The organism is Nitrospira sp., assembly GCA_029194675.1.
Lineage (GTDB): Bacteria > Nitrospirota > Nitrospiria > Nitrospirales > Nitrospiraceae > Nitrospira_D.
The window spans coordinates 229,620-344,962 of record JARFXP010000001.1 but is presented as its reverse complement, the minus strand read 5'-3'; the positions used below and the strand labels follow the sequence as shown (position 1 = coordinate 344,962).

Below are 115,343 nucleotides of genomic sequence, written 5' to 3'. Positions count from 1 at the left end.
ATTACAGTTATAGCCAAAATGTCGCAGTTGAAGTCCACATGAAGGAAACGAACGTGCTCAGTGTCTCGCGTCTTGAAGGCTATCAACCCCCTGAGGGACAGCAGGATGTACAGCGGGGGATCGAGTTAGCCAAAGCAGATCCTCGTCTGGTCGGCAAGGTTGAGCAACTCCAAGGCCATGGATTGCTCATGCAGCCGGACCGTGGGTTCTTCAGGAACGATCCCGGCTACGCCCATCGCACGATTTGGATCACCTTTTCCGAAGGGCGGGACGGAGATCCGAAATATTGGGCGGTCGTCGATTTGACCGAGGATAAAGTCTTGGAGGCTGGACAGGAACCGCCTCGGTCATGAATAGGAATGAAATGAAACGAATCTGGTGGAGCGCGGTGATCATGTTCTGCGCTTTCTACCCATCCCAGCCCTTGTTTGCCGAGACGCAATCCGAGCATGTGGACTGGGGACGTTGGAGTTTCGACTGGGAGATTCGAGACAATACAGGACTGGCTTTGCGAAATGTGAAGTATGCGGATGAGCTGATTCTGAATAAGGCCAGCATGCCGGTCATCCGTGTCAAATATGTCAAGGAACGTGTCTGGTGGAACCCCTTTACCTGGTTCGGTTCACGGGCCGACAGTGGACGGTGCGGGCCGTTTCAAGATCGCCTGCGGTGGCAGGACCTCGTGCCGATCGTGAACTGTGGCGATCAGAAAGTCTGCATGGCCCACGCCACTCAGAATAATGTGAAGTGGCTTGAGGTGGGAACGTACGCTCGGATCGGTGAATATCATATTTATCAATCGTGGCATCTGTCGGACGACGGCGAACTCCGTCCCGTGCTCCACAGCCGAGGGCTCTCTTGCAACACCAACCATGATCATCATCCCTACTGGCGGTTTGATTTCGATATCAACGGCAACGGCATGGATCAGGTTTTCGTCCATGAAGGGGGAGGGCCGGATCTGGGTTGGGGACCGGGCTGGCGGAAATATATGAATGAACGGAACGATATCAAAATTCCAGCGCTCAACAAAACTTGGTTGGTCCGAGACCAACTGAACGGTCATGGTGTTTGGGTCTTGCCCGGTACTGGGTATGCTCCATTAAAAGACGATGGCGAACGAGACAAGTTCGCCGATTTCGATGTGGCGATCAGGCGGGCCAACGCGAGCGAGGACATTCCTTGGACATTCGGTGCCCGTGGACAACTTGGATATAACGAGGACAATCAAGGGGTGCAGGAGCAAGACATCGTGTTTTGGTATGTCGCTCACTTGCCTCACATGTCCGCATTGGGTCCGACGAAATGGCTAGCTTTGGGTCCCATCCTCCGTGTACAGCGCTAGGAGTGCCTCGGCGAATTGGTTCTGAAGCTATTGGACGATCAGGGTCATGCCACCCATTTCAGGTCTGATGATGGAAGTAGCATCGCTTATGCGTGTGCCGGTCCGGTTCGGCCTCGATTATTTTTGTTGACAGAGATGCTCCAACAGGAGTATTGAGAAATTAGTCCATTGACTTGTCGTGCGCAATGCTTCGAGTCATTCCTTAGCAGGAGGAGGTGGAGATGGAAGACCTGAGTCCACCGGATCACGTCGGCCCGCCGAACCATGGGCGGGTGCCTCGCCAGTCATGCTAGCCCTTCTCCATCGGCCGTCGCATTCCCAGCGTAGGGGATTTAATCAATAATAGATGTGCCGTGAGGAGATTTGAGTTTGGCGTAAAAGCATGATCGCTGGTAAGTCGATTCTTTATTCCTAACGAAGCACTCCTTGACCCATCCTTCGCGCGGGTCCTCAACAGAAGAGATTCATCTGGCGTCCTAAGCGCCATGCGCGGGCGACCTCGTATTTAGAGAGGTCGCCCGTATCATTACCCGTGGTCTTTTCATGGGTTGAAGGCGGAGAAAGTCACGCGAGGCTAATACACTGTCCGGTTCATGCTACGAAACGAAAGGAAGAAAGGAGTTGGTCATGGACAGTAGCTTCTTAATATTCGCATTCGTCATGCTCGGGATTATCATGGGTGGGATCGTCGTCTACAAGAAGAGCCAGTAACTCGCGGTCGCGTACGGTTGTAGATTGAAGTGGCTTGCAGCCAAAAGTACCGGTTGCGAGTGCCGAACCGTCGGTAATGAACGGCGTCATTGAACGGAGGCAGGTGTGCGGAAATCGTCACTAAGGCACCGGTGCGTGGCCGCTAAGTTCTCTTGGTCTGACGAGACACAATAACCTTCCCTCACTCAGTGTCTATTGTGAAGCCTCCGGACTCGACGGGAACAGGATAAACGGTCCCTTCGGTTCCTGATCTGGCGGTCGATAAGCAGGTGCCGGTTCGCCGGCTGGCCCCAGGTTTCTGATGAACCGATAGATGGCCCGCAGATCCTGCTCAGTCATCTCGCGAAGAGCGAACCACGGCATGGGCGGTCGAAATTCGACCGAGCGTGAGACTTTGATCCACTGATCCTCCGAGAGCTTCTGCATATAGAGGCGCAGGTTGCTCGCGTAAGTGGTGCCCCAGGGACCGCGCCAACCCATCGAATCTCCCTTGAGCCAATCTTTCTCGGGAATCTTGCCGGCCGCTTCCGCATAGCCAGTCGTGTGACAATCATTGCATCCAGCGATCTTGATGACATATCTCGCCCGATTCTCGGTTTGCTTATCCAATGGCGAAGCTTGACTGCTTGGACGTATTTTCTCACCAGCGAATGCGGCAGTACCCATTGCTCCAATGAATAACAGGCAGAGCGTTGAAGTTCGGACGATCTGAAACGTGAGCATGGTTCTTTCTCCTTAGTCGATGTAGTGGCCGGCCAAGATGAACGGATTTCAGTATTCGTCGATTTCATCGGTCTCATCGAGCATCTCCGCCGTGATCTCATCGGCCTCGGATGCCCATTGAGCCAGTGGAATGCCTTTGGCTTTTAAAATGGCTTCCTGCTCTGTTCCTGCGGCTGTCGTCAGTTCATATGTGACAGTTTGCCTGACTTGAAACATTCTCATAATTCTTCCCCTTTGAACGTCTAAAATCTGATCACGGGTTTTGCCCCGGGTAATCGGTGCATTGTAATCGATCCGGTCATAGATACCTATAGAGAGAGTTCATCCAAGATGTCATGTTCCACGACATGCGGCCGTTGTCTTGACTCCATTTCCATCGCTTTGCTAGAGTGACCAATCCAAGTCTAAGCGATTGAAAGTCCACTGTTTCTGAATTGTTCCACAAGCAATCTGAGGGCAATACCGTGATGAAAGCTTGGCTTCTCGACGACACGAGTATATGCAATCCGTGCCTTCTCTGTATCGAAGGACTCCCGGGAGAGTGGGGTGGCGGAGATGTGGTGGCGGAAGAAGAATTGCCGTTGCCTCCGCAGAACGTTCAGGCAAAACCGAGCAATGGGCGCATCACCATTACATGGGACCCGGTTCCGGATGCCATGTACTACAATCTCTACTTTCAGACGACCAAGGGTGTCCAGATCAAGTTCTCAGAGCTGACCCGTCCCATCGCCGGCCCCGAAGATTTCAAAAGCGTGATCGGAGTGAAAAAAGACAAGGCGACCTGCCTGGAAGGGGCCTCTAGTCCCTACGTCCATGACGACCTTGCCAACGGCAGCTGTTACCACTATGTCGTCACAGTCGTCACTCCGAAAGGGGAAAGTCCTGAATCGCAAGAAGTGATGGCTATCCCATCGCCCTATCTCCTTGCCATGGTCGTCGGCTGTGAAGGAGCGGGCGACGGAGAGTTGAGCTCGCCCACGGGGATCGCGCTTGACAAGGACGGCAACATCTACGTGGCTGATACCGACAACCATTCGGTCCAAAAATTCGATAAGTCTGGAAAGTTCTTGGCCCGATGGGGCGGTGAGCCCGGTTCACAGGAAGGCCAGTTTTACTACCCTCGCGGATTGGCTGTCGGGTCGGACGATGCCGTGTACGTGGCCGATAGCGGCAACAATCGGGTGCAGAAGTTCGATCTCGAGGGCAATGTGCAGAAGGCGTGGGGCAAGTTCGGGTTCGCCTGGCGTGGGGCCGACATGGGGCGCTTCGACGTACCCTGGGGCATTACGACGGACCAAGAGGGCAATGTGTACGTGTCCGACACGAGCAACGCGCGCATTCAAAAATTCCAGGCCGACGGCCAACCGCTGTTGAAGTGGGGCCGTGACGGCAGCTTCGACGGCGCCTTCTTTTTTCCGCGCGGCGTGGCGGTGGATTTCGTCGGTAACATCTATGTCGCCGACGAGAGCAACAGCCGAATCCAAAAATTCGATGCCCGCGGAAGTTTCTTAGCCAAGTGGGGACGAGAGGGTCAGGGACCCGGACAGTTCAAGTCTCCGTGGGGCATCGCCTGTGACGCGTTGGGCAACGTCTATGTCGTCGACAGCGGCAACCACCGGATTCAGAAGTTCGACGGCAACGGCACCTTCCTCTGCTCGTTCGGGAATCGCGGGAAAACAGAGGGGCAGGTTAATTTCCCCTACGGCATCGCGGTGGATAAGGAAGGCGCGGTGTACGTCGTCGATAGCGGCAACAACCGTGTCCTCAAGTATGTGCCGACCGAAGAAGAGATGAATCGTGGGAAGGACCAGCCGACGCAAGCAGTGGAAGCCGGGGCGGTGCAGCCACCCCGCAGCCTTGCCGTCAAGGCCGGTGACACGGAAGTCTTCCTGAGCTGGATGGAAGTGTCCGGCATTCAGTCCTACAATCTCTATTTCAGCACCTCGCCCCATGTCACGCTTGAGGGCGCGACGAAGATCGAAGGCGTGACGAACCCCTACACGCATGAAGGTCTCACCAACGATACCCCCTATTTTTATGCGGTGACCGCGTTGTTCGAGGACGGGACGGAGAGCGGACTGTCGGAAGAAGTGACGGCGACGCCCGTGCTCATCGATATCACGGCGCCACAGAATCCCTACGCGGTGATCAATCATGGGGCCTTCATGACGAATTCTCACGATGTCGTGGTGACGATTTCGGCGACTGATTTGGATTCGGGCGTCGGGGCCTATTTTATTTCAGAAAGTCCGCTCACACCGATGGCTGGGACTCCCGGGTGGGTAGATGCAACGCCGGCGATCAAGTTTGGAGCCACGATTCCGTTCATTCTCTCGCCAGGGGACGGACCCAAAACCATTTATGTGTGGTTCAAAGACATCGGCAACAATGTCTCCACGCCGGCCGGTACCACAATTTTGGTCAATACATCGGGCTATCTCTGCGTCTCGAAATGGGGGAAGCCGGGACGGGGCGCATCGCTGTTGCACGGCGGAGAGTTTATGGCGCCGATGTACGGACTGTGCGTCGATCAGCAGGGATCGATGTTTGTCGTCGACAACGGCAACAATCGCGTACAAAAGTTCGACAATGCCGGGAACTTCATCATTCTGTGGGGGAGTTTCGGCTCGGCCAATTCGAATTTTCACAATCCCACCGGCATCGCCTGCGACGGCAAGGGCGATGTCTGGGTGGTGGATACCAACAACCACCGGGTTCAAAAGTTCGATGGGAAGCTCGGCGGCTATATCATGAAGTTCGGTTCGCGTGGAAACGGTGAAGGACAATTTAATGCGCCCTGGGGGATTGCCGTCGACCGTGTGCGCGGCTATCTCTACGTCGTCGACAGCGCCAATTTTCGTGTGCAGAAATTCGACATGTCCGGTGAGTTCATCATGTCCTGGGGTGGGTTCGGCAATGGGGACGGGCAGTTCTATTTCCCACGCGGGGTGGCGGTCGATCCGGAGGATGGGGCGGTCTATGTGGTTGACATGGGAAACCACCGCATCCAGAAATTCGACACCAGCACCAATGTCTTGCCGCAGTTGTTGACGAAGTGGGGAGGCAGTCCGGCGGCCGGGCACGCCAGCAGTTCGTTGGCACAGGAAGCCGGGCAATTGCGCTCTCCCTGGGGCGTCACCGTCGACGGAGCCGGGGATGTCTACGTGACGGATACGGGGAATCATCGGATCGAGAAGTTTGACCGCGAGGGTAATTTCATCACCCAGTGGGGCGGCTTCGGCAACGGTGACGGACAATTCAATTTTCCATACGGGATCGCCGTCGATGCGAGGGGGAGCGTTTTTGTCGTCGACAGCGGCAATACGCGGGTACAGCAGTTCATGCCGGCGGAAGAGGGCAGCGAGCGATTGCAGGATGAGGCCGAGGAATTGGCCGAACTGGAAAATGCGCAACGAACGCAGGAAAATTGAAGGGGGAGCGATGCTTGACAAAGAACCGCGACTGGGACTGACGTACGACGACGTGGTCCTCGTACCGGCCAAATCGCAGATTGTGCCCAACGAAGTCGATACCGGTACCTTCGTGTCGCGCAACCTGCGGATTAATATCCCGCTCGTCAGCGCGGCTATGGACACCGTAACGGAGTCGCGCTTGGCGATCGCGATGGCGCGCGAAGGGGGGATCGGGATCATCCATCGCGTGCTATCCCCGGCGGATCAGGCCATAGAGGTGGATAAGGTCAAGAAGTCCGAAAGCGGGATGATCCTCGATCCCGTGACGATTTCTCCCGATGAGACGATTCGCGATGCGCACCAGCTCATGGCGAAATATCGAATCTCAGGCATCCCGGTCACTAAAGGGTCCAAACTGGTCGGGATTCTCACCAACCGCGACCTGAGGTTCGAAAACAGGATGGACCTTAAAGTATCGCAGGTAATGAAGCGAGACCGGCTCATCACTGCGCCGGAAGGCACCGGCCTGGAGAAGGCACGAGAAATTCTCCATGAACATCGGATCGAAAAGCTGCCGGTGGTGAACAAGCAGTTTGAACTCAAGGGTCTCATTACCATCAAAGACATCGAGAAACGGATCAAGTACCCAAATGCCTGTAAAGACAGCCATGGGCGATTGCGAGTCGGAGCGGCGGTCGGGGTCGGACCGGATACCGAAGAGCGGGTCGGGCTACTCAAGAAATCAGGCGTGGATCTGGTGGTGATCGACACAGCTCACGGTCATTCCCACGCCGTCCTGGATACCGCGAAAATGCTCAAAAAACAGTACCAGGATCTCGAGTTGGTTGTAGGAAACATCGGCACCGCTGAGGCGGCCAAAGATCTCCTCAAAATCGGAGTCGATGCGGTCAAGGTAGGGGTGGGGCCTGGATCGATCTGCACCACACGCATTGTATCGGGGGCCGGTATGCCTCAGCTGACCGCTATCGCGGATTGCTCAAAAGTTTTACATGGGAGCGGCGTGCCGGTCATTGCCGATGGGGGGATCAAGTTTTCCGGCGATATCACGAAAGCGTTGGCTGCCGGGGCGTCTTCCGTGATGCTCGGCGGTCTCTTTGCCGGAACGGAAGAGTCTCCCGGTGAGACGGTGCTGTATCAAGCCAGAACCTACAAGGTCTATCGTGGCATGGGTTCCATCGGGGCGATGGAGCGAGGAGGGGGGGATCGGTATGGGCAGGGAGGACGCTCGGCTCAGAAGCTGGTTCCCGAAGGAATCGAAGGCCGTGTCCCGTACAAAGGTTCGTTGGCCGCTGTGGTGTATCAGTTGGTCGGCGGTGTGAGGTCGGGAATGGGATACTGCGGCTGCAAAACGATTGTCGACTTGCAGCAGAATGCCACGTTCATCAGACAGTCCGTGGCCGGCCTCCGTGAGAGCCATGTGCATGACGTGATCATTACCAAAGAGGCCCCGAACTACCGGATGGACTGGGAATAGTCACGTGAAATGTGAGAGGTAGAACGTGAAACGTCATTCCGGAAGCGTCTCTTTAGTCCATTTCGTCTAACCTCTAACGGCTACCGTTTAACGGTTCACTTTTCACGCGTCGATGGAACTCTGGCACGATAGAATTCTGGTCCTCGACTTCGGGTCGCAGTACACGCAACTGATTGCCCGCCGTATTCGCGAAGCGCAGGTCTATTCGCAAATTCTTCCCTGTACGGTCCCGTTGGCTACGATCCTCGCGTATCGGCCGCAAGGCATCGTCCTTTCCGGCGGTCCCTCCAGTGTCTATGAGAAAAACGCGCCGATGGTCGCTCAGGAGCTCCTTGATCAAGGCCTTCCGATCTTAGGCATTTGCTACGGCATGCAATTAGTGACTCATCTCTCCGGGGGGGAAGTCGCCAAATCGTCACATCGAGAGTATGGCCGAGCCGATCTGACGATCGACGATGCCGGGGATCTCTTTAAAGGAGTAGGAACCGATCGATCGACTGCCGTGTGGATGTCTCACGGCGATCGCATCGAGCGGATGCCGCCGGGGTTTCGGTCGATCGCGCATACGAACAACTCGCCCGTCGCAGCAATGAAGCGGGACGATGACCAGCGCCGGATCTATGGTCTGCAGTTCCATCCCGAAGTGGTGCACACGCCGGAAGGGGCGAGGATTCTCCGCAACTTCGTCTACGAGATATGCGGTTGCAAACCCACCTGGACCATGCAGTCCTATGTGAAGACTGCGGTCGAGCAGATTCGTGAACAGGTCGGCAAGGAGCGAGTCATCTGCGCCTTGAGCGGAGGGGTGGATTCATCGGTTGCAGCGGCGTTGACCCACCGAGCGATCGGCGATCAGCTGCACTGCATCTTCGTTGATAATGGTGTCTTGCGGGCTGGTGAACGGGATCAGGTGGAGAAGACCTTCGCTTCGCAGCTCCATCTGAATCTACGGATACTGGATGGAACGAAACAATTTCTTGCCGACTTGAAGCGCGTAACGGATCCGGAGCGCAAACGAAAGGTCATCGGCCGACAGTTCATCAAGCACTTCGAGGCGGAATCGAAAAAACTGAAAGGCGTCAAGTATCTCGTGCAGGGTACTCTGTATCCCGATGTGATCGAGAGCGTCAGCTTCAAAGGCCCATCGGCCACGATCAAGACACATCACAACGTCGGCGGCTTGCCGGCACGTATGAAGCTCAAGCTTATCGAGCCGCTCCGAGAATTGTTCAAAGACGAAGTGCGCGTGCTGGGAACAGAGTTGGGATTGCCGGATGACATTATCTGGCGGCAACCGTTCCCAGGTCCGGGATTGGCGATTCGTGTGCTGGGTGCCGTCACGCCGGAGCGATTGGCGATTCTGCGGGCAGCGGAAGCCATCGTCGATCAGGAAATCAGAGCGGCCCGTCTCTATCGCGACATCTGGCAGGCCTTTGCCGTGTTGTTGCCGATTCGAACTGTGGGAGTAATGGGCGATCAACGGACCTATGAGAACGTCATCGCGATCCGAGCCGTCACCAGTGTGGACGGCATGACGGCCGATTGGGCGAAGATTCCAAACGATGTGCTCGGTCGCATGTCGAATCGGATCATCAATGAAGTCAAAGGCGTGAATCGGGTGGTCTATGACATTAGCTCGAAACCGCCGAGCACCATAGAATGGGAGTGAGGATTGAGTATGGCCAGGCGGCTTCCGTGCTCGCGCACCGCCCACACAAGATTAATCGAATTGTGATCAAAGCGGGCGGTGCTCGGTTCATGCGCGCAGTGAGAGTCAGTAGGACTACTTCCAGCTTTGGGAGGAAACGATAGGGTAGATGGAAGTCAGGCTCCAAAAGCTCATTGCCAGCACAGGGCTGTCCTCCCGCCGAAAGGCGGAGATGTTGATCGCCTCGGGACGAGTCTCGGTGAACGGCAAGGTCGTCACTGAACTCGGGACGAAGGTCGATCCTGAGCGCGATCATGTCAAGGTCGACGGGAAGCACCTGACCTCAGCACAGCCCTTCGTGTATCTGATGCTGAACAAACCCAAGAACGTGATGTCCACGCTGGACGATCCGGGTGGACGGACGACGGTGAAGGATTTCTTGCGGGGCGTGTCCGTTCGCGTGTTCCCGGTCGGACGGCTCGATTTCGACAGCGAGGGATTGATGTTGCTGACGAACAACGGCGAGCTTGCGCAGGCCCTGCTACATCCGCGCTACCATGTGCCGAAGACCTATCTGATAAAGGTCAAGGGTGTGTTGGATAATGAAGAGATCGCTCGTCTGGTGCGGGGGGTCAGACTCGAAGATGGGATGACGAGTCCCGCCCACGTGAAGAAGGTGCGAAAGGTCGAGGCAAACTCCTGGTTGGAAATCACCATTCGTGAGGGCCGCAAGCATCAAGTCAAGCGCATGCTGGACGCGGTCGGGCATCCGGTCCTCAAATTACTTCGGGTCAGGATGGGGCCTCTCTCGCTCGGCAATCTGGAACCAGGAGAATTTCGGTTCTTGACGGATCGGGAGGCCAACGCATTACGCGAGTTGGTCGATGGGCGGATGGCATCGGTTGAAAGTGGAGAGGAGCCGGCACCGAGGCCGAAGCGACCGGTCAGAGGGGAGGGTTGGGCCAAGCCCGACAGAAGTAAAAAGTTTTCTGGAAAGAAAGCGAAGGTTGCATGAAGATCCGAACTCATCGCTGTGGAGAGTTGAATGCGAAGCAAGTCGGTCAGATCGTCGTGTTGAACGGTTGGGTTCAGCGTCGGCGCGATCATGGCATGGTCATCTTCATCGATCTTCGTGACCGGACGGGCATCACACAGGTTGTATTCAATGCCGAGCGAAACGCCAGGGTACATCAGGCTGCCCATTCGCTCCGCAGCGAGTGTGTCGTGTCGGTCACCGGCCAAGTCATGGCACGGCCGGTTGAATCGAAGAATCCCCATCTCCCCACCGGAGAGATCGAGGTTTTTGTCGATGAGGTTGAAATTCTCAATGAGGCGAAGACCCCGCCCTTCCTGATAGAAGACGAGGCGGAAGTGACGGAAGCCATACGCCTGAAGTACCGCTTCCTAGATCTTCGCCGTCCGAGAATGCAACGGCTTCTGAGCTTGCGCCACGGTATCATGCAGACGACCAGAGGTTTTCTGAATGCGGAAGGATTTCTGGAAGTTGAGACGCCGATTCTGACGAAAAGCACGCCGGAAGGGGCCAGGGATTACTTGGTGCCGAGTCGAGTGAACCCCGGACAGTTCTTTGCGTTGCCGCAATCACCGCAACTGTTCAAACAAGTGCTGATGATCAGTGGAGTCGATCGCTACTATCAGATCGCCCGCTGCTTCCGCGACGAGGACCTGCGAAACGATCGTCAGCCGGAATTCACCCAGATTGACCTGGAAATGTCATTCGTGGATCGTGAGCAAGTCATGAGCCTGATGGAACGGATGATTGTGACTCTATTCCAGGAAGCCGGTGGCGTCCAGCTTCCGACGCCGTTCCCGCGTATGACCTATGCCGAGGCGATGGGGCGATATGGGTCGGATAAACCTGATCTCCGATTCGACATGCCGCTCTACGATGTGACGGCATTTGGCGCGACGAGCGCGTTTAAAGTCTTTAAAGATGCGGCAACCAAGGGCGGTATCGTCAAGGCCTTGATCGTGAAGGGTGGAGCGGCGCTTTCGCGGACACGCATCGACGCGTTGGGCGAAACGGCGAAGAGCTTCGGCGCCAAGGGCCTGGCCTGGCTCAAGATTACGGCGGAAGGGCAGCTTGAATCGGTCATCGCAAAATTCCTGGATGTCCAAGCGTTTGCCACGGCATTGCCCGAGGCGAGGCCTGGTGATCTGGTCTTATTCGGTGCCGATAAGCCCTCAGTCGTCCATGATGTGATGGGAAGGATGAGGCTTCTACTGGGAGAAGAGTTGAAGTTAATCGACACCTCCGCATGGCGACCCTTGTGGGTGATCGATTTTCCTCTGTTGGATTACGATCACGAGCAGAAACGGTACGTGGCTATGCACCATCCATTCACCGCCCCGCTCGATGACGATCTACCGTTGTTCGAGTCCGATCCGCTGAAAATGCGGGCGAAAGCCTACGACATGGTGCTCAACGGGAGTGAAATCGGTGGCGGCAGTATTCGTATGCACCGCCGAGAGATGCAAAGTAAAATCTTTGACCTTCTCGGGATCGGCAAGGAGGAAGCATCGGCTAAGTTTGGATTTCTGCTCGATGCGCTCGAGTATGGTGCACCACCGCATGGCGGGATTGCGTTCGGATTGGATCGATTGGTGATGTTGCTCGGTAATGCCGATTCGATCCGCGACGTGATCGCTTTTCCCAAGACCCAGAAGGCACAATGTCCGCTGACCGATGCACCGTCCTCCGTCAATCCTGTGCAACTCAAGGAATTGCGCATCAAGTTGGATTTAGTCGAGTAATGGCCGGTAATACCTTCGGCAGAATCTTTACCGTCACGTCATTCGGTGAAAGTCACGGACCGGCGATCGGTTGTGTGATTGATGGCTGCCCATCGGGTCTTTCGCTTTCGACTGACGACATTCAAAATGATCTCGATCGAAGGAAGCCCGGTACCTCTCGGCATGTGACCCAGCGGCAGGAATCAGACCGCGTGGAAATTCTGTCGGGTGTGTTTGAAGGACTGACCACCGGGACACCCATCGCGCTATTGATCCGCAATGAGGATCAGCGCAGCCGCGACTACGGCAATCTGATCGATACCTTTCGGCCCGGCCATGCCGACTATACATACTGGCAGAAGTACGGGATTCGCGATCATCGAGGAGGGGGACGCGCGTCGGCACGGGAGACGGCTGTTCGGGTTGCCGCCGCCGCTATTGCCAGGAAGTGGCTCAGAGAGAAGCATCGTGTCGTCATTCGGGGATATCTGAGTCAGTTGGGTCCTCATGAATTGGCTTTCAAAGATTGGGTCGCAGTGGGTCAGAATCCGTTTTTCTCTGCGGATCCAGACGTCGTCCCCAAGCTGGAAACCTTCATGGATGAGCTTCGGAAGGACGGCGATTCTGTCGGCGCGAGAATCACGACCGTGGCCGAGCAAGTGCCGGTGGGGTGGGGCGCGCCGGTCTATGGAAAATTGGATGCCGATTTGGCCGCAGCGATGATGAGCATCAATGCGGTGAAGGCGGTTGAGATCGGATCAGGCTTCGCGTCGGTTACTCAGCGCGGCTCAGAGCACGGGGACGAACTCACGCCAGAAGGCTTTGTCACGAACCATGCCGGCGGCATTCTAGGTGGGATCTCCACCGGGCAGGATATCGTTGTGACGGTCGGGATCAAGCCGACATCAAGTATCCGCATCCCCCGTCGATCCATCGATAAGAGTGGCCATGCCGTGACGGTAGAAACCACCGGCCGCCACGATCCCTGTGTCGGCATCCGCGCCACCCCCATCGCTGAAGCCATGATGGCGTTGGTGCTCATGGATCATGCGCTCCTGCATCGTGCTCAGAACACTGATGTGACGACCAAGACGCCTAAAATTCCTGGTTCCATCAAACGGACTGCCTCACAGGAAAAGATCAAAGCTGCCTTGAAAACCAATCCTGACCCTGCTGAAGCGTAATCGCGCAATCGAGGACACTGTGAACCATCCCCATCCCTCTCATAAAGTTCTTTGAACCGATGGAAGCTGTTCCGGCGGTAGCCCTCACGTGACAGGCCCCAGAGACATTGTTGAGCTACTTCGCCAATGCCACAACACCAACCTTCATCTTGATGATCTTCTGTTCTGTCGTCATGGTCCTCACTCCTTTCGTGGAGAGGAGAACTCTACCGGACTGTCAGATCAAGTTCTACCACATACGTTTTGAGCGCTAGAAGACTGACCGGAGTTGACATCCTCTATCACCGCGCTACGCAGGGCATTCACGAGTTGTCTGTACCGCTCCTCGGCCCAAGAGTTAAACGACTCGGCGTCCTGGAATACGAGGTCCCATGCCTTGACTGCCTCCAGCATCAAGAGCTGTTGAGGCTTGGTTGGCCCAGGGAACAAGACGACGAGGACGGCGGAGTGACCGGTGAGGCTGATATCGGTGAAGATGTGCAGCATGGAGGACGAAGGGAGCATGGTTTCCCGCGAGGCGGCTTCGACGAGCGGTTGATAGAGGCGATGCAGGAATTGCGCTGTGACCTCATGTGGGCTGGCGGGGATCAGGAGGCGAGGATTTGGTTGTTCTCCGAATAAGTTCTCTGTCAGATAGGTGGCGGCCTCCCAGGTCGGCATGGTGCCTGAAGCAACCAAGGATTCGCAGAGGTAGGCGATCCAGTTTCGGCTCCGGGGACGTTCGCGAACCGCAGTCAACTTTTTCGCCATACTTGCCGATCCCCTCATTCATGGCGGCGGTTGTTGGGAGCGAATCAGGTTGTGCCGGCAGGTGAAAAAAGTATATCGGCGGCACCACAGACGGTCAACGAATTGCCGACAATCGAACGATGGGTTCAGCTGAGGAGAGGCTACGGTTCGCGGAAGGTAGTGGAGTTGACGCGATCTGCGTATTGATCGTGGATGCGTGCCACTTCATCTGTTGATGCGACGAAGACATCCAGCAGCTCTGGGTCGAAATGTTCGCCACGGTGCTTGAGCATGAGTTCAATCGCATGACTAAGCTCGAACGCCGGCTTGTAGACCCGTTGAGTGGTGAGTGCGTCAAACGCGTCGGCAATCGCGGCAATGCGGCCTTCGACGGGAATGGTTTCGCCCTGTAATCCGCGCGGATATCCGGTACCGTCGAAGCGCTCATGGTGGGTGTAGGCGATCACGGCTGCGACTTTCAGCAGCTCTGCATCCGACCCGCTGAGGATCTTGTATCCGATTTCGGCGTGCTGCGCGATCACCCCGAATTCCTCCTGTGTGAACTTGCCGGGTTTCAGCAACACATGATCCGGGGTGCCGATCTTGCCGATGTCGTGCATGGGGCTGGCCGTGCGGATCAAATCGCAGCGTTCCGGGGACAGGCCGGCCTTGCGCGCGAGCAGCTCACAGTAGTGACTCATGCGTTGAATATGTCGGGCGGTCGCATGATCGCGGAACTCCGCGGCGATGGCGAGCCGCTGAATGGTTTCCTCACGCGACAGGCGCAGCTCTTTTTCAGAGCGTTCCAGCCAGTCCAACGCTTGCTGTAATGCGAGCGTTCTTGTGCGGACGATGTCCTCAAGATTCTCACGATGGAGGCGATTTTCCATCTCAAGTCGGCGGCGGCGGAGGGCGTTGGCGACGTCGATGAGAACCTCATTGGCTTCAAACGGCTTGATGATGTATCCGAACGCGCCGACCTCCAAGGCGGCATTGGCGAGGACCGAGCTATCGAGGCCCGTGACCATGATCGCCGCCGTGTGAGGGTGCTCCGTGAGAATGTGTCGCACGAGATCCATACCCGATTCTCCGGGCATGTTGACGTCGCAGAGCATCAACGCAAAGGGTTGGTCCTGCAATTTTTGCCGAGCCTCTCGGGCATCTGCGGCGCATTCGGCCGAATACCCATGAGATTGAAGCAGGTAGGCCAGGAGGCGCCTGATCGGTTCCTCATCGTCGACAACCAGAATATTGCGATTATCGAGGAGGGCTTGATGAGTAGTCTGGTTCAGCAGTATCGCCATCAGTCGGAATGTAATCGGCTCGTCGAGGCCTCGGACTGTCTCAGTTGTTCTTTATCGGCTCATTGAGGTTGGATCTGAATCGCCATAGGAACGGCGCAGAGATGTGCACTTTTTGTGCCAATTGGTATTGCCTCTACCCTGTCATTTGAATACCGTCCATTTTGATGATCTTAAGAGATCCAGGATGGAATCTCTGCGTCTGGAGAGATTTTGGGAGGTACCTGGTCATGAGCTCTTACTTAGTCCCTATTCCGGTGTGGGGTGAGACGTCAAAAGATTGTACAGAATTCGTCAAACTTGAGTAGCTGCTTTTGTACAGAGGAAGATACCGGTGGTGGGCCGACGCATCGATTCACCCGCCTACACACACTTCGGCGAGGTGTCGCTCAGAAACTAACAGGGATCACGGCTGTCATGCCGTGAGGCTCCACCGACGATGATCGGCTGGACAGTTGGTTTGCGCTTTCTTAAGGCCTTCACTATAATTCGAATCCCACTATTGAGGAAGGGACATGAGAATGAGCGGAATTTCCGGCTTAGTCCGTTTTGATGGGCGTCGCAGAGATCAGGTCCGCCACGTGAAAGTGACACGCAACTATATCAAACATGCCGAAGGGGCGGTTTTGATTGAAATGGGAGACACGAAGGTCATTTGTACTGCGTCCGTTGAGGAAAAGGTGCCTCCCTTTCTCAAGGGCAAGGGGACGGGATGGGTCACGGCGGAATATGCGATGTTGCCGCGGGCAACCCATGAGCGATCCCCACGAGAGGCGGTCAAGGGGAAGCAAGGCGGCCGGACCCTGGAGATTCAACGGCTCGTCGGACGTGCTCTGCGCTCCGTGACCGACATGTCGCAGCTGGGAGAGCGGTCCATTTGGATCGACTGTGATGTGATCCAAGCGGACGGGGGCACCAGAACCGCGTCCATCACCGGCGCCTTTATCGCGTTGGCTGATGCTTGTGCCGTGCTGAAAAAACGGGATCTGTTGAAGAAGATGCCTTTGACCGACTACCTGGCGGCCATCAGCGTCGGAAAGGTCGGGGGAGAGGTGATGGTGGATCTTGCCTATACCGAGGATTCGATGGCCGAAGTCGACATGAATGTGGTGATGACCGGCAGCGGCCGGTATGTCGAGGTACAGGGTACAGCCGAACGCACGCCGTTCGCGAAGCAAGATATGGACGAGTTTCTGAATCTGGGGTGGCAGGCTATCCAACGGTTGACCGCCATTCAGAAAGAGCTGATCGGTGCACTCGATTGAGGGACCGATAGAAGAAATCCTCCTCGCGACCAGAAATCCGGACAAAGTCAGGGAACTTGCGGCTCTTCTCGGGGATCTTGGAATCAGCATCCGTACCCTGGTGGACTTCCCTACCGCACCGGAAGTGGAAGAAGACGGTACAACCTGTGAAGCCAACGCACTCAAGAAGGCCAGGGAAATGGCCTCTGTGACAGGCCTTCCGTCGGTCGCGGATGATACGGGACTCGAAGTTGATGCCTTGGGTGGAAGGCCAGGCGTGTTTGCGGCTCGATATGCAGGGAACGGCGCGACTTACGAGGACAATTGCAGGAAGCTACTCAAAGAGCTGGATGGTGTGCCACCGGCCAGGCGGACCGCCAGATTCGTAACGGTCGCTGCCTTGGCGATGCCTGGTGGACACTCTCGAGTGGCCACGGGCATTCTCCTCGGCGTCATTGCCGAAGGATGTGTCGGCTCACGCGGATTCGGTTACGACCCCCTGTTCTTCGTCCCGGAGCTCGGTCGTACGTTGGCTGAGTTGACGGCTGATGAAAAAAACCGTATCAGTCATCGAGCCAAGGCATTTGCAGCGCTGCGGGTGGTTCTGCAACACGAAATTGATGTATGCGCAGGCAGTCCAGGATAGATCAGCGCTCGCAATAGGAGTTGAGAGCTCAAGACTGTGTCACTTTCCAACATCAACTATCAGAGCGGAGGGCCGTCCTCCTCAGTCATACCTATCCTTTGGGCTACCACTAGCGGGGGTCTCTTATGGGGCTATGTTCTCTGTGTGGGGATTCTTAGTGAAACGATTGCCGGCTTTAAGGTTTCAACAACACATGTCCTGGTTGCAGCATTGGTTGGATTTGTCTTCTTGGGCATGTTTTTCGTCTGGGCCAAAAAAAGAAGAGTGTTCGCTGCCACGGCGATCAGAGACACTGCTCTCGGGGTCTCCACCGTTGTGCTCGGGCTGGTAGCACTTGACGTCGGGTATAGTGTTTTCCTGAACTCGTCTCAACCTCGCTTGGCAGCTGATGATCGGCGTTTCGATCCAAACACGTGGGTTGGGGAACTGTACCCAGAATTATACTTTCCGACGGAGAAGAATTTCCGTCTGCATAAACCCGGGCGCAGTCTCAGCGGCTCCCATTATGGAGATATGTATAGCCCGGCGATGCTGGATTCTCCGTTATTATCTTCTTCGGTTTTGTGTAAGAAGAACCTGACAATATCGATTAACGACGATGGATTTCGCGAGACGGCCAGGCTCGAAGGACACAAGATCATAGCGCTTGGAGACTCGTTTACTTTTGGCTGGGGGGTTGACCAAGACCGTACATGGGTGGAGTTGCTAGAACGAACAATAGGCGAACCGGTCTACAACATGGGAATACATGATTCTTCCCCGAAGCAGGAATTGTTGCTGCTCGAGCATGTGATCGACTCTCGAAAACTTGATCTCAGGGGAGGGCTACTGCTATGGATGATTTTCGAGGGTAACGACTTAGAAGATTCCTATGATGAGCTGTATCCGGTTCAGAATCCCGTATCGACTTCCGGGAGTCTGTTCAAAGGCACGATCGTTGAACCCCTCTGGGCGCTTCCCTTTAAGATCCGGGAAGAGTCGGTTTTCGCTAAGTTCAGGGATGGACGTGCTGAACTGTCAGCGTTCGGTAGCGAGGAGCGAACAAAAAATCATTATGTTATCGATGGGATAACATTGGCAGACCCGCTCTATGTGTCTCCCCGATTCGGACCAAAACTGTTTTCATCGAAACAACTCCGGAGTGCCCAGCAGTCTGAGCAATATGTTGAGTCGCATCCTAATCGGCTTCCACTTCAGAAAACATTTGAAGGTATGGCATCCCTAGCGCAGAGGGCAGGCTTCCAAGTTGTGGTCATCATCGCACCAAGCGATGCTCGACTATACGGAGCAGAGTTTGAAGAGTTCCCACGCTTGTCAGATAAGTCCTATTTCAATATACTGATCACACGGCTGGCCGGCCAGCATGGTTTTGAGATCGTCAATTTGCAAGAGTCACTGCGGCCGTATGCCACGAGGGAACTTCTTCATTTTCGCGATGATGATCATTGGAATGAGCAAGGGCATGCGGCGTTCGCCGACATTCTAAGCGGGTTCCTTCGATCTAGGAATGCGACGATAAAAAAATAACCACTCCTTTCCCGGCGTCCCGGAAGTAGCAATGGAGCGACCGGCACACCGTCGGGGCGTAGCGCAGCCCGGTAGCGCGCCTGCTTTGGGAGCAGGATGTCGGAGGTTCAAATCCTCTCGCCCCGACCATACAGGGCTTGCTCGACCCGGAGCCTAAAAATTGAGGCGACGGGATAAAACCCACCAGTGATCTTAATTTCTGAGCTTGCTCGTACCGCGCGTTCTTCATCGTTGTTTCGTTCCTGTTGCGCACGGAAAAACCCCACAAGTGAAACCCAAAGCCGCACGTCTCACCAGGATTACTCGCGGTTACGGGCAATCGCCCCATACATGACAACTACCGCACCGATTACCAGCACCCCATTGATCAACAACATTAGTATCATCACCTCTCACCCCCATTCCTGTGGAGTTCGTCGCAATGCTGCGCCGTACAAGATTGAGACATACCTGTCTGACGGTTGAGCAGACGGTAGAGGGTTATGTTTCACTTCTCTCCTTATGAACCATGCACGATTCAGATCGGCCTCAAGATCGCACCATACGGTACCGTCCGGTTTATTTACGCATCACCTCTCGCGCATGAGCATCGTCAACAACATCATCACGGCGAAAATTATCCCGCCCGAGATTGTCAACATGGCCATCTCATCACTCATCATATCTGCACCCTTCCTTTCTGTATCTCCATCGTGGTTCGTTCACGTGGAGCGTGAGTTGTCTGCTCGAAATCCGCCGATGGAATCCGAGTTCCTGGTAGAACACTTCTGCATCGAGGATCCTCCTGCGTTCCCATGACAAGCCCTAAGCATTTCTTGGGCCACACACGATCGAAATCTAAATGGCGATATTTCCAGGGTCTACACAGATGGGCGTGTAGTTGGGCGGTCTGCGCCTGTATCTGAATGGATTCCAGGCTGGATCAAAATGGATCCCAGAGTGGATCGAATTGGATGCGGATAATGTGGGATATACTTATCCGGTTAACTTCCTAAACTCTAACCGGGCGGAGGGCGATGAGTCATGAACTCCAATGGACACTCGGAGATGGTTGCAACTGTTCTAAGAGATCTACCTACGAGGTCGGAACCTCTTCAGAGTGCCGCACACTCCTTCAGTCTGACGAAGTAGGCGGTTTGCCTGAAATCTGCTTCTGTCGGAGCAATTTGGTCAAGTAGGTCCGTTGCAGGCCGAGTTCAGCCGCTGCCTTCGTCTGATTCCATCCATTTCGACGCAACGCGTTCTCAATCAGCTTCTGGCTATATACGTCCATGCTCTTATGATACGAGAAAAACAGTATGCCGGTGTCGGTCTCCTGATTCACCATGGAAGCGTCGGGCATCGAAGCAGCTAACGCAGTCAGTGAGAGGTGTTCCGGTCCGATCGTATCGCCGGGGCATAAGATCAATGCACGAGTGAGGACGTTTTCCAATTCACGCACGTTGCCCGGCCAGGGGTACTGTTGCAGCGCGTGGAATGCCTCCTCGCTGAGGGTCACGCGTTTACAGAGGCCCACGATGCTGGGCCGATTGAGGAAATGTTCCACAAGGGTGGAAAGATCCTCCATCCGTTCACGCAACGGGGGCAGAGGGATGGCAATCACGGCGAGTCGAAAGTACAGGTCTTCGCGGAATGTTCCTCGATGAATCGCCTGTTTCAGATCTTTGTTCGTGGCTGCGATAAAGCGTACGTCGGTTCGTACCTCTTGAGTTCCGCCGACGCGGTAGAATGTCCGATCTTGAAGTATACGCAAGAGATGGCTTTGCATGGTGAGCGGCATGTCACCGATCTCGTCAAGAAACAGCGTGCCTCCCTCGGCGATCTCGATCTTGCCCGGCTCCCGCTTCGTGGCTCCGGTGAACGCGCCCTTTTCGTGTCCAAAGAGCTCGTTTTCCAGCAGATTCTCAGGGAAGGCGGCACAATTGACGGCAATAAATGGTTTAGTAGAGCGAGGGCTCCAACGATGAATGGCGCGGGCGACCACTTCTTTCCCCGTTCCCGTTTCGCCGAGTAATAACACAGTCACGGAGGAAGCCGCTGCCTGTTTGGCCACAGTCAACTGTTCGCCCATCTGCTTGCTGATGGTCACGACGGGTTCGAATTGGGCGTCGACCTCTTTGCGGAGCGTCTCGACCTGGCGGTGAAGGGTGACGGTGTCCAAAGCCTTCTTGATCACGACGGTCAAATGGTCCGCAGTGAACGGCTTCGGCACAAAGTCGAAGGCGCCAAGTTGCATGGCCTGCACCGCACGTTCGATCGTCCCATAGGCCGTGAGCATCACGATCAGTGGGGTCGTATAGGTTGCTGAAGCCCGGAGCGTATCTTCATCTTCCTGATCGTGGCGAACTGACGTCTCGCTGATTTGTTTTAAGACATCAAGTCCTGACAGCAACGGGAGTTCGAGATCCAACAAGACAAGATCAGGCGCCTCTTCCTGAATCAAGCGCAGAGCATCCTTCCCGTTCGCGGCAGTGAGCGGCTCATGCCCCATCCAGGTGATACGATTTTCCAAACTCAGGAGGATATCGCGGTCGTCGTCAACGATCAGAATTTTCGCGCGCATAGGAGAGTTCTCCTTTCTAGATAGGCGGCACTTCACCCCGTAACATCGGGAAGCTTCAGATTCGTCATGTCGTTCGACCTGAATCAAGCTGTGACCCAGCGATAGGCAATGTAAAATAAAAACGAGACCCGATTCCGGGTTGGCTCTCCACCCAAATCGAACCATGGTGCATGGTGACAAGGGTCTTGGTGATGCACAGGCCAAGTTGAGCGCCTTGTGCTGCAGGCATTGCCGACGGCACTCTGGAAAACTCATTAAAAATATTCGGGAGATGGGCTGAATCGATCCCGCAGCCGGTATCGGCGACGCACGTCTGCACGAGTTCTGGTGGAGATTTGCAAAACTCCACCGTTATTCGACCGCCGGGCGCGGTAAACTTGATTGCATTCCCAAGGAGATTCACCAAAATCTGCTCTAACTTGTCGCGGTCGCCATGGATGGCCGGAAGCGACTCGATGGGCGCGACCATGAGGGATACGTTCTTTTCCGAAGCGACTGTCTGAAGACTGTCTGCGGTGATGGTTGCGATTTGATGGATGCAGACTTCTTCCACGCGAAGCTCGACTTTGTTGGTGTCGAGGCGTGACCAATCCAGCAGTTGCGCGATGATCCTTCCAAGACGCGCGACGTTGTGTTGGATGCGCGTGAGGTAGGTGCGCTGCAGTTCGGTCAGCGGACCGGTGACGCCATCGAGCATGTTTTCTGCAAAGCTCCGAATCGCCGTCATAGGGGTTCGCAGTTCGTGTGAGACGACGGAGAGAAACGTCGATCGGCGTCGGTCATGGTCCTGGAGTTGTGCGTTGGCGCGAGAGAGCTCTTCCGTACGTTGCTCAATGCGTTCTTCGAGATGCTGCGTCAGCTCGGTCAGATCGGAGTAGGCCTTGGCATTATCGATGGCGGCCGCGACATGTCCAGCGATGGTCATGAGGATATGGAGATCCTCTTCGCTGCATTGGTGTGACCTTCGGTCACCGCCAAGGTATCCGAGAATCTTCCCATGGCTCTGGAGCGGCACGGCAACGAACGACCGTATGCCGGAACGACGCATCAAGTTGAGCACTGGTTGGCGTATGCGATGAGCAACGGTTTCGAGATCGTGGATAAGTAATGGTTTGCCGTGAACAAGCAGGTCGGCCGCGATGCCGTCGTTAATAATCGGTAGGTCAAGCTCGTGAGCCACCTTCGCGATATCCGCAGGAAATCCTCTGATGCGAGCGATGGAGTAGCAGTTTCGTTCAGGGTGGCTAAGGAATACTCCCATTCGGGAAAAACCAAGATTCTCTACAAGCAACTGAAGCAACGTGTCAAGCAACTGGTCCATGTCGAGCATGTTGGCGCTGGTAATCGCGGTGCTCGCCTGATGCACCGTGGTCAATTGCGTGACCTGACGTCTGATCGTTTCAAGATTCCTGGTAATCGCCTGATTGCGATCATGCAAAGACTGAGTCATGACGTTGAACACGTACGTCAACTGACCGACTTCATCGTTCGTGGAAGATACGAGCGGAGCCGTCGGATCGTTTCCTTCGGCGAGTTGCCGAGCCGCTCCGGCCAGTCTTCGCAGCGGCGTCGTGATACGCGACGTCAATAGGTGAGCGCCGAGAATGCCGGCCACGATAATAAGCGCCGTGAGGATCGACACATTGCGGACGATGATCAGCAGGGCTTGTTTGGCCTGTGCATCGGTAATCCCGATTCGCACGAGGCCGACCACCGGTGAAGTCTTGGATTGGAGAGGGTGGCCGATTTTATCTTCCAATTCGATAGAAAGATGGGGCAGCGGCATCGAAAATGAGGATTCCCTGAGGACCGGCATCGCAAAGTCGTACAGGGTTTCTTTTCGCACCAAAAATGGAAGGAGCCAGTCTGAGGACTCGTCTTGAGGAACAAAAGTCTGCTCGGCCGAAAGAACGAGGCGGGTGGGGAGCGGGACGGTTAGAGGCGCCTGCAGCAGTGCTTCTGAGATTCGGTCGTTCGGATAAATCGGCTGCTCCGGAGTTCCAGGCGAACCGTTCGACCGTCTCTGCACGCGTTTGGTTTGTCTGGCGAGGGTTCGACCGTCGGCGGCCGTGATGACGATGTAGACGACATGGTCGATTGCCATAAGACTTTGCAGGAATTGCTGGAGCGTGATGCGATCTTCGAGAACGATGCCGGCAATACGAAAATGTTCGTTACGGACGGTATTGGTCAACAAGATGGTGCCGAGTTCTTCCAGGTTATCCGTCATGGCTGTGCGTCTCGCCTCGAGGAAATACCAGCTCAAGGAGGAAGAGGTCATGATGAGAATGAGGCTGAAAAACACCATGAACTTCAAACGGAGACCGAAGAATCGAGCCGCAGACCCTGGTCCGGGATGCTGTCCTTTCAGGAGTCCTGAGCTATCCATGAACCGACTCACTTAATAGGTTTCGTCGATAAGACTGTTGAGCTCTTTTGGAATCGAGATGCCCAGATACTGCGCGGTCTTGAAATTCACCGTGATCCTGACCCGCTGGACAGCAACGGGTTTGAGGGGCAGCCGTTCTTCCCTGTCCAAGATACGTTTGGCAAGGAGACCGGTTTCTCGGCCTACTTCGTTGTAGCTGATGGACAAGCTGAGCAATGCGCCCAGGCGCGTAAACTCGGATGAAAAGCCGATGACGGGAACGTGTTTGGCCAACGCCGATTCAAGAATAAAGCGGGTCGATTCATCGGTCAGCACCGTCGAATCCGGAATGAGCCATAAGGCTTCCGATTCGGACAGGAGCATCCGCAGTTGCTGAGGGACATCCTTCTCATGCTCGACAATGAATCCTCGCAACTGAACGTCGTGGACAGAAGCCTTCGCTTCCGCTTCCTTGAAGCGAGAAGCAGTCTTGCCGGGATCGTACAGCATGCCGATCCGGCGAAGGGTGGGCAACAACGCGCGCATGACCTTCAACTGACGGTCCGTTGGAACTTCCAGCAGGACGCCCGTCATATTGGCAGCAGTCAGATGATGTTTCAAGGGATCGAGAACCATCATGTAGAGAATCGGGGTATCGACGATCTCCAACTTGACCGCCAGTGCCGCTTTGAGGCCGACGGCGACCACGAGGGAAGCCTCTGAAGTATGAATCTTTCTGGCTAGTTGCTTTCCTCGCTCTAGCTCTCCCCGCAGGTCGTACTCAATATAGGTGGATCCGGTCGGCGCCGTCGCCTTGAAGCCTTCGATGGCGTCGCTGTACGCCTTCAGGTCGGACGATTTGAGAATAGCGATCTCCGCCCCGGCAGCCTCGGCCTCTACAGAGAGGAAATACGAAAGAACGATGAGCGCGAGGGACAGTCGCCGGATATGAGCAGCGCGCACCCATCTGTTTTCCCGATCTCTCAACGTACGAGCGATCATGAATATGCGGTGGAGTAATGGGGCAGTGATCAAGGACCCTGCGACCAATCGGTCGTTTTTATTTCAAGCAAACCCTGTGCCGTCGGCATTGTCGAGTCCCAACGACCAGCCGAAGAAGTTTATTCAGGCAGATCATGATCAGTGCCAGACTCAGTGTGTCCAGAAAAAAAGAGCCGAGTGGCGTGGTGGATCAAAAAAGATTCAGCCTGAATCGAATTGGATTCTCCTACTGAATCGAATGGACGGCATCGATCGTTGCCCAGAATGGAGCAGATCGGGAGGGGGTCGTTCGCAAAGAGCTATTTTGCGTTGCTCTGAATAGCCTTCAGATCCCAGTCCGCCACCCCGTTGAGTCCGACCTGCCTCAGGAGAGCCGCCCGCAGTCTCCGAAGCGACGGATCCTTTGGCTCTTTCTCAATCAACGAGCAGACACAGCCCATCGCATCGTACCAGAACCCGATGAGGGCGTTGGTCCGCACGCTTTCACGGTCACAGGTTAGGTTCACCGAGGTGATCGTCAAGCATTCATTGAAGTCGCATCGCTCGATCATTCCACCTGCGACGATATCCCTGGAGGGGGACTCGGGATTTGGACTGGCCGACACAAACCAGCGGTATTGGACGTTAGGATCCAGTGTAAGTCCCAGGCTTTTGAGATCGATGGATTGAACCCCCGCCTCGGTTGGAACTGGAAGGGACGCTTCATACAGCGGGACGATTTTTTGAGTATCGTTGAGTGTGAATCGCAAGGGATAAGTCGTCGGTTTCGAGAGATACCAATTGAGCGTCGGCGTTCGCTTAACCGTCAAGCCCACGTGGTCGGGAACCAAGGCGACGAGTTCCGGCTCGTTGCTCTCCGCTCCCCGTAACGGGCCTCCGACTCGTGCGCGCGGAGTCGGTTTCTTTGGTGGTGTGTAGATGAGGTCATCTGGTTGATTGGCCTTTGCCGCCGGCGCTTTGTCTCCGGCGTCCAGGACATGCGCTCCCGAGACAGTCAGGAGAAGGCTTAACCCTAGGATCAATACATATTTCACGGTAATTCTCCTTCTAACAGGCTGAGGAAATACTCGGTTAATGTCAAAAATATGGCTGGCATTTTCGGATCGGTGCTAACGCCAGAATCACTTCAGGGTGCTCAAAAAGGCTGTCCAGCAAGGCCGCAGCGAGCGAAGAGGCGAGGCGTACGCTTCGGTACGTTGAGCCTCTGAGCGATGCAAGAACGCCGCTGGCAGACTTTTTCAGCATCCTGTTAGAGCCAATTATTGAGCAACAGGAAGGGCGACCAGTAAGCCGGGTGTTCATAAATCCTCTCGCTCAACAGCTTCAACTGCGCGCGCTGGAGCGCCACGGCTTTCGAGAGAGCCGGATTGCGCAGTTGTCGGTAAAATTCCGAGAGCAATGTCGCCGACGCTTCATCGTTGATGAACCAAAGAGTGGCCAATGCGCTGCGGGCGCCGGCTTTCAGCGCGACACCGGCCAGGCCGAGGGCAGCGCGATCGTCGCCGACGCCGGTTTGGCAGGCGCTCAAGGTCAGCAGCTCGAGCGGCTCCTGCCGAAACCGAAAGAGGCCGACCAGTTGATCGAGACCCTGCATCGTCATTTTCCCATCGAAGGTCAGGAGGAATGAGTCATTTATGTCGGTCGAGAACTTGCCGTGCGTAGCGATATGCAAGCCTCCATATCCTCCATCACGCAATTCCCGTTCCAGTCTGGATGATTGAAACGCATTGTTCATCAGTTGATCGCCCTTATAGAGCCGTTGAATGGATTCGACCTCGTCCGCCACATAGGGAAGGGGTGGAAACCCTTGCACGGATTTGGTGAGGCCGACCGTCAGGAATCGCAGCTTGTCGCGGTTGAGCGGACGTGGGTCGGTCAACGTCAAGCCGGGCGTCATGGCGAGCGCGAACTTGTTGATCAAGAATGATGAACCGTCGTGGAGCGCCGCCAGCGGAATCGTCCGCAGGGCGCCGTCCGGCACAAACACCAAGGTCGTGATCTGCGGCTGTGAGAGATCAGGTTCGAGCGGGCGAAGGAGCCAGTCGTACAACCGTTGGGCATGGGGTAGATATTCGCGGGTCGTGCGTTTTTCAACCAACCGACGGAATGTCCGGATTTCCTGAGTCAGCCGCTCCGCCGTCACGTACACGGAGATGCGCTTGAGGCCGGATGGCAGACTCACGAGCAGTTCGAGTCGGGAACTGAACATGATGGGATAGATGACGGCGGTGTCCGGCGATAAGTGGTCGAACGTGGTCAGCCTCGACCGGACCGAATCGACGCAGTCGTCCTTGAAGTAGTCCCGCAGTTCGGCCGTTTTGTAGGCTTCGATTGCATCGCGAGCGCCGAACAAATCTCCCTCGGTTGCTTTGCGGTCGTCAGACCGCGATGCCCGCTGGAGCAACAGGTCGGCCAGCTCAAAGAACAACGGCCTCACGGTCTCCTGACCGGCGGTCGCCTCTTCGGACGAGGCTTGCTCCACCACGGTGCGGATCGGTTGGAGCGTCGATGTCGCTTGCCGGTATGACAGGATGGCGTTGTCCAAGTGCCCGGTTGCGGCGAGCTGGCGCCCCAACTGCCATTGCCAACGATAGAGCGACTCGGATGCGTCCACCGATTGGGCTGCAAACAAGGCCTTCCTGGTGAGGTGCAACGCTTCGTCCATTCGAAACTCTGTTTCGTAGAGATGCCCCAGGTAGCCAAGAGCATAGGAGAGCGTTTTTCTGTCACCCTGGTGCTCAGCAGCCGTGGCCGCTTCCTGGAGCACTCCCGCGGCTCTCAGCAAGAGCGGATCACGCATCTGCGGCAGCTGAGGAGCGAGACGCTGGTAGGCCAGAGCCACAGCGATCAACCCGAGGGATTTGCGACGGGATGGCGGAAGTTCCTGCAAATGGTCCAGCGCGGCATCAAGGGCAAGACGGCTGTTGCTTGGTTGCCCGAGTCGCAGCAGAATCCGTGCGGCATTGGTGCGGGCCGTCGCAGCGAGCAGCGGGAGCTTGGCGTTCTGAGCGTGGCTGAGGCTTTCTTGAAAGGCTTCCAATGATTCCTTGTCTTCCTGCTTCAAGGCGAAGACAACTCCGAGGTCATTCAGGATGGTCGCCGTGAGCGGTGAGGAGCCTTGTTTCCGTGCTGATGTCGCCGCGCGATCGAGATATTCCAAGGCTTCGGTGAGTCGCCGAAGCGCCAAGTAAGTCCTCCCCAGATGTCCGAGTACAGAGGCTTCCACGAGAGGATCGCCGTGCTTGTCGGCGAGCGCAAGCGCCAGCTCTAGCGATTGGAGCGCTTGCTTGGATTGTCCCAAGCTCAACGAGGCCTGAGAAGCGAGCACGAGCGCCTCGACCTGCGCGGAAGTATTTCCCTCGGCCTTGTAGCGATCGGCTGCTTGTTTCCAATGGACCAAGGCCTCGCTAAAGGCTCCCCGTTCAAACTCCTCCACCCCTTGTTTCATCAACGCCTCGGTTGAGGATGAGGTTTCATGCGATTCAGATCGTGAGACGACAAGAAGTAGAACGGTCACGAACAAGAATAACGTTCCCAAGAGTAGGAACAGAACCGATGGTCGATTGGAGGCCGACACGGGGTGTAATTCGGACATGTCCTATGTAACCGCTCGGATCAAAAAAGATTGACGACAATTCCAAGATGAACGCCATGATCTTGTAGGGTATTTCCGACGTCCCGCACGGGGCGGAGTTTCTGACCCCAATAGACCTCAAAAACGGCTCGACCTTGCGCGAGGATATTCCAGCGGAGTCCCACCCCCACGCTGGCGAGCGTGTTAGGAAAGTCTGTGACCGGCGCGATGGGAGCGGGACGGTTCTGTCCGAGACTCCATCCGTGGGCCACATCTACGAATGGAGCGAGCTGCACCATCGGCTCGCCGTTCCGCCGGCGGATCAGCGGAAATCGCGATTCGAGGGATGCGATGAACGCATTGTCACGCAGGATCGTCACCTCACGGTAGCCGCGCACGGTATAACGGCCGCCAAGCGCGACCTGTTCGAGAGGAAAGAGGGGAGAAGTCGTGAGTTGAAGATCCATGTGTCCCAGGAGTTGCATGCCGAATAACTGGTCGCCGTATTGTTTAATAGTCTGGACCTGGCCTAACCAAGAAAAAAACTGTCCGTCGGGCGTGGCGGGATTACTGCTGATCGTCGCACCGAGGACATTGAGGCCCACACTGAACCGCGAACGTACTGCGAGGACGGTGTCGAGCGTGCGATGGGTCCAATCCTGGGCGAACCGGAGCGCGGAGACGGTCGCAGCCCCGTTCTGGAAGCCGGGGAAAACATCGAACGGCACGTCTCCAAAGATGAAGCTTTGCGTAAAGAGATGTTCGCCGATGATCGAGAGCGCCACCTCGTCCGTCACCGTCCGATAGATTGGGTGGCGGAGACTTAGGCCGATGATTTCGGTGTCGGTATTGAGGTTGAGTGGTTCGAAAGGTTCTTCGATCAGTTTGAAGTCGTAGCGCCGATAGTACGGCATAAAGGTTGTGCCGTATCGGTTGAAGGGGAGGGCATACGAAGCGTCAATTATCGGATGGGCTCCGGCTGAACCGCCGTAACTGACGCTGAGCGGATCTCCTCGACCGGTGAGGTTGTCATGGATGACTGTGCCGATTCCGCGGACCGGTCCGACCAGAGGTGTCTGGTAGTTGTTCACATCGAACGATGCATGAAACGGATTTCTGTCCGCCACCCGCACATTCAGCAGGCTCTCGCCACGTTCATCGCCGGGCCGGAGTTCCGCATTGATGCGTTCGATCCGCCGATCCTGCTGTAAGAGTTGCAGCTGCTCCTGAAAGGGGGCCAGTGACAGGGGTGTGCGGCTGCCGAGCGACAGGCGATCACGCAGGTACGAGGAGCTGAACCAACGGTTGCCTTCGACATCAATGCGCGCCAGTTTCCCTTCTATGACTTGCACCTCTACCACTCCATCCACGACATCCTGATCAGGAATGATCGCCCCGGAGGTCAGGTAGCCCTTATTGACGTAGAGCAGCGTGAGCGCCAGCCGAAGCCGCTCAAGATCTTCCGTCATCAAGATCCGGTTCTTAAACGGGGCCGTCGTTTCCGCAATCTCGGACTCCGAGAAGACCGTGTTGCCCGTCACGCGGACATCGCGCACAAAGACCTGCACTGTGCCAGGCTGTTTCGGCGCTTCTTCTTCTGGTGGAGCTGGAGGGAGGATAGGCAAAACCGGACGCGGGGGTGGTAGAGGGCGTTGAAACTCTTCCTTCAGTGGCCCAGGCGGTTGACCGGATCGACCAGTCGGGTCAATCGTGCTTTGTGCAAAGGTGGATGTATCTACCAACGTACTCATCATGGTGAGACCCATGGTCAACGAGATAAAGCTCTGACGGGCGAACAGAAAACAAGCAGGCGCCGCTCCGCAAGCGCCTGCTTTCATGATTCTCGTCATACCGGCCATGCAGTGAAACTGCTCGTCCCAACGAACCACTGGAATCTTTGAGATTCCTAAGGCGGATTGGCAGTAGAAAACTTACCCACCATTCCTGAACAAGCTGTTGATCGGATCTCATCACGCCTTGGATTCAGAATGGGCTCCCGCAAGAGTTTCGTCAGGACAAATCCATTCGACGGTATCCGATAGCACACGCTCATCCATCTCTTTCTCTTGGCCCTTTTCCCCAATACCGCTGCCGCGGTAGAGTCCTCTAACTTGGGCATACAATCGCCCTCTACGTGGCAAATCATGAGGATCGAGTTCGATCTGGTTGAGGGCATCTCGCTCGCTCATCAAGAGGTCCCACCGCCCATCCTCTGTTCCCAGATAAAACTTCCAACGTATGATGGTCCCTGGGGGATCGCTATCCCAATGAATCATAATTTGTTTTGTGTAATCGAGTTTGGTTCCATGTGCCGGGTCAGTAATGAACACATTTGGCATCTCGTACCTCCTGGCGCTAAGCTCATGCATATCGATTGTGGCACCCTTCGGTTATCGAGAACTTTGGCGGCCCTTGAAGAATGATCAAGGACAACTATTCCACAACATTAAATTTTGTTGGTGTGCCATCGTTCCACGTTCCGTCGGATTTCTGGTACTTTGGTGTGACCCATAACGAGGTGCCAACTGGTAATGCATTAATGGGCACCTTGTCATCAGAAAGTATCGGTCCGTTGTTGGGAATGGGAACTTGAGTCTTGTACTTTTCTCCACCGCCTGCGTTTATGCCAATCCATATTTTCCAGTTCGTCGCTACTACTGAGCCATGTATTCCATGAGGGTTCTCCCACTTAAAGGTACAGAATGAACCATTACTGTGCCGAGCTACACTATAATTTGCGCCCGCTGAAGGGTCGCTCTTACCTGGTGTTGCAAATTTAGGGGCCATGAGCATTCCTCCTTTGAATTACCTATGTTCACCATGAACATAGGTGGATTCACTGCTTAAGATCTGCAACTCGTTGACCGTTCTGAGGTAAAGCCTTGGGTTAAAAACCCGGCTGACGCAATTTGTCGTAAAGACAGGAGAGGGAGCTCTCCTCGTGGTTCAGCTGGTGTCGCCCGTGGAGCGATGTTGGTCATCGTGCCGCCATGGGATTGAGAGATGGCGAGTGTCGATGGGCTTGAGAGCCATCCACCCGGTTCTGCCGGTAGACTATTCCGCCCAGACGCGGTGAAACTGCTGAACTGTCCTCCGGTCGCTGCTGCGCAGCGTTGATTGAGGAGCGACGCGGCTTGTAGCGGCCGGTTCCCCAGTGGCGGAATCTTGCCGCCGGCTGGAGCGTATAGCGCTTGAATCGTCACGGTACCGTTCACGCCACGTCCAGCATCTGCATTGACGACACTGGTTGCATCCTGCTGGAACACACTGGCGCGGATCTGGATCTGACCGCCTCTGCCACGGTCAGCTTGAGCCAGAAGCCGGCTGTTCTGCAAAACTATCGAGCTGTTCTGCATGGTGAGGCCGTCGGTCGCGATGATATTGATGTCTCCAGCATTTGCCATGCCGTTGCTATTTGCCGTGATGGTGGCGCCGGAATGAAGTTGCGCATGAGTGGCGTTCACAGTGATTGTTCCACCAATGGCTGAAGCTTCGGTTCCCGATGTCTGCGCCGAGAGCCTGCCCCCGTTCTGAAGCGTAACAGTATTGGCTTTCACGGAAATATTCCCACCTGTGCCAGCACCTAGGGTGTCGGTAAAAATTCCGCTACGATTGCCGTCGATGAGGACTGACTGTGCGGGACCGGCGAGGCCTCGAACGATCACGCTTCCGGCATTCCCAATTGGGGGCTTGCCAGAATCACCAATGATACTGCTACTGGTCAGATGGCTCCCCTCAGTGAGGCTCAAGTGCGTGGCGTTGACCGTTACCGATCCGGCATTGCCCTTCGATAGATCTCCCGGATAACGCGAGTCAGTGGTCGAGGCTATCCGACTATTGTTCTTTAGAGTGACCGTAGGTGCCGACACGGTAATGGACCCGGCGTTTCCAATGACAACACTGTCAACGAATGCATCAGAAATATTGCTTTCGCTCCGGCTCGTAAGAATGCCTTTCGAGAGTTGGACATCTTTCTCCGCTTTGATGGTGATGGTGCCGGCGTCCCCTGGACTAGAGATCGAGGAGGTAGTGATCTGACTGCCCTCGGAGAGAAGAAGGGTCTGAGTCTTTACCAGGATATGGCCGGCTGCTCCTCCTTCACCTTCGTCATTGCCCGACGAACTACTTGACAGTGAGCTTCCTCCGGTTAGTGAGACGATTTGCGCCTTGGTGTCGTTTCCTCCCAAGCCTTGGACTGTAATGCTACCTGCAGGACCTCTATCAGAGGTCGATGCCTGAACCACACTCTCACCTGAGAGACTTAAATGGTTGGTATTCACTGTGATGGTTCCTGCGCGGCCAGGTCCAGTCGTGCGGGCCAAGAGCGAACTTCCTTGTTGAAGAGTGATGTGCGACGCGCTCAGATTAAGTTCCCCGCCATTGTTCGCAATCGGTAATTCTGACGGTGCTTCGTTGTTGCTGGAGATGGTCGAACTGACGAGGGAAATCGAGCTATTTGCGTCCAGTGTCACCGTTCCACCATCGCCCGCCCCTGAGGTGCCGCTGGTTATCACTGTGCCGTTTTCGAGCGAAATAGTCCCAGCCGCGATCTGTATGTCGGCGCCGTGATCTGTACCTACAGTTGAGGAAATGATTGAACTATTTGGGCTCAGTGAGATCGAATTTGCTGCTCCTGAACTTTCAGCGGTACTGAGTACCGCATCATTCATTTTCAGGACAAATTGACCTCCCCGAATCGAAGCCGTACCCGTACCGCTGAGGTTGATTGTTGAGTCCGGTTTAAGCGTGACGGTACCGAAGGAGGTAAATGAGGTCTTATTCACGTTTGGAATGGACTGAAGCGACGTTAGGTCGAATTCTCCGGGAGACGTAGCGACGGCCAACTTGATCTGACCGTTTGGTGCGGAGAGTTGTGCTCGTTGAACCGCGCCGTCTTTTAGAGTGCCGGATTCTATGGTGATGTTTCCTCCGACCAGCGCAATGCCCTTATCCAGCTTGACTTCGAGGTGACTTCCTTGAACCGTGATGGCTTTTGGATTCGAGCCCAAGAACCCAAACGCCGCGACAGGCGAAGTACTCAACAGCGCGTCGACGGCTATGTTGGGACGCGCGTTGAATCGCGCGCCGTCCTTGAGCTTGAGATAGTCAGCGGTGGTGAAGTTCACCATTCCGCCCACGTCGAGAGTGGCGTTTGGACCGAATAAGAATCCCGCTGGGTTCATGAGAAAGAGATTAGCGTTGCCAAACTCGCTGGTTCGAATGGTGCCAAGGATGTGAGACATGTCTCCGCCGGTGACACGGCCGAGGATGTTGGATGTGGCAAGACCGGAGTCATTGTGAAAGTTCGCGATGGTGTGATTGGGAACGCCGAACTCGCCGAAGCTATGAAACAAGTTTTGGCCGGCCCTGGTGCCGCCCGCGATGTCGTACTGAACTTGTCCACCGACTGGAATTGGACCGCTGATCTGGGTGTTGAGACCAGAGGAGGTGATGGGAGCGGTCTCAGCGAGTGCATTGACGAAAATGCCGGTTATGCAGCAAACGGTGACTATGCAGAGGAGATTCTGTTTAGCTGGACACGCACAGTGCATGAGAGCAACTTTCACTGACGCTTGGAATCCTTGATGTTGTATTCCACGGCTACCTAGTCCTGTTGCGTATTTTCCACAATAACCCTTTCGTAGGGAATCCATTCTCATTCGCTGCCTTCGAAAGGTTCTGCTCAGCTCGCAACAGCAAGAGGCGAGCCACTGAGGTGACATCGAACGCACATCTCGACAAAGATACGTAAAACGGCTGGACTGTCGCCATCATGTGGCATTCGCCTTGCTGGAGTGGTTTCTCTCAATGAGACGAGAAGAGGGAGTGGCGGTGAACCTAAAGAGATACACCCTGAATCTAAATCGATTCACCTCAAGCTTGGTAGTTTGATTGCCTCGTTCACAGTTGAGGTATGGAGTGGACAGCAAAGAAATGTGAGATCACTCTCTGTCGGCATCGCTCTACTTGACGCCGACCTATCTTCCACTTCAGACTAACGATTGGCCATTGAAAGTCCTAAGTTCTTGGTCCTGAATGTTAAGTGAGTTGCCGAGGCCGCCTCCAATTCATTGCTTTCAGAACCAACAATTCAGCACTCAGCACGGTGAGGTTGCGCCCGTAGCTCAGTCGGATAGAGCATCAGCCTTCTAAGCGCTTCCGAGTCCTCCCACTATCTCCTTGTTCAATCTGTGAAATGTCGCTCCAGGAGCGGTGCTTAGCTATTTTGTGAGTTCAGTTTGGCTCAGTCCAATTGAGGGCAATTTAGGCCAATTTTGCTGTGGCATTAACACTCTAATAACACGTAGGGTTTCTATTTAGATAAGTTAGATTTGCTCGACGCTTTCTTTACGGTCTCTGGATGCGCTCGGTTCCTCGTTCCCTGGCGCGGGTTCTCTCTCGCCTGTCTGGTCGGCTCGTGTGACTCCTGGCTGGTCACTCACCCCCCCTTCTCTTCGGGTCCCGAATGCCCAGCAAAGAGTTCTGCTCTGCATTTTTGACCATTGGATCTTTGGGAATTGTCCTACAGGCTTCACTGGGCAAGGGGCTTCGGCGGCCATGTATCTGATGCACCGCGTCCGGAGACGCCGTGCCAGGTGGAGTCAGGCACCGTCGTATCGCGCCACGCGACTCGACCGAGCCAAGAGAACAGCGTAACGCTATAAGTGGTGTGGCACGCCCGTGGCAAGCGCGCCACCGAGGACGGTGTCACGTGTGCAGTCGGGCGTGGACACAGACTAGGAGATTCTGTTGCGTCCGATGTAGGTGAGGGGCGCAACAATGTGTTCAGAAGAGGTCGGTGTTCAGATGCGCTGTGTGAGGCCGTTCAGGATCGGTTTGGCTTTTCAGTGGGGAACCTGGAGGACAATCTTCATGACTTGGAATTCGACCAGGACGACATCTTTTGGAAGTCTGTGATTATGACGCGAACTCGGGCAACGGCATTCCAGTTGACGTGCACAAAGTATCGCTGTCCATTCTTGACCGGCACCGACTTCATTATCTGTACTGAATTGGGGTCCGAACTCTGAGCCTAGATGTCACGTCCAGGGCCCGCCGGCTGGCCAATGGCGGTCGAAGCGCTCGCTGTTGGCCGAGGCTCGCATGGGAGGCATCAGGAAACCTCGAAGTAACTCCACAACCTCATTGAGTGACACCTGTTCAGCAGCAAGATGGCCTTTCCGGACAAAGGCATTCCACTGCGTCTGTTTGAGGCGATCCTTCACAAAGCGATCCGTCAGCGCAGTGGGGATATCCACCGGGAATGGAGTCTGTCGCCGCGTAAACGTGGCCTTGAGCGCGTGGCTGACGATAGAGCCCTCAAACGAATGACCGCTGGCAAGCAGCCAAATGTCATAAAAATCCTTCATTCGGCTATTTGCTGAATCCAGCATCACCATCGCCTGAAATTTCTCCGCGATTGCACTCTCAGGAGAGTACGCCAGAAGATGGGGGGACGGAAAATCTAGGAGCGCTGGGAAATCAATCGGAATCGGCCCTGGAACGATGACGTCACCGAATCCGACATCCACCTGCATGTTGAGCCGGATCTTCCCAATATGGGATATGAACGTGACACGGATGCCCCCATACTGATCCTCAAGGCGAATGGGCTGGGCTCGCACGGTGGCTGGCTCGAAGCGGCAGCCGTCATCCGGCACCTGGTGCATACAGACGTCCTTGATGACCTGCTCCAACTCATCCTGGGACAACATCTGCCGCCCCATCAGATCCACATCGATTGTCGGACGCGACAGGGGCGCATCCCAGATCCGAAGCATAAGCGCCCCCTTGAGATAAAACCGAGTGGCATGCGGCGATTGACTGAGGCGGAACAGGAATCGTTCAATGGCAAAATACTGCAGCAACTCTTGAAGCGGGCGACCCTGATCCTTCGCCTGATTGAGCAGCCGCTGATGAATCGATGCCGGCAGATTGGATGAATGACCAGCCATTATGTCAGCGCCTCCAGATATGGACGCATGACACGTTCCACTCGACAGAGGCGGGCATACTGAAGCAGTGCACGGGGCGTCACGTGCTTCCGCTCACGGGCTAGTCGCAGCGCCTCAACGGCCACATCAATGCCAATTTTATTCCGAAACTTGAAGCAGTCCACCACCGTCTTTGCTGGGCCATAGACGCGAAGCGGGATCCCTTCGATGACATGCGTTTCGATCCCTTCAGTGTACGCGGCACCCGTCATCAGAAAGACGCGAAGCGGAGGATGGTCGAGCCTTGGATATCGGGCCCGACGAGGCAATGCAATCTGGACCTCGTGCGGGATTTGGGTGGTGAGGCCATGGAAAGAGAGTGCCGAGATGAGACAAATCACCGCCTGCGGGACTCGACGCGCCACGACAAGAAGATCCGGATGGCTCGGCTCAGGCAGGTCGGCCAGCCGATAGACTCCCCGTGTCACCGCGACAAGCCACCCGGTGTCACGAAGGTGGTAGAGAATGCGCGGATGGATCCCCAGCTTCAGGGCTTGAGAGGTTCGTAGCACGCCCCGATGGCGGCGGAACACAGCTTTAGCTCGGCGATCCAGCTGAACGCGCTTCATAGGTATGGATAAATATGCATGCACTTACAGATAAATGCAAACGGTTTTATCCAGATAGGGACCACTACCGGCCAGCTCGAATCAGGGTTTTTTTTTAAGAAACTGTTCAGCGATCTAGTCTTGACACCTGACCGAGAGGGAAACTTTGAACCCCACACCGGCCCATTCTTGTTTGAGTTCCAACGCGACGAGATGTCCAGCCAAGATGTCTGCTCTGCATGCTTGACCATTCACCATGTAGGATTCCCCCGGAAGGCCTCTCTGGGCTGAGACTTTTCCTGTCAGGCCTGCGAGGCCCCGCGTCGGGAGACGCCGTGCTAGGTGGAGTGGGGCACCGTCGTGTCGCGCGACGCGACTCGACCGTGCCAAGAGAACAGCCGTCGCGCTTTAAGGGGTGTGGCACGCTCGTGGCCACAAACTGGGACATTCTGTTGCGCCCCGATGTCGGTGAGGGGCGCAACACGATGTTGAGAGGAGGTTGGTGTGCGAGTTCGGTGTCTGAGTCCGTCCATGGTCGGCTCGGCTTTTCGAGGGTGATCGAAGAGCAGAGTGAGCGACAGCATCGCTGGGGCGAGGAACGGAGAGTTTCGTGTGGTCCTGCAACTCCGTGCCACGTGAGAAAGATGGCGGTGCTGGATGCTTACGGGGATGTCCTTGTGAGCAGTAGTGAATGGCCAATTCTCGTTCCTTTTATCCTTTCCCAAAATGAGCTCGCCCTTCGACCTTTGTGCAATGGAGGGGATACACGGCACAATTGAGAGGACGATGCGTGGCAATAACTAGGGACACACCAATTTATTGACCAGTTGGCTGAGTTCACATGATCATGTGACTTTTCGCAGGTTGCAGAAGGCTTGTGAGGGAGTAGTCTCCTGTCCGTACAGCAGACTGGTTGGATGAAAACCGCATCGAAGTAATTCCGAATGACGAAGGAGGTTTCGTATGATTCGCATGCTATGCACGCTGCCCGTTGCCCTTTTGGCGGGTGCTATGATCGCTGGCTGTGCCGATGATTCCTTGTCGGGTCGGCAACGACCCGCGCCTGGCTATGACAACGTGAATATGGGATCGTCACAGCCTGGCCAATCGCATCGTTCCGATGAACCTCCTCCGGCTGCACAACAGGATCCTTACAGCCGGAGCCAGCCTGGATACTATTAGCAGGACGCCCTGGCCCCTAGTGTTGTGATGCGCTGAATGGTCAGTATCCGTCAAGAAACGAGAGGAGGGACGGGTTCTGAGGAATGACAGGGAACGTCCGGTTCATCTCTTAGGAGAGGGAGCACCTTTGCAAGAGAACGCTCCGTGCTTACGGTAGTGCCAGCATCAGATGTCCGATGCGAGCAGAGGCTGGCCGAACTTTGATTTCAATATCGTAGCCGAGCCGATTCAGGCACTCCATCAGTTTGCGTTCAGACACATTGAAGTCCCCACGCATCATGCTGGAGACCTTCGGTTGTCTGAGCCCCATCCGTGCGGCCGCGGCTTGCTGGGTCAGCCTTTGTCGGCGAATCGCTCTCCGAATCTCGATTACCAACCCGGCCTTAATCTGGAGTGTATCGGCATTTGGCAGGTCCAAGTCTGCGAAGACATTGCCAGATCCGCGAGAGACCTCGGTCACTTTAATGACTCGTTTTTTCATGTCGTCGCTCCTTGGCCAGCGCCTCAGCCACGTTCAGCCTGGCGCGGATGACGGCGAGATCCTCCTTCATTACGCCACATGCGGGCGCCGACGCGATCGTGCACGACTCTTAAGCGTACGTGGTCGGCGCGGAGCCTGGTGTTCCATGGCTGCACGCAAAATGCGGTTCAGCCGCGTCTGATAGCCCTTCCCATGCAGTTTGGGTCAGTCGAGCACATTGACGTCGAGACGCACTGTGACTTGTTGCTTCGACGGTGGCCAGGCCTCGGTCACCTTCTTGAAAAATGAGGGACCCAGCGGTGGGATCTCTGAATAGTCGATGTCCCGATCCTTAAGCCGGTCAAGCCTCGCCAAGTCGCTTTCGATAGATTTTCTGCTCACGTCGGTTCGCCTTTCTCATGGAGATCATGCGCGTCACCTCGTGCCCGTGCGGGGCGTGAGCCATCACCACGACTCGCTTATCACGCACGTTCGACTGTAGCTACGTTTGTCCTGCCATGCAAGTCAACCATGGGAGTGGGTGCGTGGCGAATCTCGTCGTGAGCGAAGACGTCGGTGGGGGAGGCGGGCCGAGAGAGGAGCCCGCTGGTGCTTTGCGCGATCGGTCCCACGTGTACGATTCCTTCAAGGCCGTCAGAAACGTAGCGTGTTGATCATTCCGTGGGTCTGTCACAGGGGCTACTGTCACGTTCTAGCTATTGAACAACCCTCTTACACATGCCTACCAGCTGAGAATCATCTTTCATTCGCGCGACAAATGGCGTACAATGGGAGCATGAGAAAAGCTGGACACATATCTATGTCTGACCGCATCAACACTCGTATTGATACCGGCCTGAAGAAGAAGGCTGTGAAAGTCTTTGACCGCCTCGGCCTGACTGAAGCCGAAGCCATCCGTCTCTTTTATGCCCAGGTTGAACTCCACCAGGGTATCCCTTTTCCTCTCATGATCCCAAACGCGCACACGCTGGAGGCTTTTGAAGAGGCAAAGCATCCCGAGAAACTCCCCTCGTTCAAAAGCTTTCGTGCCCTCAGAAGCCGCACGGGCACCTAAGTCGTGCTTCTCCTCAAGACCACCAGCCGTTTTCTCAAGGACCTTAAGCTTGCCAAAAAGCGAGGCTACGATCTCGACAAACTCGAAGCCATCGTTGACCTTCTTCAGGCCCAACAATCATTGCCCCCCAAGAACAAGGACCATACTCTTACCGGTGAGTGGAACCACCATCGTGAATGTCATATTCAGCCAGACTGGCTCCTCATCTACAGAATTGAAGCCACGTTCCTCATTCTCGAACGGACGGGCACGCACTCCGACCTGTTTGACTGACGTTGAGTGTGAACAGGATCAGGCACCGTCCCAATAGACGGGTAGGCAGATCTCGCGATATGGTTCGCTTTCCATCTCGATCACGGCTTGCTCGCGCGACTCAGCGTGTAGAGCACCTCAAAGATTTCACGGCTCTTATCACATGACAGTTCCCCTCCGGCCTCGCAGGCCATTAGGCGTTCCACCGCGTTCAGCAACCAATAAAGCCGGATGCATCGTTGCGTGCTGGCCGACAAGCGCGTCAGGCTCAAGACCGTCTCGAAGCCGACTCGTTGACTCTCTTCCATCGTGGCGAACGGGCTTAGTCTCTTTGATATGTGATCAGGACCTTCTCGCCTCGTCCGTTGAATCTGCGCTGTCATGCGGTGCTGGTGATGAGCGGGGACCAGCTTGTGGTTTTAGGTCCGGTGCCTGTGCGCATCCGGCCGTCGCCCTGGCTTTCCACCGGCGGGCTGCGTCGATCATGCCCGCGCGCCGCTAGAACCAGCGTCGTCTTTCACGAGCATTCCTCCGCATCGCGCCCGCCGGCCCGCCAAGAGCGGCGGCCTCTCTGTCTCCTTTGTCGTCGCTGTGTGGCCTCCACTGCTTAGTGAGAGGCCAACACATCAACTCTAACTAAAGGAGACAACACTATGGCACCTCAAGACAAGAAACCCCAGCCGGTCACCACGCTTCGATGCAGTCGCATCAAGGCGAGCATCTGGAAGAACCAGGGCATGAACGGTCCGTTCTACAACGTGACCGTCGCCCGCTCGTACAAGGACCGAGATGGAGTGTGGAAGAACTCCGAATCCTTCGGCCTGGCGGATCTCGACGCGCTGGTCGCGGTCGCCCAACAGGCGACACGCTGGATCGCGGAGCGGTCGGATCGCTGACCGTAGTGTGGAAGCCTCCGGCCCTCGTGCCGGGGGCTTCCTTCACCTGAAGTGAGGAACAGAATGATGAACATGTATCAAGCCTTTGCGACGGAGCTGAATCAACTGCTCAATGGCGCACGCGCGGTGCGTATCACCGTACCTGGCTACATGCCACTCTCGGTCGAGGAGATTGGATCCAGTGGAGACGGATACCGGCTACTGTCATTGTGCCATTATGGCGAACAGAACGGCGACCTCATGCGAGATCCCGACATCGTATTTCTGTTTCACAATGTACCCGACGGCGCGGCAGCCGAACCGGTGTCGTTCCGGAACGACTACCTGGGGCTTTCGCAAGAAGTGTATCGGTATGACGAGACGGGCAGACGTACCCACGTCGTGTCCTCACTGAAGCAGGACTTGAAGGAGTTTGCCCGGGCCTGGTTCGTGACGCTCCGAGAGCAGGGATTCTTTGCCTCGACGGCGGTGCGAGAGATCCTGTCTCCGTGATCTCGTCGATCCGGTCAGGGGGCATGATGTGATCACATCATGCCCCCGTCAAAAAGAAAACCCTGACAGAACATGGAACTGTTGAGGCTTACTGCTTCACGCCGAGAACGAGATGGCTGGTGGTCCGGGTATGGTTGAGGGCGGCAATGTACAGCCGTTGTGTGGCGACATCGTAGAAGGCGACCCCCGTGAGCGTCTCGCTTCCCTGGCGACAGTCGCCACCTTCCAATGTCATAGAGGTGTGAAACACATTGCCCTGTGCCCAAGGAGACAAGGTCCCCACAACGGTGCAGCCATTGGTCGAATGACCGGAAAGCGTTCCAACTGACTGCACGGTCACTGTGACCGTGTGATTGTCGGTGCGAAGTCCTGAATAGGTCCCGGCCACCAGATTCGGAGCCAACTCAGAGTCCCCGTCGTACGTACTCGAAAAGCTGTCTGTGTCGCCAGTGACGTAGGCGATCGTCCCGTCAAAGCTCTTGTTCGGCACGTAGCCGCCACGCATCGACGCCGCACGAATGCCCGTACCTTCCAGGTTAAAATCTCTGGTGTTCGAGGACCCGAAGGAGCCGGAGTGTGACGTGCCAGCGCCCTGAATGAGTCCTGCCAGGATGTTAGGCTGGTCTTTTGCCGTATAGAACAGCCAATACGATCCGTCGTCGAGGACCAGTCCAGCGACGGTGCGTCCGGTAGAAGTCGTGCCTGTCCAGCGACCTTCTGCCGAAGTGGCCGTGGGCTGCGGAAGAGAGGAAGCGTCGCTCTTGCCATATCCACCGCCACAGGCGGCAGGGGCGAAGCCACTATTAAAACAGTTTGCAAAGCTGCTACAGGCCACAAGCCCACTCATCAAGCCGAGGGCCAGAAGGCACCGAAGAACGGTTGTCCCGGTCATGTGCATGGTGATGCCCTCAATAACGTATGAGGGGTTCTCTGTCACAGGATAACAGGAAGAGATCCCCCCTCAAATCGGGTCCCCCGAATGGCTGGAAACTAGACCAGCCGACTCCTCATGCCAGCCTGTTTCGCTTGCCAGAGGCGCCATAAACCGGCTGATCCGGGGCGCATTTCTGGCGTCCTTAGCCCAGTGCGAACAGTTGACCGGTGGTCATAGATCCGTATCGTCGTAGGCATGGTGTAAGACCGATTTGAAGAGGTTGCAGGATATGGCTGTGAGCCCCATTTGTCTTACATGTTGAATCTGTTGTATGCTCTCAGTCCCATGCCTACTGCCTCTTCTGAAAGACGGACCACGACGATCACGGTGGATCTCGGTGACCTGAAAGCGCCTTGGCAGGCTTGGTGTCAGCAGCAGGGGGTTACACCGAGCCATGCCCTTCGGCAGGTCTTACGGCAGGCCCTGGACGGGCACCCCACACAGGCCGCTCCTCCTCGGCTGCGCGTCACCCGGCGAAGAGAACGAGCCACCGCCCGCATGAAACTGAATGTGACGCCCTCCGAACTCGCCGCGCTGCGAACCTGTGCCCGGCATGAGGGCTATCAGCCGACGAACTGGGTGGTCGCGTTGATCCGCACCAAGTTGACCGGAGAACCGCATGTGGGGCAGTCAGAACTCGCCGCCCTGACCCGCTCGAATCAACAGCTCCTCGCCTTGGGAAGGAACCTGAACCAGATCGCGAAAGTCTTGAATACCTCTCCTCAAAACCGAACGGCGTTTCGGGTGGAGGTGATCACCGAACTCTCCCGCGTGATCCGAACCCACACTGACCGGGTCTCTGATGTCTTGCGCGGGACTGTGGCGCGCTGGTCTCTTCAATGAGTCCTTCAATTAGTCCAATCGACCTGAAACTGGATGAGTGGGGGAGTCGGCTCTTCAATGTCTCAACGGAGACCCTCCCACGGCCGCAGTCCAACAGGAATGGTCGTCTGAGTTTCGCCAAGCACGTGAGTACTGGCGGACGGCTCAGCACGTCACAGGCTCGGGTGACCTATGTCCGGCAAAAGCTCAAGGCCATGGTCCGCCGTTCGCCGCAAGTCGTGGTAAAACTCGTCAGGGCGCCGAAGGGGATGAAGGGCATCTCGAACAACCTCATCTACATTTCGCGTGATGGCCAACTCGAGATCGAGGATCAGGACGGTCAGGTGATTCTTGGGAAGGATGCAGTGGCCGATCTGAAAACCGAATGGCGCGATGGGGGGACACCGATCCTCGCGGACTCCACGATGCGCGATGCCTTTCATCTCGTTCTCTCCATGCCGACACGCACCGATCCGCTATCGGTCCAACGGGCGGCCCGTGACTTTGCGATGCGAGAGTTCTCAGGGTTTCAGTACGCGATGGTGCTCCATACCTTTGAGACCGATCCGGATCCACATCCGTCCCGGCATCCCCATGTTCATTTAACGGTGAAAGCGGCAGGTCTCGATGGGATTCGGCTCAATCCAAGAAAGGTCGATCTGCAGCGCTGGCGAGAGGGGTTTGCGGAGGCCTTACGAGAGCATGGCATTGAGGCGACGACCACGAGCCGGATTCATCGGACCACACATGAACGATGGACGGTGCGGCATCGGCCTGAACCGAGCAAAGAAGGGGAGACGTTGGAGCGGTTGAAGCGCACCACTCGGCGACATGGACGAGCCAAGGAAGTCATGCGGAATTATGAGCAGGTAATGCGGACGTTAGCCCGATCAGATCGTGGGGAGGATCGGCAACTGGCCGCAGACTTGGTCCATTACCTAAGTGAGCGGTCGCGGGAGGTCCCGAAAACTCGTTCGCCGGAGCGCGATCGGTCTTCCTAAGCTACCGCACCGTCCGTTTCTTGATCCTTAATTTATTATTGCGTCTGCTGTGTCATAGGCCCGAGATCCCAGGGGGCTCCACGCTGGAGCTTTGTATTGTGCCAGGGGCACGAAACTGGGGTTAGGCTTCGGAGGCGTTTACCCGAATAGAATCGTTTTGGATCAGGTGTGCAATATGAATATTGTGGACCGACATGCGAGGGTATGGTCATCTAGGAAGGTAGAAATCTCTGTATTCCAGATGATTTCTGAAGGACAAAAGGGTAAGCTGCGCCACGCTATGTGGTTTCCATCCAAGGGGTCTTGAGTTGATAGGGCTGACTCCCTACCACGCCAAGTATTTTGCCCATGAACTTACCAAACGCTGTCCGTCGGATAGCATTGAAAAGCTCGCCAGTGCTCTGGTTGATGCCCAGGTCGATCTCAATCCCCATCAGGTTGAAGCAGCCCTGTTCGCTTTTCGTTCTCCACTTTCGAAAGGTGCGCTGCTAGCCGATGAGGTGGGTCTTGGAAAGACCATTGAGGCGGGGCTGGTGCTGTCGCAGAAATGGGCCGAGCGGAAGCGGCAGGTCCTCATTATCACACCGTCTAACCTTCGCAAACAGTGGCATCAGGAACTCCAGGAAAAGTTTTTTCTTCCTTGCCGTATTCTGGAGACGAAATCTTATAATGAGGCCGTCCGGCAGGGCAATGTCCGCCCATTTGAATGCAGCGACATCGTCATCTGCTCCTACCAGTTTGCACGCTCCAAAGCGGCAGAGATCAGTCTCATGCGCTGGGATCTGGTTGTGATCGATGAAGCTCACCGCCTGCGGAATGTCTACAAGCCAACGAACGTCATCGCCAACACAATCAAGCACGCCCTCAAGGACGCTCCGAAGCTCCTGCTTACGGCGACGCCGCTGCAGAACTCGTTGCTCGAATTGTATGGCCTCGTCAGCGTCGTCGACGATCGGATCTTTGGTGATCTCAAGAGTTTCAAGGAGCAGTTTGCAAATCTTCACAACCAGGCCACGTTCGATACGCTGAAAGCCCGTCTCCAGCCGCTCTGCAAACGAACGCTGCGCCGCCAAGTGCTGCCCTATGTGCGCTATACCAAGCGCTTGCCTATGATGCAGCCTTTTACACCTGCGGAAAATGAAGATCGGCTCTATCATCTGGTATCCGATTATCTCCGGCGCGACAATCTGCAAGCGCTTCCATCGAGCCAACGATCACTGATGACGCTCGTCCTCCGTAAGCTCTTGGCATCCTCCTCCTTCGCCATTGCAGGAGCCTTGAACTCAATGAGCCAACGACTCCGCGAACGCCTTCGACAGGCTGACGGGCCGAACCCACTGGAAGAGGCGTTGGAAGAAGACTTCGAAGCACTCGAGGGAATGGCGGAGGAGTGGGATGAGGAAGAAGCCGCTTCGAAAGTACTGACCGAGGCGGACCGTAAAGCCATCCAACAGGAAATCGATGATCTCGAAGGGTTTCGCAAGCTGGCGGTCTCGATCGTGCACAATGCCAAGGGGCAAGAGCTGCTCACGGCACTGCGTACGGCCTTTGGTAAAGCCGAAGAATTAGGCGCGGCTCAAAAGGCCATTATCTTCACCGAGTCCAGACGTACACAGGAGTATCTTCTCCGAGTACTCGCCGACAGCCCTTGGAAGGATTATATCGTCCAGTTCAATGGTTCCAACAATGATGAGAAATCGAAGCAGATCTATCAGACCTGGCTCCAGCGACATCAGAATACCGACCGGGTGACCGGCTCTCGCTCAGCTGATATGCGCTCCGCCCTCGTGGACTATTTCAAAAAACCGGGTCAGATTATGATTGCCACGGAAGCGGGGTCGGAAGGTATCAATCTCCAGTTTTGTTCGCTTGTCGTGAACTACGATCTCCCCTGGAATCCCCAGCGGATCGAGCAGCGCATTGGCCGCTGTCATCGCTATGGGCAGAGGCACGACGTGGTCGTGGTGAACTTTCTGAATCAGAACAACGAAGCGGATCAGCATGTGTTCCGACTCCTGTCGGAGAAGTTCCAACTCTTTGAGGGCGTGTTCGGAGCCAGCGACGAAGTATTAGGCGCGATTGAGTCCGGGGTCGATTTCGAGAAGCGGATCGCGGACATCTATCAACGATGCCGGACTCCGCACGAAATCAAAGTCTCGTTCGATCAGCTACAGAGCGAGCTCGGCAGCCAGATCGACGAAGCCATGACGAAAGCACGCCAGCTCCTGTTCGAACACTTCGACGACGAAGTGCGCGAAAAGCTGCGGGTGAGCGATGAGAACTCTAGACTGTACCTGAATCGCTACGAGCGCATCCTCATGCAACTCACCCGTTATGAGCTGCGCGACCATGCAGACTTTTTCACCGACTCCTCCTTCAAATTACAAACCTGTCCATTTGAGGGCGAGATTCCGCTGGGCTTGTATGAGCTGCCTCGCCGAACAGGAGAGGTTCACCTGTATCGGCTCGCTCATCCATTGGCGGAGCAGGTTGTGGGACAGGCAAAGGGTCGCCTCCTTGAATCAGCGGAACTTACATTCGAGTATCGCAAGCACGACGGAAAAGTCACGGTTGTCGAGCCGCTCATCGGAAAGTCTGGGATCTTGAATGTCTCACTGTTTACCGTCGAGGCGCTGGATCAAGCTGAGGACTACCTCATCTGTACAGGCGTGACCGAACAGGGCGAAGTGTTGGATGAAGAAGTTGTCCAACGGCTCTTCTCCTTGCCAGGAACGATCAGCCAAACAACCACCTCGTCACTCAGCCATCCTACACTCCGTACCAGGACGGAAGAGCGGCAGGATGCCATTCGTAGACAGATTTCCAAACGCAACGCCGAGTTCTTTGAGATCGAAGTCGACAAACTGGATTCCTGGGCCGATGACCTAAAAGTGGGCTTAGAACGCGAGATTAAGGAATTCGACCGGCAGATCAAGGAAGCCCGCAGGGCAGCAGTGGCAGCGTTGACGTTGGAAGAGAAGCTCGCCGGTCAGAAACAGATCAAGGCAATTGAAGCAGAACGAGGCAAGCGGCGGAGAGCGTTGTTTGATGCCCAGGATGAGATCGACAGTCGGCGGGAACAGCTCATTAATGAGATTGAGGGGAAGTTGCAACAAAAGGCAAGCTCCGAACACCTTTTTGCCATTCGTTGGCAGGTCCGATAGAGCTAAGGCCTGGGTGCCAAACTCACGAAACATTGTATGAGTGAACCAACTATCATCTGTCCCAACTGTAAGACCGAGATCAAACTCACGGAGTCTCTCGCCGCCCCATTGATCGAATCCACACGCCGCGAATATCAAAAACAACTGGCTCAGAAAGATGCCGACGTTGCAAAACGCGACGTCGCTCTGCGTGAGCGAGAAGAGGCTCTTTCCCAGGCCCAGCTCGCATTCGATGACCAGGTGGCTGAGAAACTCAAGTATGAACGCAGCAAGATCGCGATAGAGGAGGCCAAGAAGGCCAAGCTGGCCTTGCAAACTGATCTTGATCAAAAGGACAAGGAGCTGGCTGATCTCAACTCGCTGATGCAAGAGCGTGAAGCCAAACTGGCCGAAGCCCAGAAGGCACAGGCTGACCTCCTTCGGAAGCAGCGTGAACTGGATGATGCCAAACGTGAACTTGAGCTGACGGTTGAGAAGCGGGTCCAAGAGGGGCTGACTGTTACTCGGGAACAAGCTAAGAAAGAGGCCGAAGAAGGGCTGAAACTCAAGGTCATGGAGGCGGAGCAAACGATTGCTTCGATGCAGAAGCAGATCGAGGAGTTGAAACGAAAGGCTGAGCAGGGTTCGCAACAGCTCCAAGGGGAAGTTCAGGAGCTAGAACTGGAGTCTCTCCTACGGGCAAAGTTTCCACGGGATACGATCGAGCCTGTTCCTAAAGGTGAGCATGGCGGTGATGCACTGCAACATGTTGTCGGACCGAGCGGGCAACCATGTGGGACGATCATCTGGGAATCGAAGCGAACCAAGAACTGGAGCGACGGCTGGCTAGCGAAGCTCCGTGAAGACCAACGGGCAGCCAAAGCTGAGATCGCCGTGATCGTCAGCCAATCGCTCCCCAAAGAAATAGAAACATTTGGGTTGGTCGAGAACGTCTGGGTGACACATACTAAGACGGTACTTCCAGTCGCTCTCACGCTCCGCCACACGCTCATCGAAGTCGCCTCGGCCCGCCAAGCGTCTGAGGGGCAGCAGACGAAAACGGAAATGGTCTATCAATATCTGACCGGGCCTCGTTTCCGTCACCGGGTCGAGGCAATCGTCGAGGCGTTCTCCTCTATGCAAGAGGATCTCGATAAAGAGAAGAAGGCCATCATCAAACAATGGGCCAAGCGAGAAGAGCAGATTGATCGAGTCATGCAAGCGACGGCGGGAATGTATGGGGATCTGCAGGGGATTGCGGGAAAGACGATTCAGGAAATCGCAGGGCTCGAATTTCGCGCGCTGAATCCCCCTGCTACAGAGAAAAACATTCCCAGCGAGACTTAACCTGGCCGAACGACATAGTTTCATAAATTATGGCTAAACCAGACGGAGAACTAGCTTCCCGAGTAGTCGATCGGATGCGCAAGGCCGGGCTCCTCTCCGAAAGTGCGCTCAGTAAGGTTCAGGAAGGTCTATCTGCTGGAACTTTTTCCACAGAGGATTGGAAACTTCTCGTCGAGATCGAACTGTCAGGAAAGAGAGAGGAGCATCCCCTTGAAGATTAGCAAGATCGCACTTGCTGGCTTCAGAGGGGCCAGCGTTTCTGTGGAGTTGAATTTTGACCCATCCAAACCAGTGGCACTCATTTTTGGGGAGAACGGCACGGGGAAATCTACCATTGCTGATGCCTTCGACTTTCTGTGCAATCGCTCCTATGGCTCGCTTTCAAACTACAGTTTAGGTCAGTCGGCAAAGAAGTATGTCCCCTCGCTGGGTTCATCCGTGTCCGATGTTAGCGTGACGATCACAGCGGGAAAGGGAACCTGGGTAGCTACCTTAGGAACCGACGGGCCTATTGTTTCTCCGGATTCAGGCTACCCAGATGCGCAAGTCCTAAGACGCAAGACGATACTAAAACTGATTGAAGCTATTCCCAAAGCACGATTCGAAGAACTGAAGACTTTTATCACTGTCTCAAAGGTTGAAAAGGCTGAGGGGGCTTTGCGTGAGGCTGTAAGGCTCACGAAGAGTGAGTTCGATCAATGCTCTCTTGCATTTGGGCAGGCCAACGACTCTCTAAATGACTTATGGAATGCGGAAGGGAAGCCTGGAACAGATGCGCGATCATGGGCCGCCTCCGAGGCTAAGAAGGATATATCCAAGCTTAAAGCAGATATTCACGAAATCGAGTCCTTGGAGACTGCATTTCTGACAGCCGCGTCTGCGGTAGGTTTGCTAGATGGCGTAATTGTCTCTAGGTCCACTGCAGAGACGGCTCTTGCCGTTGCGGAGGACAAACTGAAGGCAGCTGAAACTGACCAGAAGAAGCAAAACTCAGAACTGGTGAAATTGCTACAGGAGGCAAAGCTATACCTCGGGAAACGCCCGTCATTGACGGAATGCCCCGTATGCGAGAACTCGATCAAAGCAGCTGAGTTAGTGAGCCGACTCACCCTTCGCATCAGTGAAATGGAAGATCTGAGATTGCTTGTTGAGGCTGTCGCTGCTGCCAAGAAGCAAGTCGAATCACAAATATCTGTTTACGGCAAAGCTGGGAATGATTTCTGCAGGACAATGCGAACGCTTGCTGAGCTTCTTCGAAAGAGCGAATTGAGCGAGGTAACTGACATGAAAATCTCCTGGGATAGCTTTACTCAGTTAATGTCTGAAGGGAAGCCATCTGCTGCCGTCGAGGCCGAAGCTCGAAAGCTGTGGACCATAGCAGCCCCATCAAGACCTCATCTCAAGTTGAGAAAGGATGCTGCCCAGAAATCCGTGAATCACCATAACGCCATTAAGGGGCACGTAGACACATACAAGACCAAACAGTCTAAGGCTCAGACGCTGGAAGCGATGCACAAGAAGTTGCAGGAGCTTTATGATATCTCATCTGGTGAGCGCAAGAACTACGTCGAGGAGATCCTAGAAAAGATTTCCCATGAGGTGGAGAATCTTTATGAGCAAATTCATCCTGATGAGGGCATAGGAAAGATTCGATTTTATCTTAAGCCCAATACAATTGGATCATTAGAGTTCGATGGTCATTTCCAAAGCGCATCTGAAATACCTCCTCAGGCGTACTATAGTGAATCTCATCTCGACACTTTGGGGATATGCGTCTTCCTCGCCTTGGCTAAGTTTTTCAAAACAGACCAGACAGTCGTCGTGCTTGATGATGTGCTGACCTCCATCGATGGCCCTCACTTAGACCGATTTATGAAGCTGCTTCACAAGGAAGCAGCGACTTTCAGCCAGGTCATTGTAACGACCCACTACAGACCGTGGAGAGACCGGTACCGTTGGGCAAAGGGACCGATCGCCAATACCCAAATGATCGAGCTAGGTCCATGGACGTTGGAGAAAGGCCTGAATATTGGTGAATTTCTCACCGCGATAGTGGAATTGAGGAAATCTGTGTCGATTGGGCCGTTTGACAGGCAAGTCGTTGCATCAAAGGCCGGAATCATTCTGGAATCACTGCTAGATTTTCTCACCCTGAAATATCGCTGTTCAGTTCCGCGCAATCCCTCTGGGGAATATACGCTGGGTGAACTGGCACAGGGAATAGATTCAAAACTCGCCAAGGAATTGCGTTCGAGAAAGCCGCCAGCAAAGGGGGAAGCCAAGGCGGAGACCCCGCTCAAACCTCTCATTGATACAGCTACTGAAAATGGGTGGGTACGCAATACGGTGGGATGCCACTTTAACTCCCTTGGAAGCGAAGTAACTGATAGTGAGGTTAGATCATTTGGCAATCAAGTTCTCGGTCTTGCAGATACTCTGATTTGCCCTTATTGTCACACCCTTCCAACCAAGAGGCCTTCGGGGAGCTTCTGGCAGTGTGGATGTAGAGAGCTAGAACTTGTCCCACTGGTCTATCCCGGAGCCCATCCAGGAACCGTCGATGACGAAGCCTAGAACAAAGCTCGAACTCACCTGGATTGGGAAGGAGAACCGGCCGAAGCTGGAGCCGCGCATCCTGCTGGAGGACCGTGAAAAGTTCTACCACGCCTCGCACCGCGTCACCGACCACGACATCTTCGATAACCGCCTCATTTTCGGCGACAATCTGCTGGCACTCAAAGCGCTCGAACAGGAATTCACCGGCAAGATCAGGTGCATCTACATTGATCCACCGTACAACACGGGCAGCGCGTTTGAACATTACGATGACGGGGTTGAACACTCACTTTGGCTATCTCTTATTCGAGATCGCCTCGAGTTATTGCGCAACCTTCTTTCCGAAAACGGCGCTATCTGGATAAATATTGATGACAACGAAGCCCATTACTTGAAGGTTCTAATGGATGATGTGTTCGGAAGGAAGAATTTCGTTTCAAATGTTCTGTGGCAGAAGCGGACATCACCAGATGCGCGAATTCAATTGGGGCCAGCGCATGACCACATTCTCGTTTACGCCAAGGCTATAGAGTCCGTGACATTCCAGAGGTTGAGGCTTTCTCAAGAGCAAGCGTCTCAGTTCAAGAATCCTGACAACGATCCCAGGGGAGCCTGGGTCTCAACTGATTTTACCGCACAGGGTTGGCGGCCGAATCAGATGTATAAGATCACCACACCTGGCGGTGCCACCTATGAACCGCCTGAGGGTCGATGCTGGTCTAATATCGAATCAGAATTCTTGCGCTTGTGTGGTGAAGCGCGAATGTGGTTTGGGAAAGACGACAAGGCAAGACCTCGCGTTAAAAACTATCTGTCTGAATCAGAAGGTATTAGTTCCTGGACATGGTGGACGAATGCGGAGGTTGGTCACAACCAGGAGGCAAAGAAGGAGATCATTGAACTGTTCGGGGCAGATAACGCATTCGATACCCCTAAGCCAGAGCGGCTTCTGCGTCGCATTGTGGAGATCGGCTCTAGTCTAGGCGACTGGGTCCTCGACTCCTTTGCCGGTTCCGGGACAACCGGCGCTGTGGCTCACAAGATGGGTCGTCGATGGATCATGGTCGAGTTGGGCGAACATTGCCATACTCATATCATTCCCCGCCTGAAGAAAGTCATTGACGGTCAGGATAAGGGCGGCATCACTGAAGCAGTCAGCTGGAAAGGCGGCGGAGGCTTCCGCTATTACAAGCTTGCGCCGTCTTTGCTCGAAAAGGACAAGTGGGACAACTGGGTGGTCAACAAGGCCTACAATCCGGCGATGCTGGCTCAGGCTGTCTGTAAGTTGGAAGGGTTCACCTATGCGCCGAGTGATACGGTCTATTGGCAGCAGGGACATTCTTCGGAGCGAGACTTCATCTATGTCACGACTCAGAACCTGAGCCATGATCGGTTGCAGGCGTTGAGCGATGAAGTGGGCGAAGAGCGCTCGCTCTTGGTGATGTGTTCCGCCTTCCGTGGCAAAGCCGATCGCTATTCCAATCTCACGATTAAGAAGATCCCCAAGACCGTGCTCTCCCGCTGCGAGTGGGGGCATGATGACTACAGCCTGAAGATTGAGAATCTGCCAAAGGCTCCGACCCCGCCAGGTCAGATGAATCTCCTCGGCGAAGAGGCGAAATCATGAATCGCCATGTCAATGCGATCGCCGGTCGCCTGAGTCTGCGAGCTCCGCAGCGAGAATCCCTGGAAATTCTCGACCGTGTCACGGAGATCGTTCCGCCTAAGAAAAATGCTGATTTGACTGCCGCACTTGCCGCCATCAAAGGTGAGTTCACCACCGTCACAGACTTCGAACGCGACTTTCCGTCCCTCTGCTTTGCCCTGGCGACGGGTGTAGGGAAAACCCGGCTGATGGGCGCGTTTATCAGCTACCTACACCTCGCGCACGGCGTCAATCACTTCTTTGTATTGGCGCCGAATCTCACGATCTATAACAAGTTGATCGCAGACTTTACCCCAAACACACCGAAGTATGTCTTCACTGGCATTGCCGAATTTGCGACGGAACCGCCGACGATCATCACCGGAGATAACTATGAGTCAGGGGTAGCCGCCAGACATACGTCGTTGCCGGGGTTTGGCCAAGAGGTTCACGTCAACATCTTCAATATCTCGAAGATCAATTCGGAAGTCCGGGGTGGAAAGGCACCAAGGATCAGACGTCTCTCGGAGTACATAGGCCAGAGTTATTTCGAATACCTAGCCGGTCTCGACGATCTAGTTCTGATCATGGACGAATCCCATCGGTATCGAGCGTCCGCTGGCGTGAAGGCGATCAATGAGTTGAATCCGGTTCTAGGCTTGGAGCTGACTGCTACGCCGTTCGTGGAGTCTGCTAAAGGGCCCGTTCCTTTCAAGAACGTTATCTATGACTATCCTTTAGCCAGAGCGATGGCTGATGGCTTCGTGAAAGAACCTGCCGTCGTCACCCAGAAGAATTTCAATCCTGGTCAACTTGGCCCGGCTGAGCTCGAAAAGATTAAGCTCGAAGATGGTGTCCGCGTTCATGAGAACACGAAGGTTGAATTGGAAACCTACGCTCGCCAGACCGAACAACGAAGGGTGAAGCCCTTCATGCTGATCATCGCCCGTGATACGACCCACGCTGGGCAGTTGATGCAGCAGTTTCAATCCATTTTTGAGGGTCGATACAAGGACAAGGTGATCCAGGTTGACTCCAGTAAGACCGGTGCAGAAGAAGACGAAATGGTCCAACGCCTCCTCGCCGTGGAAAGCCCGGATGAGCCGACTGAGATTGTCATTCACGTGAACATGCTGAAAGAAGGCTGGGATGTGACGAATCTCTATACGATCGTCCCTCTCCGCGCTGCCAATGCTCGAACGTTGATTGAACAATCGATTGGCCGAGGTCTCCGCCTGCCCTATGGCCGCCGTACTGGAGTCGCGACAGTAGATCGGCTCAACATTATCGCGCATGACCGGTTCCAAGAGATTGTTGACGAGGCCAATAAGCCGGGATCGGCGATACGGCTGACCCAAGTCATGCTCGACCCGGCGACTGATCTACAGAAGACCCGGACGGTTGTCGCCAAGTCCAAGATTGAGGAAGAACTACATGGGGCTTCCCTGAGCGGACCACTCTCAGACGCTGGCCAAGCTCCGAGGATATTTGCAGGAGAAGTTGAGCGAGGCATCGCTCAGGCTGCCTACAAAGAAATTCAGAAGTACGAGAGCCTTCCTTCCTCTCAGGACCTACTTAAGCCTGACGTTCAGGCTAAGATTGTTGAAGAGGTTAAAAAGGTTGCCTTACCAAGCCAGCAGGGATTGCCTGGCATGACGACTGTACCAGACATTGCGGCAGTGGTTCAAAAGACCGCGCAACTGGTGGTGCAACAGACCATCGACATTCCCCGCATCCTCGTAGTTCCAAAGGGAGATGTCACGACAGGCTTCCATCCATTTACCCTGGACTGCTCAAGCATCCGTTACCAACCAGTTGAGCGAGATTTGCTCATCCAGCATCTTCGGACTAATCATCAAGAGATGTTAAGCGCTGGTGGTCAGATGCAGCCGGAGCAACGGCTGGAAGATTATGTGGTCCGGGGCCTCGTCGACTTCGATGACATTTCGTACGATGACCATGCCGATTTGTTGTACGACTTGGCCGGCCAGTTGATCACCCATCTCCGGTCGTATCTCTCAGAGGACGACACCAAAAATGTCCTGATTTACCATCAGAAGCAACTGGCCGCTTTCGTTCACGCACAGATGCAGGCCAAGCAATGGGAGAAGACAGCAGGCTACGATGTGATCGTCAGCAAAGGCTTTACCGACCTAAAGCCAAGCGCTTATACGGCCAAAGAGGGTGAGCCGATCCAGGACTTCCGGCAAACCGTCGAGGATCGGGCTCGGATCGGACAGAAGCTCTTCGGGGGATTTCAGCGAAGCCTGTACTCTATCCAGAAGTTCGACTCCGATACCGAACGGCGTTTAGCCGTCATTCTTGACCGGGACTCGCAAAAGTGGTTTCGACCCGCTTCAGGACAATTCCAAATCTCCTATAAGCAAGGCGTAACTCTGCATGATTATCAGCCAGACTTCGTGGCCGAAACAGCAGATTGCATTTATATGCTGGAACCCAAAGCCAAGAACGAACTGACCTCACCAGAAGTGTTAGCCAAGAAAGACGCCGCAGTTCTCTGGTGTAGCCGCGCCACGACTCATGCTCTCAGCAATGGGGGCAAACCCTGGAAGTATGTCCTGATCCCGCACGACGTGATTGCTGAGAACATGATGCTGGCAGGATTGGTGAAGCAGTTCATCATGGGCTGAAGACCACGTCCTACGATGTTTCTGGTCCGTCTAACGGTACTGAGGACAACACTTTGACCGACGCTTGGCATAAGACAAAAAGTGATGAAGAAGCTGAGGCGAGATCTGTGGATTTCTGGAGTCGCCATGCAGTGGAATTACGTGACGGACAATTCTGGGCTGATAGAATCAAGCAGCTTAAGGGTGAGCCCTTAAAGAGGCTTCAACTGGCCTTACAAAATTTGCCGTTGCCGGCCTCTTTCCGAGAGGCAGCAGTTGCTACGAGAGCACTAATACGTGAGAAACAAAAGAGCGATAGCAAATATGATGAAGAGCTGGCATTGCTTTATTGGCTTGCAGCCATAAATTCATTCTCTATTCCATTCTCCACGGTACTTCAGGAGCCCGGCTATAACGTCCTCGAATCTATTCCCGGTGACAAATTGAAAAGCCTTCCATTTACCTATGCTGAGCTAGGCTTTGAAAAACTGGACTTGTTAAATAAGACAGATGTTAAGTGGCTCACAGATGCTTGGGGCATGCCTTCCAAACATACTACCTTGCATGAAATACATCTAGATGTTTGGCGAGAATATGAAACCAAGCTGAAGAAGAGGCGTGGGAGAAATTAGCCGGGACGTCAATAAAAGCACTGTCAAGGGGTACAGGGGTGCTGGCCAGCTGGTGAAACAACTGGGTGGGGTAGTGGCGTCAGGCTTTTGTATCTTAAGTATTGGCACAGCCTAACATGTAGAACCAGGTTTCGAGAGTTGCCGACTGAGTGCACATTCACTCCTTCGTTTTACTGCATGTGACAAGCGGGGACATTTTGGATTATTTAGATCACCCATGTAGGGCTATCTCGCCCCACATGACATAACAGCTTCCATCTACGGAGGCGAGAAGGGTAGGGACGTTCCCGGCATCGAGCCGTACGAGCTAGTCCGGAGAAGGATTGAGGTGTTGCCGGCGCTGGTTGCACGGTACTCTTCTGGGGCAGTAACATGATGGAAGTCGATTCTTTTGCAGGAGGGTCCGATGTCACTGCTTTTCCTCTTGCTCCTTCTAGTTCCTCTTTCCACCTCCGCCAAAGACCTCGGCGAACTGAGCGCGAATCCTTACGAACAGAACTCGACGGCCAATCCGTACGGGGCGGGAAGTCGCTTTGCGCCGAACGGGATCAACAATCCCTTCAGCCCTTACGGCAGCCCGTTCAGCAATCAATCGGCGAGGAATCCTTTCGCGACCGACGCACCAAAGCTCTACGACCAGCAGGGAAATTACCGCGGCAAGTTGACCGCCAATCCGTACGATCCTGACTCAACCAGCAACCCCTACGGCCGGTACGGGTCGCGGTTTTCGCCAGACTCCATCAACAACCCTTACGGCGCAGGCAGTCCCTATCACTCCGATAGCCCCACCAATCCGTATGGCCGTGGATTGAGAATCGAAGGACAGTGAAAGATCAGCTCACCCATTTGCATTGGTCATCAAAACCCTTTCCTTAGACAAGACGGTAGTTAATAGGGTTCTTCTGGGTCGCCAGCGGCAACAGCCGACCGTTTTTACCTGTGAGGCGCATCGCTTGCGCCGGTAAAATCGTCACTCCCGATGCTCTCCTTCTCCGGTCTGCCGATTCCGGCCTCTGCCTCCTGTTTCCTCTGTGACCTGCGCGGTGCCTCTCCTCCTCCCATGAGAGATTTATGGTGGGTCACACAAGGATGAAGCACCATGGCGACCAACACTTCATCCAAACGACCGGCCACCACGCAGCGCTCACTCCCAAAACTGCGCCCCCTAACCACTCGTGAAAAGATTGGCGATGGTTTTCATCGGAAGAAAGAGCCGTCCTGGCTTGTCTGGAAAGTCTATGAACTCAAAATGCCGGTAGAAGCCGGCGGCCTTCTCGTCAATTGCATCAACTACAACGGCCGCAGCGGCAATCTGCGACGACTGCTTCAACGCCCGCTTGAGCGCATCGATGAGCAGGAATTCCCCGAGCCCCTGTCCCTTGTACCGCTGATCGAGGGCAAGGCGTCCCAGGAGCGTCACTGGCACGATCGGATAGGCTGGAAGTTTTTTAACAACCTCGTCCGGTAAATCCTGGAGAGAAATGCCGAAAGCCGAGAGCGTGTAGTAACCAATGATTGTTTTGCGATCACTCTCTCGGGTGAGAATAAATGGCGCGGCGACCATGCGCCGCGCATCTTGTGTGGCTTGTTTCTTGAGATACTGGTCAAGCGTGTCATAGCCACACGAAAAATCGCCACGGTTGTGGTGCTTTCCTATCGGCTCGACGATGAGATCACGTTCACCGGACATTGGTGCCGCGCTGCTGACGTGCTTTATAGCGCTGCACGGCTTTTCGTAGGCGCGTGGATGGCTCAGGCGCAGTTAAGAGCGCCGCGACAAACGCTTTACGATCCCGGTCACCTAGAACCATGGCATCATGATCACGTAAGGTTCGCGAGGCGTTTTCTTGCGCAGAGGCGACGACGAAATCTGTCAGGGAGAGCCCGGCCAATTGGGCCGCTCTCAGAAAAAAGGCTTTCTGCTGTTTCGTGATACGTGCCTCCAACCTGGCCGTCTTCCCAGAAGAGGAATTCAGTGTTGCAGAGGTTGTTGCCATTGTTCGCCCTCCCAAGCTTCAAGTGTACGGCTCTCTGCCGTACGTGTCAACACATTGTAAGGCATGGCTCACCATTGACTTCTGCACAATGTTCTGCGATTGGCAGGTGTCAGATCGCCCACAATATCCAAGAGTTGTGTTTTCGCCAGGTCACATTCAGTACCGTTGTTGGAAGTAACCACAAAAGCATCCCTCTTCACTCAGTTCGCACGTCGGCCAACGCGACAATCTTCATGACATCCGTCTCGGTCTGCGCACAGTACGGGCAACAGATCGCCCGCTGTCTGATCTCGGGAAAGACGATCTCCACGCCGAGAATCCGTAGACAACGTCGGACCGAAAGCCGCACGTTCATCCCCGGTTTGCCCGGTGCTAAGCAATCACATCCCTGCGATCGAGCATTCGTCGCTTTTTATCATATCCCCTGACTGGCCGGCTGTCAGCGTTCATGCGCGGCGGGCCGGGCAGGCTTTATCAGCCTTCGGTCCCGCACAGGCCGCGCCAGAGCTGAAGCAGCTCTGTCACGGTTGACCCTGTGCGAATCGGTCCCTCCGGCACGCCCGCCGCCCCGCTCGCGCCGTCCTCCTTTTCTCCTGCCGGGTTGAGTTGGCTCTCCAGCTCTCGTGAGAGAGCCAACATCAACATCGAAAAGGAGGACATCATGAACGCCAGCACCGGCAACCATCACAAAGACGGGATCACGCGGCAGGACGTCTATACCTGCGTCACCGACCGAATTGTGGCTGATCTTGAACGGGGCGTCCGTACATGGGTGAAGCCGTGGAACGCTGAACACGCCGCAGGCAAGATCACTCGCCCCTTGCGGCACAATGGCGTGCCCTATTCCGGCATCAATATCCTGATGTTATGGAGCGCTGCCGTGGCCGGAGGCTTCGCGGCCCCCATCTGGATGACATTTAAGCAAGCCTTGGAGCTGAACGCGCATGTCCGCAAGGGCGAGAAAGGCTCCCTGGTCGTTTATGCGAATTCCATCACGCGCAAGGAAACCGATGGTGAAACTGGCGAGGAAATCGACCATGAAATCCACTTCATGAAGGGCTACACGGTCTTTAGTGTCGAGCAGATCGTGGGCCTGCCCGCCCATTACTACGCCAAGCCGGAACCACGCTTTTCACCGATACGACGCATCGAGCACGCGGAAACTTTTTTCGGCAGCCTCCAGGCCGACATCCGGCACGGCGGGACGCGGGCTTATTACGCGCAGGAGCCCGATTACATCCAGATGCCGCCGTTCGAGGCGTTCACCGACGCCGGCAGTTACTACGCGACCCTTGCTCATGAATCTACGCACTGGACGAAGCACCCCTCGCGTCTTGCCCGTGAATTCGGGCGCAACAAATGGGGAGACGAAGGCTATGCCGAGGAAGAACTCGTCGCCGAGCTGGGTGCGGCCTTCCTGTGCGCCGATCTCGAACTGTCCTTGACGCCGCGCGAGGATCACGCGTCGTATATCGCGCACTGGCTCACTGTCCTGAAGAACGACAAGCGCGCGATCTTCCGCGCCGCAGCCCACGCGCAACGAGCCGCCGACTTCCTGCATCGGCGGCAGCAACCGGTGCAGCGGTAGACGGCATGACGTTCCCAAAATCGTAGCCCCCTCTGGGCTTTTTCCGGACGGAGGTGAGGCCGAGCACAACGCCTAACGCGCATATGTCTGTGACCTGTAACGCGTCCCATAGTGCTTAGATTGTCAGAGGCTCGCTCCCTTCGTTGCGGTAATTTCCCAAGACCTACGCTCCGCGATGTTACTCCGCCGCGTTTTTCACTAATCCACGAGGTCTTCCGGTATCTCTTATAGTTCTTCAAAAATATTGGTATAAGGCTCTGTTCACCGCCTCGTAGGAAATCTACATGGCCGCATCTTCCTAACCTTACCTCACACCCCCGCCAAGGCCACGATCTTCATGACATCCGTCTCGGTGTGCGCACAGCACGGGCAATAGATTGCCCGCTGTCTGATCTCGGGAAAGACAATTTCCACGCCGAGAATCCGTAGACAACGTCGGACCGAAAGCCGGACGGTCATCACCGGTTTTCCTGGTGCCAAGCGCTTCGGTGATAACCATTCATAGGCATAGGGCAGGAGATCGCCGATCGTGTGAACGCCTCGCTGTTTCAAATCCTGATGCGCGCGGGCGCTCAGGAGAAGACTCGCGATAGGTTGTGACGCAAAGCGCCGAACCGCGTCAGGAGGGATACGGCGTCCCGTCTTCCGGTCCAGCATCCGTTGCGTCATGAAGCAATAGGTGGCGTCGACGACCACGAAGGTTCGTCCATTGAGGGCAGCGAAGATGTGTTCGATCAGACTCTCGTCGCAGCGACGCTGTTCCCGAATCGAGTGACCAAGGCGCGATGCTCGTTCGGTGATGGACACGCCATCACTTGCGCAGTCCCACTCGGCCTGTGCCCAAGGACTGAGCCTCGAATGGACCAAGTCGAGGGCCGTGCGCTTGGTTGGATGATTCACAACAATGTCCATCATGAGCGTCGCCAATCGATCTTTCTGCATAATGGTGCGTCCTTCCTTTCCTCCGATACGTGGTGACTCGGGAATCCTCACGCCACACGAGCGCCCCTCTGTTCCGAGTCGTGGCCAAGACAGGAGAGCAGGAGGCGCGTGGCGTCGTGGTACTTATGAGGAAGACCAGATTTTGAGACCATTCCCTTGAGGTAGGAGACGTTCTACGTAAGGGGGGAGAGTATAAATATGAGTAGTACTAATGCATTATAAATAAGGCCATATTTAAAACTAAGTTATAATTGATCAGTAGCGTCAGCGTACAAAAGTGGGCATCTTGGGAGGGAAACCTGTCCTTGGCGAGGGCTACTCCGAGGCACACGTCCGGAGGCGCCGTGCTGATATCTAGAAGTCCTGTTGAATGGACTATTGCTTGGGGCAGAGCTGTAGAAAGTTTCTTCGCATGACCATGGTTTTGAAGGGGCTCCCTGCCTGGATCATGTAGTACTTTGTGAGCGCGGCTTGGCATTCTTTCGGCGCCTGTGGGCCCGCTGCTAAGCATAGCAGACATTCACAGGCCAGCCTGGCGTCACCTTCCAAGAAAGACGGTTTAGGCGCTGTTTGTGCCGGAGCATCCTGGGCCATGACGAGCAGGCCCACTCCCACCAGGACCACGATCCAGCTGTCTCTCTTCCAGCACTTCATGGGCTCACCTCCGTACGATCCGGGGACATGTTCTCGACGATATTAGTCAGCGGCCACCTCTGGTCCGCTCCAAGGCAGGGCTCCTGGTGACATTCGGCGTGCGATCGGTCCGAGCGGCTGTGTGATCGTACCGAGGCACGACCGGTTCCTGGGTGCCGACGCGTGCGGTCTCCTTCAATTGATGCTGTTCACGGTGCCCGAGGGAATCCATTTTAATGACCTCCCAGCGATTGCGAGTCGCTGGTTGTGGTGCCGTGCCAATCGATGCGCCGGATTCATCTCTGAGCGGAACCGTGACGGTCACGGGCTCATGCGCCTGTTGCACCAGTGCCACCGCGTCACCTCGCTGCACCTTCCCCTGTTCACAGGCGCGGCTCAGGTCGACGCCCCAGATCTCTCGTTCACCACGGTCTGTCGCCACCTTCACAAAATAACTCTTGGCATTCTGGACATCATGGTTGTAATGGTCGATACCATGGTCCACGATGGTACCCACCACAACTCGTTCGCCCTGCAGGCGCGCCTTCGCTTCCTCGACGGCCGCGGCGATCATAGTGGGAGAATCTCCCCGCGCTTTCAGAATCGCTTCAAGCGTGGCCGCCGCGACCTGTTGGCTGGGACTCAAAGTCTTGTCCGGCTTTCTGACATGACCATCTGTCGTTCGATCATGTGACGCCTCGCGATCGACAGGCTGCTGTACCGTCTGGCCACGAACCGGGCGGTGATCCCTGCGGTCTTCCGCTCGCGCCAAGTCGATTCCACGCGGGGTATAGCCCTCCACATCGAGTCCGGCGATCGTCGCTTGCACCCACGCTTCTGTTTTGAACTCAGGGGTGCCGTTGACTCGTACGCTGGTCCAGCCCTTGGCTTTGGCCCGGAGCACCATTCCCTGAATGACGCTTGGATCGTCATGTTCCGTGACCAGCCGCCTCCCATGATCACTAAACGCGATCTTCGTCGGCTCACCGGGCGCCGTGCGGTAATAGAATTGCTCGCCGGCTTCGATGAACCGCTTCCGCAACGATTCAGCGGCGTCACTGCGCTGATTCAGTCGTGGTTGTTCTGCGTTCTCGTCCTGAGTTCCTTCCGCAGGCCTCGGCTCGTCGTTCTGCTTCATCTCTTGCGCTTCGTCCACACCTATTTCATTCATGGTGTCCTATCCTTTCTCCTATCCGTACCAATGCGGCCAGACAGAAGCTGGGTTCTGTTCCTTCACTTCGATCTCCACCCGTCGGTTCTTCGCTCGACCTTTCCGCGTCGCATTGTCGGCCACATGTTGCCCGATCGGTACGATGGTGATCTCGATGTGGTTCGCGTCATAGCCCTGCGCGATGAGATAGGCACGCGCCTTGTGTGCCCGTTGCTTGGCCGTCTCTCGTTCGATCCAGAGATCCTTGTCTCCATCCGTGTACCCACGCACATGCAGGCAAGGACCACGGCTCATGATCTGTTTCAGGTGGGATTGCAGAGGCTTGCTGGGACGAAACTCAGACCGTCCTGTCCGTTCCGACACCCGGAAGATGATGCTGTGGCGATGCAATTCGACCTGTTCCCGTTCACTCAATTCAATGACACGCGGCCGCCACGAGCCGGTCTTCTCTTCGCGTATCTGATGTGGAGGCGCTGCTGATGGTCCAGCGCTGCAAACAGGGCCCACCCTTGTCGATTTGTCCTCTTCACTCTGCGCTGCCTCGGTCCGTGATAGGCTCTGATCAGACGCAGCCGGGGCCGTACTACCATCAGATGATGTAGGAACGCTCGCCAGTCGACCGTTTGAATCCGGTGAAACAGGAGGTATGGTGAGTGCTGTCTTTGTGATCGTGAGGCCGGACCGAGATTTGCCCTTGGCCAGTTCTTGCTGGTTGAGTTGCATGAGCGTCAGTGCGGCACTCAACTCCTGGACCTGTTGCGTCAGCGATTCTATGTGTCTGGTGAGGACACTCCGCTCCTGCTTCTGAGTTTGGTCGTTCTTGACCCGATCGCGGTACTGCTGGATCATCTCATCACTATTGATTGGCACGCGAGCCGCACCGGATGGCACGACTGGTTTCTGTGCGCAAGCCAACATCGTGGTGCAGGCGATGAGAATCACAAGCGCCTGAAGTCGTGCCTGTCGTTTGATACATATCGTCATACGTCCCTCTTTTCTCTGTCTCGATCCATCAAGGACCGTTCAACGTGCTTCTCTGTTCTTTGGGTTTTTCCTTCTTCGCTCACAGGACTCCCCTTCTCTGAGAGGTCGTCATTGACCTTGTCGGTCCATTGCAACTGAGCCACAAAGGCATCGACCAGACTGTTCACTTCTTCAGGCGTTGGAGTGTCGCGCGGCAGGACCGGCGGGAGGGTGGTGAGGTCCATCGCCAGCTTCGAGAGGTCGATCGGTTCATCCGGTTGTACTGGACGCACACGTCGTTCGACCTTCGCGCGATGGAGCTCCAGGTCGAGTCGGGGAATCTCCAGGGACAGCTCTCGGCGCACGAAGGCTGCCTCCTCCAGCTCAGCTTGGGTTGGCATCCGCTTCCCGACCGCAGCGAGGCACGGACTGATGCGTTTCAACCGATCAGTGAAGACCGGATCGGCATAGAACCGGGCTTTGTCACAGAGGATCGGCTTCGTATGCATCAGGTTGAGGATCGCCCGCTGGTCCCCCAGTTCCTTCACTTCTTGCGGGAGTAGCAGAGGCCGCGCCTGTTCCGAGCGGGTGGCACTGGAGGACGCCTGTTTGCCGTTGCCCCAGGCGAGTGGTCGGCTTGTGCCGGTCGAGACCGCCTCGGCCGTATAGGTGCCGAGTATCTGAGAGTAGTACTGCGCGTCTCGTTGTTCGCGAGGGGCAAACAGGATCTGGCAGGCGTGGTTCGTGACGAAGGTGCGGGCGTCTTTTTCCCCATAGACCGATTCGAGCTGCGAGAGGCTCTGAATGATCGGGAACAGACGCAGATTGTAGCCGGCTATGAAGCCGACGGCCTTGGCGAGAATGTTGACCCGCCCGAGGGCGGGGAACTCGTCCAAGATCACGAGGCACTGGTGTTTCAAGAGGGGATTGGTCGCGGGTAAGTCGATGGTGTTGTAATGTATCAATTGGGAGAAGAACAGGTTGACCAGCAGGGCCGCATCGCTGAGTCGATTGGCTGGAATGCCGACATAGACCGACATCCGTTGCACGCGTACCTGTTTTAGGTCGAAGTCCGTCGCACTCGTGGCCGCATCGACGATGGGATTACTGAAGATGGTGAGGGGAGCCGTCAGGGTCGCGAGAATGCTCGCCATCGTATTCTCGCTGGTGGCACAAAACCGGTACAGGGCTGCCGTACAGTCGTCGCTCAGCGGGGCGTCACTCTTGGCTCTGGTGCTGATGAGGTCTTGCAGGTAGTCCTTGATGGGCTGACCCTTGCCAGAGGCCTGACGAAGCACTTCCCCGAGACTACAAGGTAAGGACGGAGTCTCCATGATAGAGAGGGTCAGTCCAAGAAAGAGGTTACGGGCGGACTCGTTCCAGAAGGCATCTTTAATCTGCTCCGTTGGATAGAGCACCTGCCCAATGGCTTGGATCTCGCCCACGCGCCGATTGGAGTCGCGATCGACCCCATCCAACGGATTCCAGCGATGGGTCTGGCCGTCCGCGCCGAAGGGATTGAAGAGGTAGACGTGATGGCCGTGCGTCTGCCGGAACTTCGACGTGTAGGCGAAGTTCTCCATCTTGATGTCCAAGACGACCACCGACTCATCGTAGTGGAGCAGGTTCGGGAGCACGATGCTCACGCCTTTCCCCGATCTGGTCGGTGCCGCGAGCAACACGAATTCCTGCCCCCCATAGACCAAGTACCGCTGTCCCACTTTTCCAACGATCACGCCACGCTCTCCATAAAGTCCGGCCTGGTGAATTTCACCATGAGTCGCAAATCGCGCCTCTCCATGGAGCGGTTTCTTCTGGTTGGTCAGGGACAACACGAGTAGTGTCGGGAGACCAAAGCCGATGAATCCGCCGACTGCGGCGGAGAACTGCAGCCGCTTCCGTTGCACCGGATCCTCACGATAGATTCGCCAGGACTCGGGCCAGCTGGTCAGGGAGAGGTCAGCGGGGATCTGTTTATTGGCGAGCGTGAAGACGGCGCCGGCCAGGGCATCCGCTCCGCAGAGCCCGAGTGGGAGATACAGCAACAAGGCCATCGCGATCCGCACAGTCTTGCGTGACATCGATACCTCTACGCTCGAACCAGGGTGGCTTCTCCGAATCGCGCCACGAGTTTCGCGATCGGGTCATAGTGGACTTCCGCGACGTAGCGGTCTTTTCTGATGGGCCGTCCATCCTCGTCGTCGTGATTCTGTGCCACCACATGGAGGATCACGTCGATGGTCAAGGCCACCAGGCGCTTGAGCGTCGGCACATCGTAGGTCGCCGCTTGTTCATGCTCTTTGCACATAAAGACATAGCGTTCGGCCGCGAGGGCACAGGACTCCGCGTGGTAGGACGTAATCGAGCCACTGTGACCGGTGGTGAGGAGTTTGAGGAAGTCGAAGGCTTCGCCGCCTCGCAATTCGGCCAGCAACACCCGGTCCGGCTTCATGCGGAGCGTGGAGGCAATCAACTCCGACGGTGTGATGGTTGCTGCTCCCTGTCCTCCTTTGGCATACAGGAGATGCACTCGGTTACCATGCTGGGGGAGCAACAGTTCGCGCACATCTTCGATCGTGATGAGCCGTTCCTGCGCTGGGATCGCCTGACAGATCGATTTCATGAGTGTGGTTTTGCCAGATCCCGTGTCCCCCACGACGGCGATATTCTTTTTCGCCAGCACCGCCGTCCGAATGAACCGACCCAATTGACGAGTGGTCAGATACTGCACGAGCTGTCGCTCGGTGGAATCGAGCTCGGCGGCGCGATCGTCCAACGTCGCCGCCTTGGCCCAGACATAGCGGCTGAAGGCTCCTTCTGCGCTATACTCAGCCAGTGTCTTGATCCAGGCGCTGGGCCGGCGGATCGAGATGGAAAGGGTTCCCAATTCCACCGCGGGCGGCAGCACGATCTGCACCCGTTCCCCATCCGGCAACATGGCCGAGAGAATCGGGTGGTGCGGTCCGATCTCTTGTTCGGTCGCCGTTGCGATGGCCGTGGCGAGCGCTGTCAATCGGTCCAGGGTCAGATCCGGTGAGCGGTGATGCTGCCAGGTGGCACCGATCTCGATATAGACTTCCTGTGGCCGATTGACGACGATCTCGGTCGCGCCGGGCAGCGCGAGGTATCGCAGTAACGGTCGCAACAACTCGCGCACCATCGTGTCGTGCGCGAGCAGGTCAGTGGGGGTGCAGTTCATAGACGGTGCTGAAATCCAAATCCCGCGCGACGAAGATGGTCCCGCGGTCGCCCTGATTCTTGTAGAGCGTGGGTTTGATGTTGATGGTCGATTGAAGGATCAGTTCCGCCATGCGATTTCCCGTCGTGGCGGAATGTTGATAGATCCCCAAACTCTGTGCGCCCCCGCCACCGGCCTGCGCGGCTGTGGCCAACCCGATCCCGTCCTGGACGAGGGAGAGGAGAAAGGCCGCGCCCAGCCGGTCCCACCAATGGTTATCTACATAGCCAACCAACCCAGACGTGCCCAGCGCATCGGCCGCAGGTGAATTCAGATTAATCACGACACCCATTGGAGTCTTGACTCTGGTCCAGAGAAGAAAGAGGCGGCGCTGGCCCTGCGCCATCGTCGCTGCATATTCGCCGACCGCTTCCGATCCTCGTTCGAGGAGCACAACGCGACCGTTGTCGCTGTACACATCGCTGTTCAAGACACAGGTCGCCATGCCGGCGACTTCATTGATCACCCGCACGGTCAAGGCGCACTCGATCGTTCGGCCTTTTGGCAAGATGAGATTGCGATCACCCAGGAGACCGGCTTGGACTTTTGGAGTATCCGATGGAGTCAGGAGCCCACCGATGGGACCGGCTCCGCTGGCCGGAGGACCGGGTGGCGCCGCGAGCCCCACGCTCGTCACACCAATCGAAGGGCCGCTGGGTCCGCCCATATACCCAACCGATGATGGCATCGAGTTTCCTGTGTCTCCCGTACTGACCGGCATCGCCGACCCGCCGAGTAGGCTTCCAGACCCCATGTCCGGCTGTCTGGTGCTGTTGAGCAGCTCCCGCACCAAGGAGATGGCTGCGTCTGGTCCGGTTCCCGCTTGTTGCGTCCGGGGACTGTCCGAAGCAGGGGAGTTCGTCACAAGGACCTCCCCACCGAACCGACTGGAAGATGGTCTGCCGAGTGATGGGTTGCCTCGTGTCTGGTCAGGAGCCAGTGCCATGGGTCGGCTTCCGTCGTCGATTCCTCTGTCGAGAGACGATCGCATCGCATGGTCAGTAGACGCGACAGGCGACTGACTGCTCGACCGCACGAGTGCGGTGGTGTTCTGGGGTGGAAGGGGATCGGTCTCGAAGACTCGCTTCAGTCCGACCTGGGCCGGTTTGTTCTCCACCTTCGCCGCCCGTTCTTCTTGTGTGGCTTCCGCCTTTCGCTTCGCACTATAGGTGTTCGCCGCGAAGACGAGTCCCACCACGAGCACGATGGCCATCACGACAAGAAACGCCACGCGCGCTGCCGTTTCGTTCCTGCCACCGGCCTGGTGGTTGACCGACACAATCCCATCGAAGATGGGAGGCTTCTGCTCAGTTTGCTTGTTTGATTCGTGTGGTTGTTCCATCTTTTTGCTCTCAGCGAAGCGTCCTGGTGATTCCTGAGACAGTGGTCCCCTCGATGGCCGGCACCCCGGTCTTGTCGTAGGCGTCATTCCAAATGCCGACCACGGCATCGCCTAAGCGCAACACAAACCGTCGCCCCATCCGCTGTACGACGGCGAGGTCCTTCTCCATGTGGAAATTGATGCGAGTTTCTTCACCCAACGGCGAGAAGTAGAAGATCGCGGGGATCTCGCGATTGGGCGGGAACAGAAAATAGGTGAAGCGGCCGTCATCGAACACGAGCGAAGGCGCGATATCGTCTCCTCCCGGGAGCACTTCCATCGAATAGGACCAATTGCGCGGTTCGGGCGCAAATGAGTCCAGCCGCTCGTGGAGGAGATCGGCCTTGTCGCGCACTTGTTTTGCGCGATAGGCCGAGGCTTGCATCGCCGTCATGGTGGCAGGGTTTGGTAGGACCAGTGGATGCCGGAAGATCACGCGGTACATCGGCTCATCTGTTCTACGTTGCCCCTGCCGGGGGTTCTGCTTCCGTCCGACTCGATCATCTCTCATCACCGTGAACTCCAGACTGTAGTCCCGCTTGTCCGTGCGGATTTCCAGGTTGTTATGTGTCGCCTGGTCCTTGGGCTTCACCCAGACCTGATTCGTCCCGACATCGGCCCTGATGCACCATTCCGCTTCTGGCTTCGCACAGTCCGCGAGAAAGCCGCTGCCGGCGATGACGATGTGCTCGTCGTCTCCCAGCACGATGCGAGTCACGACACCACGGCGCACCGTCACTTTGGTCACTTCGTCCTTGTGATAGGTCACGTAACGGACTCGTTGATCTCCGTCGCCCGGTGCCGGAACCTCCGCCGCGTCCGATGAGGATCCTGAACAGAGGAGGACGACGGTGAGCCATGCCGTGATCGAACTTCTGTGTTGCTTCATGGCGTGCATGACTATGCCTCCCTATTTCTTCTCGACCATCGACAGGACTGATATGGGCGGCGTGATCGTCCCGATTTCCGCGTCCACCCGATAGCCCGTCACTTTGTAGCCAAGCGGGTTCTGGATCAGATCCTTTTCCTGCCCCTTCATCGTGTGGCGGTACTCGTAGGAGACGGTCGCGATGAAATACTGCGGCGGCTCCACGCTATGCGCGTCGGTCCGCTTCACCTGCTTCTCAAACCGCACCGTGGCCTTCGGTCCTATCGCATCGTTGTGGACCGTCACGCTCAACACGTTCACGCGCCATTCGATGCCGGTCCCCAACTGTTTGTCGCGGGCATGCACCCCGTCAAAGAGGCTCGCGTAATCGCGACCGATCTCATCCGTGCTCATCGCCAAGACCTGGTCGTAGTCGGCTTGGAGCAGCCGGTAGGAGTAGGACTCCCGCGCGATCACGTATTTCTGAGTCCAATGTTTATCGAGCAATTCCTGATAGCCCAGCACGGTCCGATCATCCGCCGCGCTCACCAGCTCCACGTTGCCGGTGGCGCGATCGATCGCGAAGACATAGGGCACGGTAGTTTTGAACGGGGCCAGACAGGCGATGCCTATTCCTAAGATCAGCGCCAGGGCGCAGGCGGTGCCCGCGACCCACCAGGCCTTTCGTTCCGACGCCTCCAATCGGAGCCGCCAGTCGCTATCCCAGTCACGGCCCTGATCGTAGAATTGCGGTTCTGCCGCCGCGCTCACGAGTGAGGGCGCTGTGTTTTTCTCCGTCATCGTTATTATCCTTTTGCCCTTTGCCGCACGCCTCTTACCTTCAGCCTCCTGCCTGTGGACAGGACTATGGCGTCCAGGGCGTCATGTGGTCGAAGGTCCTGGACGTACCGGGGGCCAACATCTTGAGGACCCGTTCCTGCTGTTCCTGTTGCGCGGCTTTTTCTTCCGCCTCGATCATCGATTGCATCGTCAGAATCCGATTCGTGTCGTTGCTCACCTGCGCTTGCTCCGCCGCGATCCGGCCATTGAGTTCCAGAATCCCTTTTTCGTCCTGGGTATCGTTAATGCGGGTCGTCAAGGCACGGATCTGTTGCATCCGGCCGAGCAACATTTGATAGGTGTTCGCGTAGTAGGCCTGACTTTGAGGCGTCTGGTTGAGCATGTTCTGACAGATGCGCAGCGCGTCGCCGGTCTTGCCCTCGCAGTTGTAGATCATGCGGTTGTGCCGGATGATCTGGGCCGCTGCGGTCAAGCCCTGGACCCCACCGGACCGGATGGCGTGGTACACGGCATTCACGTCGGAGGGGACGACCCCGGCTAGCGTGAGGTTGTTCATGAGACTGCCCATATTGCGCGAGCCCATGATCGCGTGAATTTGCTGGTCGGCTTGGAGGATCTGTTGCTGCATCTGTTGGAACTGTTGGATCCAGGCGAGGGCCTGCACGATCGATTGCACGAGATTGGCCGTGTCGATGACGGGAATTCCTCCGGCTTGGGATTTCGGCTCCGGACCAACGACGACCATCAGGGCCAAGCCGATCGCGATCACCGTGCGTTTTATGAGAAACATGCTTACTCCTTTCGCGTGACGCTGTTACGTAACCGCTCCAACGAGGCTCGTTGATAGAGGTCGCTTCCTGGCTGAGGCTTCCCAGAAGAGAGAGTGCTCAGCAGAGCGCGGGCCGCCCCAGTTCTCGGCCCACTCAAGGATCCTCCGGTGGAGGCCAGGGCCAACGGTAGAAAGCGACTCAGTCCGGACGGGACCGTCTGCAAGAGCAGGTGTCCACTTCTGATCCCATCGCCGCCTGGGTTCCCCAACGAGAGGCCGCCAGCCAAACTCGCCCCCAGCGACGCGACATGCAGCAAGACATAGGCGGCGGTGATGGAAAGAAACAGCAGGCCGACGACATCCGCCAGGATCGAGGTCGTTGAATAGGCTTGTAGGACATGCAAACAGGCGTTTCTCAGGAGGCTCGCTAGAAATGTGATGACCGCCATGATCAGGACATTGGTGAACACGGCGACCAGCGCGCTGGACAGCCAATTCTCCGCATAGCGCTGGGTCACGGGAAACATCGCGCAGAAGATGAAGGCCGGCCCGACCGAGAGCAGCAGGGCGAGGCTCACTTTTGCGACGAGAAAGAGCCCCATGGCGACGAAGGCCATCACAATCGACGCCGTGGCGCAGATTGCTCCCGCGATGAAGAGTGAGAATTGCGGGACCAGTCCGGAACTCGCTTCGGTGAACAGGGTTTCCATCAGCGTCGTGAAGGGATCGGCCATCTGGTCGATCGTCCCTCCCATCGAGAGGACCCCGCCGAAGGCCGAGGCAAAGGCTTCTTGAATCCCGTCCAATCCGTCCTTCACGAGGCTCCGATATTGAGGGCCGTTCAACGTCAGCCCGGTGATGAGCGCGACGCGAAACCAACGCCACACGAGTGCGGTGACCGGTTCCTGCACGTCGCCGCGCATGACTTGAAAGCCAGTCCAGATCACATACAGCGTCATCGCGGTCACGGCGAGCGGTGTGAGCACTCCGATCACGGCATCGCTGCTGGTTAAGACATAGTGGTCCAGCGCGTTGTTGACCGACTGCTCGATGTAGGTCGCCATGCCCATGGGGTTGCTCTACGAGACTCCTCTCATGTTCTCCCGCCGGAGTCGTTTCCTCGCCGCGATGCGTTCATGAAACAGCGGCAGCCAGTCTGTGGGATCGTCACCCACGTCGGCTCTGATCTGGTCCAACAGCGCCACGTTGTCCGTCGTGCCGGAGAGCACGTTTAGGAGATCGGTCATACCGCCCAGGTCGAATTGCACGATTGCGGAACTGTGACCCTGCTTCACCAGAAACAAACGGCTTGCCTCCCCGAGGTTTTTGATGATGTGAAATTCCGCCTCCGTCACCTTGAATCCCTGGACATAGTCGTCATGGTCGGCGCGAGGATTGGGCAAGAAGATCTGCGTTACGCTCTGTTCCACCATCGTTTTACCAATGGGATGTCTCAGCACGTCGGACGGCGATTGCGTCACAAAGACGCCGAGGCCGGATTGTTTCCTGATGGTCTTCTGTTTGTTGAAGGCAAAGTCCGCAAACAGCGGGTCTTGCAGCGGCTTCCAGAATTCCTCCATGACATAGATGAAGGGTTCTCCCGTGATCAGCCGTTCGGTCAGATGGAGCAGATAGGCCATGATCGGAGTGCGGACTTCGGGATCATCCAGAAAGTCCGTATAGTCGTAGCCAAATAATCGTGCGCCGCTGAGTTTGTGAGTGTCCTGCGGATTGTCGAAGGCCCAGCCCAGCGCGTGGCCGCGGGTCCATCGCTTCAACCTGGCCCTCACACTCTGGTCGCCGGTCGCCGGCAGGTTCTGGCGGAGGAGGGACAGACAACGCAGGTCCGGTGAGACCGATTCACTCATGACCGTCCGCACGGCCTGGCTGATCTCGCTCTGCTCCTTCGCGGTGAGCAATGGAATCTCGTCACCAGGCTGCTTCACGAGTTGCGCCACCAGCTGTTCGCAGAGTTGCCAGTTGTTGGGGTTGGGTTCGAGCTGGAAGGGATTGAAGCCGGTCGGCATGCCGCGTTTGAGCGACTGATACGTTCCACCCATGGCACGGATGCCGATCTCCGCGCCGCGATCCTTATCGAAGACCACACAGCGGAGGCCCTGGTACTTGGTGGCGAAGGCCAGGAGAGACAATTCAAGCGCAGTCTTGCCCACGCCGGTGCTGCCACAGATAAAGGTGTTGCCGGGATACTTCTCGTCGCGCGAATCCCGGTCTTCCGGGGACACGTGGAAATTGAAATAATAGGGTTGCCCGCTTGGGGTCTTGAACAGGGCGAGGGCTTCACCCCAGGGATTGCCCGCTCGTTTGCCGCGCGCGAAGTTGTGAAAGGGACTGAGGCAGACAAAGTTGCGGCTGGTGATCACGGCTTCGCGTGGCCGTAGACTCCAGTTGCCTGGGATCTGCGCGAACCAGGCACATTCGGGGATGACATCCACGCGCGCCATCTTGAACCCCGGCCCGTCCTGAAAGACGGCGCGAGCATCAGCGAGGGCGGTGCTCACCGATTCCATCGTGTGACCGAAAATGGCCAGACTGTAATGGTACTGGCCCAGGTCAATGAGCCCACTCTGCAGGTCATCCGCAGCCTGGTCCATCTGTTCGATCTCGCGCGTTGCCGCGTCTTCCGAGGCAATCAAGTGTCCTTTCTGGGTGTCGAGCGATTTGAGGGCTGCGCGTTTGTTGAGGCACGAAAAGCTCTGGGTCTCGATGTACTCGGCGTCGCTATAGAGCAGGCCGTTATTCATGCCTGGTTCGGAGAAGGGCGGGTATTCCTGCATGTCGAGAAACCCGGCGAATTTCTTCTCACGTGGGTGCCAGATTTCCAGCATGCCCGTCCGGTCGCCGAAGTGCAGGCGAGACGAGGGGAGGTAGGAGGCCAACGGTGCCCGGCGGAGCGGGATTTCCTCCCAGACTCCATTGATGAGGTAGCTCAGAAAGGCGAGCTGGTCGGAGTACAGGATGTCCTGTTTCGTGTAGGTGCCCAAGCGTGTGGGCCCATAGCGACTCAGACTCGCTTCGAGCTGCTTGCTCATGTCTTCAAGAATCGTCAGCTGTGCGGTTTCGTGCTCTCGTCGTTGGGCGAGGGTGCGCGTGGACATCCGAGTGAAGAAGCTGGCGACTTTGGACGGAAAGGGTCGGTAGAGCAGGGACAGGTACAACTCCGTCGCCATTTGTCGATGTTGAGTAAATGACTGATAGTAACGGTCGCTCAGGTGTTGGCAGAAGGGATTGGGGGAGGTGCCCTGCAACCGCTCGGTGACGACCCGTCGAATTTTATGCGACCAGATCGCGAAGGACCCGCCGCCCAAGGATCGGAGAAACTGGTGCAGCGCTTCTTTGCGCAGCAGAACTTCTGAACGGTCGGCTGTTTCAAACGTGATCCCCTCCAGTTTCCAGCAGGCCAGGTACTCGCCGCCGGTCAAAGTGATGACGGTGGGCGTGATCGCCGTGCCCAGCGGGATATAGTCACTCGCGGGAATCTGGGCGGACGCGGCTTTCGTCAGGGCGGCTCTGGTTATCATGGTCATAGGTCTCTTGATACTCAACTCTTCCACCGTGCTCGTCTGGTCTTCCAGGACAGGGGGCCATAGGAAATGGCACCCCACGTGGTGCGACTCGGTCCATGCCGGAGTCGCATCCGCGCCCGCATCATCACCTGGCGCAATCGCTGATCGTCCATCTTTGTCGTCTGGCGCATCCAGAGCAGGATGGGAATCGTGATCAGCACGATCCCAAGCGAGACGTAGCCGCTCACGAGGTAGTACAGCCAGACCGACACCAACAGCGTCAGGCCGCCGATCAGAATCAGGGGCACGATCGGCACGCCGCCCAACATTGCGGGCCTCGTGCAACCGGTGAAGATGGGATCGCGAAATCCGTCCATGCTAGTTGATCAACCAGGCCGCGATGCCCGCAGCGCCGCCCACTAAGATGCCGCCGATCACAACGTTACTCACGTCGGACCATTGGGCATGGCTGAAGGCCATCTTGAAGCCCGCCCACATGATGGCGACGGTAAAGAGGGTCACCGCCACACTCGTCAGGACCGTTTGCACGTTTTGCATCACCGTATTCACCTTGGTGATCTGGGCCCAGGCCGGCTCCGATTCCACCAGGATGACCACCCCGAGGAGCCACGAGGCGGCACCAACTAGACTCCCATTCCCTCGGCTGACCCCTCGCACGGTCCCTGTCCCTGACTCCCTCTCCTGTGTCACACCCGCTCTTGTCATTACCTCTCCCATCTTCCCTTCCTTTCTGTGAAGTGGCTTCTGTGGCGAGTTTGCAGAGCCTCTTGCTCGCACTTATCGCCAAACGGGGGTGACATGTAGTGAGGTTCAGTTTTTGATGCAAGCCTGTTGGAACTACGTATATGCGGAGAGGACGGCTGAAAACAGTAGGGTGGAGAGGGGTAGATTCACTGCAACGAAGTGATTCAGTAGGGCGCGTTCAGGGGTCATCGTCGATCGATCGGAACTTGTTTTGCCATGGAAGGTCGGTGGCCTGCCGCGCACGGATCGCCTGACGCAGCGTCCGCGCCAGCGAGAGCCTGTCACGGTCGCCGCTGAGTGCTCATCCGCCCGTGCTGCTTCGGCAGTCCTCGCCCTGTCACCTCCGTTGTCCTGCCCTGGCGCTTCGGTTTCTGCGAAAGCGCCAGTTCGTTCAACATGCAGGAGGTGCCACCATGGCCAAACAATCCGTCAACCGACTTCCCATTCCACAGTTCATTCCGCGCTACCGGGTCACGCTCGTCGCTGAGGGCGGTCACACCGCTCCATACGGCGCTCTTCGTGATTCCGCTGCCGCAGCAGCGGCATTGCGCCCGTGCTTTGTCGGGCTCGATCGCGAACAGTTCCTGGTCTGTTGTCTGGATGCCAAGAATGTCAGCATCGGCGTGAATATTGTCTCGATCGGCACACTCACTCTTAGCCTTGTGCACCCTCGTGAAGTCTTCAAACCGGCCATCCTCCTCAACGCCTGTGCGATCATTGCCGTCCACAATCATCCGTCCGGAGATCCCACGCCGAGCCCTGAGGATCGGACGCTCACCACACGCCTGCGCGAAGCTGGCGACTTGCTCGGCATCAGGCTCCTCGATCACCTCATTCTCGGTGATGACCGTCTCTATAGTTTTGCAGATCAGGGCTGGCCGCTGTGAGGTGACAGCGAAGGTTCAGTCGCACTTACCGTCGATTATCCTTCCCAGCAGATGACGCATGGCGATACACTCAGAAGATTCCAGGTCTCTACCACAAGTGGTGGGCTGCTCCAGACATAGCGGACGCCTAAAAAATAGGCAACATGCTGAGGAGCCCATGATGCGCTGTCACTCGTATACGCAAGTCGATTTGTTCACACGGTTATCCCCAGAAGATGGGGACGACGGGCTGAGCGTGATGGCCTATCTGATGCTGAAGACGGGGTTGCGCACCATTGAAGTCAGTTGGGCACGGATTGAACATCTGCAGGAGCACGTGCCGGGAGAAAAATGGAAGCTATGGGTGCATGGGAAGGGGAGAGCATCGGCCGATGAGTCCATGCAGGTGTTGCGGGAGGTCTATGACAAGATCCAAGCCTATCTGCGGCTCCGGCCGGAACCACCGTAGGGAAGTGATCCGCTGTTTGCGACGACGGTCTGTTATGATCGAGGTGCGAACGTGGTGACGGCTGCTGGAAAGCGGCTCTCCACGCGGGCGATTCACCGCGTCATTACGGAGGGACTTTTGTTAGCGGGCGTCAAGAAGCCGGGCATCGTGGTCCATGGTCTGCGGCACTCGACCACGATGTTTGCGCTGCTCAATGACGCGAATCCCACGCGGGTACAGAAGATGATGCGCCATCAGCATTACGCGACGACGGAAATCTATCTTGAAGAAGTGCAACGGTTACTCGAAGGAGCGGAAGATGCGGTCACGCAAATATAATGGCACATGGAACGGGTTCGTGTCACCGCATCTGACCAGCTGATCGTGGAGGTTCCGATCTATATGCGTTAAGACACGACCATAGCCTACAAGACCGAGAACTCTGTGTTCTCCTTATACAGGAACTCCCTCGACGATGCTCAGTGAGCATTTGGTCGGGATGACTCGGGTTAGCTTCAACCGCGCTGCGGCAAATAGTGCAGCAAATTCTTCCTTTGTCCGCTCGCGTCCTCCTATGATGAGCATCTGAATGTCGAGGAGCTTGCCCCAGCTGGGATCGTTCCCGGGGGCAATGACGTTGTCAACGACTAAGACTTTCCCCTTCTCATTCATGGCTGCGCGGCAGTTGCTGAGGATCTTGACGCATGCCTCGTCGTTCCAATCGTGCAGAATGTACTTCATGAGATAGGCATCGCCCCCCTTCGGCACGGCATCGAAGAAGTCTCCGGATTCGAGTCTGCAACGTTCCGTGATGCTCTTCGCCGTCATATGGCGGTCACTCTCAGCGCGAGCGATGACGGGGCTTCGGTCAAAGAGCACGCCTTGGAGTCGCGGGTTTGCTTTAAGAATCGTAGCCAGAAGGCTCCCGTGTCCCCCGGCGACATCGACGAGCGTCCGGATCCCTGAGAACTTATAGGCCGCGGCTACTGCGGGGTTCTCGATCTGGGAGATACTCGTCATCGATTCACCAAATACCTCAAGATCCTCCGGGTGTTTCTCAAGATATTCAAAGATCGGGACCCCGTGAGCCTTTAGGAACGGGACCTCACCGGTCTTCACTCCGTAGAGGAGTTCCTTCCAGGAGTCCCATCCCCAAGTGTCGTTGATCATGAGCGCCCACGCATACATGGAGCCTGAAACGCCTGTCTGAAGTGTGGTAGCAAGCGGCGTCAGCTTGAACCGTCGACCTTTAGTTTCTGTAAAGATGCCGACGCTCGCCAGGGCGCGGAGAATTCGGTAGAGCGGCTCTGGCTGCACGCCGGCAGCTGTCGACAAATCTTCGACAGTCCTTGATCCTTTTCCCAGTAGATCCGCCAGTCTGAGTTTCGCGGCCACATGGATGAGGCGGGCGACCCAATATCCGATAGCGAGATTCCGCATTATTTCAGCAGGTGACTGTTGTTTGGCCATAGTACGTCTCCGTGAAGGTGTATTGCTTTGTCGTGTTGTCGAAGAATTGGGCTGTGTCTGAGCAAGCCGGGCAGCATTGTACGAGACATCCGTACGCTGATGGAAGCGTTTCGTGTGCAAATTGGGGTTCCGGTACCATTGCCCGGAAAATCTGTCCATCGCTATTGCCCGCTTACACGCGCCCCCTGACACAAAGGTTCGATCTCTTACACCAGCTTGGCAAACAAATGATAGGCGAGTGCAGCAAGTAATGCGGAGGCAGGAAGCGTGACGACCCAGGCGAGGACCATATCGCGCACGGTGGGCCATCGAATGCTGCTGATGCCGTTTAACAATCCAATACCGATGATAGACGAACTGCTGACATGGGTTGTTGAGACCGGCAACCCCATCACAGCGGATACAAACACCAGCGAGGAAGTGGTAAGGTTCGCAGATAACCCTTCGCTGTGATCCATTCGTGTGACATTCTCGGCGAGGACTTGCGTGACACGGCGTCCTGCCACATAGCTGCCGAGGCCCATTGCCACCGCTACGCCGATGAGGGCTATCGCTTGAAAAGACCCACTGGACCAGGTGGTGACGGCACTGCCCAACAGCATAATGGCGGCTATCTTGGGGGCGTCATTCATTCCCCGGGCCAAGGAGGCTAAACCACTTGAGCACCAATGGATACTGTCCAAACCAACAACAAGGCCCTTCAGTCCCGCCCGATCGCACTGGGCCGGAACTGTCACCACAGGTTGTCCCAGGGCTGCCGTCTGAAACAGCGTGCGCGTGGCACCTTGGGTATCGATCATAACCAATGCTCTGGCAGTCGGCATCACGCAGAGACAGGTGCCTTCCCACCGTGCCGCAAGCGTGCGGACAAGAGAGTGGATCAAGCCCGAGACCATCAACGCCAGCAGTGGACTCAGAATGAGCGGTAATAGAATTTTCTTTCCAATTCCCTCCCACAGAAGGCCCTCAGTCCCAAAAGCGACAAGGCCTGTCCCTACGATCGCGCCGGTTAAGGCATGGGTGGTGGAAACAGGCAAACCGCTCCGGGTCGCGACCAGCACCCAGAGGACAGCGCCGGCGAGCACGGCAGTCGCAAGGATGGACGATGAGGCAACGCCTGGCGCCAGGAGCCCTTGGCTGAAGGTCTTCACCATCGCGGTGGCGACCAGTCCCGAAAGCCCAGCGCCGACGGTCGTCCAGAACGTTCCCCATAAGATGGCGGTCCGATAATCGGCGACGCCGCTGCCTACGAGGGTGGCAATAGCCTTGGACACGTCGTTCGCGCCATTGGCGAAAGCCAGAGATAACACCAAGAGACATGTGAAAAGTGACAAGTCCATATGTGTTTGCCTACTGTGTGGGAGTTGCCGTCATCACCGCTCCGCCGCAGGACGAGCCAGCCCCGGCCGTGCACCCGTAGCAGTGGTTGCCCGTCACAATCCTGCGTGTGCTGAGGCGGGTGGGATCAAAGTCGCGAATATGGCGCGGCATGCCTTCCTTGACCGGCAGCGTAAGCATCTGATTGAAGTCGCAATCATACAGCGTGCCGTCCCACCCCACGGAAATCATCGATCGGCACATGACGCCTGCCGCAGTGGCAGGGTTGAAGGCAGTGGCCAGGCGTTCCATATAGGCATCGTAATTACCACTTTCGATCAGGAACTCGAGGAATCGGCTGATTGGCATGTTGGTGACGGTATAGAGATGGTTGAACTCAATGTCGTATCGTGTCCGGAGCTCTTTCCGAAATTGGGCTTCGATCGCCTCTTGCTTCGGCGGGAGAAACGCGCCGACCGGATTGTACACGAGGTTCAGGGCGAGGTCGCTCTCCGGTCGCCCGTATCCGAGTCTGTTAAAACGTGTGAGGGCCTCGATGGATTTCTCAAAGATTCCTCCCCCCCGCTGCGCATCAGTCTGACTAGCGCGATAGGCCGGAAGTGAGGCGATGATTTCAACGTGGTGGGCAGCCAAAAATTCAGCAAGATCCGCTTGAGAGGGAAGCAGTAAGACGGAGAGGTTGCACCGATCTATCACATGACGCCCGAGGGCACGGGCCCGTTCGACCAGCCGGCGAAAGTTCGGATTGAGCTCCGGTGCCCCGCCCGTAATATCGATGGTGGGAATGTCGGTTTTCGCCAACGCCGCGAGACAGAGATCGGCTATCTCATCCGACATGATTTCAGTACGATCCGGTCCCGCATCGACGTGACAATGTCGGCAGGTTTGGTTGCAGAGTTTGCCGACGTTGATCTGAAGGATGGTGATCCCCGTGGCATGGAGCGGGAATAAGCCGGCCTGATCGAGACGCCGTTCGAATGGAGGACACCCGACTGTACCCATAAGAACCTTGAGTTGTTCATCGGAGGAGGCAAGAGGATTCTGTCGTCCGAGTAAAGTCAGCGGCATGGTTGTGTCTCCGTGAGCACGCGAGAAGCACCTCGAAAATCCACCATCACGTCAGCAGGTGTGTCCTACGCTTAACATGGCTGAACACCGGATCCGGGAAGCGCAGCTCGCAACATCCGAAGTTGAGCGCCCGTCCTTGCCGATGGGCGAGCAGGGGTTGAACCTTTGGTGCAATGCGATAACACACCTGCTGGCCCGCCCGAATTCCTTCGACTAATCCGGCATCTCGGAGAATACGGAGATGATGGGAGATGTGCGGTTGCGGACAGTGTAAGCACCGCACGAGGTCCGTCACGCATTTCTCCTCAACCAGTAACGACTCCAGGATACGCAACCGCGTGTGGTCCGCCAGGGCCTTGAGCGTCAGGGCGCATTGGTCCACGGTAAGCATAATTCCGGTGGAGCCGGGCTTCATCAACAGCAGCCTCCGTCAGGTGAACAGGTCACAGGCTCCCCACTCACGTGTTCGCCGGCTCGATTCAAAATGGCGAAATGTGGCCGGTACCCTTGAGCCTCCAGTACTGCCACCGTTTTGGAGCAGACCTCCAAAGGTTCTCCTCGGCGATAGGTATGGTGATCGTCGTCCTCAACTTCCACAAAGGGGCCAGCCAGCAACGCATAGTGGCCTTGCCAGGTGCAAGAAACATTGTCGGACAAGACGGCGGTCCAGCGCGGATCGTTGTGGTCGAGTGGTACGGGCTCGGTGGTCAGGAGAAAGTGGTCAATGAAAGGAGGAGCACTCAACAACAGTGCATCGTCAGGCGTGATTGGGTGTGGGATGCCACGGTGATAGGTCGTGCCTCGTTCATCGGTCACTCCACTGAAGGGGCCTCGAAGCGTGGCGTACCCGACTGAAGCCGTCGTTGCTGCCAGTGGTAGCTTGTAACCGGTCAACGTCACCGAAAAGAAGTGGATGCCATCGATCACGCGCCAGGGTGAAAACTTGACGAGATGGATACCGAGAAAGCCGACTGCCGCTATACCAGCCATGTAGTCCGCGAGCGTCAACGCGCCTGAGAGACAATCCCCCCATTTCTCCGCATCGTGAGCCAAGTATTGAGGGACTTGTTGGTCCGACACGATGTCAGAGATCGTAAAACGCCCACCTGGTTTGGTGACACGGAACATCTCCCGAAAGACCGTGCGTTTATCCGGTGCCAGGTTAATGACGCAATTGGAAATGATGAGATCGATCAGGTTGTCGTCCACCGGCATGGTGTCCGCCATCCCTTTTCGAAACTCCACATTCAAGGAGGCATAGCCCAGATTCGCTGCGACGATCGGTGCATTGCGGCGCGCGATCTCCAACATCGTGTCTGTCATATCGATACCGATCACATGCCCGGATGGGCCGACCAGTCGCGAGGCCTCGAAGCAGTCGATTCCTCCACCGGAACCAATATCGAGGACTGTCTCGCCGGAACGGACGGTCTGTAAACCGGCTGGCGTGCCGCACCCATAGGAAATCTTGAGCACCTCGTCAGGGATAAACGATTTCAGGTCCGCGAGGTCGTAACTCGTCGGACAACACATCTGCTCGCCTGTCGCGGCAGCCCGTGCGTATCGGTCACTCACAGTTTTGGTGATGGTGTCGATCGGCATGGTCCCCTCTCTTAGGAAGATAAATCGCTCTGGAATGATCCGTCCATGTATCGATCCCAGATCTATCGAGATAGCTTGATACATCCATATACAGGGAAAGGCATATCGTTTCTGTGAGCTGGCTTACAGTCACACCACCTCCAGAGACTGGCCCGTGCAGGCGGCTCAGGAAAGTCACACGTTCAAGAGATCCTTAGAGCTAGGAAGAGGATGAAAGACACGCAACCTTCTTGACTCGGTACTATAGTACAGGGTGTATCGTCATCAATGAGGTGGACATGCCGACCAAACTCACAATTGGACAGCTCGCAAAAGATGCTGGGGTGCATATCGAAACGATTCGCTACTACGAACGACGCCACATACTCGGCCCCACCTCTCGGTTGCCATCCGGCTACAGACTCTACAACCACGAGGCGCAGCGACGTCTCCGCTTCATTAAAAATGCCCAGGCGTTGGGTTTTACACTCCATGAGATCGAGGAACTCCTCGATCTTCGTGTCAGATCGACGGCCCGCTGTGGGGATATCCAACAAAAAGCGGAGGCCAAGTTGAAACATGTAGAAGCCAAAGTGCGGGATCTGCAATCGCTTGCGACGGGGCTGAGGAGGTTAATCCGCACTTGCCGAGCTCAGCGGCCGACAGCGCACTGTCCGATTCTGGCGAGTCTGGAAGAAAAGCGAGCGGGCTCCACAAGGAGTGAGCAAAAGAAAAATGGGTGAGGGCCACCATTGACGAAAGGCGGAACGACAACAATTGTTGGTGGGCTCGTGGCCGCCTTCTTCGCCTCGATCTGCTGCATCGGGCCGGTGGTGTTTGCCGCCCTCGGTGTTGGTATTGGGGCCGCAGGATTTCTGGCTGACACGGCCGGATTTCTGAAGGCACTCTTGCCCTATCGGCCGGTCTTCATCAGTCTGACGATGCTTCTGCTGGGTATCAGCTTCTATCTTGCTTATAGGAAGCCAGTGTCAGCAGGATGCATGCCGGGAGAAGTGTGTACTCAAGGAGATCTGAAAAGTGGAGACAGGATATGGCTCTGGATCATGGCATCCTTGGCGTTGGCACTTGTTCTGGCACCGTATTGGTTGAGTGTATAAGTTTTTGAAAGGCGAGGGATCTGAGCTATGAGTCGTCATGTTCCGTCCAACCGTTCTTCCCCTGGGAAGCAGGGTGATGGAGAGGAGGAAACCGCCCATGTGGAAACTCGTTGTGATCGGTGCAGTCATCCTGAGCCTGACCGGGTTCCAGGAACGTGTCGCGGCAAGCTCAAGCCAGCAGACCGTCACATTGCTGATCGATGGGATGACCTGCGGAGGGTGCGTCAAGGACGTGAAAGCTGCGCTGGCCAAATTGCCTGGCGTTAGTGCCGTAGAATTCACCATCGCAAAGAAGTGGATCTTGTTCTCCGACTACGCGGACGCGCGCGCCGTGGTGATATTCGATCCGGAGAAAAGTGGTGTGGAGGTGTTGATCAAAGCTATAGAAGGCGCCAGCAGCCCGCTATCGGCATACAAAGCGCGGCAGGTGCAGCCATAGCTGGCGGCTACAGCGAATCAATGGAGTATTGTAGGCGAGAGGATGGAAATCGTCATGACGGAACCCACAACGAAAGAAACCGAGCTATTTACTGAATTGAGAAAGCTGAGTCCCAAAGTCACTGGCGGGCTGCTGCGTATGCGGCAGGAAGCCTATCGAGATGCAACCGTCGCAGCCAAGTACAAACTGCTCACGGCCATGGCGATCTCCATTGCGATCCGATGTGAGCCCTGTATCCGAGCCTATGTCAAGATGGCGTGCGATAAAGGCATCACAGAAGAGGAATTGATCGAGTTCCTGGAAGTTGCCATGACCATGCAGGGGTGTCCTGGTGAAGAATGGGCCCTGAAGGCGTACCAAGCCTATAAGGAATATGTGAGCGGAACAGAGCCAGGCGAGAGTAGTGGCATATGCTGTGCGCACTGAATTTTTTGTGGGCAAGTCTGGGAGAAGTGGTTTCTGTCACCATTTCGCTTCCCAACCGGGATGCGACCGAGTCATGTAACTGGCACCGGGAGGGGGACGTCATTGTTTGAGATCTTGTCCCGTTCACAGAGTAATGGGGGGAGGGACGATGTGCAGTCCCCTCTTGACCGGAGCCTTGGGATGGGTGATCCCGTTTATTGTTTTTTGGGCCGGCTACGTGGGGAATAAGGAGACGTGTCTGGCCTCGTCCGAGGAAACCACGGGAAAAACGCGTTGGTGGTAGCCTGATAGGCTTTATATTCTTCTCCTCGACTGACAAGGGCCTGCGCTTCTGCGCGCGGAATACCTGTTACTTTTAGTAGTGCAATCCCCATCCCGATCGGCCCGATCCAGGTATACGCCCAACCCGGCATTCCCAGCGTCATTACGACATAGGAGCACCAGTGCAGCCATTCAAAGAAATAGTTCGGATGGCGTGAGTAACTCCACAGGCCCTCGCGACAGACGCGGCCCCGCTTGCTCGGATCGGCGCGGAACCTGGCAAGTTGTCGATCTGCCGCTGCTTCGCCGGCCACGGCCACAGCCCAGATCAGTAACCCGACCAGCTCGACTACCGTGATCGATGTCCGTGGATTCCAAAGCAACACTAAAAACGGGAGTGAAAAGGCGGCTAAGGCGAGGACTTGCAGCTGAAAGTACCAGAACATTTTTGAAGGCTCGGTCTCACCCCATTCCTCCCGGAGTCGGCGATACCGGGCGTCTTCCGGTTTCCCCTTTACGCGATTGAAGAAAATGTAGAGTCCGAGTCGTCCCGCATAGAGTGTCACCAACATCACGGTCAGGAGTTTCCGCTCGATCCCGCCGGGAGCGTGCGTGGCATACCACAACACGACGACAATCAGTCCCCCGCACCATCCGATGTCCCCGATTGCGGCATTCCTTGTTCTCTGTTGCACAGCCCACAACGCGGCCATGCCGACCGCTATGACGAGATAGGCCGCCACGACAAGGGGCAACGGATCTGATAGAAGCATCCTCCCTTCTGGTCCCATCATCCCTTATGCTTTAGGCTCATCGTCCCATAAGTCCACTCGCTGAAATGCCACACGTCCATACTCATGGTCCGGGGGACCTGGTCGGTGTGCGCCACTATCGGGGCCAGCATCGGCGGCACTGGTTGTTTGTCATTGGTGTCATCGGTGACGTCCGCGGCAACAATGAATTGTGCCCGCGCATCGACCGCCGCTTGGCAGGTATACCCTTGGACGATGCTCGGCCTGGCCCCGGCATCCGGCATGAACCGGCTCTCCGAGTCGGTGAAGTTGCGCTGGGCCTTCGGATGCGGCACCGGGCTGATGGACTGCGGCGGTCGGCTTCGACGTGGGCCGTCTGTCCTGTGCGTCTCGCGGACTGCCTATGTGCCGAGAAGGTCTCTGGATCGCCGATTAGGGCTCGTTGCTGGCGATCACATTGAGCGTTCCGTTGCTCATCGCTCGAACATGGAGCACATCGATATCGGCGAACACGGCAATCCCTTGCATCGACGTGACCGTTCCCTGCATCGAAACAGTTGGGGTCAGCGTTCGATTCAACCCGGTTCTCAGAGAGTCGCGTATCCGATCGATCATCGGCGTCACCCCAAGCGCGATTTCAGGAGTAATAGTTTCTCGGAGCGGCACGTCATTGAACCAGGCTGGGGCCGATGTTTGAAGCAGTTGTGTGGTTCCGAGATCATACCGAAGGCCACTGAGATAGACCGCCTGTGTCATCGTGTTGATTTCCAGCTTCCCGATCAAATACACGTAGCCCCGCGCATCTCCAGTGAACTCCACGCGTAGGAGCACTTGGTTATTGCCTAGACCGAATATTCCTGCACCGGTTATCGTGATAAAATTTCCCTTAGTTTCAATCCGCCTCCCTCTCAGCTGTTTCGAGAGCGTCTGGGAAAGTGTGCCGTAGTCAACTTGGATATCGGCCAAGACATGAAATTTCTCAGACACGGGTTGCTTCTCGGTATAAGCGTCCTGGACATCAGCTACACCACGAAAATCTGTAGAGACCGCTTCTGTCTCGAGTGGAGGAAGTGCTGTGGACGATACTGGTGGCTCCGCTCCACGAACGATCACAGGCTGCGCGGTGATGCGAAGGGTGTCCTTGACGACATGGCCATCTTTTGAAAATCCGGCATGCCTCACCTTGTCGAGGTTGAGCAGAAGCCAGATATCTGGCTCCAATTGGATGGGATTGCGGAGCGCCGTCCAGACATCCTCTGCGCGAGGTTTGACATTCAGCGTGTTGAGACGCGAGACGGCGTTGTTGAGACCTCCCTTGACCTGATCCGAGAGTGCGGTGTTGACGGCCTGCTGCAGAACTAGATCCCCGTTGCGGAACTTGCATGGCTCGGCGGAATGTACGGTCACCCTGCGGAGGGAGCCAGACACACCGTAATCAGGCGTCATCTCAAACGCAATGCTTCCATGGAGTGTGGCTTGTTTCGGCCATTCGTTCCCATCGCCACAGTGCGCCGCTGAATCAGTACCCTGCGAATGTGGACGCACCCCGATCTTATAGCGGAGTGGCGTACTCACGAAGAGGGTGCTGCCCGAAAGGTTGATTTCCTTCCACCAGTCTCCAATCGATAGCCTCGGCTCCGTATTCCTGACCGGGTGAGCCGCCCGTTCGATCGAAAAGTCATCTCGTTCCGCATAGTATTTGTACTCCCCGCCTTTCGGGTGCTTGATCAGGCTTCCCCACTGATCAAACTTCTTGGCGATCACGCTCGGATCGTTTACGGCATGGAGAAAGTCTGAAAGGTCCAGCTGAATCGGTACGTCAATGACGGACTCCGTAATCTGCGGCGGCGGCGCTGCTGCAGGCGGAAGCCTTTGCGGAGCGGGTGGGCGCAGGACAAACTCGGTATCAGCACAACTCGTCAGGGACAGGACCAACCCCATCGTCGCCACGAAATGGTATCTAGACGTGAAAAACATAAGCAGCCTCCTTTTCCTCTCTCCCGCGACCATGGGGCCGTCTCTCGAGGAGCTGGACGACCAAACCTAGGGAACGTCTGATGCATTCACGTTTGCGCTGAGCGCTCTGTTCCCGGATTGACCATGCAGCAGTTGAGGCAACACCTTCCTCAACCGGTGGATCAGTCCACTCACGGACGAGGCTAGAACGTGATGACCTGGTAGCCCTGGGCCACGAGCTTCTTGAAGCTTGGATGTCCTTCGAATTCCCCCGCCAGCTTGACTCCGCAAGCAACGACCGCATCCTTGACTTCGAAGGCACCGGCACAGAACTCACAAACTCCGCCGATTCGATCTTTCACGGCTGCATAAAGACCATGTAGCTTATGATCGCCCTTCTCCAGTTCGGGGATCCATTTTGCTCCGGCGCCGTCAAAAATCAGTTGCACGTCGTCATGGCCGTCCTTGAACTCCTTCACGGCTTCCAGCGCGTTCACGACACGCCCGAGCCCTTCATGGGTCTCGGTATCAGCCAACACAACGATCGCGACTTTGGTCATGACCTACTCCTTTCAGAAGGCAATGGATAAATAACAAATCTGTTTCCGCCTCGTTCGAGAGCCGGACGAATCGGTACGCTAGCCCATTCTTCTACAAGCCGTCTGTGATCTGGCTTACAAACATTTACGATGACCTGTTCTTTCGTGACTCGTGAGCTGCCTTACAGATGGAACACACGCGAGCGGGTAGGATTGCGGCCAGGATGCAAGGGTATAGCTGGATCACAAGGAGGTGCGTCATGACTTGCCAGCGATGCGATGGCTTGATGGTCAGTGAACGGATTAGCGATCTTCAGGGGCTGAGCAGCGATCTGTGCGTCGACGGGTACCGGTGTTTGCTCTGCGGCAATATCGTCGACGCGACGATTCTCGAAAACCGGCAGCGATCAGTTGAGGCACTCCAGTCGGTTTCAGCCTTCAGCGTTCGAGCCTTGGGATTGGCGGCAGCATAGAGCGAGAGGGGAATCGATGTGATCACGCCCCCTCATTGAGGATTGGGGGATGATCGAGGAGGAAGATGTCCCATGACGCGCCACGATGAATCGATCACGGCTCTTCGCATTCAACTCAATCAATTGTCCTGTCCCACGTGCGGCAAACCTGACCTGAGGCCGATGCTCCAATGTGATTACTACCCCGATGGATGTCTTTGGACAGTGTGTTGTGGAGAGTGCCGAACACAATACCATTTTGATCATCGGATGGTGTCCGCCTAGAAAGGAAACGAGAGTCGGGTGGGCCCATCGATCCTGAATACACGCGCACAGCAGAGAAACAGTGAACAACATGCCACACAGGTCATCGTAGCAGAAGTTTGGTTTGGTAGTGAAACGTCAGCGGAACACTGGTCACGAACGATGGGCTGAAGAAAATGACGGCATAAGGCAAATGGCCGATTAATACCACGAAGGAGGGTTATCATGAAGTTTCAGGTTCATACGAAGGATACGGCTCCGGCGGCATCGCGGGCGATGCTCGAAGCCACCGCAAAGAAATACGGATTTGTGCCGAATTTGTATGGTGTGCTGGCCGGGTCGCCTGCGGCGGTGCAGGCCTATGCGGGGATCAATAAAGCGTTGGAGCAGAGCGCGCTCACTCCAGTTGAGCAGCAAGTCGTGACGTTGACAGTCAGTGCCGCCAACAACTGTGCCTACTGCATGGGAGCCCATTCCACGGTGGCGCAAATGGTCCATATGCCGGAGCCGATTCTCGCAGAACTTCGGGATCAGCGCGACCTTTCGGATGCGAAACTCAATGCGCTGCGCCTGCTGGTGGTGTCTGTCTTGTACCATCGGGGATGGGTGCCGGAAGAGGATCTCAACCAATTTACTGCGGCAGGTTACGCTCAGCAACACCTGTTGGATGTGCTGACGATCGTGGCGCTCAAGACCTTGAGCAATTACACGAACCATATCGCGCACACGCCGCTCGATCCACAGTTTGCAGCGCAATCGTGGAAGGCGAAGGGTGCCAAGGGAGCCTAAGTGAGCTATCACGTGAGCAGGCAGGTCTCAGAGGGGAGGTTGATGATGCGAAACATATGTCTGTGTCTGGTGTCGGTTGTGTGGTTCACCGTCCCTGCGTCGGCCTCAGCCGATACGTGGCCTGGGTTCGGAGCGAGCTGGAAGGATCGTGCTGAGGTCAGTCAACCCTGGTTCGAACAGAACTCCATGATTCAGACCGTGGCCGACCACCGGCGTGGTCGTGATGACCGATTTGGCATGGACGAACGTGTGAGAGACTCTAGAGAAACACAGGAGAGCAGGGCGACAACCGAAACCGATCGTAATAGGTCGCACGAGTCGGCGCGCTCTGGGAACACCCCTCCGTCATTCAGCGACGTTCGCGATCATTCATCCAACAGCGTACATAGCCCCGCTCATCACCCTGACCCATGGTGGGGACGGCGTGTGGAGGGTGACCCGATGATCAGAGGCTTGAATCGTAGTCCGTCAGGGAAATAGGGTGTGCTCAAGATCCGCAGTTTGCTGCGCAGACGTGGAAGGCTCCGGCCAAGACCGTCGGCTGACAGGCGTGTACCGAGCTGTAGCGAACAGAAAGAAACAAAAAAGGGATCAGCCCATGTCGATTGCGGCCATGCCGGAGGCGAGATGGTGCAGTCAGAGATCCGGTTTCGTTTTCTTGATTCCCAGCGCCTTGATGCGCGACGCCAGCGTCGTCGGCTTCATGCCCAATAAGACGGCAGCACCGTCCGGTCCGAAAATCTTGCCTTTCGTGAGTCGCAAGGCCTGCGCGATGTTCTCCTGCTCCTGCCGTCTCCAATCTTGTCGAGTTGCCACTTGCGATGCGGTGAGAGGTGACGGTGAAGGTGTTGTCGAGTTACGAGAGGGAGCGGGTTGAAGATGAATGTCCAGGGTGCGCCCTTGAGAAAGAATGACGGCGCGCTCCACGACGTTTTGGAGTTCTCGTACGTTCCCCGGCCAGTGGTGGGCGGCCAGTTGGCTTAAGGCCGCCTGGGTTAATCGAGGGGATCGGCGGTTCATCCGTTTGGCGCTCTGTGCGATGAAATGGACGGCCAGCTTCGGAATGTCTTCACGGCGCTCACGCAGCGGGGGAATGTGGATCGGGAACACGCTGAGGCGGTAGAACAAATCCTCACGGAATCGGCCTGCCTCGGCTTCCTGCTTCAGATCCCGGTTCGTCGCGGCGACGATCCGCACGTTCACCTTGCGTGTCTTGGTTTCCCCGACGCGTTCGAACTCTCCTTCCTGGAGCACACGCAGTAATTTGGCTTGCATCGGGAGCGGCACTTCACCGATCTCGTCGAGAAAGAGGGTGCCATGATCGGCCATTTCGAAACGGCCCGGGCGATCGGCCAGCGCTCCGGTAAAGGCGCCTTTCACATGACCGAAAAACTCACTCTCGAACAAGGTATCCGGGACGGCGCTACAGTTCACTTTGATCAAGGCTCGGTCTTTGCGCGGGCTCCGGTCGTGAATCGCGCGCGCGACCAGTTCCTTGCCGGTTCCGCTCTCGCCGGTAATCAAGACTGCCGCATCAGTCGGAGCGACCAACTCCACTTGGCGCAGAACATGCTGCAGCGCCTGACTCTCGCCGACGAATTCTCCCATCCCCAGGGCCGCTGTGACTTCCTCGCGCAGATAGAGGTTCTCCTCTTCCAAACGAGCACGAAGACGATCGATCTCCTCATAGGCCTTGGCGTTCGCGATGCTCACCGCCGCGTAATCAGCGAAGATCCGCAACCACTCAAAGGCTTCCTCGTTGAGCAGACCTCGGTCGAAGAGCCCCAGGACTCCAAGAATCTCGCCTCGGTAGATCAATGGCTGCGCCGCGAAGGTTCTGACTCCCTCCTGCGTAAACCAAGCCGGGTGTGCCATCCACTCTTCGTTGCCTTGCAGTCCGGCCAGCCAGAGCGGCTCCCCCGTCGCAGCCACGCGCCCGATTTTGGGTTCGCCTAGGGGAAATCTGTGAAAAGAGCCGTCGAGGCGGCTGTAGTCGGCTTGCGGGTCACCGGGAATGCCGGCACTAGCGACGAGGTGCAGTGATCGTTCACCCGTAGGAAGATCCTTTCGGCTTCGGCACAGGTCGCAGATCGCATCCGGTTCGACCAACCAGATGCGTGTCAGAACGGTATTCGGACATTGGGCGATGCCGTCGGTGATAGATCGCAGGACATCACACAGCCCGCGGTGACGCGCGGTGGTCACCATCACCTGGGGAAGCTGTTTGGGATTCATAGGACTCAAACTACGAGATTTCGAGATGAAATACAACGAACAATCGTAGATTACGAATACTCGTATCGATCTATTTTGTAAATGAATTAACAAACGATCGTACTATCAATGATTTAGAGATTCATGCACTAAGGTACAGTTACTGCTGAATAGGATGATCAATCGCGTACTTGAAGCGCGGGCAACCCACACCGTTTAAGGAGGTATCATGACTCGCATCGCACAACTCGATCCGCAGACAGCCACCGGCCCAGCCAAGACGCTCTTCGAGGGAGTCCAAAAGAAGTTAGGCGTGGTCCCGAATCTGATTCGCGTCTTGGGCAACGCGCCGGCTGCGCTCCAGGGCTATCTCAACTTCAGCGCCGCCCTTGGGGACGGAAGCTTTTCTCCGAAGCTCCGCGAACAGATTGCGCTCACCGTCGCCGAGACCAATCGCTGCGCCTATTGCCTCAGCGCCCATTCGTTCATCGGCGGTAAGCTGGGCTTGACGCAGCAGGACCTCGCCGATGCCAGGACGGCTGCGGCAGTGGATCCTCGCACGGATGCCATCTTGAAACTGGCACAGAGTATTGTGGTGCAACGCGGGGAACTTGGGGCGGCAGGACTCGATCAGGCGCGCCAGGCCGGGCTGACCGACGGAGACATCGTCGAGACCGTGGCGCATGTCGCGCTGAATATTTTCAGCAATTACATCAACCACATCGCCGGGACCGTCATTGACTTTCCGGAGGTCTCACTCACCAGCGGGTGCGCTGCCTCGTCCTGCGCCTGCGGGTAGAAGCGAGACGTTCAGGGAGTGTTAAGAGACAACATTTTGTTCGCTGAGATGTTGAGAACGGAGGAAGCAATGAAAACAGCAATCGTCATATTGTCCGATCCCAAGAGCGGTGCCGAAGAAGCGCTGGGACGCGTGTTCAATGCGCTCGCCCTAGCCGCTGAATCCAAGCAGAAAGGCGACGACGTCGCCGTGGTGTTCAATGGGCCAGGCACCAGATGGCCGGCGGAGCTGACCAAGCTGACGCACCCGGCCCATGCGCTCTATCAATCCGTACGCGATGTGGTGCAGGGCGCGTCGTGCGCATGTGCCGAGGTGTTTGGGGCGACGGACAGCGTGAAGTCGTGTGGAGTGGCGAGCGTGAACGACAACGCCTTGCCGGGAACTGCGGGCCTCTTGAGCCTCAGGCGCTACCTGGCAGACGGATGGAGCGTGGTGGTGTTTTGATCGACCAGCAGGGGTGGTGGGGAGACGGTCTCAGGCCGCCTTCCCTCCCCCGACGGAGGGCAAGACGATGGCGATGAAATATCTGCAGATGACGATGACCGAGTCGGTCCGCTCGGCGCAGCAACGGTACTACGGACATGCGCCGATGTTCAGCGATGTTCCTGACCGCGATCCGCTCGGCGAGGCTGAAGCCCGCTTTATCGCGGATCGTGACAGTTTCTATCTGGGCTCAATTAGTGAACAAGGTTGGCCGTATGTCCAGCACAGGGGCGGGCCGAAAGGCTTCCTGAAGGTGCTTGATCCCATCACACTCGCATTTGCCGATTATCGGGGGAACCGGCAACTGCTGAGTACGGGGAATGTTCACATGAACGACCGGGTGGCCTTGTTTCTCGTGGACTATAAGAACCGGGCACGGTTGAAGATCCTCGGTCATGCGCGGGTAGAAGATGTCCGGGAGAATACGGCTCTCGCCGAGCGGCTCGCGCAGGGGGACATCCGAAACAAGGTCGAGCGGGTCGTCACCATCGAAGTGGTGTCCTACGACTGGAACTGCCCGAAGTACATCACCCCGCGCTATTCCCTCGACGAGGTGGAGGAAGCCATGGCTCCATTGAAATCCCGCATCGCCGAGTTAGAAGCGCAGCTCGGCTCAGTTCGAGCTTAGAAGAGCGGTGGATGCGGTCGGGCTTCCGCCGCTGCCAACGTAGAGGAGACAGGACCCATGCATCATATTTCGCGTCGAAGATTTCTGAAGTTCACAACCGCAACGGGTTGCGCGCTCGCGTTCGGAGGCTTGACCGACTTACTCCAGTCCGCAAGGTCAGGAGCTATCGCCCATGCCTCAGAACCGATCAAGGTCGGGATCATCGATCCGCTCTCCGGTCCGTACAGCACGTCCTCCATTCACGACGTACACGGCGCGACTGTGGCAGTGGAGCGTTTCAACAAGAGCGGCGGAGTGTTGGGACGACCGGTGAGACTTGTGGAGGCCGACGATGCCTCGAATGTCCGGACAGGGCTCAAGGCTGCCGCCAAACTTATCAAAGAAGACCGTGTGGACTTCTTGATGGGGACCTTGAATGGAGAGGTTGCCCTTGCAGTCGCCGATCTCGCGAAAGCGGAAAACACACTCTTCATGGTGACCGGGGCGCATGTTCCAGAGCTGACGGGAACCGGTTGCAACTCACACACCTTCATATTCATGCCGAACGCTCGGATGTTGTCCAAAGCCGTCACGCCCCATCTCGTGAAGGCCTATGGGAATCGTTGGTTCATGGTCACTGCCGACACGATGGATGGCCGAGCGGCGGAACAGGCCATGACCGACGCGCTCGTAGCCGAGGGTGGCGACGTGCTCGGCTCGGTCAGTACGCCCTTCGGGACCACTGACTTCACAAGCGCGATGGCTCAGACCAAGACGGCAAAACCGAGTGCCGTGATTCTGAATCTCTATGGCTGGGATCTTGTTCATGCTCTGAAGGCCTATAGCAGACTTGAGCTGGCCAAAGAACAGATCGGTGTCGGTGGGATGATCAGCGGCGAACAGATTGGACGCCCGCTTGGCTACGCCGACCATGCCGGCATCTGGGGGTTGATCTGGGATCCAAAAATCAACCGGGATAGCTCCAAGCGGTTCATTCAAGGCGTCATCGATAAGTACAACCACACCCCGACCTCCCGCTGCTACCACGGCTATGCGGCCATGACGCAGATTCTAGAAACAGTCCAACGGGCCGGCACAACCGACACGCAGGCGGTCATCAAGGCGTTGAAGGGGCATGAGTTCGACGGCTTAAAGGAGGGACGCTCCTACTTCCGCGCCGACGACCACCAGCATGTGCAGGACGTGCTGGTTGGAAAAGCCTATGGCAAGGAGCTGGGGCTGGGTCACTACCAACTATTGGCCACGGTCCCGGGCGATTTGGTTGCGAGCCCATCCGATCAGTCTCAATGTCGGCTTTCGTGAGTTCTCGCAATGACTATGTGTCGCGATCACCAAGGAGGATTGAATATGAACAGGACAACGCCGCCACGTGCTCCACTGCGAAATCCCCTGTGGTTCTTCAGCGAGTTGTTGGACCAGCCGGCCTGGGTTGCGGGCTGGGTCTTCGCCCTGATGGTGATCAATATGGCCAGCCTCGCATTTTGGAGCGAACCGCTGGCCAAACTCATCCTGGTCGTCTTCATGCTGTCGGCCATGCTGATGATGGGGCTGTATGCGGTATTCGGTTTCGCACGGATCCTCGGCTTGGGACACGTATTTTGGATTCCCTTGCTGGGGTATCTCATCATTCAACTTCAACAGACCGAGGGGCCGTTTGCCGGGTATCTTCTCGTGCTGTCCCTCAGCATCGGGATCTCCTTGATCTTCGACATCCGTGATGTGTGGATCTATCTGTCATCCAAACGGGCGCAGCACGAAGTTGTTGCTCGACGCCAATTCGAGAAAGGAGCATCGCGATCATGACACATTCTTCGAGGGCCATCTTAGGCCATACGACTCATGGGCAAGGCAGCGAGAACGTGCTGCTGTTGCATCACTGGATGGGTGATGCGGGAAGTTACGATCCTCTAATCCCTTACCTCAACCAGGACCGCTACACCTATGTATTTGCGGATCTGCGAGGCTATGGCACGTCGCGACATCTTGCCGGCGCCTACACCGTAGACGAGGTGGCAGCGGATGCGTTTCGTTTCGCCGACAGTCTTGGGTGGACGGAGTTCCATGTTATCGGCCATTCAATGTCCGTCATGGTGATGCAACGCATGATCCTCGATGACTGGCTCTCCGGTAGGAAGCGCATCAAGAGTGCTGTTGGGATTACACCGGTCTCGGCGGATGGATACCCCGCCGACGAGGGAACCAAGAAATTCCTCTGGGACTTGATTCACCAGCGTGAACTGACGGAACAGGGTCTCTTGATGCTGACAGGGCAACGACTTTCACCTGTTTGGGCGAGCTCGAGAGCAACCAAGCATCTCCAGACCTCTACGAAGGAAGCTGTCCAGGGCTATTACCGGATGTGGTTGGAAACCGACTTTTCTGAGGAGGTCCCCGGAGCCAAGGTCGGCACACCGGTGCTGGTGATCGGCGGGCGTCAGGATCTTCCCGGTTTTCAGGAGGAGCATCTGAGAAAAACGTTGGGGGCCTGGTTCCCGAATGCAGAGCTCACCTTCATCACGGATAGCGGCCACTTCCCGATGGACGAGACGCCGGTCTATCTCGCTAGCATTCTCGAACATTTCCTCGACGCCCATCGCGGTGCCTGCCATGACGGACAGGCGCAGAGGCATAAGGACCCGGTACTCAACGCGGTGTAGCGGTCCATCGTTCATCATTCATCAAGGTATCGAGTCGCCTCTTGACTGAGGCCCTGTTTATGGGAGGTCATCAATGAAACAGTCGAATCACCCCGTCGCCCTCATCGTGGGAGGATCCAGCGGAATCGGTCTTGCCACCGCAAAGCGCTTGTTGGAACGTCACATCCCGGTCACGATCGTCGGCAAGTCTCAAGACAAACTGGAGAGGGCACTGCGCGAGCTGTCAACGTTTGGAGCCGTCGAAGCATTTGCCGCCGACTTGTACGCGCCGAATGATGTCCAGCGTATTCTTGCGTTTGCCGAGCACCACAGTCGCCATATCAAATACTTGGTGAATGCGGCGGGATACTTCAAGCCCACCCCGTTTTTTGATCACACCCCCGAGAACTACGACAGGTATCTGAATCTGAATCGGGCCCTCTTCTTCATTTCGCAGGCCGTCGCCAAGAACATGGCCACCAACGGCGGTGGCTCCATCGTGCATATCGGCTCTATGTGGGCGCGACAAGCGATTAAGGCAACGCCGTCCTCTGCCTATTCCATGGCGAAAGCAGGACTGCATGCGCTCACCCAACACATGGCGATGGAGTTGGCTGACCATAATATCCGCGTCAACGCAGTCTCTCCGGCTGTGGTGAAGACTCCGATTTACCAGGCCTTCATCGAACCCAGTCAACTTGACAAGACGTTAGCCTCCTTCAACGGTTTTCACCCAATTGGCCGGATTGGGACGCCTGACGACGTGGCGCGAGCCATCCAATTCTTACTGAGCGACGATGCTGCCTGGGTAACCGGTGCTATTTGGGATGTCGATGGAGGCGTGATGGCGGGACGCAACTAATCAGCTGCGGGAAAGAAGGACCCACTTCAAGCTGGATAACTTACTGCAAGTGTTCCTTAAACTGTGATGTCGGTTCGAACAGTATTCACGATTGTGCACGGCTTGCGTACCGTCCCAACTGCGTCACGAATGGGAAGCCGAGCATCATGAAGAGGTTCAGGCAGACCGGTGGACCGAGATGCTCCAAGCCGATCTTCATGCCTGTCTGTCCCAAGGCCGGTTGAGGGCAATAGGTGCCGAACAGGCGATCCCACCAGGGCACGTTGAATCCATAGTTGCTGTTAGTTTCTCGCACATCCGTCGAATGGTGAATCCGATGCATGTCCGGCGTGACGATGAACCACCGGAGCACCCGATCGAGGGCTAGAGGCATCCGAACATTGCTGTGGTTGAACAGGGCCGTGCTGTTCAAGACGATCTCGAAGATTACAATCGCCAGCGGAGCCACCCCCAGCACGAGGACCGACAGGGCCTTCACTCCCGTTGAGATGATGATCTCCACCGGGTGAAAACGCACCCCGCTGGTCACATCCAGGTCCAGGTCGGAGTGATGCATCATATGGAAGCGCCAGAGGATCGGCACGTTATGGAACACTTGATGTTGCCAATAGATGATGAAATCAAGTGCGACAATCGCCAGGGCGAGTTCGAGCCAGACGGGTCCTTCGACCCAGTTCAAGAGTCCCCAGCTATGGTCCTGCGCCATCGCCGCCGTTGCCACGACGCCGCCCATGAACAGCAGTCGGGCGATGACTGTGTTCAAGACTACGATCGTCAGATTGCCGCCCCAACGACAGAGCTTCGAGGCTGTCAGCTTCCGCCGTGGCGCCAACAGTTCCCACGTCGCCATCACGCCGAGAACAGACACGTACGACCCAATCCGAATGAGATCTACAGCTTCCATCGACCTAGCCTCCTCTCGCCCAAATCCAGTTCATCAGGCGAGCATACTCCTGTTTCAAACAGTCAGAGGCACAAAATGTTGAATGGATTCAGGCGGACAGAACAATCCGAATCGAAAGAGACAGTGGTGTATGGAACCGGTTCGGTGTCACGACGAGAGCCGTTTCCGCGTGTGATCATCGCAAGGTCCTGTCTGGACCATATTCCTCGAGTTTTTCAGGATTTGTAAGCCGCCTCACAGCGGGATGTTAGCTCGATCCGTAGGATGTGAGCGTGTCACTGTGTTCTGAAGCCACACTCGGTCGGGAATATGACGTTCTCGCATTGCAGAAAGGAGGGGAGTCGTTGAGTAGGTGGTGACAGACGGTGGACAAGAGCTAGTTCACGAGGTCAACAAGAGCGCCGTTTCAACAACTCTTAACAGGAGAATTACATGAACGCGAAGACGAAGAAAACCGCCGTGATCCATTCCGCATTGTTGGTTGCATTGAGCATCGCCGGCACTCAAGCGGCAAACGCCGAGCCCAAGGTCCCACAACTTCCGTCTGGTTGGGAAGCTTGCGGCGGGGTCGCCAAGGCCGGCATGAACGACTGTGCCGTTAGAACCAGCCTCCATGCCTGTGCGGGCATGGCGAAATCCGACAACGAGGCCGATTCGTATGTGTTCCTGCCGAAAGGTTTGTGCGCCAAGGTCGCGAAGGGCACCGTGCTCGCCATCACGAAAGAAGACATGGCCAAGATGAAAGAAGAAATGAAGAAGATGTAGGACGGTCATCGATGTCACAACTGGTTGCCACTCCGATCCCGGCGCACGCCGGGATCGGGCTTCGATCACAACATTATCGAGAGATCCTGGAGGAGCCACCTCCAGTCGCATGGATGGAGGCCCATCCGGAGAACTACTTCGGTGAAGGCGGCGCACCGCTTCGCATCCTTGAGCGCGTCAGATCCCAATACCCGCTCAGCTTTCACGGAGTCGGGCTCTCGTTGGGTGCCACGGATCCGATCGACTCGACCCATCTTCGTAAACTGAAGGCACTGCTCGATCGATTCCAGCCGACTTTCGTGTCGGAGCATCTGTCGTGGAGTTCCGTCGATGGTCGCTTCTTCAACGATTTGTTGCCGCTCCCGTATACAGAAGAAAGCTTGAACCATGTCTGCGCCAGGATCGACGAAGTTCAAACAGAGTTGCAGAGGTCTATCCTCATCGAAAATGTCACTCGGTACCTGACCTGGCGGGATTCGACAATTCCGGAGGGTGAGTTCATGACTGAAGTCGTGAGGCGAACCGGGTGCGGGATACTGTTAGATCTCAACAATCTCTATGTCAATGCCGTGAATTTCCACCTGGACCCAGTAAAGTTTATGGATGCCATTCCGCCCGGTGCCGTGCAAGAGATCCATCTGGCGGGTTTCGATCACGTCGGAAGATGGCTGGTCGATACCCATGGGCAAGCGGTGTATCCGGAGGTCTGGAGTCTGTACGAGTGGGCCCTTCACCACTTCGGTCCACGACCAACGTTGATTGAATGGGATACCAACCTCCCGCCGCTGGCCGTGTTGCTGGAGCAAGCCTCACAGGCCAATGCCATGCTCGGAGCCTGTTATGCCACGCCTGCATGAGCTACAACGCGCGTTCGCCTCTGCGATTGTTGAAGGGAAAGGCCTGCCGTCCGTCACCTCGCTGCAGGGTGGACCATCGTGGCGAAGCCTGGCCCTCTATCGCCGATTGATTCGACACAACTATGTGCAGGCATTGAGGATCACCTATCCGGTCCTGCATCGATTGATCGGAGGGCGCTATTTCAGCGTGTTTGCACGCGGGTATCTGAAGCGGTATCCCTCGACGAGCGGCGATCTGTTTGCGTATGGGCAGCACTTTCCGCTCTTCCTCCGTCAACTTGAAAGCCCTCGTCTGCTTATCGAACTGGCGCGATTAGAATGGGTCTGCCACGAACTGCATCAAGCTGCCGACAGCCCGCTTCCTTCTCAAGAGTTGGTGAAGACCCTTGCTACGGTCGATCCTTTCTCTGTGACGTTCCGTCTGAATCCGGCCGTGCGGCTGCTGCGATGCGCGCTGCCGGTCCATCGAGTCTGGCACGCGCTCCAACCAGAAGTTGGTGGAAAGGAGATCGACGACGTATGCCTGTCTCCTGAGGAGGGTGGTCTCCTTGTGACGAGAGCCGGTGGAAAGATTCATGTCAGGAGCCTCTCGTCCAAACAGTGGTGGCTGCTTCAGGCGGTGCGCGATCGAAAAACCGTGGCGGAAGTCGAGTATCTGGCCAAAGAGTTCAGACCAGAAATCGACCTTGCGCAATTTTTGATCGGGCTGTCCAATGCCGCCACAGGCTCGGTACTTTCAATCGAGGTACAGTCATGATGCGCAAGAAGGGATGGTCGAGAGTAGTCCTCGATCATGTGGTGGCCTCGTACGGTCGAGTCGTCTGGGGCTTGGAGGCCTTGTTACCCCTCTTTGACGTGTCGGTGCGTCTGTACCTTGCGCATATCTTCTGGACAGGCGGGATGGTGAAGCTCTCCAGTTGGATGTCGACGGTGATGCTCTTTACCATGGTCTACGACGTGCCATGGCTGCCGCCGGAGATGGCCGCCTACGTGACAACCGCCGTCGAATTAGGCGGCTCGGTCCTACTGGCGATTGGTCTGGCCGGTCGGGGGGCGGCCCTCTCGCTGTTCGGACTCAACATCGTCGCCTCGATCTCGTATGGGCAAGTATCTGAAGCGGCGCTCCAAGAAACGTTCTATGTGGGGGTCTTGTTCCTGTATTTCGTGTTGCACGGTCCTGGGCTTCTCTCCGCCGACGCCTTAGTGCAATATGTGGTACGACAGAAACAAACGTCCAACCACCTTGCACCAGTTGCGGCAACGAATGCACAGTAAGTGGTGCGACAGAGAATCTCTTGTGTCTGCAGAGCGGAGACAGTCATACTACTCGGCGCGGCAAATGAACGTGAGGCGGAAAGAACATGAATCCGTTCGACGGAGAGATGCATGCCTCCTCAGAAGAGGGTACAGAGCAGGAAGCTCGGGTTGATCGGCGAACATGGCTTACCGAGGTCGTATCTCTCGTGGGAGTCACTGCCGCCGGTTTGATCACCCCCGCATTGCTTCCGGCTGAAGAGGGAGCGAGTCCCGCTCCTACCCATGTGCCGGGCCGCGGGCCTAGTCCTTATGGGTTGCGCACAGAGGGAGAGACGGTCCAGCGCCTCACGACGGCCACCCATTCACTGACGCCCCACCAATCCCTGCACGGTATCATCACTCCGTCCGCACTGCATTTCGAGCGCCATCATAACGGGGTGCCGTCCATCAATCCAGACCGCCACCGACTCATGATTCATGGACTGGTCGACCGGCCACTCACATTTGCGATGAATGATCTCGTGCGCTTTCCCTCCGTCACGCGCACGCTATTCATCGAATGCTCGGGGAACTCGGGGCACGAGTGGAAAGGACCGTCCGGTAAGACGGTGCAAGACACGCACGGATTGATGAGCACGAGCGAATGGACCGGCGTGCCGCTCGCGACGGTGTTGGCAGAGTCAGGTGTCAAACCGGATGCATCCTGGGTCCTGGCTGAAGGCAGCGATGCCGCAGCGATGACACGCAGCCTGCCGTTGACAGAGGTGTTGAAAGACGCGCTGCTCTGTTATGCGCAAAATGGTGAGGCGCTCAGGCCGGAGCAGGGCTACCCCCTTCGTCTCGTCATTCCCGGCTGGGAAGGCAACACCTGCATCAAATGGATTAGGCGGCTCAAGCTCGGCACGGCGCCCTTCATGACACGAGAGGAAACCAGTCGCTATACCGACCTCATGCCGGACGGCAAGTCCAGACAGTTTACGTTCGTGATGGAAGCCAAATCAGTGATCACAAGCCCGTCAGGTGGCCAGAGGATCGAGCCGGGCTTCGTCGAGATTCGAGGGCTGGCCTGGAGCGGTCTAGGGTCCGTAAGAGCAGTGGATGTGAGCGCGGACGGAGGGCGGACCTGGCATCCTACGCAGCTACAAGCACCGGTGCTTCCACGGTGCCACACGCGATTTCGGTTCGGATGGCGTTGGAACGGAGACGAGACGATCATCCAAAGCCGCTGCACCGATGAGACGGGCTACGTCCAGCCGACCCGAACGGCACTCGTGGCAAGCAGAGGAACCAACTCGTTCTACCATTACAACGCGATTCACAGCTGGAAGATTGATCAACAAGGGAATGTGACCAATGTGTCGGTCTAGTCGCGCAATGTCGATTATTCTGGTGCTGGGCCTGCTCCTGGTTTCTCCCAGTATCTCCGTGGCAGAGGAATCCCGCTATGGATTGGGACTGCCGGCTGGCGAGGCAGCCATCAAGGCATGGGATATCGATGTGAATCCGACCGGCATAGGTTTGCCGCCCGGTCGAGGCACCGTCCAACAGGGGGCGATCATCTATGAGAACAAATGTGCAGCCTGCCATGGACCAACGGGCATCGAAGGGCCGAAAGATCGGCTGATCGGAGGCCAAGGTTCGCTGACCACAGCGCAACCGATCAAGACTATCGGCAGCTATTGGCCCTATGCCACCACGTTGTATGATTACATCTTCCGTGCCATGCCGTTCACTGCGCCGCAGTCACTCACGTCGGATGAAGTGTATGCCCTCGTCACGTGGCTGCTGCATCAAAACGGCATCATTCCGAAGGATGCGGTGATTGACGCCCGGACGCTTCCAGCCGTTACGATGCCCAATCGTGGTGGGTTTGTGTCAGATCCAAGACCGGATGTGCCGGGTCACTGATGGGTGAGTCGCGCATGTCGGCTTTGCTTCCAATCACTGCGGTTTCTTCCTGAAGACAATATCCCCGTAGTAGGCTTCCGCCGATTCGCCGGTGTTGTCGGTATCCGTCATAATGGCAATCCCGGAAATCATTGGGGGCTCCTCTCCGAACGCGCGCTTGTAGTCTTCATAGACGTTCCGCTCTTCAGTCATCCAGGTGTTGAGCTTGGTCGGCCCGCTTTCCACCACAACCATGTGCACCTGTTCGGTGTAAGGGTTGGGTACCGCCGTTCCTACAGCCGCCCGGCTCTCCCAAATATAATTGAGGGCGCCGAGCGGCGGGTACTGCCCATAGATCAGCTTGGCGGCCTCGTACTTCGCCTTGCCGAAGAGACTCACTTTCGCACTGTCGTATTGAAAGGTGACATAGATACGGGCCGGATAATCATCGCCCTCTTTCTTGGCCACATTGCCGGCTTTCAAAATATTCGACACTTTCCACTGCCATTGGATGATGGGATACTCCTTGGGATCGATCAGAAGTTCTTTCGTGTACCCCGACGAGGAGGCCTGACTGGCGGCCTTGACGGCGATGCGATCACCGTCTCGTACCAGACTGTACGTCGTGTGTTGGGCAATTTTAGGAAACGTGAGTGGTTTCCAGCCATCCGGCCAGGGTCCACCCGGCGCGGCGGTCGAAAAGGCACCGACTTCGATGGTGGCAGGGGACCCGGCTTGCAGCCGGTTTGGAGCAGCGAGGATGATTCCGGCCAACAGGCACGACGCCAAACCGACAAGCACGGAAGAAAGAGACAGTGCCATGGGCTCAATCCTTTTCAGGTGAAGACGTGAAACATCGTTGTTCATGATGTCTCCTCTATCGGCGCATCCAGGCAAACAGTTTGATCAACAGATTCTTGGTTCGTTGTGTGAAATGCGCCTTGCGCCAGAGGTTCACTACCTTCTTGTTCACTTCAGCTTGCGTGGGATAGGGATGGATGGTTGCCGCGATCGTCTTGGCTCCGGCTCCCGCTTTCATGGCGACGGAAAATTCGCTGATCATGTCACCCGCATGCGCGGCCACGATCGTCACGCCCAGGATCTTATCCGTGCCTTTTTCGATGTGAACCCTCGCAAACCCTTCGTCTTCTCCGTCCAAGATCGCCCGGTCAACTTCATCGAGCTTATAGGTGTACGTTTCAACTTCGAGGCCTTTTTCTTGTGCCTCTTTTTCGTACATCCCGACATGGGCAATCTCCGGTTCAGTGAAGGTGCACCAGGGCATGATCAGCGATTCCACGCTGGCAGAGCCAAGGCCGAAGGGATGCGGAAACAGCGCATTTTGGATGACGATTTGCGCCATGGCATCAGCGGCATGGGTAAATTTGTAGCGTGAACAAATGTCGCCTGCTGCGAAGATCTTCGGATTCGTCGTCTGCAACCGGTCATTCACTTTGATCCCGTTCTTGTCATAATCCACTCCCGCTGCCTCCAACCCGATCCCCTCCACGTTCGGTGCTCGTCCGACTCCGACCAGAATTTCGTCGACGGTCACATCATACTGTTGGCCATGCGATCCGACGGTCAGTCGCTTGCCGTTTTCGGTCTTCCCGACTTGTAACTGTTTGCCGCAGCACAGCAGCTTCACGCCATCCCGAACCATCTGTTGCTCGACAGTGTCCGCCGCATCGCGATCCTCGTTCGGCATGATGCCATGTGCCGCTTCGACCAAGTAGACCTGGCTTCCGAAACGGGCAAACGACTGGGCCAGCTCGCAGCCGATCGGGCCTGCCCCGATCACCGCGAGGCGCTGGGGCAGTTCGGTCAATGAAAAGACAGTTTCGTTGGTCAGGTATCCGACTTCCTGTAGGCCCGGTGTGGTCGGTACTGCCGCTCGTGCGCCGGTGCAGACGGCGGCCTTCACAAAAGTCAACACACGATTGCCTGCCGGTCCTTCTACCTGGATGGTCTCGGGACCAGGAAAACGCCCGCTGCCGATGTAGATGTCCACGCCCAGTTTGGCATATCGATGAGCTGAATCGTTGTGACTGATCTGCGCGCGCAATTTTCTCATGCGCGCCATCACGGCTCCGAAGTCGTACGTCACGCCGGCAGGAATATCGAGGCCAAACTCTTTGGCACGCCGGAGATCGGCCCAGGCCCTGGCCGCTCGGATCATGCCTTTGGACGGTACGCAACCGACATTCAGGCAGTCCCCACCCATCAGATGTTTTTCGATCAGCGCGACTTTGGCTCCGAGACTTGCGGCAACGACCGCCGTAATCAGTCCCGCCGTGCCGGCGCCGATGACCACGATGTTGTAGCGACCGGTCGGCTCAGGGTTGACCCAATCGGGAGGATGCACATTGGCGACGAGTTGCCGATTGTATTCATCGCTCGGAAGCACCAACGATTGCTCGTGCTCACTCATGGCAACGGTTCCTGGAAGAGGCTTCATCATAGCGTCGCACCATTCGTTATGAGTTATGGGTTGATCGATGACCTATGTATTTTCTGCCGCTGGTTTGTTGGCCGCAAATCGTTTATAGACGACCGGTACGAGGGCAAGTAGCCCCAAGAGCACAAAGGCTCCGATCACATTCGGCGATGCGATTTCCTTCAGTGAGTTCATGGTCCCCAGTTGGTGTCCTGCATAGGCATAGACGAACGAACCAGGAATAATGCCGAGCGCGGTGGCTCCGATGTACGTTCCCGCGTTCACGCGGGTCAGGCCTGATACCAAATTGACCACAAAGAACGGAAAGAGGGGAATCAGTCGCAGGGTCAGCAGGTAGCTGAAGGCATTCTTGGCGAAGCCTTCTTGGAACGGTCTCAGCGATTGTCCGAACTTTTGCTCCACGGTGTCCCGTAACAGATACCGCGCGGTGAGAAACGCCAAGGTGGCTCCGGTCGTTGCCCCGAAATTCACGAATACCGTTCCAAGGACGGCACCGAAGACGAACCCGCCGGCGAGCGTGAGAATGACCGCACCCGGCAACGACAAGCCCGTAACGATCGCATAGGCGACAATGAAGATGCCGACCGCTGCGACATAATTCGCGTCCGAAAATGCCAGCAGATCGTCCCGATTGTCTTTCAGAGCGTCCAAGGACAAGAACCGGCCAAGATCGAAATAGAAGAACGCCCCGATGGCCAGTCCGATTATGAGAGCGATGATCACCTTGCCCGAGGGATGTGCCTTAGTAGACGTAACGGGTAACGTGCCCTGATGCAAAGGAGAAATCGGATGGGTCGTGGCATCCTGATGTCCGTCTGCGCACTGCGTTTCCATGGACTGAACTCCCTTCGTGTGGGTGCGTGGAACCAGATAGAGGTGCTGCTTCAGTTCAGGTTTTCTGGAGGCATCTCCTCTCAACATGCTTCCACGATACCTCACGTGGCGATGAGATTCTGTGAGCCAGTTCACAGTGTGTAGATAGAAGACAGCCAGGAAAAAGGCCCATAACATGCTCGATTCAAGCCTTATTCAATCCAGGTGTAGGTTGGTTTACTGTCTCGTCTCAAAAAGGCAACGCGACTGAGGGAATTTGGCATCGGAAACGACGTATTGCCTCATGGGGGATAAATCATTAGACTGTCGTTCTGAACTGGGAGTAGTCGCATGGAACAGGCTTCCTCATCCTCGAATAAGCTGTGGTACCTGAAGCACATTCGCTTGTTCGACGGTATTTCTTCGTCCGATATGCAGGAGATGGAGAAGATTACCCGTATGGAGGAAGTCAAGAAGCGACAGCCGCTCTATCTTCCCGGTGATCCGAGTAGCAGTGTGTATTTGCTGAAAAAAGGGCGAGTCAAAATTGCCAATACCGCCCCCAGCGGGAAAGAAGTCACCTTTGAGATTCTCGAGCCAGGCGAAGTCTTCGGTGAGCTGGAGGTCTTGGAAGATGCTCCCCGCTCGACCTCAGCGGAAGCGCTCGATGACACACTCATCTGCGTGATCCCGCGCAAAGACTTCGACCAGTACTTAGCGATGCATCCGAATGTGACGGTAAAACTCACCAAGCTCATCGGCCTGCGGCTCAGGAAAATCCAGAGCCGCGTCGAGGATCTCGTCTTTCGCGATGTGCCGGCCCGCTTAGCGCACCTCCTTCGTGAGGTCGGGAAGACTGATGGCGTCGTGGACAAGCAGGGGATTCGTCTGAGGGCCAAGTTGACTCATCAAGAAATGGCGAATCTGATCGGCTGCAGCCGCGAAACCGTGAGCACCATTATGGGGCAGTTTCGGGACCAAGGGCTCATCCATATGGATGGGCGAACGATCACCCTTCTGAAACCTGACGCACTTTCTCGCCTCGCGTTCTGATTCTTGTCTTCGGCCCTTCAATCAGTCGGCTTCTTGCAGGTGATGGGAACATCGTCCGTTCCCATCACCTGCAAGGATGTAGGCCCGTCGCCCACGATTAGGATCGAGGTTTCAGAAGTTGAAGCGAACGGGTGATACCAAAGATAAAACTGGTTCCCTGCGCAAGGTTGTTGTTGGCATCCCGCGCCACGGGGATTTGGGCCATAACATACATCGACGTCCCTTCTGTATATTGAGACGTGAAGAGTCGCCCGACGTCGAGTTGAAATCCTGGCGTATAGGCAAAGTAGGTGGATCCGGTATTCGGCACTCGGCGATCGAGGATACGAGGATCGATCACCGTCGGTTCTTCTCCCGCAAACGGCGCGGCCGATTGCTCTAGATTGGCCGTGACGTTGTCCTGCGTGAGATAGCGAAAGTTGAATTGATTGATCAGCACAAGCCAGGGAGTCGTGACCAGATTCACTCCCGCGTTGAATTGGTATTCGTCTCCAAATTGATACCCGTCCCGATTGCGGAAAGTATGGCGATAGCTGGCGAAGGCAAACTGGCTCAATCGATGGGGAATCAGCTCATAGGTTTGGTAAATTGAGCCGATGAGACCAACCTGGCCACGCCCCAATTGCCCAGGGGATTCCAAGATCTGCCCGGAACTATCCCGTGCCTGGGTATCCCCGGTCGGTAATTCAAGGCCGAACCCCAGGACGATATTGTGGCGAAGAGTCGGCAACACGTTGTACTTGGCGGTCAGGCGTACGTCGCCGAAGCCATTATCCGAAAAGTTGACCGGCTCGCCGGCCTCGGTCGCAGACTCACCGAGCCCATCGATGTGCAGATGCTTACGTTTGAGATAGGGCACGGTCAATTGAAGGGCAAACCGATCCGTGACGCCATAGTTGAAGTCGAGCGTATAGCTCTGTGTGATGGTTCGAACTTCCTGGTGATGATCTAGAATCAACCGTTGCCGAGCCTGATCCGCCGCCGGAATAATCCCCGTGGCGCCGCTCAGCAGCCGCATCGGAGTATAGTTGTAGATCCCACTCACCGTCAGCAGGCCTTGTTGCGGGATCTGCTGCTGGGCTCCGATGACCACGAAGCAGCTGACGGCGCCACAGGACGCGTGCGCCTCCGATGGCAAAAACAGGGGAGTGAGGGCCAGAACGAAGAGAAATGACACCTGACGGGCAAATCGCATGGTACTGCTCCTTCGATAGTCGGCTGACGTCTTCCGTCAACACAAAGACGCACCGAGAAAATGACGAGAACGCCCCATCACGACCCTCCTGGGTGGACGTGCCAAGGGCACGGAGACCACTCTATGCGAGGTCGCAATCGGGCTGATGAGGAGATGTCGCTGAAACCGATCAGGCCTCGGAGGGCGGCCCTCGGGTGAACGGGTGAGATGGCGGGACATTCCGGGTAGTGGACGCATGCAAGGAGTCGAGAGCTTCTGTACCTGCAGACTGGGCGTCGGTGAGGTGGAGCGCAGAGTCTATGGTCTGACCGGCTGCACAGAACCAGGTACAAAGTGGACTCGAATGACTATTCGAGTGATGGTTCCCGTGCTCGAACTCGTGCTCAATTAGGTGAGGACTGGCCAAAACAGTCCAGGCGAGCAGCACCCCTGCCAACAGGATCATGAGAGGCAATCGAAATGGAGCGCGCATAGATGGAGAGGTTTTTTCAGTCAACAGAACCGTATCCACGATAATGCATCATCAGCTTCTTATTGTTCCGTCCCTGTTCTACGAGAGATACAGGAAAAGAACTGTGAGGTGGATTACAGTTTGGGACCGGCCCCAACCTGTTCACACACCCGTCTATGAGCAGCTAAGAAGTGGTGCGAATATTATGTAATGCGCGATGCTCTGCGAGATTTTTCCTCAATTGTCCTGATGCCCTGATAGAACCCGCCGTTCTGCTTCCAGCCAATGCTCCACATCATGCCCATGTTCACACCCGTGCTCACAAAAGAGCTGGTAGGCGAGAGCGCGGATGTCTTCTTGCGCATTCTCACGGTCTGTCGTGGATGAGTTTCCTCTCTTGGTGTTGTTTTTCTCTTTGGTCATAACCCCTCCCCCTTTGTGTGAAATGGCCAGGACATTCCTTATTACGTGCCTTTATATCTGACTTCTCCGTCTGCCGGCTGTAAGCTGCCTCACAACCACCAAGAGATTTCACCAAGGGTATGGTCTCATGTCTGAGACGAATCAATGGTAGTAAGCGGTTAGGGAAGGCCGACAGCGGTAAGAGGTGCCGGCGATGGCGACTGAGGCGAGCACAGTCGGTCTGTCGCTTGAAGCAGGAGCCGCGAGGCGCGAAAGCTTCAGCTCAATGGTCCCCCGCACGAGGAGCAGGGGCCAGCTAGAGTCGTCTCGACAGCGCTCTCCGGGGCGGCGACCGGAGTTCCGCCTCGTATGAATTCTACCCAGCGCGTGGTCCGATATCGGACCATTAATTTCGGGATGAACAGCAACAGGGCGACCATGGCGAGGCCGAAGACGATCAGCACCCATTCTCCCGAGACCACTTGCTCACCCGCATAGGTCAGCAGAAACGTTGGACCAGTCATTCCCAACAACGTCGCCACCGCGAACGCTCGCAGGGACATGTTCGTCAGTCCTGCGCCATAACTGACAAGGTCGAACGAAAATATCGGAAGTAATCGGGATAGAAAAACAACCAGGGCCAGGTGGCGGTCCGAGCAACGTTCGCAAAACATGATGTCGATTCGAAGGAGTCTGGTCAATGCCTCTCGTCCCAGAAACCGACCGATGAGAAAACTAAGAATGGCCCCAATCTCCGCTCCAATGACCGCATACATCGTTCCCAGGGTTACCCCGTAGGTTGCTCCTGCGGCGAGGTCCAGAGGTAAACTGGGAATCGGACTGATTACCACCGCCGTGGCCATTAACAGCATGAACACGAACGGCCCGAAAGGACCGGCTGCGCGGAGTTGATCGGTTATTCCTTCAGGCTTCAGCAGTTCTCCGAGGTCAAGCCAGGATGCCATCGTGTAGGCGCCGCCAAGGACGACGAGAAGTGCTCCCAATTTCAGCCAACCGGTCCGTGTAGCTGCCATGCAGTCTCCCGTATCCTCAAAAGAATCCAGGTGTGAAGAAGGAAAGCCCAATATAGGGCAGTACCCCATTGATCCCGGTATTTCGGTCGCCGAGATTCGAATTGGAGATATGATGCAATCGCACGCCCATGGTCCAGGTGATCCGGTCCGTCACAAAATAATGCACCCCCGGGCCGGTCTCTAAGACAAATTCAAACTGCGTGCTCTGTTCCGGAATCCGCGGCGCCAGATTGGTCCAGATCATGCCTGCGCCGACATCCCAAAACGGCACCCATCGCCCGAACGAGAGAAAATTGTATTTCAGGAGGAACGACCCTCCTGCCGCTTCCGCCGCAAACGGTTGGGTAAATCTGGCGAACACCGGTTGAACCAAGAATTCGACATTGCCCTGCCACCAGCCGGTTCCCAGGGGATCAGTCAGGACCATCCCGAGACGCGGTATCACAAAGACAGCGCTCCGGTTCGCGGAAGGGCCGTTCCCAACCACCGTCGTGCCCTGTGCGTAGCCCAGCGCCCCACTGAGTTCGACCGTGCCTTTGGTCATCACATTGCGCGCTTCGAAGGAGGATTGAGCTACGGCCCCACTGCTTTCGATCCAGAGTACTACGATCGCGAGTGTCGATAGTGATAAAAAGATGCCGATTTGTGGCCGCTCATTTTTCAGCATTTCGAAGCTCCTTGTACAGCCACATGGTGGCTCGCGTCATTCAACGCTGCCTTTCTTCGCATGACTATTCTCACCTACTTTTGACCCCTCATTGGAGGATGGCATGTTACAGCGCATTCATGCCGAGGTCTGTGACGTGCCTTACAGAACAGGTGTAGCCAGGATTGAGCCGCTTCCAGCGGGGGCGAGTTACGACCGGCAGATCAACGAAACCCAGAAACCCTTTGCGAACGGATTGACATAGGACAAGCTCAGACGGCGATAGGTCTGCAGGGGAATGCCGATGTCAGCCAGGAAAAGCTGTCCGGTGTGTTCGGGCAGCAGTCCGGTCTTGGAGGGCGCCAGCGTCATGGTCCAACGAGGCTGGGTGGAGTCTCCGGGCCTGTGACCGGTTGTGGAGTCCAATCCCGACGGAACATCGAGTGCCAGAATCGGCGCTTCTGTGCCATTCGCCCACTGAATCAATTCAGCGACCGGACTCTTGGTGGCGGAACGGAATCCGTACCCGATCAGGCCGTTGAGGATCAGATCGACCGGTTCCGCGCTCAAGGAGCGCTGTATCGACTTCTTTGCCATGTGTGGACCGGAAGATGTGCCGCTGAAAAATCGTAGGCTGTTCGTTGAAACGACATTCGCTATACCTGCGACCGCGCACCCATGATCAGAATAAGAATTCCCCAGGCTCGTATCATTCATATACCGCCGTTTCGGCAGAGATCGTCTGTCGCGTCTCCAGGAGATGCAAAATTGCAGCAGCACCCCTCAATGACGCTGCGTTCCAACGGCGAACGAGCCGAAGATAATTCACGTCCCCATAGCTGGAATCCAAGCGAATCGCCTGGCGGTATTTTTGGAGCCCCTTGTCGACGGAGCCAGAGGAGAAGCATCCAAGCCCCAGGCCGGCCCAGGCACTGGCGATGGAAGCATCCTGGCTCACGGCGGTCTGCCATTGCTCGATGGCAGACTCCAATTCCCCGCGCTCGAACAAGGCAAAGCCGAGATTGCTCTTGGCTACGACATTATTGGGATTCAACCGGATGGCGTTGGAGAACTCTCCGATGGCACCAACGGAATTCCCTTGGGCCTGCAGGACCATCCCCAAATTATTATGTGGGGCGGGGATTTCTGGATCGAGTCGAATCGCCGTGCGAAGCTCCTCGGCGGCTCGCGTGAGATCTCCCATCAAGAACAGCAGCGCCCCCAGTTTGTTATGCAAGTTGGCTACTTCGTATATGCCGTAGGTGATGTTTGTCTCTCCACGCTGAATCACGAGTTGGTCGGTGCTTGATACGTCCGAACTGGTCGCGCATCCGACTCTGATGAGAGACAGCCCCGCGAGCGCTGACGCGACAACGTGAAGGTTCAGCATATCGAACTCCTATCGGTTACGGCCTGAAGAGGCCAGGTTTGTTCGAGTTGCTCAATAATCGCGGATTCTGCAGTGGACACAATGGCTCTCGTTCTGTGTCATTTCGACCAACGGAAAAATCAGTTCTGCACTCCCGTTTCCAAATTTCTCACTCCGTTCGAAATGACAAAGGACATATGGCTGATCGTCTGATTTCTCAACGGGGTGATGCCTGGTGTCTGCCTTGGATGTCGTTTCGGCAGAGCTTCACTCCTCAAGGAGGAGTAAACACCTGTGTGTCCGGGTGAAACGCGTACCATGCGAACCAGAAGGCCATCACGGTGGGGATCGGCTTCCCCTGTTCGTCAATCACCGAAGCACTGCGGGACTGTGCGTTGAAGCGCACGGTTATCCGCCGCCCGTTCACCTGGTCGGCCACGGGTGACGGCATTTTCCTTAGCTCAACAAACGGATACGCTTTGGCCGCACCGTCGATCTCGATTCCCAACACCCATTCCTTGGGGTGGTAGCGTGAATCGACATGGGTGGTGTCGAAAAATAGCTCGGAGTTTTCGCCATATCCTGCGTACGGATCGCGATCGTAGTCTCGGACCGAGCCGGTTCGGGTCGAGAGGACGACTGTCGAAGGATGGGTGGTGCGCCATTCCCCCCACGTCGTATGTTCCAGGACAATCGGCGAGAGCTTCTTTCCAGTCAGCGGGCCTGCAACCGCGTGCATGCCGACTTGTGACCAGAGGCTCTCCGTCTGATGGTCGTACATGAGCAGATCGCTCTGGTAGAGCAGGCCGGAGACACCGAAGGTATGTTGCCGCCCCTGTGCCTCAGCCTCGAAGGCCATGCCGGTACCGCAGAGTGGGCAATACGTGACGACGACGGCCTTCCCGTCGATCGTGTCGTTGACGATTTCATGCCAATTGAGAATCTTGATCGGGTAGGCCTTGGCTTCTGTGCCGGCTTGGAGTCCCAGAACTCGATTCTCATCGCGGAGAAACGTTGCCTCTTGAGCCGAGACGAAGTGTGGCCTTAGGATGGCCGGTATCCCGTCCTTCCCTGGTCCTCCGTCAACGAGCTGATCCAGTGGAACGCTGTGGCGTGTCAGATCGAAGGAGGTGGTCGGGATCTTTCTGAATCCAAGCCAGGCGGCGAGAATCAGTACGGCGCCCCCGGTGAGAAGCAAGACCCAGCGCCACTGTGGAGAGGTGAGGCGCAGCCACCAAGTATTCGTTAGGGACGAAGTTTCTCTCATCAGTGCCCCACTATCTATCACTCAAACACATGACTCATTTCGGTCGTCTCGGCGTATGAAGAGTGGGCACAACAGTCATTCCGGATGTTGATATTGACGGGGTGACGACCGGCGCAACGTCGGACAGATAGCACTCGAAAGCGTGAATCATTCGAATGATCGATTCAATGATCTCGCATCGTCTTGGGCCCACAGGACTCAGCCGGAAGGCATGCGGGAATGCGGCAATCTGGTACGTGCCACTCTCGTTCGTGGTGATGGCCAACGCCACGATTTGCCTGGTTTGAGCGTCAAGGGCTTCAAGACCGACCTCGTCCCTGAAGAGTTCCCAAGTCGCCTCGAGACAGGCTGGCTTTCTCTCCAGCCCGGCAAACAAGTTGGGCACGAACGTAGTTCCCAATGTCTCGGTAATCTCTCTCAAGACCGTCTGTGCGGTCAGGTAGCGCGAGCGTTCAGCATTGTATTGGGCGCGCTCAGCGTGTTCGGTCGTTCTGTCCTGTACCGTAGTCTGCGTCACATGAAGAGGTACATCGATCATGGTTGACCCTTCACTGGTCTCGCTGGTTCGACTCGGTTACCTTTCGGAGCAACCACTCTTTGCTCGGCATACCTGTCGCCACGGTCTGGCCATTGATGAGCACAACTGGCAAAACTGAAAAGCCCAGTCTTTCAATATCTTGGTCTGTGAGCGGATGAACTGTCACGGTCCAGCTTGGATACACTGCCTCAACGTCCTTCGCGAGTAACCGTATCGATTGCCGTGACAGGCAACTGTTATGGAAGTAGAAGTCGACTTGCCGCATGAGGGCAGCATAGGCCTGTCAGGTTAATGGAATCTGTAAGCTGGATGACAAGGCAGAAATAGCTGCTTAGATTAGAAGGTGGGGACATCCCGTGCCGTTGAAACTCGAATAGAGAGGGGGCGGTGAGTGACCATTCACTGGTCACACGAGCCTACCAGACAGGCGAAAGAGCAACGACGACAAGGAAGGGCAAGCCGAGCCTATCCTACGACTGGTCAGTTTGCTTCACGAGAATCCGACGCATCTAGATACTAACCCTACGTGTTCCATGCGTGTGCTCTTGAGAGCAGAATTGGCCCTAATTCCCCTCAAGTGGAATGAACTAAGCTGAACCCGTAAAACAGCGAAACTTTGCTGCTGAGAGGTGTTTTGCTGTTCTGGAAAGGGTTTAAGTGAAGGTCTCGGAGAGGATTGCAAACCCTCACAGCGGCGCGTCCTGCAGCGCACTCCATAGGGCTTGAATCGTTAGCGGCGCATTCCCCTCGCTGCGGTTGTTGACCAAGACATACGCCTGTCGCTTATCTCCCACTGCATTCTTCAGCAGCTCCACGGTGTCTCGCCGCATCTCTGGAAGCTCTTCCACTATCCTCGTGTACGGCTCGGCTCGTTTCTTCGCCGCCTCATACGTCATCTTCAAGGGAGTCAATAAGCGCAGCATGGAAAATGGTGCAGTATAGCGTTCCATCCGTTTGTGTTGCTCTGCCAACGAGGGCATATAGGACCAATGATTGTAGACATGGGCCACGCCATGACGGGCTAAGGTGTCTCGATACTCAGGACCGAGTAATCCTGCGTTACGGATCTCGACGGCGTACTTGAACTCTTTCGGGAGTTGAGCAAAAAAGTGGTCTAGTCGGGTACAGAACTCATCGGTAGACATGCCATGCCGCTGGAATTCAAACACAAAGGGGCCGGTATGCGGCTCAAACCTCGCTTCGCGATACGGTGTCAATACCAAATCATTAAACAGCTTCGCATCGAGAAACCGTGGATTCGGTTGTCCGGCCTTCACGCCATAGCGTGGTTGCTTGGCCCACATGGGAACCGTGATCTCTTCCCAGACTTTGAAACACATCTCAAAGTCTTCGGGTATCTGATTGAGATAGTGTCGCAGTTGGTTGGCTGTCGGTGGACGGTAGAACGTGGAATCATTGCCAACCGTGCGAAAGCAAGGTTCACCATTATAGAGATACTGGCAATACTCACCGAGGCATTCCCGTGCGAACGTCGTCTTGGCGTACTTCTTGAGGTAGACCTGACTCTGCCAACCTTCGTATGCCCAGGTGGAGGTTCCGAACCGAATCAGGGGTGAGAGGGGCATGGAGCGGAAGTGTACTGTCTACACGCTTAGCTCCTCAAGAGGCTCACTCGGTGTAGGGATTCCACCGGTGGTCAGGAGTTGTAGTGTTTTCACGCTAACCGTGAAGGTCGAAAAATGCTCTTCGACCAAGCCCATTACCACATAGGCTTGGTTTGTTGCGAGCAAATGACAGTATTGCCGGTAAGTGGTGGGAAACACAGTGGCGTCATACATCCCGGTCTGATCCTCCAGAGTCATGAACTCCATCGGGTCACCCTTCTTCGTCGACACAATCTTTTCCGTGATGAGCCAACCGATGAGGGTTACCACCTCGCCGACATGGAACGCAAGGTCTTTGGCGAGAATGTGCGGGATGGAGGTGTTGACTTCATGGAAAAGGTCCAGCGGATGACAGTGGAGTGGAAAGCCGAAGAGGGTAAGTTCATGATGCAGCTTTTTCGGGGCCGAATACTCGCTAGGGATCGGAATGAAGCTCGGTGGCTTGGTCGCCTGTGCGGCAAAGACACGCCAAAGAAGAGCCGGTCTCGTGAGCTCACCGGCGATCGAATCGAAACACCCAGCCTTGATGAGCAACTTTGCTTGGCTGTAATCAGGCTTTATCCGACAGAGGAAATCTGATAACGAGCAATATGAACCATGCTGATCTCGCTCCGCAATGATCCGCTTGGCGAGGTCTTCTTGCAGGCCTTTGATCTGCATGAACCCGACCCGAACCGCCTTGCCTGATCCAGTGTAGGCCCAGGTACTGGCATTGATGTCAGGCGGAAGGATGGTCAGTCCCATGCGTCTCCCTTCAGACAGATAGGCGAAGGCCGAATAGTACCCGCCTTGATTGCTCACGACGGCGGCAACGAATTCGGCAGGGTAGTGGGCTCGCAGGTAGGCCGATTTGAAACTCACTTGCGCATAGCTCGCACTGTGCGGCTTACAGAAGCTATAGCCGGCAAAGCTCATGATCATGGTCCAGATGGCATCGATCACGCGACGTTCCACACC

111 protein-coding genes and 1 tRNA gene (2 of these 112 cut by a window edge) are annotated in these 115,343 nt (G+C 56.1%); 50 read left to right on the top strand and 62 right to left on the bottom strand.

Annotated features, from left to right (window positions below; translation table 11 throughout):
• On the top strand, positions 1–353 hold the end of the coding sequence (locus tag P0120_01605; GenBank protein MDF0673025.1) for a hypothetical protein. Its footprint begins 436 nt before the window's first position; only the last 353 of its 789 coding nucleotides appear in the window; its start codon lies beyond the left edge, outside the window; the stop codon is at positions 351–353.
• Positions 354–364: 11 nt separating this feature from the next.
• Positions 365–1,345 (top strand): hypothetical protein, encoded by a 981-nt coding sequence (locus P0120_01600; GenBank protein ID MDF0673024.1) that lies wholly within the window; start codon positions 365–367, stop codon positions 1,343–1,345.
• A 903-nt stretch (positions 1,346–2,248) separates the two neighbouring features.
• Here P0120_01600 and P0120_01595 read toward each other — a convergent pair.
• On the bottom strand, positions 2,249–2,779 hold the full coding sequence (locus tag P0120_01595) for a hypothetical protein (GenBank protein MDF0673023.1): 531 nt from the start codon (positions 2,777–2,779) through the stop codon (positions 2,249–2,251).
• A 48-nt stretch (positions 2,780–2,827) separates the two neighbouring features.
• Complete coding sequence (locus P0120_01590) at positions 2,828–3,001, bottom strand: hypothetical protein (GenBank protein MDF0673022.1); 174 nt, start codon at positions 2,999–3,001, stop codon at positions 2,828–2,830.
• A gap of 245 nt (positions 3,002–3,246) precedes the next feature.
• Here P0120_01590 and P0120_01585 point away from each other — a divergent pair, with 245 nt between their 5' ends.
• The 6 genes from P0120_01585 (at position 3,247) to aroC (ending at position 13,273) form a co-directional block, all read left to right on the top strand.
• Positions 3,247–6,210, top strand: coding sequence for a 6-bladed beta-propeller (locus P0120_01585; GenBank protein MDF0673021.1), 2,964 nt, complete (start codon positions 3,247–3,249; stop codon positions 6,208–6,210).
• A 10-nt stretch (positions 6,211–6,220) separates the two neighbouring features.
• Positions 6,221–7,687: an IMP dehydrogenase gene (guaB, locus tag P0120_01580; protein ID MDF0673020.1), complete on the top strand. Its 1,467-nt coding sequence runs from the start codon at positions 6,221–6,223 to the stop codon at positions 7,685–7,687.
• 112 nt (positions 7,688–7,799) lie between these two features.
• On the top strand, positions 7,800–9,356 hold the full coding sequence (guaA, locus tag P0120_01575; protein ID MDF0673019.1) for a glutamine-hydrolyzing GMP synthase: 1,557 nt from the start codon (positions 7,800–7,802) through the stop codon (positions 9,354–9,356).
• Positions 9,357–9,504: 148 nt separating this feature from the next.
• Positions 9,505–10,350 carry a pseudouridine synthase gene (locus P0120_01570; protein MDF0673018.1) on the top strand — a complete coding sequence of 282 codons (846 nt, stop codon included), beginning with the start codon at positions 9,505–9,507 and terminating at the stop codon, positions 10,348–10,350.
• A complete protein-coding gene (aspS, locus tag P0120_01565) occupies positions 10,347–12,110 on the top strand; it encodes an aspartate--tRNA ligase (protein MDF0673017.1) in 1,764 nt (587 codons plus the stop codon). The genes P0120_01570 and aspS overlap by 4 nt, the downstream gene beginning before the upstream one ends.
• Complete coding sequence (gene aroC, locus P0120_01560; protein ID MDF0673016.1) at positions 12,110–13,273, top strand: chorismate synthase; 1,164 nt, start codon at positions 12,110–12,112, stop codon at positions 13,271–13,273. The genes aspS and aroC overlap by 1 nt, the downstream gene beginning before the upstream one ends.
• Positions 13,274–13,495: 222 nt before the next feature.
• Here the strand turns inward: aroC and P0120_01555 are convergent, their stop codons facing one another.
• Together P0120_01555 and P0120_01550 are read right to left on the bottom strand one after the other, a co-directional pair.
• Positions 13,496–14,023, bottom strand: a complete 528-nt coding sequence (locus P0120_01555) for a hypothetical protein (protein MDF0673015.1) — start codon at positions 14,021–14,023, stop codon at positions 13,496–13,498.
• 140 nt (positions 14,024–14,163) lie between these two features.
• A complete protein-coding gene (locus P0120_01550) occupies positions 14,164–15,306 on the bottom strand; it encodes a response regulator (protein MDF0673014.1) in 1,143 nt (380 codons plus the stop codon).
• A gap of 512 nt (positions 15,307–15,818) precedes the next feature.
• On the opposite strand from P0120_01550, the gene rph reads away from it, so the two are divergent.
• From rph to P0120_01530, 4 genes are all read left to right on the top strand, one after another.
• The gene (gene rph, locus P0120_01545) at positions 15,819–16,568 is read left to right on the top strand and encodes a ribonuclease PH (GenBank protein ID MDF0673013.1); all 750 of its coding nucleotides are present in this window, start codon (positions 15,819–15,821) and stop codon (positions 16,566–16,568) included.
• Positions 16,555–17,193, top strand: coding sequence for an XTP/dITP diphosphatase (locus P0120_01540; GenBank protein MDF0673012.1), 639 nt, complete (start codon positions 16,555–16,557; stop codon positions 17,191–17,193). The genes rph and P0120_01540 overlap by 14 nt, the downstream gene beginning before the upstream one ends.
• 144 nt (positions 17,194–17,337) lie before the next feature.
• Entirely contained in the window at positions 17,338–18,720 is a 1,383-nt protein-coding gene (locus P0120_01535) for a hypothetical protein (GenBank protein MDF0673011.1), read from the top strand.
• 52 nt (positions 18,721–18,772) lie between these two features.
• A tRNA-Pro gene (locus P0120_01530) sits at positions 18,773–18,849 on the top strand.
• 985 nt (positions 18,850–19,834) lie between these two features.
• Here the strand turns inward: P0120_01530 and P0120_01525 are convergent.
• The 9 genes from P0120_01525 to P0120_01485 all read right to left on the bottom strand — a co-directional run bounded on the left by P0120_01525 (position 19,835) and on the right by P0120_01485 (position 33,581).
• Complete coding sequence (locus P0120_01525; protein ID MDF0673010.1) at positions 19,835–21,283, bottom strand: sigma-54 dependent transcriptional regulator; 1,449 nt, start codon at positions 21,281–21,283, stop codon at positions 19,835–19,837.
• A 64-nt stretch (positions 21,284–21,347) separates the two neighbouring features.
• Positions 21,348–23,672, bottom strand: coding sequence for an ATP-binding protein (locus P0120_01520; GenBank protein MDF0673009.1), 2,325 nt, complete (start codon positions 23,670–23,672; stop codon positions 21,348–21,350).
• Positions 23,673–23,684: 12 nt separating this feature from the next.
• Positions 23,685–24,614, bottom strand: a complete 930-nt coding sequence (locus tag P0120_01515) for an ABC transporter substrate-binding protein (GenBank protein MDF0673008.1) — start codon at positions 24,612–24,614, stop codon at positions 23,685–23,687.
• A gap of 338 nt (positions 24,615–24,952) precedes the next feature.
• Positions 24,953–25,687 carry a DUF928 domain-containing protein gene (locus tag P0120_01510; GenBank protein ID MDF0673007.1) on the bottom strand — a complete coding sequence of 245 codons (735 nt, stop codon included), beginning with the start codon at positions 25,685–25,687 and terminating at the stop codon, positions 24,953–24,955.
• A 215-nt stretch (positions 25,688–25,902) separates the two neighbouring features.
• The gene (locus P0120_01505) at positions 25,903–28,101 is read right to left on the bottom strand and encodes a CHAT domain-containing protein (GenBank protein ID MDF0673006.1); all 2,199 of its coding nucleotides are present in this window, start codon (positions 28,099–28,101) and stop codon (positions 25,903–25,905) included.
• 167 nt (positions 28,102–28,268) lie between these two features.
• Positions 28,269–30,065 (bottom strand): ShlB/FhaC/HecB family hemolysin secretion/activation protein, encoded by a 1,797-nt coding sequence (locus P0120_01500; protein ID MDF0673005.1) that lies wholly within the window; start codon positions 30,063–30,065, stop codon positions 28,269–28,271.
• A gap of 132 nt (positions 30,066–30,197) precedes the next feature.
• Positions 30,198–30,566 (bottom strand): hypothetical protein, encoded by a 369-nt coding sequence (locus P0120_01495; protein ID MDF0673004.1) that lies wholly within the window; start codon positions 30,564–30,566, stop codon positions 30,198–30,200.
• Positions 30,567–30,660: 94 nt separating this feature from the next.
• Positions 30,661–31,014 carry a hypothetical protein gene (locus tag P0120_01490; GenBank protein ID MDF0673003.1) on the bottom strand — a complete coding sequence of 118 codons (354 nt, stop codon included), beginning with the start codon at positions 31,012–31,014 and terminating at the stop codon, positions 30,661–30,663.
• 56 nt (positions 31,015–31,070) lie between these two features.
• Positions 31,071–33,581 (bottom strand): filamentous hemagglutinin N-terminal domain-containing protein, encoded by a 2,511-nt coding sequence (locus P0120_01485; GenBank protein ID MDF0673002.1) that lies wholly within the window; start codon positions 33,579–33,581, stop codon positions 31,071–31,073.
• On the opposite strand from P0120_01485, the gene P0120_01480 reads away from it, so the two are divergent.
• Entirely contained in the window at positions 33,462–33,797 is a 336-nt protein-coding gene (locus P0120_01480) for a hypothetical protein (GenBank protein MDF0673001.1), read from the top strand. The genes P0120_01485 and P0120_01480 overlap by 120 nt on opposite strands.
• Positions 33,798–35,267: 1,470 nt before the next feature.
• Here the strand turns inward: P0120_01480 and P0120_01475 are convergent.
• From P0120_01475 to P0120_01460, 4 genes are all read right to left on the bottom strand, one after another.
• Positions 35,268–36,182 (bottom strand): nucleotidyl transferase AbiEii/AbiGii toxin family protein, encoded by a 915-nt coding sequence (locus tag P0120_01475; GenBank protein ID MDF0673000.1) that lies wholly within the window; start codon positions 36,180–36,182, stop codon positions 35,268–35,270.
• Entirely contained in the window at positions 36,182–36,790 is a 609-nt protein-coding gene (locus tag P0120_01470) for a type IV toxin-antitoxin system AbiEi family antitoxin domain-containing protein (protein ID MDF0672999.1), read from the bottom strand. Before P0120_01470 ends, P0120_01475 begins: the two co-directional genes overlap by 1 nt.
• Before the next feature lie 1,309 nt (positions 36,791–38,099).
• Complete coding sequence (locus P0120_01465) at positions 38,100–38,432, bottom strand: helix-turn-helix transcriptional regulator (GenBank protein ID MDF0672998.1); 333 nt, start codon at positions 38,430–38,432, stop codon at positions 38,100–38,102.
• Positions 38,433–38,636: 204 nt separating this feature from the next.
• Positions 38,637–38,813, bottom strand: coding sequence for a hypothetical protein (locus tag P0120_01460; GenBank protein ID MDF0672997.1), 177 nt, complete (start codon positions 38,811–38,813; stop codon positions 38,637–38,639).
• 418 nt (positions 38,814–39,231) lie between these two features.
• Here P0120_01460 and P0120_01455 point away from each other — a divergent pair, with 418 nt between their 5' ends.
• Positions 39,232–39,486, top strand: coding sequence for a type II toxin-antitoxin system RelB/DinJ family antitoxin (locus P0120_01455; GenBank protein MDF0672996.1), 255 nt, complete (start codon positions 39,232–39,234; stop codon positions 39,484–39,486).
• Between the two features lie 3 nt (positions 39,487–39,489).
• Positions 39,490–39,759, top strand: a complete 270-nt coding sequence (locus P0120_01450; protein MDF0672995.1) for a type II toxin-antitoxin system YafQ family toxin — start codon at positions 39,490–39,492, stop codon at positions 39,757–39,759.
• Between the two features lie 80 nt (positions 39,760–39,839).
• On the opposite strand, the gene P0120_01445 is transcribed toward P0120_01450, so the two are convergent.
• Positions 39,840–40,121: a hypothetical protein gene (locus P0120_01445; GenBank protein MDF0672994.1), complete on the bottom strand. Its 282-nt coding sequence runs from the start codon at positions 40,119–40,121 to the stop codon at positions 39,840–39,842.
• 270 nt (positions 40,122–40,391) lie between these two features.
• On the opposite strand from P0120_01445, the gene P0120_01440 reads away from it, so the two are divergent.
• A complete protein-coding gene (locus tag P0120_01440) occupies positions 40,392–40,634 on the top strand; it encodes a hypothetical protein (protein ID MDF0672993.1) in 243 nt (80 codons plus the stop codon).
• A gap of 63 nt (positions 40,635–40,697) precedes the next feature.
• Positions 40,698–41,126, top strand: coding sequence for a hypothetical protein (locus P0120_01435; GenBank protein ID MDF0672992.1), 429 nt, complete (start codon positions 40,698–40,700; stop codon positions 41,124–41,126).
• Between the two features lie 88 nt (positions 41,127–41,214).
• Here P0120_01435 and P0120_01430 read toward each other — a convergent pair whose 3' ends face one another.
• A complete protein-coding gene (locus tag P0120_01430) occupies positions 41,215–42,024 on the bottom strand; it encodes a hypothetical protein (protein ID MDF0672991.1) in 810 nt (269 codons plus the stop codon).
• Between the two features lie 291 nt (positions 42,025–42,315).
• Between P0120_01430 and P0120_01425 the strand changes: the two genes are divergently transcribed.
• The 9 genes from P0120_01425 to P0120_01385 all read left to right on the top strand — a co-directional run bounded on the left by P0120_01425 (position 42,316) and on the right by P0120_01385 (position 56,665).
• Positions 42,316–42,903, top strand: coding sequence for a hypothetical protein (locus P0120_01425; protein MDF0672990.1), 588 nt, complete (start codon positions 42,316–42,318; stop codon positions 42,901–42,903).
• Positions 42,900–43,883, top strand: coding sequence for a relaxase/mobilization nuclease domain-containing protein (locus P0120_01420; GenBank protein ID MDF0672989.1), 984 nt, complete (start codon positions 42,900–42,902; stop codon positions 43,881–43,883). Before P0120_01425 ends, P0120_01420 begins: the two co-directional genes overlap by 4 nt.
• A 308-nt stretch (positions 43,884–44,191) precedes the next feature.
• Positions 44,192–47,047, top strand: coding sequence for an SNF2-related protein (locus P0120_01415; protein ID MDF0672988.1), 2,856 nt, complete (start codon positions 44,192–44,194; stop codon positions 47,045–47,047).
• Between the two features lie 36 nt (positions 47,048–47,083).
• Positions 47,084–48,373, top strand: coding sequence for a DUF2130 domain-containing protein (locus tag P0120_01410; protein ID MDF0672987.1), 1,290 nt, complete (start codon positions 47,084–47,086; stop codon positions 48,371–48,373).
• Positions 48,374–48,583: 210 nt separating this feature from the next.
• On the top strand, positions 48,584–50,947 hold the full coding sequence (locus P0120_01405; GenBank protein ID MDF0672986.1) for an AAA family ATPase: 2,364 nt from the start codon (positions 48,584–48,586) through the stop codon (positions 50,945–50,947).
• Entirely contained in the window at positions 50,934–52,556 is a 1,623-nt protein-coding gene (locus P0120_01400) for a site-specific DNA-methyltransferase (GenBank protein ID MDF0672985.1), read from the top strand. Before P0120_01405 ends, P0120_01400 begins: the two co-directional genes overlap by 14 nt.
• The gene (locus tag P0120_01395; protein ID MDF0672984.1) at positions 52,553–55,225 is read left to right on the top strand and encodes a DEAD/DEAH box helicase family protein; all 2,673 of its coding nucleotides are present in this window, start codon (positions 52,553–52,555) and stop codon (positions 55,223–55,225) included. Before P0120_01400 ends, P0120_01395 begins: the two co-directional genes overlap by 4 nt.
• A gap of 53 nt (positions 55,226–55,278) precedes the next feature.
• Positions 55,279–55,836, top strand: a complete 558-nt coding sequence (locus tag P0120_01390; GenBank protein MDF0672983.1) for a hypothetical protein — start codon at positions 55,279–55,281, stop codon at positions 55,834–55,836.
• A 406-nt stretch (positions 55,837–56,242) separates the two neighbouring features.
• Positions 56,243–56,665, top strand: a complete 423-nt coding sequence (locus P0120_01385) for a hypothetical protein (protein ID MDF0672982.1) — start codon at positions 56,243–56,245, stop codon at positions 56,663–56,665.
• A gap of 336 nt (positions 56,666–57,001) precedes the next feature.
• On the opposite strand, the gene P0120_01380 is transcribed toward P0120_01385, so the two are convergent.
• From P0120_01380 to P0120_01365, 4 genes are all read right to left on the bottom strand, one after another.
• Positions 57,002–57,526, bottom strand: coding sequence for a GNAT family N-acetyltransferase (locus P0120_01380; protein ID MDF0672981.1), 525 nt, complete (start codon positions 57,524–57,526; stop codon positions 57,002–57,004).
• Positions 57,516–57,833, bottom strand: coding sequence for a DUF1778 domain-containing protein (locus P0120_01375; GenBank protein ID MDF0672980.1), 318 nt, complete (start codon positions 57,831–57,833; stop codon positions 57,516–57,518). The genes P0120_01380 and P0120_01375 overlap by 11 nt, the downstream gene beginning before the upstream one ends.
• Positions 57,834–58,029: 196 nt before the next feature.
• Positions 58,030–58,182, bottom strand: coding sequence for a hypothetical protein (locus P0120_01370; GenBank protein MDF0672979.1), 153 nt, complete (start codon positions 58,180–58,182; stop codon positions 58,030–58,032).
• Between the two features lie 125 nt (positions 58,183–58,307).
• A complete protein-coding gene (locus P0120_01365) occupies positions 58,308–58,496 on the bottom strand; it encodes a hypothetical protein (protein ID MDF0672978.1) in 189 nt (62 codons plus the stop codon).
• Here P0120_01365 and P0120_01360 point away from each other — a divergent pair.
• Entirely contained in the window at positions 58,495–59,421 is a 927-nt protein-coding gene (locus P0120_01360) for a zincin-like metallopeptidase domain-containing protein (GenBank protein ID MDF0672977.1), read from the top strand. The two genes, P0120_01365 and P0120_01360, sit on opposite strands and share 2 nt — an antisense overlap.
• A gap of 309 nt (positions 59,422–59,730) precedes the next feature.
• On the opposite strand, the gene P0120_01355 is transcribed toward P0120_01360, so the two are convergent.
• The 14 genes from P0120_01355 to P0120_01290 form a co-directional block, all read right to left on the bottom strand.
• Entirely contained in the window at positions 59,731–60,363 is a 633-nt protein-coding gene (locus P0120_01355) for a hypothetical protein (protein ID MDF0672976.1), read from the bottom strand.
• A gap of 375 nt (positions 60,364–60,738) precedes the next feature.
• Positions 60,739–61,017, bottom strand: a complete 279-nt coding sequence (locus tag P0120_01350; GenBank protein MDF0672975.1) for a TrbM/KikA/MpfK family conjugal transfer protein — start codon at positions 61,015–61,017, stop codon at positions 60,739–60,741.
• A 46-nt stretch (positions 61,018–61,063) separates the two neighbouring features.
• Positions 61,064–62,167, bottom strand: a complete 1,104-nt coding sequence (locus P0120_01345) for a hypothetical protein (protein MDF0672974.1) — start codon at positions 62,165–62,167, stop codon at positions 61,064–61,066.
• 18 nt (positions 62,168–62,185) lie between these two features.
• Complete coding sequence (locus P0120_01340; GenBank protein ID MDF0672973.1) at positions 62,186–63,151, bottom strand: hypothetical protein; 966 nt, start codon at positions 63,149–63,151, stop codon at positions 62,186–62,188.
• On the bottom strand, positions 63,148–65,211 hold the full coding sequence (locus tag P0120_01335; GenBank protein ID MDF0672972.1) for a type IV secretory system conjugative DNA transfer family protein: 2,064 nt from the start codon (positions 65,209–65,211) through the stop codon (positions 63,148–63,150). The genes P0120_01340 and P0120_01335 overlap by 4 nt, the downstream gene beginning before the upstream one ends.
• Positions 65,212–65,219: 8 nt before the next feature.
• The gene (gene virB11, locus P0120_01330) at positions 65,220–66,329 is read right to left on the bottom strand and encodes a P-type DNA transfer ATPase VirB11 (protein MDF0672971.1); all 1,110 of its coding nucleotides are present in this window, start codon (positions 66,327–66,329) and stop codon (positions 65,220–65,222) included.
• A complete protein-coding gene (virB10, locus tag P0120_01325; protein MDF0672970.1) occupies positions 66,310–67,710 on the bottom strand; it encodes a type IV secretion system protein VirB10 in 1,401 nt (466 codons plus the stop codon). Before virB10 ends, virB11 begins: the two co-directional genes overlap by 20 nt.
• Positions 67,711–67,720: 10 nt before the next feature.
• The gene (locus tag P0120_01320; protein ID MDF0672969.1) at positions 67,721–68,647 is read right to left on the bottom strand and encodes a TrbG/VirB9 family P-type conjugative transfer protein; all 927 of its coding nucleotides are present in this window, start codon (positions 68,645–68,647) and stop codon (positions 67,721–67,723) included.
• A 12-nt stretch (positions 68,648–68,659) separates the two neighbouring features.
• A complete protein-coding gene (locus tag P0120_01315) occupies positions 68,660–69,418 on the bottom strand; it encodes a VirB8/TrbF family protein (protein ID MDF0672968.1) in 759 nt (252 codons plus the stop codon).
• Between the two features lie 64 nt (positions 69,419–69,482).
• Positions 69,483–70,208: a type IV secretion system protein gene (locus P0120_01310; GenBank protein ID MDF0672967.1), complete on the bottom strand. Its 726-nt coding sequence runs from the start codon at positions 70,206–70,208 to the stop codon at positions 69,483–69,485.
• Between the two features lie 2 nt (positions 70,209–70,210).
• On the bottom strand, positions 70,211–71,257 hold the full coding sequence (locus tag P0120_01305) for a type IV secretion system protein (GenBank protein ID MDF0672966.1): 1,047 nt from the start codon (positions 71,255–71,257) through the stop codon (positions 70,211–70,213).
• Between the two features lie 9 nt (positions 71,258–71,266).
• Positions 71,267–73,726 (bottom strand): VirB4 family type IV secretion/conjugal transfer ATPase, encoded by a 2,460-nt coding sequence (locus P0120_01300; protein ID MDF0672965.1) that lies wholly within the window; start codon positions 73,724–73,726, stop codon positions 71,267–71,269.
• 20 nt (positions 73,727–73,746) lie between these two features.
• Positions 73,747–74,088: a VirB3 family type IV secretion system protein gene (locus P0120_01295; protein MDF0672964.1), complete on the bottom strand. Its 342-nt coding sequence runs from the start codon at positions 74,086–74,088 to the stop codon at positions 73,747–73,749.
• A 1-nt stretch (position 74,089) separates the two neighbouring features.
• Positions 74,090–74,437, bottom strand: a complete 348-nt coding sequence (locus tag P0120_01290; GenBank protein MDF0672963.1) for a TrbC/VirB2 family protein — start codon at positions 74,435–74,437, stop codon at positions 74,090–74,092.
• A 452-nt stretch (positions 74,438–74,889) separates the two neighbouring features.
• On the opposite strand from P0120_01290, the gene P0120_01285 reads away from it, so the two are divergent.
• From P0120_01285 to P0120_01275, 3 genes are all read left to right on the top strand, one after another.
• Positions 74,890–75,363 (top strand): JAB domain-containing protein, encoded by a 474-nt coding sequence (locus tag P0120_01285; GenBank protein MDF0672962.1) that lies wholly within the window; start codon positions 74,890–74,892, stop codon positions 75,361–75,363.
• Between the two features lie 157 nt (positions 75,364–75,520).
• The gene (locus P0120_01280) at positions 75,521–75,811 is read left to right on the top strand and encodes a hypothetical protein (protein ID MDF0672961.1); all 291 of its coding nucleotides are present in this window, start codon (positions 75,521–75,523) and stop codon (positions 75,809–75,811) included.
• A gap of 51 nt (positions 75,812–75,862) precedes the next feature.
• On the top strand, positions 75,863–76,129 hold the full coding sequence (locus P0120_01275) for a tyrosine-type recombinase/integrase (protein ID MDF0672960.1): 267 nt from the start codon (positions 75,863–75,865) through the stop codon (positions 76,127–76,129).
• A 114-nt stretch (positions 76,130–76,243) separates the two neighbouring features.
• Here P0120_01275 and P0120_01270 read toward each other — a convergent pair whose 3' ends face one another.
• From P0120_01270 to P0120_01250, 5 genes are all read right to left on the bottom strand, one after another.
• Entirely contained in the window at positions 76,244–77,260 is a 1,017-nt protein-coding gene (locus P0120_01270) for a methyltransferase (GenBank protein ID MDF0672959.1), read from the bottom strand.
• 206 nt (positions 77,261–77,466) lie between these two features.
• Positions 77,467–78,600 carry an inorganic phosphate transporter gene (locus tag P0120_01265; protein ID MDF0672958.1) on the bottom strand — a complete coding sequence of 378 codons (1,134 nt, stop codon included), beginning with the start codon at positions 78,598–78,600 and terminating at the stop codon, positions 77,467–77,469.
• A 10-nt stretch (positions 78,601–78,610) separates the two neighbouring features.
• Positions 78,611–79,666 carry an arsenosugar biosynthesis radical SAM protein ArsS gene (gene arsS / locus P0120_01260; protein ID MDF0672957.1) on the bottom strand — a complete coding sequence of 352 codons (1,056 nt, stop codon included), beginning with the start codon at positions 79,664–79,666 and terminating at the stop codon, positions 78,611–78,613.
• A gap of 46 nt (positions 79,667–79,712) precedes the next feature.
• Entirely contained in the window at positions 79,713–80,081 is a 369-nt protein-coding gene (locus P0120_01255; GenBank protein MDF0672956.1) for a metalloregulator ArsR/SmtB family transcription factor, read from the bottom strand.
• Positions 80,081–81,268, bottom strand: a complete 1,188-nt coding sequence (locus tag P0120_01250) for a methyltransferase domain-containing protein (GenBank protein ID MDF0672955.1) — start codon at positions 81,266–81,268, stop codon at positions 80,081–80,083. The genes P0120_01255 and P0120_01250 overlap by 1 nt, the downstream gene beginning before the upstream one ends.
• Positions 81,269–81,546: 278 nt before the next feature.
• Between P0120_01250 and P0120_01245 the strand changes: the two genes are divergently transcribed.
• From P0120_01245 to P0120_01230, 4 genes are all read left to right on the top strand, one after another.
• Positions 81,547–81,990, top strand: a complete 444-nt coding sequence (locus P0120_01245) for a heavy metal-responsive transcriptional regulator (GenBank protein MDF0672954.1) — start codon at positions 81,547–81,549, stop codon at positions 81,988–81,990.
• A gap of 9 nt (positions 81,991–81,999) precedes the next feature.
• Positions 82,000–82,365 carry a mercuric transporter MerT family protein gene (locus P0120_01240; protein MDF0672953.1) on the top strand — a complete coding sequence of 122 codons (366 nt, stop codon included), beginning with the start codon at positions 82,000–82,002 and terminating at the stop codon, positions 82,363–82,365.
• A 97-nt stretch (positions 82,366–82,462) separates the two neighbouring features.
• Positions 82,463–82,804, top strand: a complete 342-nt coding sequence (locus P0120_01235; GenBank protein ID MDF0672952.1) for a heavy-metal-associated domain-containing protein — start codon at positions 82,463–82,465, stop codon at positions 82,802–82,804.
• 54 nt (positions 82,805–82,858) lie between these two features.
• The gene (locus P0120_01230) at positions 82,859–83,230 is read left to right on the top strand and encodes a carboxymuconolactone decarboxylase family protein (GenBank protein ID MDF0672951.1); all 372 of its coding nucleotides are present in this window, start codon (positions 82,859–82,861) and stop codon (positions 83,228–83,230) included.
• Between the two features lie 194 nt (positions 83,231–83,424).
• Here P0120_01230 and P0120_01225 read toward each other — a convergent pair whose 3' ends face one another.
• The 4 genes from P0120_01225 to P0120_01210 all read right to left on the bottom strand — a co-directional run bounded on the left by P0120_01225 (position 83,425) and on the right by P0120_01210 (position 86,759).
• Positions 83,425–84,264 (bottom strand): DUF1295 domain-containing protein, encoded by an 840-nt coding sequence (locus P0120_01225; protein MDF0672950.1) that lies wholly within the window; start codon positions 84,262–84,264, stop codon positions 83,425–83,427.
• Positions 84,265–84,281: 17 nt separating this feature from the next.
• Positions 84,282–84,578 (bottom strand): hypothetical protein, encoded by a 297-nt coding sequence (locus P0120_01220; protein ID MDF0672949.1) that lies wholly within the window; start codon positions 84,576–84,578, stop codon positions 84,282–84,284.
• A gap of 97 nt (positions 84,579–84,675) precedes the next feature.
• On the bottom strand, positions 84,676–86,220 hold the full coding sequence (locus tag P0120_01215; protein MDF0672948.1) for a DUF4403 family protein: 1,545 nt from the start codon (positions 86,218–86,220) through the stop codon (positions 84,676–84,678).
• A 182-nt stretch (positions 86,221–86,402) separates the two neighbouring features.
• Positions 86,403–86,759, bottom strand: a complete 357-nt coding sequence (locus P0120_01210) for a hypothetical protein (protein ID MDF0672947.1) — start codon at positions 86,757–86,759, stop codon at positions 86,403–86,405.
• 239 nt (positions 86,760–86,998) lie between these two features.
• Here P0120_01210 and P0120_01205 point away from each other — a divergent pair, with 239 nt between their 5' ends.
• Entirely contained in the window at positions 86,999–87,211 is a 213-nt protein-coding gene (locus tag P0120_01205) for a hypothetical protein (protein ID MDF0672946.1), read from the top strand.
• 468 nt (positions 87,212–87,679) lie between these two features.
• Positions 87,680–88,243 carry a carboxymuconolactone decarboxylase family protein gene (locus P0120_01200; GenBank protein MDF0672945.1) on the top strand — a complete coding sequence of 188 codons (564 nt, stop codon included), beginning with the start codon at positions 87,680–87,682 and terminating at the stop codon, positions 88,241–88,243.
• A 636-nt stretch (positions 88,244–88,879) separates the two neighbouring features.
• Here the strand turns inward: P0120_01200 and P0120_01195 are convergent.
• Entirely contained in the window at positions 88,880–90,478 is a 1,599-nt protein-coding gene (locus P0120_01195; protein ID MDF0672944.1) for a sigma 54-interacting transcriptional regulator, read from the bottom strand.
• Positions 90,479–90,686: 208 nt separating this feature from the next.
• Here P0120_01195 and P0120_01190 point away from each other — a divergent pair, with 208 nt between their 5' ends.
• The 7 genes from P0120_01190 (at position 90,687) to P0120_01160 (ending at position 95,865) form a co-directional block, all read left to right on the top strand.
• Positions 90,687–91,256 carry a carboxymuconolactone decarboxylase family protein gene (locus P0120_01190; GenBank protein ID MDF0672943.1) on the top strand — a complete coding sequence of 190 codons (570 nt, stop codon included), beginning with the start codon at positions 90,687–90,689 and terminating at the stop codon, positions 91,254–91,256.
• A gap of 69 nt (positions 91,257–91,325) precedes the next feature.
• Entirely contained in the window at positions 91,326–91,700 is a 375-nt protein-coding gene (locus P0120_01185) for a DsrE family protein (GenBank protein ID MDF0672942.1), read from the top strand.
• 16 nt (positions 91,701–91,716) lie between these two features.
• Positions 91,717–92,367: a pyridoxamine 5'-phosphate oxidase family protein gene (locus P0120_01180; GenBank protein MDF0672941.1), complete on the top strand. Its 651-nt coding sequence runs from the start codon at positions 91,717–91,719 to the stop codon at positions 92,365–92,367.
• Positions 92,368–92,424: 57 nt separating this feature from the next.
• Complete coding sequence (locus P0120_01175; protein MDF0672940.1) at positions 92,425–93,669, top strand: ABC transporter substrate-binding protein; 1,245 nt, start codon at positions 92,425–92,427, stop codon at positions 93,667–93,669.
• Between the two features lie 45 nt (positions 93,670–93,714).
• Entirely contained in the window at positions 93,715–94,170 is a 456-nt protein-coding gene (locus tag P0120_01170) for a hypothetical protein (protein MDF0672939.1), read from the top strand.
• Positions 94,167–95,024, top strand: a complete 858-nt coding sequence (locus P0120_01165; GenBank protein MDF0672938.1) for an alpha/beta hydrolase — start codon at positions 94,167–94,169, stop codon at positions 95,022–95,024. The genes P0120_01170 and P0120_01165 overlap by 4 nt, the downstream gene beginning before the upstream one ends.
• A gap of 73 nt (positions 95,025–95,097) precedes the next feature.
• Positions 95,098–95,865, top strand: a complete 768-nt coding sequence (locus P0120_01160) for an SDR family NAD(P)-dependent oxidoreductase (protein ID MDF0672937.1) — start codon at positions 95,098–95,100, stop codon at positions 95,863–95,865.
• Positions 95,866–95,950: 85 nt separating this feature from the next.
• Here P0120_01160 and P0120_01155 read toward each other — a convergent pair whose 3' ends face one another.
• Positions 95,951–96,769, bottom strand: coding sequence for a sterol desaturase family protein (locus P0120_01155; GenBank protein ID MDF0672936.1), 819 nt, complete (start codon positions 96,767–96,769; stop codon positions 95,951–95,953).
• A gap of 432 nt (positions 96,770–97,201) precedes the next feature.
• Between P0120_01155 and P0120_01150 the strand changes: the two genes are divergently transcribed.
• The 6 genes from P0120_01150 to P0120_01125 all read left to right on the top strand — a co-directional run bounded on the left by P0120_01150 (position 97,202) and on the right by P0120_01125 (position 101,556).
• A complete protein-coding gene (locus P0120_01150; protein ID MDF0672935.1) occupies positions 97,202–97,534 on the top strand; it encodes a DUF2282 domain-containing protein in 333 nt (110 codons plus the stop codon).
• 11 nt (positions 97,535–97,545) lie between these two features.
• Entirely contained in the window at positions 97,546–98,391 is an 846-nt protein-coding gene (locus tag P0120_01145; protein MDF0672934.1) for a DUF692 domain-containing protein, read from the top strand.
• Positions 98,375–99,148, top strand: coding sequence for a DNA-binding domain-containing protein (locus P0120_01140; protein MDF0672933.1), 774 nt, complete (start codon positions 98,375–98,377; stop codon positions 99,146–99,148). Before P0120_01145 ends, P0120_01140 begins: the two co-directional genes overlap by 17 nt.
• A complete protein-coding gene (locus tag P0120_01135; GenBank protein ID MDF0672932.1) occupies positions 99,145–99,666 on the top strand; it encodes a DoxX family protein in 522 nt (173 codons plus the stop codon). The genes P0120_01140 and P0120_01135 overlap by 4 nt, the downstream gene beginning before the upstream one ends.
• 86 nt (positions 99,667–99,752) lie before the next feature.
• Positions 99,753–101,015 carry a sulfite dehydrogenase gene (gene soxC / locus P0120_01130; protein ID MDF0672931.1) on the top strand — a complete coding sequence of 421 codons (1,263 nt, stop codon included), beginning with the start codon at positions 99,753–99,755 and terminating at the stop codon, positions 101,013–101,015.
• A gap of 7 nt (positions 101,016–101,022) precedes the next feature.
• Positions 101,023–101,556 (top strand): cytochrome c, encoded by a 534-nt coding sequence (locus P0120_01125; GenBank protein MDF0672930.1) that lies wholly within the window; start codon positions 101,023–101,025, stop codon positions 101,554–101,556.
• Between the two features lie 33 nt (positions 101,557–101,589).
• Here the strand turns inward: P0120_01125 and P0120_01120 are convergent, their stop codons facing one another.
• From P0120_01120 to P0120_01110, 3 genes are all read right to left on the bottom strand, one after another.
• A complete protein-coding gene (locus tag P0120_01120) occupies positions 101,590–102,402 on the bottom strand; it encodes a DUF3047 domain-containing protein (GenBank protein ID MDF0672929.1) in 813 nt (270 codons plus the stop codon).
• A gap of 10 nt (positions 102,403–102,412) precedes the next feature.
• The gene (locus tag P0120_01115; GenBank protein ID MDF0672928.1) at positions 102,413–103,966 is read right to left on the bottom strand and encodes a mercuric reductase; all 1,554 of its coding nucleotides are present in this window, start codon (positions 103,964–103,966) and stop codon (positions 102,413–102,415) included.
• 72 nt (positions 103,967–104,038) lie between these two features.
• The gene (locus P0120_01110; protein MDF0672927.1) at positions 104,039–104,827 is read right to left on the bottom strand and encodes a TVP38/TMEM64 family protein; all 789 of its coding nucleotides are present in this window, start codon (positions 104,825–104,827) and stop codon (positions 104,039–104,041) included.
• 330 nt (positions 104,828–105,157) lie between these two features.
• Between P0120_01110 and P0120_01105 the strand changes: the two genes are divergently transcribed.
• Positions 105,158–105,859, top strand: coding sequence for a Crp/Fnr family transcriptional regulator (locus P0120_01105; GenBank protein ID MDF0672926.1), 702 nt, complete (start codon positions 105,158–105,160; stop codon positions 105,857–105,859).
• A gap of 97 nt (positions 105,860–105,956) precedes the next feature.
• Here the strand turns inward: P0120_01105 and P0120_01100 are convergent, their stop codons facing one another.
• The 11 genes from P0120_01100 to P0120_01050 all read right to left on the bottom strand — a co-directional run.
• Positions 105,957–107,054: a transporter gene (locus tag P0120_01100; GenBank protein ID MDF0672925.1), complete on the bottom strand. Its 1,098-nt coding sequence runs from the start codon at positions 107,052–107,054 to the stop codon at positions 105,957–105,959.
• Between the two features lie 688 nt (positions 107,055–107,742).
• On the bottom strand, positions 107,743–107,928 hold the full coding sequence (locus P0120_01095) for a DUF2934 domain-containing protein (protein MDF0672924.1): 186 nt from the start codon (positions 107,926–107,928) through the stop codon (positions 107,743–107,745).
• A gap of 257 nt (positions 107,929–108,185) precedes the next feature.
• Positions 108,186–108,941: a TVP38/TMEM64 family protein gene (locus P0120_01090; GenBank protein ID MDF0672923.1), complete on the bottom strand. Its 756-nt coding sequence runs from the start codon at positions 108,939–108,941 to the stop codon at positions 108,186–108,188.
• 16 nt (positions 108,942–108,957) lie between these two features.
• The gene (locus P0120_01085) at positions 108,958–109,608 is read right to left on the bottom strand and encodes an acyloxyacyl hydrolase (protein MDF0672922.1); all 651 of its coding nucleotides are present in this window, start codon (positions 109,606–109,608) and stop codon (positions 108,958–108,960) included.
• A gap of 189 nt (positions 109,609–109,797) precedes the next feature.
• Positions 109,798–110,184, bottom strand: coding sequence for an NAD(P)H-hydrate epimerase (locus P0120_01080; protein MDF0672921.1), 387 nt, complete (start codon positions 110,182–110,184; stop codon positions 109,798–109,800).
• A 112-nt stretch (positions 110,185–110,296) separates the two neighbouring features.
• On the bottom strand, positions 110,297–110,977 hold the full coding sequence (locus tag P0120_01075; GenBank protein ID MDF0672920.1) for a tetratricopeptide repeat protein: 681 nt from the start codon (positions 110,975–110,977) through the stop codon (positions 110,297–110,299).
• 253 nt (positions 110,978–111,230) lie between these two features.
• Positions 111,231–112,223 (bottom strand): DUF3179 domain-containing protein, encoded by a 993-nt coding sequence (locus P0120_01070; protein ID MDF0672919.1) that lies wholly within the window; start codon positions 112,221–112,223, stop codon positions 111,231–111,233.
• Positions 112,224–112,257: 34 nt separating this feature from the next.
• On the bottom strand, positions 112,258–112,761 hold the full coding sequence (locus tag P0120_01065; GenBank protein MDF0672918.1) for a hypothetical protein: 504 nt from the start codon (positions 112,759–112,761) through the stop codon (positions 112,258–112,260).
• Positions 112,762–112,771: 10 nt separating this feature from the next.
• Positions 112,772–113,026, bottom strand: coding sequence for a hypothetical protein (locus P0120_01060; GenBank protein MDF0672917.1), 255 nt, complete (start codon positions 113,024–113,026; stop codon positions 112,772–112,774).
• A 421-nt stretch (positions 113,027–113,447) separates the two neighbouring features.
• A complete protein-coding gene (locus tag P0120_01055; GenBank protein ID MDF0672916.1) occupies positions 113,448–114,347 on the bottom strand; it encodes a DUF72 domain-containing protein in 900 nt (299 codons plus the stop codon).
• An 18-nt stretch (positions 114,348–114,365) separates the two neighbouring features.
• On the bottom strand, positions 114,366–115,343 hold the final stretch of the coding sequence (locus tag P0120_01050; GenBank protein MDF0672915.1) for a DNA polymerase III subunit alpha. 2,055 nt of this gene lie beyond the right edge of the window; 978 of the gene's 3,033 nt are visible here — the last part of the coding sequence; its start codon lies beyond the right edge, outside the window; the stop codon is at positions 114,366–114,368.

Bases quoted from the DNA above. Each gene is read 5' to 3' on its own strand.
- P0120_01600 (MDF0673024.1), top strand. From the start codon at position 365: ATGAAACGAATCTGGTGGAGCGCGGTGATCATGTTCTGCGCTTTCTAC.
- P0120_01595 (MDF0673023.1), bottom strand. From the start codon at position 2,779: ATGCTCACGTTTCAGATCGTCCGAACTTCAACGCTCTGCCTGTTATTC.
- P0120_01590 (MDF0673022.1), bottom strand. From the start codon at position 3,001: ATGAGAATGTTTCAAGTCAGGCAAACTGTCACATATGAACTGACGACA.
- P0120_01585 (MDF0673021.1), top strand. From the start codon at position 3,247: ATGAAAGCTTGGCTTCTCGACGACACGAGTATATGCAATCCGTGCCTT.
- guaB (MDF0673020.1), top strand. From the start codon at position 6,221: ATGCTTGACAAAGAACCGCGACTGGGACTGACGTACGACGACGTGGTC.
- guaA (MDF0673019.1), top strand. From the start codon at position 7,800: ATGGAACTCTGGCACGATAGAATTCTGGTCCTCGACTTCGGGTCGCAG.
- P0120_01570 (MDF0673018.1), top strand. From the start codon at position 9,505: ATGGAAGTCAGGCTCCAAAAGCTCATTGCCAGCACAGGGCTGTCCTCC.
- aspS (MDF0673017.1), top strand. From the start codon at position 10,347: ATGAAGATCCGAACTCATCGCTGTGGAGAGTTGAATGCGAAGCAAGTC.
- aroC (MDF0673016.1), top strand. From the start codon at position 12,110: ATGGCCGGTAATACCTTCGGCAGAATCTTTACCGTCACGTCATTCGGT.
- P0120_01555 (MDF0673015.1), bottom strand. From the start codon at position 14,023: ATGGCGAAAAAGTTGACTGCGGTTCGCGAACGTCCCCGGAGCCGAAAC.
- P0120_01550 (MDF0673014.1), bottom strand. From the start codon at position 15,306: ATGGCGATACTGCTGAACCAGACTACTCATCAAGCCCTCCTCGATAAT.
- rph (MDF0673013.1), top strand. From the start codon at position 15,819: ATGAGAATGAGCGGAATTTCCGGCTTAGTCCGTTTTGATGGGCGTCGC.
- P0120_01525 (MDF0673010.1), bottom strand. From the start codon at position 21,283: ATGCGCGCGAAAATTCTGATCGTTGACGACGACCGCGATATCCTCCTG.
- P0120_01520 (MDF0673009.1), bottom strand. From the start codon at position 23,672: ATGGATAGCTCAGGACTCCTGAAAGGACAGCATCCCGGACCAGGGTCT.
- P0120_01505 (MDF0673006.1), bottom strand. From the start codon at position 28,101: ATGAAACAAGGGGTGGAGGAGTTTGAACGGGGAGCCTTTAGCGAGGCC.
- P0120_01500 (MDF0673005.1), bottom strand. From the start codon at position 30,065: ATGAAAGCAGGCGCTTGCGGAGCGGCGCCTGCTTGTTTTCTGTTCGCC.
- P0120_01495 (MDF0673004.1), bottom strand. From the start codon at position 30,566: ATGCCAAATGTGTTCATTACTGACCCGGCACATGGAACCAAACTCGAT.
- P0120_01490 (MDF0673003.1), bottom strand. From the start codon at position 31,014: ATGGCCCCTAAATTTGCAACACCAGGTAAGAGCGACCCTTCAGCGGGC.
- P0120_01475 (MDF0673000.1), bottom strand. From the start codon at position 36,182: ATGGCTGGTCATTCATCCAATCTGCCGGCATCGATTCATCAGCGGCTG.
- P0120_01470 (MDF0672999.1), bottom strand. From the start codon at position 36,790: ATGAAGCGCGTTCAGCTGGATCGCCGAGCTAAAGCTGTGTTCCGCCGC.
- P0120_01465 (MDF0672998.1), bottom strand. From the start codon at position 38,432: ATGAAAAAACGAGTCATTAAAGTGACCGAGGTCTCTCGCGGATCTGGC.
- P0120_01455 (MDF0672996.1), top strand. From the start codon at position 39,232: ATGTCTGACCGCATCAACACTCGTATTGATACCGGCCTGAAGAAGAAG.
- P0120_01445 (MDF0672994.1), bottom strand. From the start codon at position 40,121: ATGACAGCGCAGATTCAACGGACGAGGCGAGAAGGTCCTGATCACATA.
- P0120_01440 (MDF0672993.1), top strand. From the start codon at position 40,392: ATGGCACCTCAAGACAAGAAACCCCAGCCGGTCACCACGCTTCGATGC.
- P0120_01435 (MDF0672992.1), top strand. From the start codon at position 40,698: ATGATGAACATGTATCAAGCCTTTGCGACGGAGCTGAATCAACTGCTC.
- P0120_01430 (MDF0672991.1), bottom strand. From the start codon at position 42,024: ATGCACATGACCGGGACAACCGTTCTTCGGTGCCTTCTGGCCCTCGGC.
- P0120_01425 (MDF0672990.1), top strand. From the start codon at position 42,316: ATGTTGAATCTGTTGTATGCTCTCAGTCCCATGCCTACTGCCTCTTCT.
- P0120_01420 (MDF0672989.1), top strand. From the start codon at position 42,900: ATGAGTCCTTCAATTAGTCCAATCGACCTGAAACTGGATGAGTGGGGG.
- P0120_01410 (MDF0672987.1), top strand. From the start codon at position 47,084: ATGAGTGAACCAACTATCATCTGTCCCAACTGTAAGACCGAGATCAAA.
- P0120_01400 (MDF0672985.1), top strand. From the start codon at position 50,934: ATGACGAAGCCTAGAACAAAGCTCGAACTCACCTGGATTGGGAAGGAG.
- P0120_01395 (MDF0672984.1), top strand. From the start codon at position 52,553: ATGAATCGCCATGTCAATGCGATCGCCGGTCGCCTGAGTCTGCGAGCT.
- P0120_01385 (MDF0672982.1), top strand. From the start codon at position 56,243: ATGTCACTGCTTTTCCTCTTGCTCCTTCTAGTTCCTCTTTCCACCTCC.
- P0120_01380 (MDF0672981.1), bottom strand. From the start codon at position 57,526: ATGTCCGGTGAACGTGATCTCATCGTCGAGCCGATAGGAAAGCACCAC.
- P0120_01375 (MDF0672980.1), bottom strand. From the start codon at position 57,833: ATGGCAACAACCTCTGCAACACTGAATTCCTCTTCTGGGAAGACGGCC.
- P0120_01360 (MDF0672977.1), top strand. From the start codon at position 58,495: ATGAACGCCAGCACCGGCAACCATCACAAAGACGGGATCACGCGGCAG.
- P0120_01365 (MDF0672978.1), bottom strand. From the start codon at position 58,496: ATGATGTCCTCCTTTTCGATGTTGATGTTGGCTCTCTCACGAGAGCTG.
- P0120_01355 (MDF0672976.1), bottom strand. From the start codon at position 60,363: ATGCAGAAAGATCGATTGGCGACGCTCATGATGGACATTGTTGTGAAT.
- P0120_01350 (MDF0672975.1), bottom strand. From the start codon at position 61,017: ATGAAGTGCTGGAAGAGAGACAGCTGGATCGTGGTCCTGGTGGGAGTG.
- P0120_01345 (MDF0672974.1), bottom strand. From the start codon at position 62,167: ATGAATGAAATAGGTGTGGACGAAGCGCAAGAGATGAAGCAGAACGAC.
- P0120_01340 (MDF0672973.1), bottom strand. From the start codon at position 63,151: ATGACGATATGTATCAAACGACAGGCACGACTTCAGGCGCTTGTGATT.
- P0120_01335 (MDF0672972.1), bottom strand. From the start codon at position 65,211: ATGTCACGCAAGACTGTGCGGATCGCGATGGCCTTGTTGCTGTATCTC.
- virB11 (MDF0672971.1), bottom strand. From the start codon at position 66,329: ATGAACTGCACCCCCACTGACCTGCTCGCGCACGACACGATGGTGCGC.
- virB10 (MDF0672970.1), bottom strand. From the start codon at position 67,710: ATGGAACAACCACACGAATCAAACAAGCAAACTGAGCAGAAGCCTCCC.
- P0120_01320 (MDF0672969.1), bottom strand. From the start codon at position 68,647: ATGCACGCCATGAAGCAACACAGAAGTTCGATCACGGCATGGCTCACC.
- P0120_01315 (MDF0672968.1), bottom strand. From the start codon at position 69,418: ATGACGGAGAAAAACACAGCGCCCTCACTCGTGAGCGCGGCGGCAGAA.
- P0120_01310 (MDF0672967.1), bottom strand. From the start codon at position 70,208: ATGTTTCTCATAAAACGCACGGTGATCGCGATCGGCTTGGCCCTGATG.
- P0120_01305 (MDF0672966.1), bottom strand. From the start codon at position 71,257: ATGGGCATGGCGACCTACATCGAGCAGTCGGTCAACAACGCGCTGGAC.
- P0120_01300 (MDF0672965.1), bottom strand. From the start codon at position 73,726: ATGATAACCAGAGCCGCCCTGACGAAAGCCGCGTCCGCCCAGATTCCC.
- P0120_01295 (MDF0672964.1), bottom strand. From the start codon at position 74,088: ATGGACGGATTTCGCGATCCCATCTTCACCGGTTGCACGAGGCCCGCA.
- P0120_01290 (MDF0672963.1), bottom strand. From the start codon at position 74,437: ATGACAAGAGCGGGTGTGACACAGGAGAGGGAGTCAGGGACAGGGACC.
- P0120_01285 (MDF0672962.1), top strand. From the start codon at position 74,890: ATGGCCAAACAATCCGTCAACCGACTTCCCATTCCACAGTTCATTCCG.
- P0120_01280 (MDF0672961.1), top strand. From the start codon at position 75,521: ATGATGCGCTGTCACTCGTATACGCAAGTCGATTTGTTCACACGGTTA.
- P0120_01270 (MDF0672959.1), bottom strand. From the start codon at position 77,260: ATGGCCAAACAACAGTCACCTGCTGAAATAATGCGGAATCTCGCTATC.
- P0120_01265 (MDF0672958.1), bottom strand. From the start codon at position 78,600: ATGGACTTGTCACTTTTCACATGTCTCTTGGTGTTATCTCTGGCTTTC.
- arsS (MDF0672957.1), bottom strand. From the start codon at position 79,666: ATGCCGCTGACTTTACTCGGACGACAGAATCCTCTTGCCTCCTCCGAT.
- P0120_01255 (MDF0672956.1), bottom strand. From the start codon at position 80,081: ATGAAGCCCGGCTCCACCGGAATTATGCTTACCGTGGACCAATGCGCC.
- P0120_01250 (MDF0672955.1), bottom strand. From the start codon at position 81,268: ATGCCGATCGACACCATCACCAAAACTGTGAGTGACCGATACGCACGG.
- P0120_01245 (MDF0672954.1), top strand. From the start codon at position 81,547: ATGCCGACCAAACTCACAATTGGACAGCTCGCAAAAGATGCTGGGGTG.
- P0120_01235 (MDF0672952.1), top strand. From the start codon at position 82,463: ATGTGGAAACTCGTTGTGATCGGTGCAGTCATCCTGAGCCTGACCGGG.
- P0120_01230 (MDF0672951.1), top strand. From the start codon at position 82,859: ATGACGGAACCCACAACGAAAGAAACCGAGCTATTTACTGAATTGAGA.
- P0120_01225 (MDF0672950.1), bottom strand. From the start codon at position 84,264: ATGCTTCTATCAGATCCGTTGCCCCTTGTCGTGGCGGCCTATCTCGTC.
- P0120_01215 (MDF0672948.1), bottom strand. From the start codon at position 86,220: ATGTTTTTCACGTCTAGATACCATTTCGTGGCGACGATGGGGTTGGTC.
- P0120_01210 (MDF0672947.1), bottom strand. From the start codon at position 86,759: ATGACCAAAGTCGCGATCGTTGTGTTGGCTGATACCGAGACCCATGAA.
- P0120_01205 (MDF0672946.1), top strand. From the start codon at position 86,999: ATGACTTGCCAGCGATGCGATGGCTTGATGGTCAGTGAACGGATTAGC.
- P0120_01200 (MDF0672945.1), top strand. From the start codon at position 87,680: ATGAAGTTTCAGGTTCATACGAAGGATACGGCTCCGGCGGCATCGCGG.
- P0120_01195 (MDF0672944.1), bottom strand. From the start codon at position 90,478: ATGAATCCCAAACAGCTTCCCCAGGTGATGGTGACCACCGCGCGTCAC.
- P0120_01190 (MDF0672943.1), top strand. From the start codon at position 90,687: ATGACTCGCATCGCACAACTCGATCCGCAGACAGCCACCGGCCCAGCC.
- P0120_01185 (MDF0672942.1), top strand. From the start codon at position 91,326: ATGAAAACAGCAATCGTCATATTGTCCGATCCCAAGAGCGGTGCCGAA.
- P0120_01175 (MDF0672940.1), top strand. From the start codon at position 92,425: ATGCATCATATTTCGCGTCGAAGATTTCTGAAGTTCACAACCGCAACG.
- P0120_01170 (MDF0672939.1), top strand. From the start codon at position 93,715: ATGAACAGGACAACGCCGCCACGTGCTCCACTGCGAAATCCCCTGTGG.
- P0120_01165 (MDF0672938.1), top strand. From the start codon at position 94,167: ATGACACATTCTTCGAGGGCCATCTTAGGCCATACGACTCATGGGCAA.
- P0120_01160 (MDF0672937.1), top strand. From the start codon at position 95,098: ATGAAACAGTCGAATCACCCCGTCGCCCTCATCGTGGGAGGATCCAGC.
- P0120_01155 (MDF0672936.1), bottom strand. From the start codon at position 96,769: ATGGAAGCTGTAGATCTCATTCGGATTGGGTCGTACGTGTCTGTTCTC.
- P0120_01150 (MDF0672935.1), top strand. From the start codon at position 97,202: ATGAACGCGAAGACGAAGAAAACCGCCGTGATCCATTCCGCATTGTTG.
- P0120_01145 (MDF0672934.1), top strand. From the start codon at position 97,546: ATGTCACAACTGGTTGCCACTCCGATCCCGGCGCACGCCGGGATCGGG.
- P0120_01140 (MDF0672933.1), top strand. From the start codon at position 98,375: ATGCCACGCCTGCATGAGCTACAACGCGCGTTCGCCTCTGCGATTGTT.
- P0120_01135 (MDF0672932.1), top strand. From the start codon at position 99,145: ATGATGCGCAAGAAGGGATGGTCGAGAGTAGTCCTCGATCATGTGGTG.
- soxC (MDF0672931.1), top strand. From the start codon at position 99,753: ATGAATCCGTTCGACGGAGAGATGCATGCCTCCTCAGAAGAGGGTACA.
- P0120_01125 (MDF0672930.1), top strand. From the start codon at position 101,023: ATGTCGATTATTCTGGTGCTGGGCCTGCTCCTGGTTTCTCCCAGTATC.
- P0120_01120 (MDF0672929.1), bottom strand. From the start codon at position 102,402: ATGAACAACGATGTTTCACGTCTTCACCTGAAAAGGATTGAGCCCATG.
- P0120_01115 (MDF0672928.1), bottom strand. From the start codon at position 103,966: ATGAGTGAGCACGAGCAATCGTTGGTGCTTCCGAGCGATGAATACAAT.
- P0120_01110 (MDF0672927.1), bottom strand. From the start codon at position 104,827: ATGGAAACGCAGTGCGCAGACGGACATCAGGATGCCACGACCCATCCG.
- P0120_01105 (MDF0672926.1), top strand. From the start codon at position 105,158: ATGGAACAGGCTTCCTCATCCTCGAATAAGCTGTGGTACCTGAAGCAC.
- P0120_01100 (MDF0672925.1), bottom strand. From the start codon at position 107,054: ATGCGATTTGCCCGTCAGGTGTCATTTCTCTTCGTTCTGGCCCTCACT.
- P0120_01095 (MDF0672924.1), bottom strand. From the start codon at position 107,928: ATGACCAAAGAGAAAAACAACACCAAGAGAGGAAACTCATCCACGACA.
- P0120_01090 (MDF0672923.1), bottom strand. From the start codon at position 108,941: ATGGCAGCTACACGGACCGGTTGGCTGAAATTGGGAGCACTTCTCGTC.
- P0120_01085 (MDF0672922.1), bottom strand. From the start codon at position 109,608: ATGCTGAAAAATGAGCGGCCACAAATCGGCATCTTTTTATCACTATCG.
- P0120_01080 (MDF0672921.1), bottom strand. From the start codon at position 110,184: ATGGCAAAGAAGTCGATACAGCGCTCCTTGAGCGCGGAACCGGTCGAT.
- P0120_01075 (MDF0672920.1), bottom strand. From the start codon at position 110,977: ATGCTGAACCTTCACGTTGTCGCGTCAGCGCTCGCGGGGCTGTCTCTC.
- P0120_01070 (MDF0672919.1), bottom strand. From the start codon at position 112,223: ATGAGAGAAACTTCGTCCCTAACGAATACTTGGTGGCTGCGCCTCACC.
- P0120_01065 (MDF0672918.1), bottom strand. From the start codon at position 112,761: ATGATCGATGTACCTCTTCATGTGACGCAGACTACGGTACAGGACAGA.
- P0120_01060 (MDF0672917.1), bottom strand. From the start codon at position 113,026: ATGCGGCAAGTCGACTTCTACTTCCATAACAGTTGCCTGTCACGGCAA.
- P0120_01055 (MDF0672916.1), bottom strand. From the start codon at position 114,347: ATGCCCCTCTCACCCCTGATTCGGTTCGGAACCTCCACCTGGGCATAC.